Raw genomic sequence first — 115,343 nt, forward strand, 5'->3', positions numbered from 1 at the left:
TCGAGGTCGATGTAGAGCAGGGCGAACAGGGTGCCGCCGCGCTCCGCCCGGTCGATGGCCTGTTGCAGCCGGTCGTGGAACATGGTGCGGTTCGGCAGTTCGGTCAGCGCGTCGTGGTGGGCCATGTGGGCCATGCGCGCCTCGCTCGCCCGCAGGGCGGCCTCCTGCTCCCGCAGCTTGCCCAGCAGATAGTTGAAGCCCTGCGCCAGTTCCCCGACCTCGTCCATGCGGTGGACCGGCAGGGGCGACAGCTCGACATGCCCGTCGGCCATCTGGTGCATCCGCCGCGCAGCCTCGGTCAGCGGGCGGAAGAAGCGGCGCATGCCGAAGAACAGCACGGTCACGGCGAAGGCGGCGATCATCAGGCTGTTGGTGGCGATGAAGGTCTGCAGGTCGCGCACCCCTTCGAACGCCTCCGCCGTGGGCAGGCGGGCGACCAGGAACCAACCCGCCGTCGGCACCGCCGCGATGGCCGACAGCTCTTCCACCCCCGTCGCGTTGACGGTGATGCCGGTGCCGCGGTAACCGGCCATGGCCCGGTCGTGCAGCGGATTCACCCCCTCCGGCGGGGTCGCGGTCAGGATCATCCCGTGGTCGCTGGCCGACACGAACAGCCTGTCGCGGGGGGAAACCAGCAGGAAGCCGCCGCTGCGCCCGATGCGGTTTCCCTGGACCAGATTGAGAAAGCCGGGCGACGACAGGGCGGTGGCGCCGGCCAGGACCGCGACCGGTGTTCCGGCGGCGTCGGTGACCGCCATCGCCATGACCACCATCGGCTCTCCGTCGATGGCGGAGCGGGCGGGCCGCCCTATCACCGGTTCGCGTGACGCCAGCGCCGCCTGGAACCAGTCGCGATCCGAAACGTCGAAATTGGGCGGGCGGTGCCGTTCCGGATAATCGGCGAAGACTCCATGGCCGTCCGGCTGGACGATCATCAGACCGCGCGAGAACAGTGGCGCGATCTCGTGATGCGTCTTCAGCCAGTCGCGCAGGGCCGTGGGATCGTCGAGGGCCGTCAACGGCAGGCTTCCGGCGGCGCGGCGCAGGAGGTCGAGCCGGGCCTTGATCTTCTCGTCGATGTCGTGGGCAACGTAGGAGGCGGTCGATTGCTGTTGGGACGAGGTCAGGTTGTTGATCTTGTCCTCCAAGAAGGAGGACAGGACCCAGATGCGCGCGCAGGCGCCGACAAAGACCAGAACTAGTCCAAACAGCATAAGACGTACGATGACGCTGCGGCTCTGCCGGCGCAGTTCATCAACCACCGCGACGAGCATTCGCAAGCTTTGCTCCTCCAAGAAACCGTCCGCTCATTTCCCAGATGGATAGGCTTCCTGCCCACCGCTGCCCGAAGATAAACGATGCCGGTCCCATCCGGAAGACGCAAAGGGAGCTAAATCCCCGACAAAAGCACCGGAACTGATTGAAAAAACGAAATATTTCCACCGGTGGGCGAACAGTGGCGCCGCCGGTTCGCGCGCTTTATCGTTCTCGGCTCCCGCCCGTGATTCAGCGGCTCCGCTCTCCACCGGCTTGCCATACATACGGGCAGGCCACCGATACCTCCGTATAGTTTCCAGGCCGGACCACCTTCGGCACTGTTGTGACGCCGACGAGGTTCCGCGCTGCCCATGGAAAGGCCGGTGTCCGCCTTCCCCTCGCGCCGCGGATCTTTCGCGCGCCCGAAAAATGGAGGGGGTTTTGAGCACGATCTCGACCAAGGACGGCACCCGCATCTTCTACAAGGACTGGGGCAGCGGGCAGCCGGTGGTCTTCTCGCACGGATGGCCGCTCAGCGCCGACGCCTGGGACGGGCAGATGCTGTTCTTCGGCCAGCAGGGCTACCGGGTCATCGCCCACGACCGGCGCAGCCACGGCCGGTCCGACCAGACCTGGACCGGCAACCACATGGACCAGTACGCCGACGATCTGGCCGAACTGCTCGACGCGCTGGACGTGCGCGACGCGGTGATGATCGGCCATTCGACCGGCGGCGGCGAGGTCGCCCGTTACATCGGACGCCACGGCACCGGACGGGTCGCCAAGGCCGTGCTGGTCGGGGCGGTGCCGCCGATCATGCTGAAAACCGCCGCCAACCCCGGCGGCCTGCCGATGAAGGTCTTCGACGGCATCCGCAAGGGCACCTACGACGACCGGTCGCAGTTCTTCCTCGATCTGACCATGCCCTTCTACGGCTTCAACCGCGACGGGGCGAAGGTGTCGGAGGGGCTGCGGCAATCCTTCTGGCTGCAGGGCATGATGGCCGGGATCAAGGGCGCTTACGACTGCATCCAGCAATTCTCGGAAACCGACTTCACCGAGGATCTGAGGAAGATGGCGGTGCCGACGCTGTTGATCCATGGCGACGACGACCAGATCGTGCCCATCGACGCGGCGGCCCGCCGCGCCGTGGAGATCGCGCCGCAGGCGACGCTGACGGTCTACGAAGGGGCGCCGCACGGCTTGACGGCCACCCATCAGGACCGCTTCAACGCCGACGTGCTGGCTTTCATCAAAGGATCGTAAGCAGGAACCGGTCAGGACTCGCCGTTGGGGGTCACCTTGTCGGCGATGCGCACCAGATCGGGCAAGGACCGCGCCTGCATCTTGCGCATCACGCTGGCGCGGTGGACCTTCACGGTGATCTCGCTGAGCTGCAGCTCGGCGGCGATTTGCTTGTTGAGCTGCCCGGCGGCGACGAGCTGCATCACCTCCCGCTCGCGCGGGGTCAGGCTGCGGAATCGTTCCTGAAGATCGGACAGGGCGTCGACGGCGCGTCGACGGTCGCGGTCGCGCTCGATGCCGGTGTGGACGGCGTCGATCAGATCCTGGTCGCGGAAGGGCTTGGCCAGGAACTCGACGGCGCCGGCCTTCATCGCCGTCACCGACATGGGAATGTCGCCATGGCCGGTGATGAAGACGACCGGCAGATGGATGCCCGCCCCGGTCAGCTCGCGCTGGAACTCCAGCCCGCTCTGGCCGGGCAGCCGCACGTCCAGCACCAGGCAGCCCGGTGCGTCGGGCCAGCGGTACTGCAGGAAGTCCTGCGCCGAGGCGAAGGGCAGGGCGGTCAGCCCGACCGAGCGCAGCAGGCTGACCAGCGAGTCCCGGATTGACGGATCGTCGTCGATGATGGCGACGAAGGGCGTTTCCATGGTTGCGGGGGACCGGTCGGAAACAGTGCGGTCGGTCATCGCGTCCGCTCCAGGGCGGCGCCCGCCGCTGGCCGCTCCGGCTCGTCGTCGGCGGGCAGGGTGAAGCGGAAGACGGCGCCGTGGGGCTGGTTGGCGGCCACCCACAGCCGGCCGCCATGGGCCTCCACGATCGACTGGCAGATGGTCAGCCCCATGCCGATTCCATGCTCCTTGGTGGTGAAGAAGGGTTCGAACAGCCGCTCCTCCTGGGTCGCCTGCAACCCGGTGCCGGTGTCCTCCACCGACACCAGCACGTCCGCGAGGCCGCGGCGGCGCGAGCGGATGCTCAGCACGCGCGGGCGGTCGGCGACGGCGCCCATCGCGTCGTCGGCGTTGGCGATCAGGTTCAGCAGCACCTGCTCAAGCTGCACCGGGCTGCCGTTGACCGGCGGAAGGCTCTGCTGAAGGTCGGTGCGCACGGCGATCCGGTTCAGGCGGCGCTCGCCCTCCGTGCGGTCCAGCGCGCTCCGGATCACGCCGTTGATGTCCAGCCGGCTGCGCTGGGGCGGCGCCTTGCGGAAGGAATCGCGGATGCAGGCGATCACCCGCGCGGCGCGGTGGCCGTCGTCGGAGATCCGCCTCAGCGCCGCCCGCACCTCCACCAGATTGGGCGACGGGCGGTCCAGCCAGCGCAGTCCGGCGCCCGCGTTGGTGACCATGCTCGCCAGCGGCTGGTTGACCTCGTGCGCGATGGAGGCGGAGAGCGCCTCCAGGCTGGCCAGACGCGCGTCGCGCACCCGCCGTTCCGCCGCCACCGAGCGGACCAGCCGCCCGTAGAGCGTCGTCATTTCCGCCAGCAGGATCAGCAGGACGACGCTTGAGGCGGCCAGCCCGAACAGCCGCCCCGACCACCAGCCGGCGCTGAAGCGCCCGCCGCTGATGAAGCTCAGCAGGCAGGTCTCGATGGCCCAGGCGGCCAGGACGACCATCAGCCAGAGGTCGAGGACGGAGCGCCGCTGCCGCCACAGGACGGCCAGTGCGGCGGCGCAGAGCGCCAGCGCCGTCACCGGCACGACCCGCCACAGCGGCGTTTCCCGCATGGTGTCGACCATCAGACGGGGAAGGACGGCGTCGTTGCCCAACGCGAAGGCAGTCAGGCCCCCGGCCAGCGCCGCCGCCAGCGCCACGCCGCCCGCGATGGCGGACAGGGCCGGGCGGTGCGCCTCGCGCGGGCCGGCCTCCACGGACTTCAGCAGCGCGTAGGCCAGGATGAACAGCGGCAGGCCGACGCGGCGCCCGGCGGCCACGATGGCCGTGCTCTGCAGACCGGCGCCGAGCAGCCCGGTCGGCGCGAAGACTCCGGGGAAGGTCAGCGCCCAGGGAACGATCAGCAAGGCCGTGACCAGATAGCCGGCGGCCAGCGCCAGCAGGGCCGGCGTTCGCTGCGTGGCGTAGAGCGCGAACAGCAGGACGGCGGTCATCAGCTCGGTCAGCAGGACGGCCGTGGCGTAGGCGGGCAGCAGGACCGCCGTTCCGTCCAGCGTCAGGCGGGCGAAAGGCGCCGCGATCGCCAGCGCGGCCAGAAGCCCCGCCACCGTGACGATGGCCAGCCGGGTCTGCCCCGCCCCCGGGGGCAGGGTCGCCAGAAGAAACCGCTGGTCTCCGGGGACATCCCTCGTGCGCATCACCGTCGTTCGCTTGGCCGTCGGGTCACGTCTTCCCTCAACCCTGTCCCTTTGTCCTGTCCCTTTACCCTGACCGGCACCGGCGGCGAGCGGCGCCTTGGCCTGATATACCAAGGTATAGGACCCGCAAACGCAAGTTCAATGTCGCCGTCCTCCGTCCCTGACCGATGCTTCGACACACCGCCGGGCCACAGACATCGTCAGAGGCAACGCCATTGGCACCGGCGCCAAAAACAACGGGGATAGAGACATGACCATCACCGCCACCGCGACTCCCGGCAAACTGCTCGTATCGCCGAAGGACCACGCGCTGATCATGATCGATCATCAGTCGCAGATGGCCTTCGCGACCCATTCGATCGACGCCACGACGCTGCGCACCAACACCGCACTGGTCGCCCACGCCGCCGCCGGCTTCGGCGTCTCGACCATCCTGACCACGGTCGCGGAAAAGAGCTTCTCCGGCCCGATCTTCTCCGAGATCACCGAGGCCTTCCCGGGGGCGGAGGTCACCGACCGCACCTCCATGAACACCTGGGAGGACGCGAACGTCATCAAGCGGGTCAACGGCCTGGGCAAGACCCGGCTGGTCTTCTGCGGCCTGTGGACCTCGGTCTGCATCGTCGGCCCGACCCTGTCGGCGCTGGACCAGGGCTTCGAGGTTTACGTCATCGCCGACGCCTGCGGCGACGTCTCGGTCGAGGCGCACCAGCGCGCCATGGACCGCATGGTCCAGGCCGGCGTCCGCCCGATGACCTCGCTCCAGTACATGCTGGAACTGCAGCGCGACTGGGCGCGCACCGAGACCTACGAGATGACCACCGGCATCGCCAAGAAGTACGGCGGCGCCTATGGCCTGGGCATCATCTACGCCAAGACGATGTTCGGCGCGTCGGAAGGCGGCCACAGCGCCGCCGCCTGATCGCGGCGCCGAGCCCCGGCACTTGCTTTGCGGCGCCCGATGCCCCGCGCCGCGGCGGACCGGTCCCGACCCTCCCCGGGGCCGGTCCGCCTCTTTCCGCCCATCCGGACGAAGAACAGGCACGCCATGATGCCCTATCTGCTTTCCCTCGGCGCCGGCATCCTGGTCGGCGTCCTCTACGCGCTGCTTGGCGTCCGCTCCCCGGCGCCGCCCACCATTGCCCTGATCGGCCTGCTCGGCATGCTGGTCGGCGAACAGGCGGTGCCGGTGGTCAAGCGGCTGATCGCCGGGCAGCCGGTTCTCGCCTTCATCCAGAACGACTGCGCCCGCCACATCCTGGGGCCGCAGGCCGGCAGCGCCGCCGCTCCCGATGCCGCAACCCCGCCGGCACCGGCCGCGGACGCACCCCCGCGGGGCCGGGCATGACCGGCCACACCGGAAACGGTCGCCCCGGTATTGGCCGCCGCGGCGCCATCGCCGGAAGCGCCGCCGCCGCCCTGCTCGCCTCGCCCCTGTTCACCCGCCTTGGGAATGCCGCCATGCCGTCTTCCGACCTTCTGATCGTCAACGCCAAGATCACGACGCTCGACCGCGCCAACCCGCAAGCCGACGCCGTGGCGATCCGCGACGGGCGCTTCCTCGCCGTGGGGCGGGAGGCCGAGGTGCGCGCCGCAGCATCTCCCGACGCCGCGGTGATCGACGCCAAGGGACGCCGCCTGATCCCCGGCCTGATCGACAGCCACATCCACGTCATCCGCGGCGGCCTGAACTACAACATGGAGCTGCGCTGGGACGGCGTGCCGACCCTGGCCGACGCCATGGCGATGCTGCGCGCCCAGGTGGCCCGCACGCCGGCCCCGCAGTGGGTGCGCGTCGTCGGCGGCTTCACCGAGCACCAGTTCGCCGAGAAGCGCCTGCCGACGCTGGAGGAGCTGAACGCTGCCGCCCCCGACACGCCGGTCTTCATCCTGCACCTCTACGACCGCGCGCTGCTGAACGGCGCTGCGCTGCGGGCGGTGGGCTACGGCAAGGACACGCCCAACCCGCCGGGCGGCGAGATCCAGCGCGACGCCGCGGGCAACCCGACCGGCCTGCTGCTCGCCCTGCCCAACGCGATGATCCTCTACTCCACCCTCGCCAAGGGGCCGAAGCTGCCGGAGGAGTATCAGGTCAACTCCACCCGCCACTTCATGCGTGAGCTGAACGGGCTGGGCGTCACCAGCGTGATCGACGCCGGCGGCGGCTTCCAGAACTACCCCGACGACTACGCGATCATCGAGAAGCTGCACGCCGACGGCGAGATGACCCTGCGCATCGCCTACAACCTGTTCACCCAGAAGCCGAAGGAGGAATTGCAGGATTTCGCCACCTGGTCCGACACGGTCAAGCCGGGCGACGGCGACGACCGCTACCGCCTGAACGGGGCGGGGGAGATGCTGGTCTATTCCGCCGCCGATTTCGAGGACTTCCGCGTCGCCCGGCCCGAGATGCCGCCCAACATGGAGACGGATCTGGAGCCGGTGGTGCGCCTGCTCGCCGAGCGGCGCTGGCCGTGGCGGCTGCACGCCACCTACGACGAGACCATCGGGCGGGCGCTTGACGTCTTCGAGAAGGTCAACCGGGACATCCCGCTGCAGGGGCTGAACTGGTTCTTCGACCACGCCGAGACGATCAGCGAGCGCAACATCGACCGCATCGCGGCGCTTGGCGGCGGCATCGCCGTGCAGCACCGCATGGCCTATCAGGGCGAGTATTTCGTGGAGCGCTACGGCGCCAAGGCCGCCGAGGCCACGCCGCCCATCGCGAAGATGATGGCCGCCGGGGTGCCGGTGGGCGCCGGGACGGACGCCACCCGCGTGGCGAGCTACAACCCCTGGGTCTCGCTGTCCTGGCTGGTCACCGGCAAGACGGTGGGCGGGCTGTCGCTCTACCCGATGGCGAACCGGCTGGACCGCGAGACGGCGCTGCGCCTGTGGACGGAGGCCAACACCTGGTTCTCCAACGAACAGGGCAAGAAGGGCAGGATCGAAGCCGGGCAGCTCGCCGACGCGGCGCTGCTCAGCGACGACTACATGGCGGTGCCGGAGGACCGCATCCCCCACATCCGCTCCGTCCTGACCCTGCTGGGCGGCGCCGTGGTGCATGGCGAGGGCGATTTCGGCAAGCTCGCCCCGCCGCTGCCCAAGCCGATGCCCGACTGGTCGCCGGTCGCCACCGTCGGCGGCTATCACCGCGATCCCAAGACGGTGCAGCGGCAGGCGGCGGAGTGCGGTTGCCATTCCGGCTGCGCCGTGCACGGCCACGACCACGCGGCGGCGCTGGGCGCCGACGTGCCCTCGTCCGACGCGCGCAGCTTCTGGGGCGTGTTCGGCTGCGGCTGCTGGGCGGTGTGAGGGGGAGCGGAACGATGGCCGACAGCCTTTACACGCGCAAGGACGCCGCCGCCGCGCCGGTCGCCGCCCTGCTCGACTGGCCGGGGACCGCCTGGCTCGCCCGCCTCGCGCTGGCGGCGCCCTTCGTCGTCAGCGGGCTGGTCAAGCTGACGGACTTCAACGGTGCGGTGGCCGAGGCGGCGGGGCTGGGGCTCGGCCTGCCGGTCCTCGTCGCGGTGGCGGTGATCGTCACCCAGCTCGGCGGGTCGGCACTGTTTCTGACACGGCGCTGGTGCTGGCTCGGCGCCGGGATTCTCGCCGGCTTCACGGTGGTCGCCACGCTGCTCGCCCACGCCTTCTGGACCTATGAGGGGCCGGACCGCGCCCGCCAGACCGCCACCTTCCTGGAGCATCTCGCCATCGTCGGCGGCTTCGCCGCGGCGGCGGCGCTCACCCACCGCGACTCCCACCGCCGGGGAGGGTCCGCATGACCGCCGAGACCGTGCCCTCCCCCGGAACCAAGCCGGCCGGGGCCTTCGCGCCGCTGCGCAACCGTCTGTTCGCCGTGCTGTGGGTGGCGGCGGTGCTGGGCAACGTCGGCACCTTCATGCGCGACGTGGCGAGCGCGTGGCTGGTCCTCGACCTGTCGGGATCGCCGTCCACCGTCGCGCTGATCCAGGCGGCGGGCTCGCTGCCCATCTTCCTGCTGGCGATCCCGGCGGGCGTGCTGTCGGACATCATGGACCGGCGGCGGATGCTGATCGTCATCCAGTGCCTGCTCGCCTGCGTCAGCGCCGCGCTGATGATCCAGGCGGCGCTGGGCGTCGCCAGCGTCGCGTCCATCGCCGGGCTGACCTTCCTGGGCGGGGTCGGGGCGGCGCTGATGGCGCCGGTCTGGCAATCCATCGTGCCGGAGCTGGTGCCGCGCGGCGAGCTGAAGGGCGCCGTCGCGCTGAACAGCCTTGGCATCAACATCGCCCGCGCCATCGGCCCGGCGGCGGGCGGCGCGATCCTGGCCGCCGCCGGGGCCGCCGCCACCTACGCGGTGGACGTCTCCTCCTACATCATCGTCATCGCCGCCCTGCTGTGGTGGCGGCGCGCCCCCGACGCCCGCGACGATCTGTCGGAGCAGTTCGGCGGCGCGCTCCGCGCCGGGCTGCGCTACGCCCGCGCCAGCAAGGAGTTGCACCGCGTCTTCCTGCGCGCCGGCCTGTTCTTCGCCTGCGCCAGCGCCCTGTGGGCCCTGCTGCCCATCGTCGCCGGGCCGATGCTGGGCGGCGGGCCGGGCTTCTACGGCCTGCTGCTCGGCGCCGTGGGGGCGGGAGCCATCGGCGGGGCGACCGTCCTGCCGCGCGTCCGCGAGCGGCTGGGCGCGGATGGCCTGATGCTGGCGGCGGCGCTGGTCACCGCGGTGGTGATGGGCATCCTGGCCCTGGCCCCGCCGCGCTGGCTGGCGCTGCCGGTGCTGCTGGGAGCCGGGGCGGCCTGGATCGCCGTGCTGACGACGCTGAGCGCCACCACCCAGGCCATCCTGCCCAACTGGGTGCGCGGGCGTGGGCTGGCGCTGTATTTGACCGTGTTCAATGGCGCCCTGACGGCGGGCAGCCTCGGCTGGGGCGCGCTGGCCGATGCCATCGGCGTGCCCGCCACCTTGTGGGTCAGCGCCGCTGGCCTGCTCGCCGTCGCGGTGCTGTCCCGCGCGGTGCCACTGCCGGAGGGCGAGGCCGACCTCACCCCGTCCAACCATTGGCCGGAGCCGCTGACCGCCGAGCCGGTGCGCAACGACCGCGGTCCGGTGCTGATCACCATCGAGTACCGGGTGGCCGCCGCCGACCAGCACGCCTTCCACGCGGCGCTGCGCCGCCTGTCGGAGGCGAGGCGGCGGGACGGCGCCTACGCCTGGGGCGTCAGCCAGGATTCCGGCGATCCGGAGCGGGTGCTGGAGTGGTTCTTCGTCGAATCCTGGGCCGAGCACCAGCGCCAGCACCGCCGGGTGTCGCACGCCGACGCTGACGTGCAGAAGGAGGCGCTGGCCTTCCACCGCGGCGACGGTCCGCCGCGGGTGTCGCATTTCCTGGCGCTGGAGCACGGCGCGGGGCCGGCGTCGTGAGGCGGTGGCGCGGGGCGCTGGTCGCGGCTCTGCTGCTCCAGTCCGCCCCGGCCCCCGCCGAGACCCTTGCGGAGACGCCCCCGCCGCTGACCAACAGCCGCTATGACGAGGATTACCGCTACCTCCTCGACCCGGCGGCGGGCAGCGGCGCCTTCTGGGAGCGGTTCAAGGCGATCCCGCTCACCCCCGGCGGCACGGTCTCCCTGTCCACCGGGCTGGAGGCGCGGCTGCGCGGCGAGGCGGTGCGCAACAGCGGCTGGGGGCAGGATGAGCCGAGGAACGACGCCTACGGCCTGTGGCGGCTGCTGCCCTACGCCGACCTGCGCGTCGGCCCGGCCCTGCGTGTCTTCGGGCAGCTGATCATGGCCGGCACGGCGGGCAAGCTCGGGCCGGAGGGGGCGCCAGACGTCGACCGCGCCGACCTGCTGCAGGGTTTCGCCGACCTGTCCGTCCCGCTGGGGAGTGCGCAGGGCACGCTGCGGGCGGGGCGGCAGATGCTCGCCTACGGGTCGGAGCGGCTGATCAGCCTGCGCTACGGCGCCAACGTACCCCGCGCCTTCGACGCGGTGACGGGGATCGTGAACGCCGGCCCCTGGCGGGTGGACGGCTTTCTCAGCCGCCCGGTCCGCGCGGCGCCGGACCTGTTCGACGACCGGCGCGACGGCGGGCGCTCCGCCTGGGGGCTGTACGCCACGCGCGGCGCGGGCGAGGGCTGGGGTACCGGACTGGACGCCTACTACATCGGCTACGGCAACCGGGCGGCGTCCTTCGAGGGCGGGCAGGGGCGGGAGGAGCGGCATACCTTCGGCACCCGTCTGTTCGGCAAGGCCGACGGCTGGGACTGGAACTGGGAGGCGATGCTCCAGACCGGCCGCATTGACGGCGACACCATCGCCGCATGGTCGGTCGCCAGCGACACCGGCCACCGCTGGGACGGCGTCCCGCTGCGCCCGCGGCTCGGGCTGAAGGCCAACATCGCCAGCGGCGACCGCGATCCCGGCGACGGGCGCTTGGGCACCTTCAACCCCCTGTTCCCCCGCGCCAAGTATTTCGGGGAGCTGACTCCGGTCGGGCCGCTGAACCTGATGAACCTGCATCCGTCCGTGGATCTGGTACTGTCGGACGAATTCAGCCTCTCCGCCTCGGCCATCGCCTATTGGCGGATGAGCTTGGAGGACGGCGTCTACGATCTGTCCGGCAACCTGCTCCGCTCCGGCGCCGAATCACGCTCGCGCTACATCGGCACACAGGGGGAGCTTGTGCTGTCCTACGCCGCCGGGCGCACGGTCGAGGGGCTGCTGTCCTACTCCCTGTTCCGGCCCGGTCCCTTCCTTCAGGACACCGGCCCCGCGAAGACGATCCACTTCGTCGGGATGGAGGCGGTGTTCAAATTCTGACCCCTCCGGGTGACGGTTTCCACCCATCGGACGGGTCGAAGGGCGAACTTACGGTAAGTTGCACCGGCCACCAGGGTCGGCCAGGGTCGGGATGCGGAACATCCGTGCGACGGTGCCGTTCCTGCGCCCGAACCGGACCCAAGCGAACCGGACATACGCCCGGGAGCCGGTCCCAGAAGAGGTGGAGGCGATCCCATGAAGCAGCAAACCCGTGCCGTCCTGGCGGTGTTCCTGACCGGCGCGGTCCTGGCGGGATGCGCGCCGGCGTCCGAAACCGCGCCGCCGTCCGCCGCCATGGCCCCGGCGAGCGTCGAGCCGACGCCGCGGCTGTCCATGGTCGAGAATGTCCGCTCCACCGCCAAGGTCCGCGGCGTCGACAAGGCGGCGCGGACGGTGATCCTGCAATTCCAGGACGGGCGGGAAGAGGCGGTGACCGCCGGAAGCGGGGTGCGGAACTTCGATCGCATCAAGGTGGGCGACACCGTGCAGATCGAGTACTCCCGCCTGACCAACATCGTCACCCAACCGCCGGGCGGCGGGCCGGGCGCCATTCAGCGGAGCAGCACGGACCGCGCCGCGGTCGGCGAGATGCCGCGCGCGTCGGCGATCACCACCACCCAGGTGACGGAGGTCGTCGAGGCCATCGACCTCAACCGTCGCATGGTCACGCTGCGCGGGCCGCAGGGGCGCACGCGCACGGTTCCGGTCCCGCCGGATGTGCAGGGGCTGGAAACGGTGAAGCCCGGCGACGAGGTGGTGATCAGCCGGACAGAGGCCGCCACGGTCACTGTGATGCGATGAGGGGAGAGGAGAAAGCCACCGATGAGGGAAGGTGGCGCGAGTGACGGGACTTGAACCCGCGGCCTCCGGCGTGACAGGCCGGCGCTCTAACCAACTGAGCTACACCCGCAATATGGCTCCGGATGCTGGACTCGAACCAGCGACACGCGGATTAACAGTCCGCTGCTCTACCGACTGAGCTAATCCGGAACGGAGGCCGGCTTATAAGCCCCTTTCCGGGGGCTGGCAAGGGGAAAACGACCTTTCGGTGGGATTTTCCGCGCCATCCCCACGGTGGCGATGCAGGGCCGTGACAATGGGGCGGAAATGTGGCGAAGGCCTCGCGCGCCGGTTGACAGCGGGCGTGGCTTTCGCTTCCTTCCGGCCCCGGTTCCCGTCACCTGCCGCTGGTCCCCGTTCCCCATGTCCAAGGTCGTTCCCTTCGCCCAGGCGCGCGAAGCTCTCCTCGCCCGCCTCACCGAACAGCTTCCCCCCTCGACCGAGTGGGCCGGACGCCTGATGCTGATGCCGGACGGCAACCGGGTGGAACCGATGCCCGCGGCGGATGCGGTGGAGGTGCTGCGCGCCTTCCGCGCCGGGCTGGGCGAGGCCATCGGCGCCGCCCCCTGCTCGGTCGGCGGCATGTGGGTGTCGCGGGAGGACTGTCTGGACTGGGACGGGCTGCTGGCCCCGCTGGCGGTGGCCGCCGGCTATGTGGTGGCCGGGGCGACCGGCGGCGCCGGCCTCTCGGTGGAGCTGTTCCGCTGCAAGAGCGCGCTGGCCGGTTGGGGCGTGCGCGGCCTGCGCGGGGAGGCGGCGGTGGCCCGCTCCGCCGGCTATGCCGTGGTGATGGTCAGCCGCCGTCCGGACGACCAGGAAATCGTGCTGGACCGCGTGATGGACACCTTCGGCTTCGTCATGCGCAGCCAGGGCGAGCCGGTGGTGGACACCGGCGACCTGAACGCCCGGCTGGCCCGCCGGGCCTGCCCGCTGCGGCGATAAACGGGCGGTTAGCGGTTCGGCGCGTCGGCCTGGACGATGCGGGCGACGGTCTGAAGACGCTGCACGTCGCGCACCTCCAGAACGATGCCCAGGTTCAGCGCGGCGAGCGTGTCGGCCAGGGACCGCATGCTGTCCCGCACCCGCTCCAGCGCGTCGGGGCCGTGGTCCGATTCGCTGCCGAGGGAACTGACGAAGGCACTGATTTCCAACTGCATTTACGCCCGGCTCCGCCTGTATGGTGGGTGCTGTCCCTCAAGGCGTTACCCCGATCCGCGCGGTCCCGTCCATGACGCTTGCGCCATAGGCCGCTGGGCGAATCCTCCCCTTCGCCATTAGGCCGAAGGGCGGCGGAAGCGCAGGGGTTCGCCGAAGCCGGGGATGGCGAACCGACCGGGATCGACGGCCTGCTCGGCCAGGGCGTGGTGCAGCGCCCGGATGGGGGCGTCGATGCCCTCGGCGGTCAGCTGGAAGGTGCCGAAATGCATGGCGACGCTGTGCCGCGCCCCCAGGTCGCGGTGCGCCCGCACGGCGTCGGCCGGGTTCATGTGCTGGGCGGCCATGAACCAGCGCGGCTCGTAGGCCCCGATGGGCAGCAGGGCGACGTCGATGGCGCCGAACCGCCGCCCGATCTCCCGGAAATGCGGGCAATAGCCGCTGTCGCCCGCGAAATAGACCGCGGCCTCCGGTGTCTCGACCAGGAAGCCGCCCCACAGAGTCCGGCGCCGGTCGAAGGGGCTGCGGGCGGACCAGTGCTGCGCCGGGACGAAGGTGATCCGGGTGCCGTGCGGGCCGGGCAGGCTGTCCCACCAGTCCAGCTCGTGCACCGCGTCGAAGCCGGCGCGGCGCATCATCGGGCCGTTGCCCAGCCCCGTCATCACCTGCGGCACGCCGCGCCGCCGCGCCAGATGGCGGAGCGTCGGGGCGTCGAGGTGGTCGTAGTGGTTGTGGCTGAGCAGCACCGCGTCGATGGCCGGCAAATCCTCCATGCGCACCGCAGGTGGGCGCACCCGCTTCGGCCCCAACCGCCCGAAGGGGCCGGCATGGTCGGAATAGACGGGGTCGGTCAGGAAGGCCGCCCCGCCGATCTGGATCAGGAAGGTCGCCTGCCCGATGAAGGTCACCGCCACTTCGCCCCGCGCCGGGGTGACGGCGCGGAAAGGGCGGGGAGGTTCCGGGTCCAGCGGCGTCCAGCGCGGACCGCGCGCCTTGTAGAGCCGCCACAGCTCGCGCGGCCCCTTGTCCGTGTCGGCGTGCGGGTTGAAGAAGCGGCGCCCGTCCCAGTGGTCGGACGGGACGGCGGGAAAGCGGGGCTGGCTGTCGTCGCGCGGCATGACACGAGAAGTGGGGTTGTGGGGCGGCTTTGGCTAGACCACCGCTTCCCGCGATGCGGCAAGAATTCGACGTCCGCTGTGCGAACAGTTCAATAGACTGAATGCGTGATGGTTAAAGCATTGAAAGCGTTGCGTTTTTTGGGGTCTGCCCTGCAATAAGCGCGCGTGTGGTATTGGGTATACCAGAGCATATTGGTCTCAACGAACAACGCCCCCGATAACGCCTCCCAACGATTGGAGACCATCATGAACAGCTCGACCTACAGCCACATCGGCAGCGACCGCGCCCCGTCCTCCGCCCTCCAGGCCGTCCGCGAGTTCCTCGCCGCCTGGCTGCGCGCGACCCCGGCCTACCTTGTGTATCGCGCCATCAACGAGCGTTGATTTGCGAGTCTCAAGTCACGGGTGCTGATTGTTGAACGGGGGCGGCCCAGCGGCCGCCCCCGTGCTGTATGAACTCGGTGCTTCCCGCTTCAGGACGCCGGCGTGAAGTTCCGGCTCCAGACCGGTTCCAGGGTCGGCAGGGCCTGCACCCGCCCCGCCACGCCCGACAGCTTCGGGCAATGTTCCGCGAACCAAGCGCGGCGGGGCCGCCAGTGCACCATCGCCCCGACGTAGAGATCGAGCGCGCTGAAGCGCTCCCTTAGCACCCACGGGCCGTCGCCCAGCTGCGATTCCAGCCAGAGCCACAGCGTCTTGCGCTGCTCCACCATCGCCGCGCCGAGCGTCTCCGGAGCCTCCGTCACCCAGCGCTCCGGGTAATCGCCGTAGGTGAAGGTCGGGTAGACGTTCGCCACCAGCCAGACCAGCAGCCGCAGGAAGGCCGGGCGCTCCGGTGCGTCCGGCGGTGGGGCCAGTCCGGCGTCCGGGTGCCGTTCGGCCAGCAGCAGCGCGATGGCCGCGCTTTCCGTCATCACCATTCCGTCCGGCAGGACCAGGGTGGGGATCTGCCCCAGCGGGTTCAGCGCCAGCAGCCGCTGCCGCGCCTCGCCCGGCGCGTCGAAGCCCGCGACGTCCTCGAAGACGAAGGGGGCGCCGCACTGGACCAGCATCGCTTCGGCCAGGACGGACCCCCAGCCGGGCACTCCGTAGAGCCTGTAACCCGCTCCGCTCATTCCCGCTCCCTCCCGTCTTGGGGTGCCTGTTCCACCGCTAAAGCCCAGAAGGATTCCGCCGCCGGGCTCTGGCGCGCGCGGGGGCGGTAGAGGCGCACCTCCACCGGGATTTCCCAACTCGCCCCGCCGGCCCGCACCAGCCGTCCCTGCGCCAGATCCTCGCCAATCAGGCTGTCCGGCAGCCATGCCACGCCGCGCCCGTCGCGGGCCAGCGTGCGCAGCACCGCGGCGAGGTGCGAGGTGAAGACGGTATCGAGCGCCAGCGGAGCCGGAAAGCCGCCGCGCGCCGCCGTGACGATGCGCCCCATGCCCGATTCCGGGCTGTAGGCGAGGTGGGGGAGGGCGGCCCCGCCGCCGGACGCCCCTCCACCAGACAAGCGGTGCCGTGGCGAACCGGACTCGTCCGGGGCGCAGACCGGCACCAGACGGTCGCTTCCCACCGCGGCGGAGCGGAAGGCTCCGGCCTCCAGCCGGGAGGGGGCCGCCGCATGGGCGTGGCATAGCAGGAACTGCGCCTGCCCCTGCGTCATCACCTGCTCGCAGGTCTGCATGCTGTCGGACAGCAGATGGATGGCGCCCAGCCGTGCCTGTCCCTCCAACCGGCTCAGCCAGGTCGGGAAGAAGGTCAGCGACAGCGCGTGGGTCGCCGCGAAGCGCAGCGCCGTGGCCGCCGCGCCGCCGGCCAGCCGGGCCTCCTCCCGCCCTTGCAGGAGGCGGCGCACCGTCTCGTCGGCAAAGGGGCGGAAGCGGCGCCCGGCCTCGGTCAGCCCGACCGGCTGGGTGCTGCGGTCGAACAGGGACGTGCCGGTCCAGTCCTCCAGCGCGCGGATGCGGCGGCTGAAGGCCGGCTGGGTCAGGTTGCGCCGCTGCGCTGCGCGGGAGAAGTTGCCGCACTCCGCCAGGGCGAGGAAATCCTCAAGCCAGTTCAGTTCCATCGCTGTTCCGTTAGCCCATGCCGGACGCGCATCATGCGATTTGAAACTGGCATTGGCCCGATGGTCCCGTCCATCCCTATCCTGCGGCCCAGGGCATCCGAAAAGCCAAAGGGAAGCAGCGCCATGCGCATCGTGGAGATCCGGGAAAAGACCGTCGGCATCAAGTCCGACATCGCCAACGCCTACATCGACTTCAGCCAGATGACCTGCTCCACCGTGGCGGTCATCACCGACGTGGTGCGCGACGGCAAGCCGGTGATCGGCTACGGCTTCAATTCCAACGGACGCTACGGCGCCGGCGGCCTGATGCGGGAACGCTTCATCCCCCGCCTGACCTCGGCCGCCCCGGACAGCCTGATCGACGAAGCGAACGGCAACCTGGACCCGTTCAGGATCTGGGCGCGGCTGATGACCAACGAGAAGCCGGGCGGCCACGGCGAACGCTCGGTCGCGGTGGGCACCATCGACATGGCGGTGTGGGACGCCGTGGCGAAGATCGCCGGCAAGCCGCTCTACCGCCTGCTCGCCGACCGCTACCGCGGCGGCGTGGCCGACGAGTCGGTGTGGGTCTACGCCGCGGGCGGCTACTACTACCCCGGCAAGGGGGTGGAGGCGCTCCAGGACGAGATGCGCAGCTACCGCGACCGCGGCTACAAGGTCGTGAAGATGAAGATCGGCGCCACCTCGCTGGAGGACGACCTGCGCCGCATCGAGGCGGTGCTGGAGGTGGTCGGCGACGGCCGGAACCTCTGCGTCGACGCCAACGGCCGCTTCGACCTGAAAACCGCCATCGCCTACGCCGAGGCGCTCAAGCCCTACAATCTCTTCTGGTACGAGGAGGCCGGCGACCCACTCGACTACGCGCTCCAGGCCGAGCTGGCGAACCACTATGACCGCCCCATGGCGACCGGCGAGAACCTGTTCAGCCACCAGGACGCCCGCAACCTGATCCGCCATGGCGGCATGCGCCCGGATCGCGACTGGCTGCAATTCGACTGCGCGCTCAGCTACGGCCTCGTCGAGTACATGCGCACGCTGGACATGCTGGCGGAGAACGGCTGGTCGAGCCGCCGCGTGGTGCCGCACGGCGGCCACCAGATGTCGCTGAACATCGCCGCCGGCCTGCATCTGGGCGGCAACGAGTCCTACCCGGACGTGTTCAAGCCCTTCTGCGGCTTCGCCGACAGCATCGCGGTCGAGGACGGGCGGGTCCGCCTGCCGGATCTGCCGGGCATCGGCTTCGAGGACAAGGCGGAGCTGTTCCGCACCATGCGGGAGGCGCTGGACACCGCGTCCTGATCCCCGCCGCCCGATGCGGCCGCACCCTGTACGGGCGGTATAGGGCGTTGACTCGCGCCGGATCGTCCTCACATGCTGTTGCGGTGTTCAACAGTTTTGAAAGGAGGTGATCCAATGTCTCATGGAGCCAAGCCGGTAGCCGTTCTGTTCGGTCTCGCCGCCCTCCTGACGGCGGGGGTCGCCAGCGCGGATTGCTCCTCCAGCCACAGCGCCAGCGCCGGCACGCAGAAGCCGGCCAGCGACACGGTCGCCACCGGTGACCGGGCTTTGGGCAGCACCCGCGGCTGATACCAGCAACGCAACACCGGCAGCACCATGCCGAACGGGCCGCTTCCCACCTGGGAAGCGGCCCGTTTCTTTTTGGCGTCCGGTGGACGGGCCGAAGGTTCTCGTTCCAGTTTGTCCAGATAGTCCTGTCATCATGCTGTGCCCTTCTGTCTCGTGAAAGATTCGTTCACGAATAATGCTGTCTCGGAAGCGGCGAGGTACTGCGGTCTCCATGGGCGTTCGGCCTCACAAAACCTCAACGACGTGGAGACCTCATGCAGTACCGTCAAAGCACCGGAATTGACTTCGTCTCGACCTGTTGCGGCGGCCTTCGGCACGACTCCCGCCGGACCTTCCTGAAGATCGCCGCGCTGGGCGCCGGGGCTGCGCTGATGGCCCCCCTGACCCTTGGCGCCGCCGGCGCCGCCCAGCCCGACGGCGAGGTGGACGCGCTTCTGCTCTCCTGCATGGATTACCGGCTGATCGACGACATCGGCCGCTACATGGACGGGCGCGGGCTGACCAACCGCTATGACCATGTGATCCTGGCCGGCGCCTCGCTGGGCGCCCTGACCGACCAGAAGAAGGCGTGGGGCGAGGCCTTCTGGGACCATGTGGCGGTCGCCAGGCAACTGCACCGGATCAAGCGCGTGATGGTCATGGACCACCGTGACTGCGGCGCCTACCGGGTCTTCCTGAAAACGGACGTCGCGGCGGACCCGGACAAGGAAACCGCCGCCCACGCCGAGCAACTCCGCGCGCTGGGCGCCGCGATCAAGGCGCGGCATCCCGGTCTGGAGGTGGAACTGCTGTTGATGTCGCTCGACGGCAGCGTCGAGTCCATCGCCGAATCCACCTGAGGACGGGCGGAAAAATTCTGCGGCGCCGGGGCATCGGGCACCCGTTCCTCCGGCGCCTTTATAATTCGTATGCGAAATAGTCGGTTGAGCGCAGCCCCTCCTTTTGGTAAACGCAAGGTAAGGATGTGGCCGGCGGGGTAGCGGGACACCGCTGCCGCGGATACGACGGCGTGCGTCGGACCCGGGGTGCCGTCCGTCCCTTGGGAAGTGCAGGATTGTGCCGTTCCCTTCCGCCGTGCTGTTCCCGGGCTGCCGATGAGCATTCTCACACGCCTCGTCCTGCTTGTTCTCCTCGCCAGCATGCCGGCCATCGGCATCCTGGCCCACAACAGCCTGACCGCCATCGAGGCGGGGGAGCGGCAGGCCGAGGCCGAGGCCCGCCGCCTTCTGACCCTGATCCAGGACGAGCAGCAGCGGGTCGTGGAGGGCATGCGCGGCGTGCTGGTGACGGTGGCCGAAATGGCGCCGCGGCTGGCCGCCGACCCGCAGCAATGCTCGACGACATTGAACCGCCTGCGCGGCCGGCTGCCGCGTGTGAAGGGCATTGCCCTGACCGATCTCGACGGCTCGGTCCGCTGCGCCAGCGACGCCAAGCTGAACGGCCTGATGGTGGCGGCGCTGCCGCACATCCGCATGGCGCTGTACGGGCAGGGCTTTGTCGTCGGCGACTATGCGGTGCGGCGGCTGGACGGACGCCCCGTGCTGCCCTTCGCCGCCCCCTACGCCGACGGGACGGGCCGCATGGCGGGGGTGGTGTCCATCGCGCTCGACGCCGGATGGCTGCGCGAGTATCTGGCGGAAAAACCGTTGCCGCCAAACGCCATGCTGGTGCTCGCCGACCGCAACGGCACCGTGCTGGGCCGCTTTCCCGGCAGCGACGACCAGCGGGTGGGCAAGCCGCTGCCCGGACCGCTGATGGCCCTGCTGAGCGCACCGTCCGAAGGTGTCGCCGAAATGCCCGGCCTGGATGGCGAGCCGCGGATCCTGGCCTATGCCCCGGTGGACCAGAAGGTCCGCGAGTTGTTCCTGGCGGTCGGGCTGGACCGGACGGAGGCGCTGCGCCCCGTCACCGCCGCGGCCGAGCGGAGCGCCTTCCTGCTGGCGCTGGCGGCGGCGCTCTCCCTGGCCGCGGCCTGGATGGGCGCGCGCCTGTTCGTGCTGCGCCCGGTGGCCCGGTTGAAGCGGGTGGTGGAACGCTGGAGCGCCGGGGACCGGGGCGCGCGGATCGGCCGGCCGGGCGACCGTTCGGAGATCGGTGCGCTGGGCCTCGCCTTCGACTCGATGGCGCAGGAGCTTCAGGCGCGGGAGCAGGCCCGCGACGCCGCCCACGCCGCCGAACACCGCATGGCCGCGATCCTCGCCGCCTCCACCGACGCGGTGGTGGAGCTGGACCATGAGGGCCGCGTGACCTTCGCCAACGAGAAGGCGGCGCGCCTGTTCGGCGATGGCGGGGACCTTGTGGGCCATGTCTTCGTGGCTCTGCTGCCGCCCGGCGTGGCCGAGCCCTTTACCGCGCGCTTCCGCGACGCTCTGGACCGGGGAGAGCCGGAGGAATTCGAAATCCGGCTGGTCGGTGACGAGAAACGGGCCGGTGGCGACTGGTACGCCCTGCGCCTGTTCGCCACCGGCGACCGGCTGGCCGTCTACGCCCAGGACGTGACCCGCCGCAAGGAGGACGAACGGGCGATCCGGCGGGCCGTGGAGCGCCACCGCTCCCTGCTGGAAACCGCCGCCGACGCGATCCTTCTGGTGGACGCCAAGGGCACGGTGCACACCTACAACCGCGGCGCGGAGCGCATTTTCGGCCATCGCCCGGCCGATGCGGTCGGGACGGACGTGGGCCGGCTGATTCCGGGCGGCCTTGTTCCGGAGCCTCTCAGCCCGGACCGTCCGGCCGACGGCGTCGCGCGCGAGGTCGAAGGGCGGCGGCGCGACGGGCTGGCGGTGCCGCTGGAGCTGTCGCTGTCGGCCTGGAGCGACGGCGGCGACCGCTTCTTCACGGCCATCCTGCGCGACATCACCGAGCGCAAGCGCACCGAATCGGCGCTGCGCCGCGCCAAGGACCAGGCGGAGCGGGCCAACCGCGCGAAGTCGCGCTTCCTCGCCGCCGCCAGCCACGACCTGCGCCAGCCGGTGCAGTCGCTGTTCTTCCTCACCTCCGCTCTGGGCGAGCAGACACGGGGCGGGGCGGGCCACGACACGCTGAAGACCATGCAGCAGGCGCTGGAGGCGCTGAAGCGCCTGCTCGACGGGTTGCTGGACATCTCCAAGCTCGACGCCGGGGTGGTCGAGCCGGTGACCACCACCGTGGCGATCCAGCCCCTCTTCGAGCGCCTCGCCGCCGAATACGCGCCGGAGGCGGCGCGGCGCGGCCTGACCCTGCGCGTCGTTCCGACCACGCTCCATGCGCGCAGCGACCCCATGCTGCTGGAGAGGGTCATCCGCAACCTGCTGGACAACGCGCTGCGCTACACCGGACGCGGCGGGGTTCTGCTGGGCGTGCGGCGGTCGCGCCGCCGCTTCCACATCGCCGTGTGCGACAGCGGCGCCGGCATCCCGCCGGACCGCCAGGAGGATATCTTTGAAGAGTTCACCCAGCTCGGCAACCCGGAGCGCGACCGCGAGAAGGGGCTGGGCCTCGGCCTCGCCATCGTGCGGCGGCTGTGCGCTCTGCTCGGCCATTCCGTGGCCCTGCGGTCGCGGCCGGGCAGCGGATCGACCTTCCTGGTCACCGTGCCCGCAGCCGAGCCGCCGCGGCCCGCCGTGACGACGGTTCCCGCGGTCGGCCGGACGAAGGGCGGGGGGTGCCGGCTCGTCCTGATCATCGACGACGAGGTGATCATCCTGATGGGGCTGCGCGCCATGCTGGAGGGCTGGGGCTATGAGGTCATCGCCGCCACCGCCGGGGACGAGGCGATCCGCCTGCTCGACGAGGCCGGGCGGCGGCCGGACGTCATTCTGGCCGACTACCGGCTGCGCAACGGCAAGACCGGGCCGGAGGCGTTGCGCGCCATCCACGCCCATTGCCGGGCGTCGATTCCCAGCATCATCCTGACCGGCGACACCGCCCCCGAACGCATCGTCGAGGCCCAGCGCAGCGGCTTCGCCATCCTGCACAAGCCGGTGTCGTCCCATCACCTGAAGCAGGTGGTGGCCGAAGCCGGGGGCCGCTGAGGGCGCCCGGCTCCGGCTCTGCTCACCGAACCCGGACCAGCGCGTGGCGCTTGCGGCCGGCGGACAGGCGGATCAGCCCGTCCCCGTCCTGGTCTGCGCCGTCGAGGTCCGCCAGGGTCAGCAGCGCCGCCTCGTCGGTGATGGGGGTGCCGTTCACCCGCGCCCCGCCGTCGCGGATCAGCCGCCGCGCCGCGCCCTTGGACTCGGCCAGCCCGGCGGCGGCCAGCAGGTCGGCCAGACGGACGCCGGCGGCGAGGTCGGCGCGGGCGGCCTCCACCGTCGGCAGGCCGCCGTCGGCCCCGGCCTCCTCGAAGACCCGGCGGGCGGTCTCCCCGGCCTCGGCCGCCGCCGCCGCGCCGTGGCAGAGGGATGTCGCCTCATGGGCGAGGATCTTCTTGGCCTCGTTGATCTCCGATCCCCGGAGCGCCTCCAGCCGGGCGATCTCGTCCAGCGGCAGCTCGGTGAACAGGCGCAGGAAGCGGCCGACGTCCGCGTCTTCCGTGTTGCGCCAGAACTGCCAGAAGTCGTGCGGGCTGCGCCGGTCGGCGTTCAGCCACACCGCCCCTGCCGCCGTCTTGCCCATCTTGGCGCCCGACGCGGTGGTCAGCAGCGGCGTGGTCAGGCCGAACAGCTCCGTCCCGTCGACGCGGCGGGCCAGCTCGATCCCGTTGACGATGTTGCCCCACTGGTCCGACCCGCCCATCTGCAGCCGGCAGCCGTGGCGGCGCGACAGCTCCAAGAAGTCGAAAGCCTGGAGGATCATGTAGTTGAACTCCAGGAAGGTCAGCGGCTGCTCGCGGTCGAGCCGCAGCTTGACGGAATCGAAGCTCAGCATCCGGTTGACGGTGAAATGGCGCCCGATGTCGCGCAGCATCGGGATGTAGCGCAGCTCGTCCAGCCAATCGGCGTTGTTGACCATCGCCGCGCCGTTCGACTCTTCGTCGCCGAAGGACAGGTATTGGGCGAAGGCCCGGCCGATGCCGGCCATGTTGGCGGCGATCTGCGCGTCGTCCAGCATGGGGCGGCTGGTGTCGCGGAAGCTGGGGTCGCCGATGCGCGTGGTCCCGCCGCCGATCAGCACGACGGGCCGGTTGCCGGTCATCTGGAACCAGCGCAGCACCATGATCGACACCAGATGCCCGACATGCAGGCTGTCCGCCGTGGCGTCGAAGCCGATGTAGGCGCCCACCGGCCCCTGGCGCAGCAGGGCGTCGAGGCCCGACAGGTCGCTGCCCTGGTGCAGGAAGCCGCGCTCGTCGAGCACGCGCAGGAAGTCGGACTGGAAGGGGCTGGAAGCGGCGGGGGTCGCCATGGTGCTGATCTCCGGAAGGGAAGGACCGCGTCCCGGGGATCATCTGTCGAAGCACATGCCGCCGGTCAGCGGCGGCATGGTTCATATGGTCAAGACTGAACGCGCCGCCCTATGGGAGCAGCGTATAATAGCGGCTGAAGTGGTGCGTGCGCGTCGTCATGACCGGGAAGCTAGGCGTGCGGGGGCAGGCCGTCAAGGGGGATCGGTTCCCACCCGCGTCCAAAGGAAGGATGATTGTTCACTTTACGTTCTATTTCCACGCCGCTATTCTCCTCTCATGGACGAGATTCCGCGGCAGGCTCTGAAAGGACGGGGGGCGATCAGCAACGTGACCTCCCGTTACGAGCGGGAGACCCGGGTGCTGGCCGACGACGGCTGGGGCGAGAACGAAGCGCTGACGGAGACCGTCCCGACTCAGGTCTTCGACGACACGGCCCGTTCGGTCCTGTCGAAAAACACGTCGCCCGACGTGATCTTCGAACGGTCGGTGAATCCCTATCGGGGGTGCGAACACGCCTGCATCTATTGCTTCGCCCGCCCCACCCACGCCTATCTCGGCCTGTCGCCGGGGCTGGATTTCGAGACGAAGATCTTCCGCAAGGCGCGGGCGGCGGAGTTGCTGGCGGCGGAACTGCGAGCCAAATCCTACCGTTGCCAGCCGCTGGCGCTCGGTGCCAACACCGATCCCTACCAGCCCATCGAGCGGGAGCAGCGCATCACCCGCGCCGTGCTGGAGGTCTGCCGCGACTTCAACCAGCCGGTGATGATCATCACAAAGTCGGCGCTGGTCCTGCGCGACCTCGACATCCTGGCGCCGATGGCGGCCAAGGGGCTGGTCAACGTCGCGCTGTCGGTCACCACGCTCGACCGCGACCTCGCCCGCCGCATGGAACCACGGGCCAGCACGCCGCAACGGCGCCTCGCCGCCATGCGCGACCTGACGGCGGCCGGCGTGCCAGTGGCGGTGCTGGCCAGCCCGATGATCCCGGGGCTCACCGACCATGAGCTGGAAGCCATCCTGACGGCGGCGGCGGCGGCCGGGGCGACGCAGGCCAATTACATCCTCCTGCGGCTGCCGTTGGAAATCGCCGATCTGTTCGAGGAATGGCTGCGCGAGCACGCGCCCAACCGCGCCGAACGGGTGCTCAGCCTGATCCGCCAGTGCCGCGAGGGGGAATTGTACCAGTCCCAGTTCGGCAGCCGCATGAAGGGCTCCGGCCCGGTGGCGGAACTGCTGTCGAAGCGCTTCAAGCTGGCTTGCCGGCGCCTCGGCCTCAACGCCCGCGACGCCGCCCTCAACTGTGCCGACTTCAAGCCCCCTCCAGCACTTGGCGATCAACTGACCATGTTTTGACCGTTCCGTTTTGCACAGGGGCGATCCGGCCCGCTCCGAGTTGATCGGGCGGCCGTCGCTGGGCTACCTTCGGCCGCCCGGACACGCGTCTGAAATCCGGGTCGCGCTTCGAAGGTCGAGGGAGACGGGGTGATGGCCACGATCGGTGAAGTCCTGGCCATCGCCTTCGACGAGCATCGCGCCGGCCGCGTTTCCGAGGCGGCCGTTCTCTATCGCCGGGTCCTGAAAGCCGACCCGGCGAATCCCAACGCCTTGTATCTGCTCGGGATGGCCGTTTGGCAGAGCGGCCAGCCGGCGCCATGCCTGATTCTGATCGGGCGCGCGCTTCGGCTCAGTCCCGGCTGGATCGAGGCGCGCATCAACCGGGCCATCATCCTGGACAAGGCCGGCCGCTCCGCGGAGGCCACCGCCGACTGGCGGCGGCTGACCCTTTTCGATCCGGGCCATCCGCAGGCATGGCGCAACCTCGGCGACGCCTTCCAGGCCCACGGCGATGCCGGGACGCCGCAAGCCGTTCAAGCGCTGCGCCGTGCCACCCGCCTCGACCCCGGTCTGGCCGAGATTCATCACGATCTGGGGGTGGTTCTCCGTCGCACCGGCCAAATCGACGAGGCGGTGGACAGCCTAGTCCGCGCCATCGCGGTCAAGGCCGATCTGGCGCCCGCCCACATGAACCTGGGCAACACCCTGCTCGAACGCGGCGATGATGCCGCGGCCCAGGCCGGCCTGCAGCGCGCGCTGGCTCTCAGCCCGGCCGGTCCGGAATGCTGGTACAATTTCGGCAACGCCCTGTGCGCCCATGGCGATCCCCTGCGGGCTCTGCGCGCCTACCGGCGGTCGGCGCGGCTGGGGCTTGCCCTCGCCCATCTGCGGGTGGCGACGGTGCTGAGCGATCTGGGCCGCTTGGCCGAGGCCGAAGGCGAACTGATCGAAAGCCTGCCCATCCCCGGCGTCGATGTCTCCCTCAGCATCGAGTTGCTGACCAACCTCTTCCTGCGAGGCGACCGGCGGACCGAAGGGCGGGCGTTCTTCATCCGGCTGGCCTCGACGCCGCTCTGCGGAGTGGTCTATCGGGGGGAATGCCTGACCGCGCTCGCCGCGCTCGATCTGCGGGACGGCGCCCCACGGACCGCCCGCGACCGGCTGGCGGCGGTCCGTGGGGACAACGGCTGGTTCTTCACCGTGAAGTCGCTCGCCGCCTTGCGCGCGACCCTGGCCGATCAGGGGCTTCAGCTGGTCCGACCCGCCGCCGTGGGGTCGGACGGCGGGCACCGGCCGCCGCGCGTGACCTCCTCGTCCCTGGCCACCCGCGGCCGCTTCGCCCACACCGTCCTGGAATACATCCTGGTCCGGCTCTACGCCGAGAAGCACGGCTTCGTGCTGGAGACTCCCGACTGGGTGGGCGGCGCCTTCTTCGAGTTGAACGATCCGCCGCAGAGCGGTCCGCTGCCGCCGCTGCTGTTCGCCCGCCGCACCCTCAACGAACTGGTGGCCGGCACCGCGGAGCGTGCGCCGATCGCCGACCGCGACATCCTTTCGCCCCTGTTCCTGTTCGAGCACAAGCGGGAATACCGGCAGCGGGTCCAGTCCTGGCTGAGGCCGCGCCGGGTCTGGGAGCCGCACCTCGCCCCGGCGGTCGAGCGGTTGCGGGCGGCGGGAAACACGGTGGTCGCGCTCCACATCCGGCGCGGCGACTTCGTGACGGCCAACTACCCGATCACTGAGACTGCTTGGTACGTCGACTGGCTACGCGACTGGTGGCCGCGTCTCGACCGGCCGGTGCTCTATGTGGCCAGCGACGACGTCGCGGCGATCCGGCACGCCTTCGCGGAGTTCCATCCCCTGGCCCGGGCCGACGTCGTGGAGGAGTGGGCGGGGTTGGACTTCCTTCAGGACTTCCACGTGCTGATGAACGCCGACGTGGTCGGCACCAGCGCCGCCAGCGGCTTCAGCGCGCTGGCGGCCCGCCTCAACACCCGCGCCCGCCTGTTCGTCGAGCCGGACGTCGCCGCCCGCCGCATCCGGCCTTTCGAACCCTGGACGCCCTGAGATTGACGCCCTGACGCCCTGCGCTATGGGTTACGGGCGGGACCGCGCGAGGGCCTGGAGAGCGGCGCGGACACGGCCGACGACGGGCGCCCACTCGCCGCGCCGGTCCTGGCGGAACAGGCGCATGGTCGGGTACCAGGGCGTGCACATCCCCTGGTCCAGCCAGCGCCAGTCGGGGGCAAAGGGCAGCACCGTCCAGACCGGACGGCCGAGCGCCCCGGCCAGATGGGCCGGCGCCGTGCAGGAACTGATGACGAGGTCGAGATTCTCCATGATCGCCGCGGTGTCGGCGAAGTCGGCGATCTCGGCACCGAGGTCGGTGAAGGACGATGGCAGAGGCCCGCAGGTCTCCAGGTCCTCCCGTCCCGCTCCCTTCTGCAGGCCGAAAACCGTCACGCCCGGAACGTCCAGCAGCGGAAGAAACGCCCTCAGGCGCGGCGAACGGATGCGGTCGGCCTTGAATCCCGGGTTTCCCGCCCAGACCAGACCCACCCGCAGCCCCGTCCGCTGACCGGGCGGTGGCCCCAGGCGCGTCGCCCAGCGTGTCACCAGCTCCGGCTCGGCGCGCAGATAAGGGGTGTCGGCGGGGATCGTGTAGAGCATGGTACCGAGCCGGTGCGGCAGGCTGGCCAGGGCGGCGTGCGCTGCGTGCGGCGGCGGCGGATCGAACCGGCTGACCACACCCTCGACGCCCGGCATGGCGGAGAGCAGGCGAACGAGCTGGCTGTTGCACTCCATGACGACGCGCACACCCCGCCCCTGAAGCTGCTGGGCGAAACGGGCGAACATGATGGTGTCGCCCACCCCCTGCTCGTCATGGACCAGAAGGGTCCGTCCGGTGAGGTCGGAGCCGTCCCAGGGGGGTGAGGCGAAGCTGCGTCGGGGGGACGGGAAGTCCGACATGCGCGTCCGCCATTCATACTCGGCGAAACCCTCCTCCAGCTCGCCCTTGATCAGCAGCCCGAAACTCAGCGCGGTGTGCGCCTCCGCCAGGGAGGGGTCGAGCCGGACCGCGGCACGCGTCAGGGCGATCATCTCGTCGATCCGCATCAGGTCGCGGGCCGCCAGCCCGAGGTTGAGGTGGGTGTGCGCGGCGTCCGGCTGCATCGCGATGGATTGCCGGAAGCAGGCCACCGCCTCGTCGAGCCGCCCGAGATCCTGAAGCGTGACGCCCAGGTTGTTGAGCACGCCGGGATCGCCCGGCGCGAAGCCCAGCGCGCAGCGGTAGTAGCGGACCGCCTCTTCGGCCCGGCCGAGACGGCGGTAGGCCATGCCCAGGTTGGCGTAGGCGGCGACCGACGACGGCGCCATGCCGAGGAGGACCATCAACTCCTCGATCGCCGCCTCGGCGTGGCCGTCCAGGATGAGCGCCTGTGCGAGCAGCAGCCGCTGGTCGGTCAGCCGCGGCTTGAGGTGCAGCAGCCGGCGCAGCGCGGTCGCGGCGTCGCCGTGCCGGCCCTGGTCCGACAGCACGTTCGCGACGTTGTTGAGGGCGTCGGCGGAACCGGCGTCCAGCGCCAGGGCGCGCCGGCAGCAGGCCACGGCCTCGTCGCGCCGGCCGAGCCGCCGCAGCGCGCTGGCAAGGTTGGAGAAGCAGGCTGCGTTGTCGGGGGCGGAGCGGATGGCCTGCCTCATCCACTCCACGGCCTCCGCCGGCTTGCCGCACTGCAGCGCCAGTGCGCCCAGAAGGTGCAGGGCGTCGGGGTGACGGGAATGATCGGCGAGAACCCGCCGGTACGCGCTCTCCGCTTCGGCCAGCCGGCCGGCCCCGTGATGGGCAAGACCCGCCGCGACGAGCGCCGCGGGGGTCGGGTCGATCCAGGGTGGCTTTGCTGGGGAAGGCCATGCGTGTGTGCTTTCGAAACGTCGATCAGATCAGGACCGGGGATGCCCAGGGATCGTAGGAAACCAGGGCCCGGCGCGCGTCGGGTCCGGCCGATGGAACCCGCCGGCGTAGCGGTTCAGCATGGTGGCGACGAAGGAGAAGGAGCTGTTGGAAATGGCGACCCGGTCGGCGTGGCAGAGGACGTGGAAGTCGGTGAAGAACTCCGCGCCCGCGATCGGCTCGGCGAGATCGCGGGCCGTGACGGGGCGGTAGGCGGCGAATTCCCGCAGCAGAGCGGGATCGTCGGTCGCGATGAACAGAACCGGCCGGTCGAGCGTCGGCCAGACGGTCTCCAGCCAATCCAGGTACCAGGATACCGGGGCGATCCAGAACCGCCCCCAGCCGAAATCCCCACGCCGAAGGTGCAGCGCGACGATGGTCCGCCCGGCGTCGCGCAGGCGGCCGAGCAGCGCATCCGCGTGGGGCTGGAGGTGGCGACCCGGCGTGAACAGAGCGCGGAACTCCTCCCTGAACGGCGCCAGGGGCGTGATGTCGCCGCAGAAATAGCCGGACACGTCGCGGTCCGCCAACTCCGGTTCCGCCAGCACGGCCGCCCGCCCACCGAGAAAGGAGGCCGTCACGGCGACCTCCCCCTCCGCCTCTGCCACGCGCGGCAGCGCCGGACCGGGCAGGGGGTCGTCGTGGTCGTACAGGTGGCGGCCGAGCCAGGGGGGAACCTCCAGGGTGAGGCCGTGCCGGGCGGCGTAGAGGCGCAGGATGCCGTACTGGAGGAGCTGGTTGCCGAAGCGTCCGTTGCGCCCGAGGGCGGTCGAGGCGAGGCGGCGCCCCGGCCCGCCCGCCGCCGCCGGTGACGGCGGCGGTCCCCAGCGACGAGCCAAGAGGGACAACGCGCGGCGGGTGAAGGCCCCGCCGAACCCGGGGTTGCAGCGGATCGCCCGCTCCCAGGCCGCCATCGCCGCGTCCGGGCGGCCGAGCGCTTCCAGGGCTCCGGCCAGCGCCGCGTGGCCGCCATACAGCTCCGGGCTGAGCCGCAGCGCCCGCCGGGCATGCTCCGCTGCGCCCGGCGCGTCGCCAAGGGCCAGGGCGGTCTCCGAATAGTCCGCGTTGAGATCGGGCCGCGTCGGGTCCAGCCGGAGCGCGCGCTCCAGCTCCCGCGCCCCCTGCCTGTCCTGCCCGAGCCGCCGGTTCGCGCGGCCCAGCAGGTGCTGGGCGTTGGTGAGGCCCGGCTGGAGCGCCAGGGCGCGGCGCAGCCGGGGGACGGCCTGGGCATGGGCGTCGGCGTCGACCAGCATGGAGCCGAGATTGCACCACGCGGCGGCCGCGCCGGGGTGAAGGCACGCCACCGCCCGGAAGGCCGTCAGCGCAAGCCGGTCGAGCCGAAGCCGGTGCGCGAGCAACCCCAACTCGAACCAGGCTTCGGTGCGGCCGGGGTCCTCGGCGGCGACGCGGGTCAGCGCGGCGACAGCGCGGTCGAGCTGCCCGGCCTGGATGGCCTCCTTAGCCACCGCGAGGAGGTCGATGGCGCGCGGGGCGTCCCGGCTTTCCGAAAGGTCTGCCGCCGGGGTCGGAGACGGCCCCCCGGTTTCCCCCTTGGCCGTGAGGAACGGCGGTCCGGTCCAGCCGCCGTCGCGCAGAAGCGCGGCTTTCCTGACGTTGAGCGCGTGGATGCGGCGCTGGGTGAGTATCTCGATCGCGACGTAGCGGGGGTCGGACGTGACCTGCTCCGTCGGCTTGGCGCCGCTGGTCATCGTCTGGCGCTGCCGCGCCAGGGCGTTGTCCGCCCGCATCGTGTAATGGACCGTCTTCTCCGCGATGCGGACTCCGCCGAACAGGCTGTGGAGCGCCCGGCCATAGGCCACGTCGTCGCCAACGGCCGGGTGGAACGGCGCCTCCTCCGGAAAGCCGCCGATCAGGTCGTGGCAGACGCGCCGGACGCAGAGGTTGCAGGGATAGCTCAGCTCCGATGCCTCGCGCCACGCGGGGGTGATCTCGTGATCGATGCTGTCGAACTGCATCCCGGTGCGCACGAACCCGGCGTCGGGGGTGCGGTCCAGCACCGTCGCCGTCAACACGACATGCCGCTCGAAGAAGTAATCGTCGGCGTCGAGGAACCAGATGTACCGGCCAAGCCCCGCGGCGGCGCCGATGTTGCGCGACCGCCCCGCCCCCTGGTTGCGGTTGTTCGCGATCAGCGCGACGCTCTGCTCCGGATGAGCCCGCGCCCAGCGGAGGACCCGCGACGCCGTCCCATCGGGGGAGGCGTCATCGACGACGCAGACATGGATCTGCGCCCGTGGGTCCCGTACCATCTCGCGGTAAACGCGGGCCGCCGCCGCGACGCTGTCGAGCGCCCGCTCGATGGTGTCCTCCATCCGGTGCGCGGGGATCACCACGGTGCCGACAAAGTCGGTGTCGGACGTGTGGCGCGCGATCCCCCGCAGGGCGACACCCAGCCCGCAATCCCCGGAGCCCGCGGCCGCGTGCAGCCGCTCGGCCTCCGCGTCGCGCCCCTGGACCAGCCGCAAGATGCCCAGCGCGCGGGCAAGGCTGCCCTGTGGCGGGACGAGGCGAGCGAAGGGCTCCAGCAGCGTTGCCGCTTCGTCGGCCGCCCCGTCCTGCACGCGCGCCAGGGCTTGGCCGGCGGCAATGCTCAGGGGCTCCCCGATCTGTCGGGCGAGCGCCTCGAGGTCACCGTGCAGGCGGGCGGCCCGGACGTACAGCGCGATCGCCCGCAGGCCGTCGCCCGCCGCGCGGGCGGCATGCGCCGCGTGCTGCCACGCCACCGCATCGGCCGGATCGTTCGCCAGCGCCCACCGATGGACCGGGGCGCCTTCGGGGGCCTTGGCATCCCGTGCCATCCCTAGGCCACCGCCGCCACGAAGGTTTCGGCGAAGGCGCGCCACGTCCGCTCGCCGCGCAGGAAGGCCCGCGCCGTGTCGGCGCGGGCGCGGGCGGCGGCGCGGTCGGTGTAGAGGGTTTCAAGATGGGCGACAGCCTCCTCGACGGACGACTCCCCCCAACCGCGGCGCCGGCCACCTTGACCTGATTCGGGGTCGGGCACCGGGTCCTGCCGCGACAGCGGCAGGCAGTTGCCATCGCGGATCAGGTCGAGATGGCCGGTGTTGGCCGACAGGATGACCGGCACGCCGCAGGCCATCGCCTCCATGGCGACGAGGTTGGTCGCCCCTTCGCAGCGGTTGGGAAAGAGGGCGGCGTGGCAGTCCGCCAGGATCGCGGCGATCTGGCCGCGCCCGAGGAAGCCCATGTCGACGAAGCCCTCCGGCGGCACGCCGCAGTCCATCGCCCATTCCACGATGCGCAGCTTGCCGTTGTCGCCAACGGCGGGGGCGGAGGGTACCAGGGGGGACTCCGCGATGTCGGCGGAGGTGTGCGGCCAGGGGTTGTGCCACGCGGTGACCAGCAGCGCGTCGGGATGGCGCTCATGGAACCGCCGGAAGGCGGCGAGCACGATGTCCTGCCCCTTGCGGAACTCCACCTTCCCGCCCGAGAAGACGACGAAGCGGTCGCCGAAGCGCCGGGCCGGCGGGACCGGCGGAAGCTCGTCCGGGTCCACGCCCTGGAAGGCATAGCCGACGTCGGTGATGCCCTGTTCGGCGAGCAGCGCCCGGTTGTACGTGGAATGGACCACGATCCGGTCGTAGCTCCGCGCGCGGCGCAGCGTGTCTTCGTCGAACAGGGTGTCCTCGAAGGCGATGACCCCGACGTTGCGGCTGCCGCGGAACCGGGCGGAAAGCGGCCCCGCGACGAAGCCGTTGCCGAGCGCGTGCAGGACGGTGCAGTCGTTGAGGCCGAGCATCCGGTTGCCCGACCGCTCGGCGATGGCGGTGATCTGCTGGTGGGCGTCCAGCAGGGCTTCCAGCTTTTCCCGGTTCTCCGGCCGCAGGGTGGACAGAAGCGGCTTTTCCAGCAGGAGCGGCGGCCGCCCCCGGTCGATCAGGTGCAGCGCCGTGTGGACACCGACCAGACCCCAGCCGTGGATCTCCGAAAGCTGCCACGTCAGTGCCAGATTCTGTTCCGCGCACGGCTTCCCGACGCCCTCCGCCGCCAACTCCGTCACGCGCCGCACATCCTTTTTGCCCATGGCCTTGGATGGTAGGATAGCAGAACGCGGGCGCCGATCCACAGCGTGAGCCGCTGTTCAGCGCCAGCCAGCCAGCCCGAGCCAGCATGACCGTCAAGATCGCCTTTCTCGACCCGGCGGGTGGGGACTACACGCCGGACACGCCACGCCTGCACCCGCTCGGCGGTTCGCAATCGGCCCTGTGCTACCTCGCGGAGGCGCTGGCCGCCGCCGGGCTTGAGGTCACGCTGGTCAACGGCACCCGGACGCCCGGCTTGGTGCGCGGGGTGCGCTGCCTTCCCGCCGGAGCGGTGTCCTGGGAGGGTATGCGCGCCTTCGACGTCGTGGTGCTGCTCAACGGCTGCCCGACGGACGCGCTGACCCGTCTGCGCGCGGCGCTGGACGGCGGGCAGAAGCTGATCCTGTGGATGCAGCACGCCATCGACCAAGCCGCCGCGCAATGCGTCGCGGAGCCGGAGGCGCGCGCCTGCTGGGACGGCTACGCCTTCGTCAGCCGCTGGCAGATGGACGGCTATCTCACGGCCTTCGGCCTCGACCGTCGGCTCTGCCGGATCCTGCGCAACGGCATCGCGCCGGCCTTTTCCGGCCTGTTCCCGCCGGGGGCCGACATCAGGGCGGCGAAGCCCTGGCCGCCGGTCCTCGCCTACACCAGCACCCCCTTCCGCGGCCTCGACGTGCTGCTCGACAGCGTTCCCCGTCTGCGGGCGGCGATTCCCGGAACCACCGTCCGGGTGTTCTCCAGCCTGGAAGGCTATCAGGTCCCCGCCGACCGCGACCCCTACGGCGCCCTCTACCGGCGCTGCCGCAACACCGAGGGGGTGGACTATGTGGGGGCCGTTTCCCAGGACGCCCTGGCCGCGGCGTTGCGCGGCGCGACCGGCCTCGCCTACCCGAACCGCTTCGCCGAGACCTCCTGCATCGCCGTCATGGAGGCGCTGGCCGCCGGCTGCCTCGTCGTGTCCAGCGCGCTGGGGGCGTTGCCCGAAACCACCGCCGGCTTCGCCCGGCTGATGCCGGTCCCCGAGGACCCGGCGGAGCACGCCGTTCGCTTCGCCGAGGCCGCCCGGACGGCCCTGCTGCAGTGGCGCGACGATGGCGCGACCACCGGCCGCCGGCTTCGCGAACAGGTCGATCACGTCACCACCGAAATGAGCTGGGCCGGACGGGCCGGGGACTGGCTGGCGTGGTTCGACGAGCTGAGAGGCGACCGGAAGGCCGCCGCGGACATGGCAACGTCGGCCGTCACCACCACTCTGGCCGACGCGCAGCAGCGCCTGCTGGACGCGCTGGGCGCCCACCTGAACGCCCGCCCCCCGGCCAAAGACGAGCAGGCTTGGCGGGCGGAGGCACGGGCGCTGATCGCGCTGATCGAGCGTTCGCTGCGGCTCGACCACAACACGGAGGAGAACCGGTCGGCCGTCTGGACGACGCTGCGCGGGTTCGACGCCTGGTTCGCCTACGTCACGACGCTGACGGACACGCCGTCGCCCGCGGCCCCGCCACCCGGCGGGCGCCGGATCTACGATTGCTTCCAGTTCCACAACGAGCTGGACCTCCTGGAGGTGCGGCTGGCCGAGCTGGACGCGGTGGTCGACCGCTTCGTCCTGGTCGAGGCGACCTTCACCCACGCCGGCGATCCCAAGCCCCTCCATTACGCGGAGAACCGCGCGCGCTTCGCGGCCTACGCCGACAAGATCATCCACGTCGTCGTCGACGACGATCCCGGCGGCTTCGCGTGGCAGCGCGAGGCCCACCAGCGCGACGCGATCACCCGCGGCCTCGACGGCTGCGACCCGACGGACATGATCGTCGTCTCGGACGCCGACGAAATCCTCCGCCCCTGGGTGATGGAGCGGCTGCGCCGGGAACCGGACGACGGCCGTTCGCTGTTCGCGCCGCACCTCGACATCTTCCTCTATTTCCTCGACCTCAAATCGCCCGACCCTTGGGTTTCGGTGGCCGCTGCCCCGTGGGAGCTGATCCGCCGGATCGGCGCCAACCGCGCCCGCTACCTGACCAAGCTGGGGCATGGGCGGGTCGTCCCGGACGCCGGCTGGCACTTCACCTGGATGGGCGGGACCGAGCGCTTCCGCGCCAAGCTGCAGGCCTTCGCCCACCGCGAGATGATCGCGGCCTTCGATCAGGACCCGGCGGCGAACCGGGAGCGGCTGGACCGCTTCTACGCCACCGGGCGCTTCGACGGCGGCGCCGTTCCCGGCATGTGGACGTCCCTGGCGCCCGTCCCCATCGACGCCGGCTTCCCCCGGCTGATCCGCGAGCGGATCGAGCATTTCCGCGCGCTCGGCTGGATCTCGCCGCACGCCGGCCCGCCAGTCCCGAAGGAGCCGATTGCGGACTCCGGGTCGGAGCATCGTCGTGCCCTGGTCCTCGACCCTGCCCGTATCGACGCCTTCCATGCCCTGGCGATGGAGCGGCTTGGCCGCAACGCGCCGGAGGAGGCGGACGGACCGCTGCGCCGCTGCGTCGTCCTCGATCCCTTCGGCACCTTCCACCGCTTCCATCTTGCCCACACGCTCCTGATGCGCCAACGCTACGGCGAGGCGGAGGGCGTGCTGCGGGAACTGGTGCGCCTCGCCCCCGACGACCATCGCGCCCGCGCCAACCTGGGCATCGCGCTGAAGAGTCTGGGCCGCCACGACGAGGCGGTCGGGGCCGGACGGCGGGCGCTGGCGCTGGCCCCCGCCGAACCCGGCGTGCTCAGCAACCTGGGGCTTGCCCTTTCCCTGCGGCCCGGTGGGGACGAGGAGGCGGCCCGCGTGCTGCATTGGGCGGTGACGATCGACCCGGACTTCATCTCGGCCCGGCTGAATCTCGGGCTGGTGTTCAGCAAGCTGCGGCGCATTGCGGACGCGGAGGCCCAATGCTGCCGCATCCTTGACCGCGATCCCAACCACGCCGAGGCGCACACCCTGCTGGGCACCTGTCTGCTGCTCCGCGGCGAGCTGGAGGCGGGGTTCCGGGAATACGAATGGCGCACCCGTCTGGCCGACCGTCAGGTCACGCCGCGCGGCCTGCCAACCCCGGTGTGGGAGGGTGGAAATCCGGACGGCCTGACGATCCTGCTGCACGACGAGCAGGGGCTCGGCGACGGCATCCAGTTCGTCCGCTACGCGCCCCTGCTGCGCCGCCGGGGCGCCCGCGTGGTCGTCGAATGCAACGACCTTCTCGTCCGCTTGTTCGCCACGCTCCCCGGCGTGGACGGGGTGGTCGGCCGGTCCGCAGCAACACCGCCGCACGACGCCCACGCCGCGCTGCTGAGCCTGCCGCACCGGTTCGGCACCACGCTGGCGACCGTTCCGGCCGAGGTCCCCTACCTGCACGCCGAACCGGCGCTGGCGGCGGCCTGGGCGATGCGCCTGGGTCCGCCGCCCGCTAGTCCGCGGACGGGGCTGCGGGTCGGGCTGGTCTGGGCCGGCAACCCCGAGTTCAAGGACGACCGCCGACGCTCGCCGGGGCTGGCCGCCCTGCGGCCACTGCTCGACATTCCGGGCGTCGCAGTCTTCGGCTTGCAAATGGGGGTCGGGCGGCAGGATCTGGAGCGCTGCGGGCCGCTTCCGCCGTCCTTCACCGACCTCGGCGCGGAGATCACCGACTTCGCCGACACCGCGGCGATCATAGAAAACCTCGACCTTGTCATCAGCTCCTGCACGGCGCCGGCCCATCTCGCCGGGGCGCTCGGCCGGCCGGTCTGGACGCTGCTGCCGGAATTCGCCGACTGGCGCTGGCTGGAGCGCGGCGACACCTCCCCCTGGTACCCGACCATGCGCCTGTTCCGGCAGGCGGCGCCGGGCGACTGGGCGTCCGTCGTCGCCGACGTGCGGGCGTCTCTGGAACGGCTGGTGGCTACAGGGGAGGCACCGTGAAGGACGCGGGCGGCAGGCCAGCGGTGTGGCGGTCCCACATCGTCCCGTAGGCGCGCTCCAGGTGACGGGTGAAGCGGGGGCTGTCGAACAGCGGGGCCATCGTCCGCGCGGCGGCGAGGCGGCGGCGATAGCCGGCAAGCGTCGCCGGATCGCCGGCCAGCTGCACCGCCAGCGCCTCGTAGCCGTCGAAGCTGGTGGTGACCGTCTCGGGCAGGCCGGCGGCGTTCAGCAGGCCGGCGGCGACGCGCGACGCGAAGGTGTCGCCGATCCGCGTCACCGCCGGCAGGCCCATCCACAAGGCGTCCGAAACGGTGGTGTGGCCGGTGTAGGGAAAGCTGTCGAGAAACAGGTCGGCCAAACGGTAGCGGGCGAGGTGCGCGGCTTGCGGCCAGTGGGGGGCGAAGACCAGACGGTCGGGATCGACCCCGCGCCGCGCTGCCTCGCGCCGCAGGTTGTCCGCACCGTCCCGGCCGGGGTGCTGTAGCCACAGCACGCTCCCCGGCACCCGCGCCAGCACGCGCATCCACAGCCCGAACAGCGACGGGGTGATCTTGAACGGCGCATTGAACGCGCAGAAGACGAAACCGTCCGGCGGCAGGCCGCAGGCGGCGCGGTCTGGCACGGGCGCGTCCAATGGCCGGCGCCGGTCGTTGACCTGATAGGAGTCCGGCATGATGACCAGCCGCTCCCGGTAATGGGGCTGATGGTCCGGCGGCGTGACGAAGCGGTCGCCGATGACATAGTCGAAGGCATCGCTGCCCATCGTCCCGGGATAGCCGAGATAGGCGACCTGGACCGGCGCCAGCCGGCGCGCCAGGAGGTCGAAGCGGACGTGCCGCGTGTAGCCCTTGAGGTCCACCAGGATGTGGACACCCTCGGCCGCGAGCAGGGCCTGCACCTGCTCCGCATCGCAGCCGCGGATGTCGTGGAAGGCGTCGAAGGCGACCTCCAGGCGGCGGCGCGTCGGGCTGCCATCGTCGGGACCGTAGGAACAGGCGACGACGCGGAAGCGGTCGCGGTCGTGCAGCTCGAACAGCTCGGCCGCCAGATAGGCGGTGGCGTGCTCGTGGAAGTCGGCGGAGAGGTAGGCGACGGTGAGCCGGCCATCGGAGCCGAGGGGGGGCGCCACAGGGACCGCCGCGGCGGCTTGCGGGACAGCCGCCGGCTGCCCCACCGCGCGGTGGAAATGGCGGGCGGCGCGGTCCTGCTGCGCTGGGCTGGTCTCGATCAGCAGGGTGAGCAGCGGGAGGGCGATGCCCCGGCCGCTGTCGATGACCGCCAGGACCTCCCGGCACAGAGCGTCGTACCCGCTCCAGTCGCAGTGCGAGAGGGCGGCATGGAGCCGGTCGCCGAGGGATTCGGTGCGGCCGGGGTCGAGCCGGTACGCCCGCCCGTAGGCAACGGCCGCCGCGCCCGGTTCGCCCGCATCGCGCAGCGCGTGGCCGGACTCGCGCCACGCCTCGGCGTCGTCCGGGGCCTGCGCGACCGCCCGACGAAGAACGGCGCGGGCCGACGCGACCCGGCCCAGCTCGCGGAGCATTCCGCCCAGAATGGTGACCTGCCCGGTATCGTCCTGTCCGGCATCGTCCTGTCCGGGGGCTAGCCGGATCGCCCGTGCCTGAAGCGCCGCCGCCTCGGCAAGACGGCCCCGGCGGCGCAGCAGAAGCGCCAAGTTGAAGCAGGCGTCGGCCAGATCCGGCTTCAGCGCGATGGTGACGGCGAGGTGGCGCTGCGACTCCTCGACCCGACCGAGCGTGAAGGCGGCGACGCCCAGAAGGAAGGACGCGCCATGATGGTCCGGCTTCACCGCCAGGATCGCGCGGCACACCGCGCCGCACTCGGCGTGCCGGCCGTTCTGGTGCAGCGTCAAGGCGTAGCCCAGCGCTTCGGCGGGGGACGCGAAATGCCGGGCCGTGCTCATGCTTCCCCTCGGTGCCGCCGCCCCTCCCGGACCATCATGGAGGCGTGCGGAGCGTGAAATCATCGGAAAAAGGGTTACCATCGGGCGCGGCAATTCCAAACCCATTTGCCGGGTCGACCGATTGGATGGAGAGGGTGGGTGATCGAGGCGACGTTCGACGGGGCGGGCGAAGCGTTCGACCGGTGCTTCGGCTCCGGACTGCGTCATGTCGAGGCCGAATCGCTGGCGGCAGCGGCGTGCTCCTTCCGAATGGCGGCGGCGATCCGGCCGGAGCATCCGGTGGCCTGGTTCGTCCTGGGGCTGGTGCTGCGCGGCCTGGGGCGTGGGGACGGTGCGGCGGTGGCGCTGCGGGCCGCCCACCGCCTGCGCCCGGACGACGCCGACACGCTGTTCCAGTGGGCGTCGCTGCTCATCGAGCGCCGTCTGCCCGGGGAGGCGGTGGCGCCGCTTCTCCGTCTGGTGGTGCTGCGGCCCGGTTACCCGGACGCGGCGTTCAGCCTCGGCAACGCGCTGATGGCCGTGGACGAGCCCGAACGGGCCGAAGCCGCCTACCGGCTGGCCCTGCTGCTGGACCCGGCTTCAGCGGCGGCCAACAACAACCGGGGCGCGGCCTTCCTGTCGCAAGGACGGCCGGAGGACGCCGCCGTGAGCTACCGGCAGGCCGTCCGGCTTGAGCCGGGCTCCGCTGAGCATCACAAGAATCTCGGCGTCAGCCTGCTCACCGCCGGAAACTTCGCGGAGGGCACGGCCGAGTACGAATGGCGCACCCGCCAAGCCGTCTGGCAATGGAGCCGCGACCGTCCCGGCACACCGCTGTGGGACGGCGGCCCGCTCACCGGCAAGACCATCCTGGTCCATTTCGAGCAGGGGCTCGGCGATACCGTGCAGTTCATCCGCTACATGGCCGTGCTCAAGGCCATGGGCGCCCGCACGGTCTTCGAGTGCCAGCCGCCGCTCAAGCGCCTCCTCGCCGGCGTTCCGGGCATCGACGCGCTGGTGGCGCGCGGCGAGCCGGTCCCCGAGGCCGACTGCCTCCTGCCCCTGATGAGCCTGCCCAATCGCTGCCGGACGACGGCGGAGACGATCCCCGGCGGCGTTCCATACCTGCGGGCCGATCCGGACCGGGCGGCATTCTGGCGCCGGCGGATCGCCGAGGCGGGGCGGCCGGGCGACTTCCGGGTGGGCATCCAGTGGCGCGCCGCGGGGGCCGACCGCTCGATTCCGCTGGAACGCTTCGCGCGCTTGTCGCACCTTTCCGGGGTGCGGCTGTACAGCCTGCAAAAGGCGGACGAACCCGGCCAATGGGAGCGGCCCGACGACCGGCTGGGAATCGTCTCGCTGCCGGACCGGGATGGAAAAGGTGAGGATGAGGGGTTTGTCGACACCGCCGCGATCATCGAGGGCATGGACCTGATCGTCGCCTGCGATTCCGTGGTCGGCCACATCGCCGGTGCCATGGGGCGTCCGGTGTTCCTCGCCTTGCCGTGGCTGGGGGACTGGCGCTGGATGCGCCTTCCCGACCGCACGCCCTGGTATCCGGCGACCCGGCTGTTCCGCATGACGCGCCGCAACGATTGGGACGGGGTGATGGCCCGGATCGCCGCCGAGATTGCCGCCGCGGTCGCCCGCCGCCCTGCGGGGGTATCATGACGGACAGGATCGAAGCGGCGTCCCGGCTTTACGGCGCCGGGCGGCTGACGGAGGCCATCGACGTCTGCCGGGCCGTGCTTGCGGTGGAACCGGGGCGTTTCGATGCGCTCAACCTGCTCGGCGCCGCGCTGTTCTCGACCGGCCAGGACGGCGCCGCCAGGGAGGCGCTGTGCGACGCGGTTCGTATCGTTCCGGGTCACGCCGCCGCGCTGACCAACCTCTGCATCGTCCTGCAACACCGCCGGGAGTGGCCTGCCGCCGCGCGCGCCTTGCGCACGCTGGCGGCGGTGCAGCCGGAGTCCGCGGCCGTCTGCAGCCGGTTGGGCACGGTGTCGCAGGAAACAGGGGACCTGGACGCTTCCGCCCGGTTCCTGCTGCGCGCTGCGCGCCTCGATCCCGGCCCGAGCGTGCAATGGCACAATCTCGGCTTGATCCGGATGCTCGCCGGTGACATGGCGGCGGCGTTCCGGGATTTGCGCCGGGCGGTCGCCATCGCGCCCGAGGGCGCCGTCGCCCAGGTCCAGCTTGGCGAAACGCTGCTGCGGCTCGGTCGGGTGGACGAGGCCGCCGGGGTTTTCGGCCGCGCGCTCCGGCTCGACCCGGCCGCCTCAGACGCGGCCAATGGTCTGACGCGCTGCGCGCGCTACCGCGCCATCGGATCGGCGGCGCCCGTGTCCGGATCGGGGCTGGCGGTCCGGGGGGCCTTCACAAGCGCCACGGGCTACGGCCGTTTCTGCCAGCGCTTTATCCGGACGCTGCGCCGGCGGACCGTGCCACTGCAGGCGATCGGGATCTTCGGTCCGGAGTCCTGGGAGGAGGATCTCGGCCCGCCGGCTCCCGCCAAGGCCATGGTGAACTTCCTCATCCCGCTGGCGGTCGAGCGGGTGCCCGGCCTGGCGACGGTGACCTTCACGATGTTCGAGGGAACCCGGATACCGCCGGCATGGCGGCGCCAGAGCGAACTCAGCGACCTCATCGTCGTGCCCAGTGAATCGTCCCGTGCGGCCTGGGCGGCGCAGGGCTTTCCGGAGGAACGCCTGCGGGTCTGCCCCTTGGGGGTCGACCCGGAGGACAGCGCCGCCGACGGTCCCGTGCCGACACTGATCGATACGCGCGGGCGTCGGGTTTCCAGCTACCGGCACCGTTTCCTCAACGTTTCGGATTTCATTCCCCGCAAGAACATCGACGGGCTGCTGCGGGTCTGGCTGCGCGGCACGGCGCCCGCCGACGACGCGGTGCTCATCCTGAAGCTGGGCAACGGAAGAAACCCGGCGTTCGGCGCGGAACTCGGCGATCTGGTCCGGCGGACGGAGGCCGCCGTCGGAAAGCGGATGGCCGACGCGGCGCCGGTGGTGCTGATCAACCAGCTCCTGTCGGACGCCGACATGACGGGGCTGATGCGGGCGGCCAACCATTACTGGAGCATGTCGCACGGCGAGGGCTGGGACCTTCCCCTCTCCAAGGCGGGTGCCATGGGCTTGAGCCTGATCGCGCCGCGCCATTCGGCCTATGTGGATTATCTCGACGACCGGGTGGCCCGCCTGATCCCGGCGGCTGTACGCCCCGCGCGCCTGCCCTACAGCGAGCAGGCCTACCCGCCGTTCCACGGGCTCGACTGGTGGGACCCGGACGAGGACGCGGCGGCGGACATCCTGACCGCCATCATCCGCGGCGACGGCACCGGCCACCCGTCGGCCCGCGACCATCTGGTGCAGGGCTTCCCCTGGAGCCGCGCGGCGGACCGGCTGCTCGCCATCCTCGACGACGCGGGCCTGCGCTGATGGCGGACCCGGCCGGAATGGCGCTCCAACGCTTCGCCGCCGCCCTGGAGCATCATCGGGCGGGCCGGCACGCCGCCGCCGAGGCCGCTTACCGGGAGATCCTGCGCGACGATCCCGGACACGCCCACGCCAACAACAATCTGGCCATCCTGCTGCGCACCGTGGGCCGGTGGGAGGAGGCCGTCGCCTGCTACCGCCGGGCTGTCGCGGCGCTGCCGGACGATGCGCCGATCCGCAGCAATCTCTCCTGCGCGCTGGCCGACCTCGACCGGCCGGCGGAGGCGCTGGCGGCGGTGCGGGTGGCGCTGTCCCTGTGCCCGGACTACGCCGACGCCTGGTTCAACGCCGGCAACCTCCTGAAGACGGAGCGGCAGCCCGAGCGGGCGATCGCCGCCTACCGCCGGGCGGTGCGGCTGAAGCCCGGCATGGGCGGGGCCCACAGCAACATGGGCGACGTCCACCGCGACCTCGGGGAATCGAGCCGCGCCGTGGACTGCTACCGGATGGCGATGCAGGCGCAGCCCGACCTGCCGCAACCCGTCGTCAACCTCGGCGAGGCGCTGAAGGAGCAAGGACGGATCACCGAGGCCATCGCGGTCTTCCAAAGCGGGGTTGAACGCCACCCCGATCTGGCCCTGCTCCATTCCAACCTGCTGTTTGCCCTGCATTACACGCCCTGGGTGCCGCCCGAGGTCATCACCCGCGCCCACACGCACTGGAACGAGCGGCACGCCCGGCCGCTGATGCCGCGGGACCGGCAATTCTCAAATGACCGGATCCCCGGCCGGCGGCTGCGGGTGGGCTATGTCTCGCCTGACTTCCGCGCCCACGCCTGCGCCCATTTCATCGAGCCCCTGCTGCGCGAGCACGACCGCGGTGCGGTCGAGGTGTTCTGCTACGCCACCTCGAACCATCACGACGCGATCACCGAACGCATGAGGAGCCTGGCCGACGGCTGGCGGTCGTTGACCGCCCTGGACGACGCGGCCGCGGCCGCGCTGGTCGAGCGCGACCGCATCGACATCCTGGTCGATCTGGCCGGCCACACGGCGCACAGCCGGCCATTGCTGTTCGCCCGCAAGCCGGCCCCGATCCAGGTCGCCTGGCTGGGCTATCCCGACACCACCGGCATGCCGGCGATCGACCACCGCCTGACCGACGCGGTCGCCGACCCCGCCGGGCCTCACCGACGCCTGGCACGCCGAGCGGCTGGTCCGCCTGCCCAAGGGGTTTCTCGCCTTCCAGCCGTTGCGCTTCGTCACCGCGCGCGACGAACCGCCGGCGCTGGCCAACGGGTTCGTGACCTTCGGGTCCTTCAACAACGCCGCCAAGGTGACGCCGGAGGTGGTGCGGGTCTGGTCGGCCATCCTGGTCCATGTGCCATCCGCCCGCCTGATCCTCAAGAGCCGCGCCTTCGGCGACGCGCCGACGCGGGAACGTTATCTCCGGCAATTCGCCGGCAACGGCGTTGACCCCGGCCGTGTCGATCTGCTTCCCCCGATGGATGTGATCGATCATCACCTGCAGGCCTACGACCGGATCGACATCGGCCTCGATCCCTTCCCTTACAACGGCACCACCACCACCTGCGAGGCGCTGTGGATGGGGGTGCCAGTGGTTACGCTCGCCGGCCGTCATCACGTCGCGCGGGTGGGCGCCAGCCTGCTGACCCAGTGTGGGCTGGCCGAGTTCATCGCCGCGGACGAGGCCGGCTATATCGAGGCTGCCGTCGCATTGGCCGGCGACACCGGGCGCCTGACCACGCTGCGCCGCGGCATGAGGGAACGGATGGAACGCTCGGCGCTCAGCGACCATCGCGGCTTCGCGGCAGCGGTCGAGGCGGCCTACCGCGACATGTGGAGGCTCTGGCTCGGGGGTGATCGGAGCGCGGCGGCGGAATGCTGAGCGCCCGACGCCGGCCGTATCACCGGCCGGTGCGGCGGCGGACCTCCTCGCGCAGGGCATCCACCGCCTGGGCGAACACCGGCTCCCAATCCTGGTCGGGGCCTTGGCGGAACAGCCGCATCGTCGGGTACCACGGCGTGCGATCACCGGAAAAGCCGTAGATCCAATAGGGGACGTGCTGCACGAGGTTCCAGACCGGCTTGCCGAGGGACCCGGCGAGATGCGCCACGGAACTGTCGGTCATGATGACGAGGTCGAGCTGTTCCAGCATCGCCGCCGTGTCGGCGAAATCGTCCAGGTCGGGGCCGAGCGGCGTCACCAAGTGGCCGGCGACGCCGCTGTCCGCGAGTTCGGCCTCGGGCGGCCCTTTCTGAAGGCTGTACAGCCGCACGCCCGGCACCTCGGCGAAGCGCAGGAACCGGGCGAGGCTGGTGGCGCGCCGGCCGTTGTCGCCGAAGGTCACCCGCCCCGACCACACGATCCCGACGCGCAGCGTGCCCGGTTCCCGTGCGCCGAGCCGATGGGCGGCCTTCACGCGGGACGAGTCCGGAACGGTCAGGGTCACCGGCGGCGGGACCGAGGCCAGCGTGGTGCCGAACAGGCCCGGCAGGCTCATCTGCGACGCCTCGACGTCGAAGGCCGGCGGCGGATCTCCCGGTTGCAGGACGGCGTCGACACCCAGCCCCGACAGCACCCGGCGCAACTCCGGATGGCAGTCGTACAGGATCCGGCCGCCCCGCTCCCTGACCAGCGGCACGTAGCGCGCCGCCAGGATGGCATCGCCGAATCCCTGCTCGGTGAACAGGTAGAGGGTGCGCCCGTCCAACGATCCACCGTTCCAGGCCCGTTCCGAAGGTGGCCGGCCATAGTAAGCGGCGAGCCCGCGCCGCGCCTCGTAATCCGTAAAGCCGTGGACGTAGTCGCCGATCTGGAGCCGGGCGAGCGCCCGTTCCCACCGCAACTCGGGCGTGGCGGTCCCACCCGCCGCCGCCCGCCCGATCATCGCGAGCGTGTCCTTGAAGCGCCCCGCCTTGCGCAGGGCCACGGCGCTGTTGAAGAGGAAAGCCGGGGCATGCGGTTCAAGCCGCAGCGCCTCGCCATGCGCGGCCAAAGCCTCGTCGAACCGGCCAGCCTCCACCAGGGCATTGCCCAGATTGCTCCAGATGCTGGCGTTCTCCGACGCGACCTCCAAGCCCCTCCGGTGGCAGGCGATGGCGCCGTCCAGTTTTCCCGTACGGCGCAGAAGATGGCCGAGCATGCTCCAGGCGGCGCCGTCACGGGGATTGGCCGCGAGGAGGGCCTCCAGACTGGTCGTGGCCTGCGCATGATCCATCCCCGTCCCCCCGGCTGGCCGTGGCCGGACCGACAGACCACGCTGGGTCCATAGGCTCGTTTGATCGCGTGACTGTCAACCTCCCGCTCCGGTGGACGATGCCGTGACCGGGCAATCGCACGCATGACCGCAATCTTTGGATTCATACTGATGCATTTTGTAATCAATAGCCGTTTTTACGAATACACCGTTACAAAATGAATTGCCTATCTCCAGAAAAAATCAACTAGAGAGCGACAAACGAGGAGCGGCATGGGCAAATGATCGTGATTCATAACCATCCGGTCCCGTCAAGCTGAAGTGCGGCGTCGCCAACGCGCCAAGCTGGATTTGGCCGGCAGGATCAATGCCACCACAGGAATTCGGGTTTTGGGCAGGCTGACGCTTATAAAGCATTAACATTATTTACCCGCTTTTAAGAGGTAGCGGCCAGTCTGTGGAGACTGCCACGCTCTTGCTGCCACGGCTGCGGAGCCAAAAACGCCGATGCAAGAGGGATGAGATGGCTGCTGGTGGAACACTGACGCTCGCGGGCGGCTCGGACTATGTGTTCTCCTCGACGGAGGCTTGGTCGGGGATCGTCGGCAACGGCAGCACCCAAGGCGTGAGGCTCAACACCCAGGGTCAGACCCTGACCGTGTCCAACCTCGATCGCCTCATCGGCGGCACATCGGGCCAGAGGACGGATGTCGTGACGCTGGCCGGCACGGGCGGCAACACGATCACGGTCCAGGCTCTCGAGACGCTGATCGGCGGTTCCGGCAACGACCGGGTTCTGTTGACGAGCACCGGCACCACCATGGTGGTGGAATCGCTCGAGACGATCATCGGCGCGACCACCGGCACCGCGCTTATCACTCTCGCGGGCACCACCGGCAACACCATGTCGGTGGGGTATCTGAAATCGCTGGTCGGCAGCGCCGGCAAAGACGTCATCAGGCTCGACGGGGCAGGCTCCACCGGCGCCACCATGGCAGTGTCCATGATGGAGACGGTGATCGGGACCGACGGCCTGGACATGATCGCCACCATCGGTGGCGGCACCAACACGATGCTCGTGCAGGGCATCGAGATCCTCCTTGGCAACGCGGTTGGGGCCGCCGGCAACGACACGATCTTCCTGGCCAACGGCGGCAACACGATCGGCGTCGCCTTCCTGGAAACGCTCATCGGCGGCACCGGCAACGACATCGCGACGTTGGCCTTCAGGACCGGTACGGCCGATTTGCGGACCGGCGGCGGCACCGTCGCCATATCGTCGATCGAAACGATCGTCGGCGGCGCCGCCGTCAACGGAAACGGCGGTAGAAGCGCCGCCATCCTCCTCGACGTCGGCAACACCATCACGGTGGCAAGTCTCAGCACCCTGATCGGCGGTGGCGGCAACGACGTCGTCAACATCACGCTCCGGGATGGGAGCCCGATCGTCGGCGACCAGACCATCCCCTGGAGCACCACCGGCAGCACGATGCTGGTGTCGCTGGTCGAGACGTTGATCGGCAGTTCCGGTGACGATCTGGTCGTCGCGCTCGACAACAACGGCATGACCATCGCGGTTTCGGCGATCGAATCCGTCGTCGGCAAGGCGGGCAACGACGTCATCGTCCTCGGCACCGGCGGAAACACCATCCAGGTGGAGGCGCTGGAAACCCTGATCGGCGGCACCGGCAACGACGTGGTGACGGTGCGCACCACCCGGGGCGCCACCATGACGGTGTCGGCCGTCGAATCCATCGTCGGCAATGGGGGCACCGACGTTGTCTATCTCGGCCCCGGCGGCAACACGGTCCAGGTCGAGGGGCTGGAAACCGTGATCGGCGGCACCGGCAACGATGTGGTGACCATCACCGACACCGCCGGCACCGTCTTCGTGTCCGGTGTCGAGACCATCTACACGCCCTATCAGACATTGACGCTGAGCGGTACGGACACCTACGTCTCCCTGCCGCCGGTCGCCACCGACACGACACCGCCGTCGATCACAGCGGTGTCGATCCCCGACGCCGTGATGAAGATCGGTGACACGGTGACGGTGACGATCACCGTGGCGTCGGACAGCGACACCTACACGCTGGGCACCGGCAGCACCGTCGGCGGCTTCGCGCTCGGCAACCTGACCAAGGTCGACGCGACCACCTACACCGCGACCTTCACGGTGACCAGCGGCGGCACCGATGTCGCGGCGGGTTCGGACGTGCCGGTCAACATCGTGCTGACCGATACCGCCAGCAACTCCAACACCCCCTACACCACGGCGATCAGCCAGGGCGCCGACCGCATCGACGCGAACCGGCCGACCATCGCTTCGGCGGCGGTGAACGGCACGACGCTGACGGTGACCTTCGCCGAAGCCATGTCGGCGAGCAGCGCCGCCGGCCTGACCGTCACGGTCGCCGGCCAGAGCCGTGCGGCGACCTACGCCAGCGGGTCCGGCACCACCACGCTGACCTTCACGCTGGCCTCGGCGGTGACCCAGGGCCAGACGGTGACGCTCGACTACGATCCGGGCACCGGCACCCTGACCGACACCGCGAGCAATGCTCCATCCACCGTCACCAACCAGTCTGTGACGAACAGCACCCCCGACACGACACCACCGTCGATCACCAACGTCACCATCCCCAACCAGCCGGCCAAGGTTGGCGACACGGTGACGGTGACCATCACCGTGGCGTCGGACAGCGACACCTACACGCTGGGCACCGGCAGCACGGTCGGCGGCTTCGCGCTCGGCAACCTGACCCGGCTCAACGCGACCACCTACACCGCCACCTTCACCGTCACCGCTGACGGCCAGCGCACCGGCAACCTCGCCGCCAACCAGGACATCCCGGTCAACATCGTCCTGGTCGACAGCGCCAGCAACGCCAACACCCCCTACACCACCCCGATCAGCCAGAACAACGACCGCATCGACACCAACGCTCCGCCGGTCCTGGCCGTCCCCACCATCCCGCCGACCCTCGTCGACACCGCCGCCAACGACACCTTCCCGCTGATCGACGGACAGCTCTCCGCGACCGATTTGGAAGGTGACACGCTGACTTACTCCATCGCCGGATCGCAGGCCTCCCCGCTCCAGTACGGCAGCGTCACGCTGAGCAACGGTATCACCTACGACACCTGGTCCACCGGGCCGGGCGGCACCTCCTACGTCAACAGCCAGACCGGCCACTACGCCTACGTGTTCGACGCCGCCTTCCTCAACGGCGTACCCGCCGGGCCGATGCAGGGCACCAGCACCTTCACCGTCTCCGACGGCAACCGGACCGTCGAGAAGCAGCTCACCCTCAACTTCAGCGGCGCCAACGACAGCCCGGTCCTGTCCAACGACGTCCGCAGCCTGACCGCCATCGACCAGGGCATCGCCGACGCCGCCAACACCGGGACGACGGTCACCGCCCTGCTGGCCTCCGCCGGCACCGCCACCGACGCGGAGTACAACAGCCCGTTCCCGCTGGTCACCGTCGTTCCACTGGGCATCGCCGTCACCGGGGTGACCAACACAAACGGCACCTGGCAGTACAAGGTCGGCACCGGCGCCTGGACGGACATTCCCACGGGCTCGTCCAACGGCGCGGCGCTGCTGCTCGCCGGGTCGGACCGCGTGCGCTTCGTGCCGAGCGGGTCGGGCTTCCCCAACACCGACACCGGCGGCCTGACCTTCAAAGCGTGGGACTTGACCAGCGGCACCGCGGGCGGCACCGCCGACACCAGCACGGACGCCTACAGCACGGGCAGCGCCACCGTGACGATCACCGTCGACGCCGTGCCGACCCTGACCGCGACCGGCGGCAGCAAGACCTTCGGCGTCGGGGTGGACGCGTCGACCAGCTTGTTCAGCGGCGTGGCGGCCTCCACGGTGGAGGCGGGGCAGAGCTTCCGCGGCGCGGTGTTCACCGTCAGCGGCGTGGTCGACGCCACCGAGGTTCTGACCATCGGCGGCACGGATGTCGCCCTGACCAACGGCGCCACCGCCACCCTGACCGGCCTGGGCGTTGCGGGCGGCAACGCCAGCGTCACCGTGTCGGTGGTCGGCGGCGTCGCCACGGTGACGGTCAGCGGGCTGGAGCGCAGCGACGCGCAGATGAACGCGTTGCTTGGCGGCGTCACCTACAAGAACACCAGCGCGACGGCGACGCTGGGCAACCGCACGGTGGCCATCGCCGGCCTGACCGACAGCGGCGGCGCCACCGGCAGCGCGACCATCTCCGGCGTCAGCGCGGTGGTCAACGTGGCCGACGTGACGGCTCCCGCGGTTCCGGTGGTCACCAGCGCGGCGCTGAGCAACAGCGCCACCCCGACCCTGGCCGGCACGGCGGAGGCCGGCAGCACGGTGACCGTCACGGTGGGTGGGGCCACCTACAGCACCACGGCGACGGGCGGGACCTGGAGCATCAACCTCGCCACGGCCACGCCGACCGCCGGGGCGCTGAGCCTGAACGCCAACGGAACCAATCCGGTTTCGGTCACCGCCACGGACGCGTCCAACAACACGTCCACTCCCGGCATGCAGACGCTGACGGTCGATACCACCGCTCCGACCGCTCCGTCGGTGACCTCAGCGGCGCTGACCAACAGCGCCACCCCGACCCTCACCGGCACGGCGGAGGCCGGCAGCACGGTGACGGTCACGGTCGGTGGGGCGACCTACAGCACCACGGCGACGGGTGGGAACTGGTCGATCAATCTCGCCACCGACACGCCGACCGCCGGGTCGCTGAGCCTCAACGCCAACGGTGCCAACCCCGTCTCGGCGACGGCCACCGACGCGGCGGGGAACGTCTCGGCGCCGGGCACCCAATCGTTGGTTATCGACACCACCCCGCCCAACGCTCCGACCGCCACGACGGCGCTGAGCAACAGCACCACCCCGACCCTCACCGGCACGGCCGAAGCCGGCAGTACCGTCACCGTCACGGTCGGTGGGGCGACCTACAGCACCACCGCGACGGGTGGGAACTGGTCGATCAATCTCGCTACCGACACGCCGACCGCCGGGTCGCTGAGCCTCAACGCCAACGGTGCCAACCCCGTCTCGGCGACGGCCACCGACGCGGCGGGCAACGTCTCGGCGCCGGGCACCCAATCGTTGGTTATCGACACCACGCTGCCCAACGCCCCGGTGGTGACCAGCGCCGCGCTGAGCAACAGCACCACCCCGACCCTCACCGGCACGGCCGAAGCCGGCAGCACCGTCACCGTCACCATCGGCGGCGCCACCTACACCACCATCGCCACTGACGGGGCCTGGAGCATCGACCTCGCCACGGCGACGCCGACCGCCGGTTCGCTGAGCCTCAACGCCAACGGCGCCAACCCGATCTCTGCGACGGCGACCGATGCCTCGGGCAACGTCTCGGCGCCGGCCATCCAATCGCTGGTCATCGACACCACGTTGCCGAACGCCCCGACCGTCACCACGGCGCTGAGCAACAGCACCACCCCGACCCTCACCGGTTCGGCCGAGGCCGGCAGCACCGTCACCGTCACCGTCGGCGGCGCCACCTACACCACCACCGCCACGAACGGCGGCGCCTGGAGCCTCGACCTCGCCACGGCCACACCGGTCACCGGCACGCTGAGCCTCAACCCGAACGGCGCCAACCCCGTCTCGGCCACCGCCACCGACGCGGCGGGCAACGTCTCAGCCCCCGGCACGCAGTCGCTGACCGTCGACACCACCGCCCCGACCGCGACCGTGCTGTTCGAGGACGACAGCATCGACGCCATCGAGCAGTCCAGCGCCGCCTTCACCATCAGCGGCGGCGAGGCCGGGACCAGCTTCACCTGGACGATCACCTCGGCCGGCGGCGGCCAAGTCACCGGCAGCGGCGTGATGAGCGGCCCGACCATGCGGGTGACCGGGCTGGACCTCGCCGGCCTGGGCGACGGCACGCTCACCCTGACCCTCGGCCTGACCGATCCGGCGGGCAACGCCTCGCCGCCCTTCACCGCGGCGACGCAGAAGCTCACCGCCACCGCGGAGAAGCCCGCCCCGGTCGCCCCGCCGCCGGTCGCCACCGTGGACGGCGCCACCGTCAACGGCGCGGTCACCACCGGCGGCGATGGGAAGCGCGTCACCACCGTGACCATCGCGGCCAGCAATGAAGGCCGGGTCGAGGACAGCAGCACCGCCAACGCCGATCTCGCCGACGTGCCAGTGGTGCGCGAGCAGGTGGTCGACCGGCAGACCGGTGCGGTGTCCACCGTCACCACCCTGACGGTCAGCGTCTCCAACGGGGTGGCCGTCACCACCAGCGGCAGCGCCGAGCGGCAGACCGCCGCGGAGGCGCAGACCGGGCTGACCGGCCTGATCGCCGCCATCGAGGCGCGCACCGACGCCGGCACCGCCTCGCGCGGCAACCTGACCGGCGGCGGCGACGGCTTCCTCTCGGTGCTCTCCGCCCAGGCCCAGCTCCTGGTGCGCGCCATCGACTTCAGCACGCCGGGGGTGGCCGCCGGCCAGGCGGTGCAGACCAAGGTGACCGGCAACACGCTGGGCGGCACCGGCACCGCCAGCACGGCGCCGACCGCGGTGGTGCTCAACACCTCGGCGGCGGCGGGTCCGGTGACCATCCAGCTCGACAACGTCGAATTCGCGGCGGTGGTCGGCAACGCCACGCTGGTCGGCGGCGACGGCGAGCAGATCGTCTACGGCGACGACCACCAGCAGTACATGTATCTGGGGGCCGGCGACGACATCCTGCACGGCGGCGGCGGCAACGACACGATCGCCAGCGCCGGCGGCAACGACACGCTGTACGGCGACGACGGCGACGACGTGGTGATGGGCGGCGAGGGCGACGACTGGCTGTTCGGCGGCGAGGGCAACGACCTGGTCGGTGGCGGCGTCGGCAACGACGCGCTGTTCGGCGGGACCGGCCACGACATCCTGTTCGGCGAGGAGGGCGCCGACACGCTGAGCGGCGAGGAGGGCGCCGACACGCTGTCCGGCGGGGCGGGCAACGACCTGCTGTTCGGCGGGGCTGGCAACGACTTCCTGATCGGCGACGCGGGCGACGACACGATCAGCGGCGGGTTGGGCAACGACGTGGCGCTGGGCGGGGCGGGGCGCGACCTGATCGGTCTCGGCGCGGGCGACGACCTGGCCAGCGGCGACGGCGGCGATGACACGCTGTTCGGCGAGGACGGCAACGACACGCTGTTCGGCGGGGCGGGCAACGACCTGCTGAACGGCGGGGCTGGCAACGACGTGCTGTTCGCCGACGGCGGTGCGGACACGCTGTGGGGCGGCGCCGGGGCGGACGTCTTCGCCTTCGGTCGGGCATCGGGCGGATCGGTGGTGATGGACTTCCAGGCGGGTGTGGACCGTTTGGCGCTCTACGACGCCGGCATGGACCTCGGCGCGGTGATCCGCTCGGCGCGGGTGGAGGGCGGCAACACCACCCTCGACGTTGGCGGAGGCAACCGCATCACCATCCTCGGCCAGACCGGCAACGTCGCCGGCTGGTTCGGCTGAGGCGGCGGGGCCGGAGCGCATTCCAAAAAAGAAGGCGGGTGACGAGGCCTTCCGGGCTCCGGCACCCGCCTTTTTTCTTTCGGGCGGCGGACCAGCTCAAACCCGGAGGCGGCTTTCAGGCCACCTCCGGCACCGATGGGGAATTAGGCCCCGGGAACACCTGTCCGGTCAGTAGGACTTCGGCAGGTCCAGAACATGCTCAGCGACATAGGCCAGGATCAGGTTGGTGGAGACGGGCGCCACCTGATACAGCCGGGTCTCGCGGAACTTGCGCTCCACGTCGTATTCGCTGGCGAAGCCGAAGCCGCCATGGAACTGCAGGCAGGCGTTCGCCGCCTCCCACGAGGCCTTGGCGGCCAGATACTTCGCCATGTTGGCCTGCGCGCCGCAGGGCTCCCCGGCGTCGTAGAGGCGGCAGGCCTCGAAGCGCATCAGGTTGGCGGCCTCCACCTCGATGAAGCTCTCGGCGATGGGGAACTGCACGCCCTGGTTCTGGGCGATCGGGCGGCCGAAGACCTGACGGTCGCGGGTGTAATCGCAGACCTTGTCGATGAACCAATAGCCGTCGCCGATGCATTCCGCCGCGATCAACACCCGCTCGGCGTTGAGGCCGGTCAGGATGTACTTGAAGCCCTGGCCCTCCTCGCCGATCAGGTTCTCCGCGGGGATTTCCAGATTGTCGAAGAACAGCTCGTTGGTCTCATGGTTGACCATGTTGCGGATGGGCTGGACGGTCATGCCCTTGGTCATCGCCTCCTTGATGTCGACGATGAAGATCGACATGCCTTCCGACTTCTTGCGCACCTGATCGAGCGGGGTGGTGCGGGCGAGCAGGATCATCAGGTCGGAATGCTGGACGCGGGAGATCCACACCTTCTGCCCGTTGATGACGTAGCGGTCGCCCTTCTTCTCCGCCCGGGTCTTGATGCGGGTGGTGTCGGTGCCGGTGGTCGGCTCGGTGACGCCCATCGACTGGAGGCGCAACTCGCCCGCCGCGATCTTCGGCAGATAGCGGCGCCGCTGCTCCTCCGAGCCGTGCCGGACCAGCGTGTTCATGTTGTACATCTGGCCGTGGCAGGCACCGGAATTGCCGCCCGACCGGTTGATCTCCTCCATGATCACGGAGGCTTCGGTCAGGCCGAGGCCCGAGCCGCCATATTCCTCCGGGATCAGGGCGGCCATCCAGCCGGCCTTGGTCAGCGCGTCCACGAATTCCTCGGGATAGCCGCGCTCCTCGTCGATGCGGCGGTGATACTCGCTGGGGAATTCGGCGCACAGAGCGCGCACGGCGTCGCGGATCTCGTCGAAGCCCTGACCGATGCTGGTTTTCATGTCTCGTCACCCTGCGTTTTTGATTGTAGCGGCGCTGTGGGCCAGAATGGCCTTCGCCCGCTCGGTGACGGGGCGGTCGACCATGCGCCCGTCTACCGACACGGCGCCGCGTCCCACCGCCTGTGCCTCGTCCCACGCCGCGACCACCCGCCCGGCCCAGGCCACGTCGGCGGCGGAGGGGGAGAAGACGTCGCGGACCACGGGCAACTGGGCCGGGTGGATGCACAGCGCGCCGGTCATGCCGACGGCCCGCGCCTGCGCCACCATGGCGCGGTAGGCGTCGAGGTCTCGGAACTCGGCCAGCGAGCCGGGCAGGCCGATCGCCGCGAGGCCGCGGGCGGCGGCGGCCAGCGCGATCTGGCGGCACGGCAGGGCGAGCAGCGCCTCGGTCGGTTCCACCCCCAGCGTCAGCGCGAAATCCTCGCTGCCCAGTGCCAGGGCCGCCACGCGCGGGACGGCGGCGATCTCGGCCAGCCGCTCCAGCCCCAGCGGACTCTCGATGAGGGCGACGAGGCCGATGGCGCCCGGCGTCAGGCCGCGCTCCGCCTCCCACTCCGCGATCATAGCGGAGAGGACGCGCAGCGCCCCGGCGTCCTCGGCCTTGGGCACCACCAGGGCGACCACGCCGGGACGCACCGCGGCCTCCAGGTCGGCGACGGCGTCGCGCCAGCCGCTGTTGATCCGCACGAGCACCGGCACGCCCAGCCCGTGCAGCCGGTCGATCGGCGCAGGCAGCCCGCGGCGGGCGTCCGGCTTGCCGACGGGCAGGACCGCGTCCTCGAGGTCGAGGATGAGGGCGTCCGCCCCGCGCTGGTGGGCCTTCTCCAGCAGCTTCGCGTTGTCGGCCGGGACGAAGAGGTAGGATTGATACGGCAGGGACATCAGACGCCTCCTCCAACCGTGCCGCGATGCGTCGCCGTCATGACCGTTCGGCCTCCAACTCGGCGGACATGGCGACGAAGCCCTCGTGGTCGGTCACCCACAGCGTGGCGCCGGTTTCGGTCGGGGCGCCGCACAGGGTCAACGGATGGATGTCAAACAGCGGCCGCTTCGCCCGGAAGCGGAAGCCGGTCACCCGTGCCCCTGGATTCTCGCGCAGGAACAGGTCCATCAGCATGGTGGCGCTGAGCGGGCCGTGGAACACCAGCCCCGGATAGCCCTCGACGTCGCGGCAATAGTCGCGGTCGTAATGGATGCGGTGGCCGTTGAAGGTCAGGGCCGAATAGCGGAACAGCAGCACCGGATCGGGCTGGATGCGCCGCTGCCACACCGCCTCGCCCGCTGGACGCTCGCCGGGGACGGGGGCGTCGCCGGGCTTGGCGGCCTCGCGGTAGACGATGTCGTGGAACTCGGTGATGGCGAGGCCGCCGGCGGTGCTGATCTCGTGCCGGACCTTCACGAAGACCATCCGGCCCGACCGCCCCTCCTTGGGAGTGACCTCCTCGATGGTCGAGCGGCGGGTGATCGCCTCGCCGCTGCGGATGGGGCGGTGGAAGGTCAGGGTGTCGCCGGCCCACATGCGGCGGGGCAACTCCACCGGCGGCAGGAAGCCCCCCTTGTGCGGGTGGCCGTCCTCGGCGATGTCGCGCTGAAGCGCCTTCGGCAGGAAATACAGCCAATGCCCGAGCGGCGGCACCTCGCCCGCCGGCCAGGGCGGGGTGTCGTGGTCGAGCGTCGCCGCCAGACCGGTCAGCGCCACCGGCGACGCGACGTCCTCGGCGCCTTCCGACCGGCCGATCCAATCGCGCAAATGGTCCATAGTCATGCTCCCCCCTTATCGTTCGACGGTTTGACGCCGGACGGCGTCGGTTCGAAGATCTCACGCCGGACGGCGTCGGTGTGTTGGCCCAGCGCCGGAACGGCGCCGGAGGCGTAGGGTCGGCCGCGCACCTGCACCGGCGGTGCCACCACGTCGACCGGTCCGCCCGGCGTCTCGGCGGTCACGCGGCGCAGCTGCGCGTGGGCGGACAGGTCCGCCACCTCGTTCAACGAGCCGAAGGCGGTGCGCGCGCGGTTCAGGCGGTGCACCGCCTCGGCGTGGTCCATGGTTTGGAAGATGGCGGCGACGAGCGCGTCCAGCTCCGGGCGGTTGGCGACGCGGCGGTTGTTGGTCGAGAAGCGCTCGTCGGTCGCCAGCTCCGGCCGAAGCAGCACGTCGGCGCAGAAGGCCACCCATTCGCGCTCGTTCTGGATCGACAGCACCACCTGCCGGCCATCGGCCAGGGCGAAGGCGGAATAGGGGGCGATGCTCGGGTGCATCAGCCCGACCCGTCCCGGCGCCTTGCCGCCATGGTCGTGGTGCATCAGCGGCACCATCATCCACTCCGCCAGCGAATCGAAGAGGGACACGGCCACCGCCGACCCCTCGCCGCTGCGGTCGCGCTCCAGCAGGGCCTGGAGCACGCCGGTGTAGGCGTTCATGCCGCAGGCGATGTCGGCCACCGACACGCCGACGCGCCCCGGCTGGTCCGGCGATCCGGTGATGGAGGCCAGCCCGGTCTCGCTCTGCACCAGCAGGTCGTAGGCCTTCATGTCGCGGTAGGGGCCGTCGTCGCCATAACCGGAGATGTCGCAGGTGATCAGCCGGGGATGGCGCCGCCGCAGGGCGTCCGACCCGAAACCGGCCCGCTCCGCCGCGCCCGGCGCCAGATTCTGCACGAAGACGTCGGCGCGGGCGATCAGCCGCTCCAGCAGCTCGGCGTCCTCGGGCGTCTTTATGTCGAGGACGACCGATTCCTTGCCGCGGTTGAGCCAGACGAAATAGGAACTCTGCCCGTGGACGACGGCGTCGTAGCCGCGGGCGAAGTCGCCCTCCGGCCGTTCGATCTTGATGACTCGCGCCCCGGCGTCGGCGAGGCGCGACGTGCAGAGCGGCGCCGCCACCGCCTGCTCCAGCGAGACGACGAGCCGTCCTGACAGGGGTAAAGTCATCGTGCAAAGTCTCCGCTGTAAGCCAGGGCCAATCGTCCGTGGCCGCGATGGTAAACAGCCGGACCGGCCCCGATCCAATACAGATGGGGCATGCATCGCATAACGAAGCGCTATGAGGCCAATCGTCGTCAGCCCCATCGCCTGCGCGCCGTCAAGCGTTGCAGCGATCCGGCCTTTGCCGCCAAGGTCGAGGACATCCCCGCAAAAATCGACCGGCTCCCCGAACCTTTTGAATGGGGCCGTGCACCAGTCGTTTGGTTGGGGCGGTCATACTCGCAATTCCCATCCACCTATGCGGGCAGCCTCCTTGTCGTCGTCGATGCGACGGTTCAGCTTCGACGACGTGTCTCGTTCGGCGTCCGCAGCCTTCCGATGGGCCGACCCCTCGGCTGGAAAGGAGACGTGATGGGAATTCTCCTGGCCTTCGCGCCCTTCATTGCCTTCGCCGTCCTCGACCGACTGGTCGGGCCCGTGGAGGGACTCATCGCCGGTGCTCTCGTTTCAGCCACCATGCTGCTGCGCGACTGGATGAGCCCCGGCAGGACACCGAAAATCCTTGAAGTCGGCACGGTGCTGCTGTTCGGTGGGTTGGCGTTCTACGCCGTGGCAGGCGGACCGACTTGGTCCGTCATGGGGGTCCGGCTGCTCGTCGATGCCGGGCTCTTGCTGATCGTGCTGATCTCCATCGCGCTGCGGCGCCCCTTCACGCTGCAGTATGCGCGGGAGCAGGTTGCCCATGAATTCTGGGACAGCCCGCGCTTCATCCACACCAATTACGTGATCACGGGCGTGTGGGCTCTGGCGTTCCTCGTGCTGGTGATCGCGGACATCGTCCTGCTCTACCGGCCCGATCTTCCGCCTCGCTTCGGCATCGTCGCGACCGTGCTGGCGCTCGTCGGCGCGATCAAGTTCACATCCTGGTACCCGGAACATCAGCGGTCCGCCGCCGGCACGGTGTGAATCCCATGTCTTCGTCCGTGTGCTAGGACGCCGCCGCTTCCTCGTCCAGCAGGAGGGTGCCGGGCCAGTCGCCGCCGCCGACCAGATCGCGCACCACCCGCAGGAAGGTCTCGCGCACCGCCGCCGCGGCTTCGGTCACCGGGGCGCCGCGGGGCCGGCAGAGATGGACCGAGCGGCGCAGGGATGGCGAAACGATCAGCCGGGCGGAGACCTGGCCCGCCCGCCATTCCTCCATCACCGCCGAGATCGGCAGGACCGAATAGCCCACCCCCTTGGCGACCAGCGCCTTGATCTGGGGGAGCCCGTTGATCTCCACCGCCACGGTGACGATGGTGCAGGTCTCGCGCGCCACCCGTTCGATGCGGTCGCGCAGGTTGTGCGGGCGGCTCGGCAGGATCAGGTCCTTGCCGGCCAGCTCGTCGAAGGCGATCTCGCCATCGTCACCGCCCGGCGGCCCGATCAGGTAGAGGTCCTCGCCCACCAGCGATTCGGCCAGCAGGGTGCGGGACCGCGTCACGTCGTAGATGCAGCCGAAATCCAGCCGGTCGTCGTTCAGCCATTCCAGGATCGTTCCGCTGAAGGATTCGACCACCCGCAGCGACACCTGCGGCAGCTCGGCGCGGACCGCCTGGACCAGGGGAACCGCCGCCACCAGCGCCACCGACGAGGTGAAGCCGACGGTTACCAGCCCGCTCGGCGTGCCCGAGCAGTTGCGCACCTGTTCGGTCGCCTGGGCGACGTGGCGCAGGATGATCTCCGCATGCTCGTACAGCCGGGTGCCGGCGGCGGTCGGCTTGACCCCGTGGACGCCGCGGGTCAGCAGCTTGACTCCGAGGCCCGCCTCCAGATTGCGGATGTTGTGGCTGAGAGCCGGTTGGGCGACGTTCAGCTTCTGAGCCGCGGCCGTGAAGGAGCCTTCATCGACGATGCCGATGAAATACCGCAACTGACGCAGATCCAACGCTCACCTTCCTTTGCCCAGCCCTTTGCCTGCGGGATCGACAATCCCCCGCCTCGGCCAATCATGTCGGTGCGCTGCAAGCGGATCAAGGCAAGTGGATGAGGAAAGCGCCGGGCAAACCCGGTTCAACCATCTGCAGGGCCGCTGCGTTCCATTGATCCGTTTCATAAGACTTATCAGAGACCGGCGGGTAATCCACGGACCGGCACGGCCTAGCTTTTCCCCATCCGCACAAGCGGATGAGCCGTCCGCACGCCTGCGCCCCGCCCCGCGGGGCCGGGATTACAGCCAGGAAGGGAAGAGGATTTCACCGATGCACCATTCCGGCGACCTCGACATGACGCGGCGCGGCCTCCTGCTTGGGACCGCCGCCACCGCCGCGCTGACGGCGACGCCGTTCCGGGCGCCGGCGCGGGCGGCCACCGTTGGAGAGACCGCCATGCCACCCCCCGCGACCGGAGCCGACGCGCCGTCCCTGTCGCCCGTTCTGTCCAAGGTCACCTTCACCGTGAACGGGCAGCGCCGCGACCTCGAACTCGACACGCGGACGACGCTGCTCGACGCGCTGCGCGAGCATCTTCACCTCACCGGCACCAAGAAGGGCTGCGACCACGGCCAGTGCGGGGCCTGCACGGTCATCGTGGACGGGCAGCGCATTAACTCCTGCCTGACGCTCGCCGTGATGCACGAGGGCGGCAGCGTCACCACCATCGAAGGGCTGGGCCTGCCCGGCAAGCTGCACCCCATGCAGGCCGCCTTCGTAGAGCATGACGGCTACCAGTGCGGCTACTGCACGCCGGGCCAGATCTGTTCGGCGGTGGCGATGCTGGACGAGATCAAGGCCGGCGTGCCCAGCCACGTCACCGCCGACCTGACCGCGGCGCCGCAGGCCACCGTGGACGAGTACCGGGAGCGGATGAGTGGCAACATCTGTCGCTGCGGCGCCTATTCCAACATCGTCGATGCGATCTCGGACGTCGCACGGAGGGAGGCATGAGACCCTTCACCTACGAGCGGGCGGACTCCCCCGCCGCCGCCGCCGCCGCGGTCGAGCGCCGGCCGGGCGCCAAGTTCATCGCGGGCGGCACCAACCTGCTCGACCTGATGAAGCTTGAGATCGAGACGCCGGCCCATCTGATCGACGTCAACGGGCTGAAGCTCGACACGCTGGAAGCGACGCCGGACGGCGGGCTGCGCATCGGCGCGCTGGTGCGCAACACGGCGCTGGCCGCCGACCAACGGGTGCGGCGCGATTACGGCGTGCTGTCGCGCGCCCTGCTCGCCGGGGCGTCGGGCCAGCTGCGCAACAAGGCGACGACGGCGGGCAACCTGCTCCAGCGCACGCGCTGCCCCTACTTCTACGACACCAACCAGCCCTGCAACAAACGCCAGCCCGGCAGCGGCTGCGCCGCCATCGGCGGCTACAGCCGGCAACTCGCCGTGGTCGGGTCGAGCGACGCCTGCATCGCCACCCACCCCAGCGACATGGCCGTCGCCATGCGCGCGCTGGACGCCACGGTGGAGACGGTGCGGGCCGACGGGACAACGCGGACGATTCCCATCGCGGAGTTCCACCGGCTGCCCGGCGACACGCCGCACATCGAGACGGCGCTGGTGCCCGGCGAACTCATCACCGCGGTGACGTTGCCCAAGCCGGTCGGCGGCACCCACGTCTACCGCAAGGTGCGTGACCGCGCGTCCTACGCCTTCGCGCTGGTCTCCGTCGCGGTGGTGGTGCAGCGCGACGGCGGCGGCCGGGTGGCGCTGGGCGGCGTGGCGCACAAGCCCTGGCGCGTCGAGGCCGCCGAGGCCGAGATGCCGCGCGGCGCCAAGGCGGTCACCGCCGGGCTGCTGGCCGATGCGAAGCCGACGCACGACAACGCATTCAAGCTGACCCTGGTCGAGCGGACGCTCGCCTCGGTGCTGGCCGAAGCGAAAGGGTGAGACATGAAGTTCGACACTCCCGCGACCACCAACCCGATCGACCAGCTGAAGGTGGTGGGCAAGCCGACCGACCGCATCGACGGCCCGCTGAAGACGACGGGAAAGGCCACCTACGCCTATGAATGGCACGACGTGGCGCCGAACGTCGCCTATGGCTGGGTCATCGGATCGGGCATAGCCAAGGGGCGCATCGCGTCCATGGACCTGGAGGCGGCGCGGAAGGCCCCCGGCGTCGTCGCCATCGTCACGGCGGAGAACGCCGGCTCCCTCGACAAGGGCAAGCGCAACGCCGCGACCCTGCTCGGCGGGCCGGAGATCGAGCATTACCAGCAGGCCGTCGCCCTGGTGGTGGCGGAGACCTTCGAGCAGGCGCGCACCGCGGCGGGGCTGGTGCGCATCGACTACACCGCCGCGGACGGCGCCTATGATCTGGCCGCGGCCAAGGACAAGGCGGAGAAGACCAAGGACGGCGATTCCGTCGTGGGTGATTTCGCGGGCGCCTTCGCGGCGGCTCCTGTGAAACTCGACGAGACCTACACCACGCCGGACGAGAGCCACGCGATGATGGAGCCGCACGCGACCATCGCCGCCTGGGAGGGCGACCGGCTGACCGTGTGGACCTCCAACCAGATGATCGACTGGATGGTCACCGACCTGTCGGCGACGCTGAAGATGCCGAAGGACAAGGTGCGCGTCATCTCTCCCTTCATCGGTGGGGGTTTCGGCGGGAAGCTGTTCCTGCGCGCCGACGCGCTGCTGGCGGCGCTTGGCGCGCGGGAGGCCGGGCGGCCGGTCAAGGTCGGGCTGTCGCGGCCCCTGATGATGAACAACACCACGCACCGCCCCGCCACTATCCAGCGCGTCCGCATCGGCGCCACGCCGGACGGCACGATCACCGCCATCGCCCATGAGAGCTGGTCGGGCAACCTGCCCGGCGGCTCGGAGGAGACGGCGACCGACCAGACGCGGCTGCTCTACGCCGGGGCGAACCGCCTGATCGGCAACCGCATCGCCACGCTCGACCTGCCCGAGGGCAACGCCATGCGAGCGCCGGGCGAGGCGTCGGGGATGATGGCGCTGGAGGTCGCCATGGACGAGATGGCGGAGAAGCTGGGCATGGACCCGGTGGAGTTCCGCATCCGCAACGACACCCAGAGACCGACCCCGCCGACCCCCACCGGCCCTTCTCGCAGCGCCAGCTCGCGCAGTGCCTGCGCCTCGGCGCCGAGCGGTTCGGCTGGGCGAAGCGCAACCCGCAGCCGGGGCAGGTGCGCGACGGGCGCTGGCTGGTCGGGCTGGGCGTGGCGTCGGCTTTCCGCAACAACCTGCTGACCAAGTCGGCGGCGCGGGTGCGGCTGGACCAGCGCGGGATCGTCACGGTCGAGACCGACATGACCGACATCGGCACCGGCAGCTACACCATCATCGCCCAGACCGCGGCGGAGATGATGGGGGTGGGCTTGGACAAGGTGGCGGTGCGGCTCGGCGATTCGAGTTTCCCGGTGTCCGCGGGCTCGGGCGGGCAATGGGGCGCCAACAACGCCACCGCCGGGGTCTATGCCGCCTGCGTGAAGCTGCGCGAGGCGGTGGCGCAGAAGCTCGGCGTCAACTCCGCCGACGCGCAGTTCGCGGACGGTCAGGTCGTCGCCGGCAACCGCAGGGTCCCGTTGGCCGAAGCGGCGGGCGCCGACGGCCTGTCCGCCGAGGATGGCATCGAATACGGCGACCTCGACAAGAAATATCAGCAGTCGACCTTCGGTGCCCATTACGTGGAGGCGGCGGTCGACGCCGCGACCGGCGAGATCCGCGTGCGGCGGATGCTGGCGGTCTGTGCGGCGGGCCGCATCCTGAACCCGAAGTCGGCGCGCAGTCAGGTGATCGGCGCCATGACCATGGGCGTCGGCGCCGCGCTGATGGAGGAACTGGCGCTCGACAAGCGGACAGGCTTCTTCGTCAACCACGACCTCGCCGGCTACGAGGTGCCGGTCCACGCCGACATCCCGCACCAGGAGGTGATCTTCCTGGACGAGGCCGACCCGATCTCCTCGCCGATGAAGGCGAAGGGAGTGGGCGAGCTGGGCCTGTGCGGCGTGGGTGCGGCGGTCGCCAACGCGGTCCACAACGCGACGGGCCTGAGAGTGCGCGACTACCCGATCACGCTCGACAAGTTCCTGGACCGGCTGCCGGCGGTGGGGTGAGGTTGCTCTTGCCCCACCCCCTTCGCGCACCCCCAAAATTGTCACGCGCTTCCCGGTTGTCGGATGGATGAAGACTCCAGCCCCGGATGTTCATTCGGGTGAGACGTACCCTGGAGCCATCATGACGCACATCCGCTTCACCCCCAAATCCCTCGCCATCGCGCTGCTGGCCGGTGTGGCGGCCCTGGGCGCGGGGGTGTCCCCGGCCCTCGCCGACCCGCCGGACTGGGCTCCGGCCCATGGCTGGCGCGCCAAGCAGGAGCGCCATCATGAGCGTGCACGCCATGACCGTGGCCGCTATTACGAGCATGGCTACATCGACGGCGGCTATGGCGACGGGCGCGTGGTGATCGTCCGCCGCCCTCCGCCGGTTGTGGTCTATGAGGAACCGCCGGTCGTGCATTACGCCCCGGCCCCCGTCTACATCGAGGAGCCGCCGCCGGTGATCGTCCAGCAGCGCCCGCGCGTGGTCCGCGCGGCGCCGCAGGTCGTGGAATGCGGGCCGCTCGACGGCGACCTGATCGGCGTGCTGGGCGGGGCCGCGGTCGGCGGGCTGGTCGGCTCGCAGTTCGGGCGTGGCGACGGCAAGCTGGCGGCGACGGCCGCCGGCACGCTGGGCGGCGCCATGCTGGGCGGCGCGATGACCCGCGGCGGTGGTTGCTAAAGCGGTTTTCGATCCGGTGGCATAGCCGGTGTTTCTGAAGAGGTTTCGGCACGCGTCTGGGCGATAGAGTTCGGTGGTACGCGCGACGGCATTCCAGAAGCCGTCGCGCGTCCGCTCGGCGGCCTTGCCCAGCAGAGCCTTGAGCTTGGCGAAAGCCTGCTCGATGGGATCGTAGTAGGGGCTGTAGGTCGGCAGGTCGAGAATCTGGGCGCCACGCGCCTCGACCCCCTCGCGCCCCCCGGTCACCTTGTGGCTGGGCGGGTTGTCGAGGATGAGGAGGTCAGACTGTTCCTGGGAAAATCGGAGATTGTAAGCCGGCCAGATTCATGGATCAGTCGAGGGCTATCCAGAGGGAGATGATGATGCCGATAGAAGCTTGGCTTGCCTTTACCGCAGCATCCGCGGTGTTGTTGATCATCCCGGGCCCCACGATCCTGCTTGTGGTATCCTATGCGCTTGGTCAGGGCCGGCGTTCGGGGCTCGCCACCGTCGTCGGCGTTGCGCTCGGTGACTTCACCGCCATGACCGCATCCATGCTGGGTTTGGGTGTGGTGCTAGCCGCCTCGTCCCTGCTCTTCACCGCATTGAAATGGATTGGGGCGGCCTATCTCGTGTATCTCGGCCTCAAGTTGTGGCGCGCCCCGGTTGTCGAGGCCGCTTCAACAGAGCCGGCTCCTGCCGTGTCGCCCTTCCGTATGGCCCTTCATACCTATGCCGTGACGGCGCTGAACCCCAAAAGCATCGTCTTCTTCGTTGCCTTTCTGCCGCAGTTTGTCGATTCCACTCAGCCGCTTTTGCCACAAATACTGATCATGGAAGCCACCTTCCTGGTTTTGGCGACCCTGAACGCCACGTTGTACGCACTTCTGGCCTCGGCGGCGGGACGAGCGGTGCAGCGCCCCTCAATCCGACGGATTTTCAATCGGACAGGGGGAGCCATGCTTATCGGGGCGGGGGTAATGACCGCAACGTGGCGGCGAACGGCGTCTTAATACGACGGCCCGCATGAGGGTCAGCCGACGCCCCAGCCGCCGGTGTCCGGGAAGGGGACCGGCGGCGCCGGGGCGGTGGTGACCGCCGATGGCGCCACCAGCCCCTTGGGCAGTGGCGGCGCGTCCGCCGGGGTCGGCAGGAGCCGCGCGGACTTCGCCCACCAGCGCGGCTGCGCCGCCTGGATCGACCGGGCGGCCTCGGCCGCCGCCTCCGCATCGGCATAAAGGCCGAAGCAGGTCGCCCCGCTGCCCGACAGGCGGGCCAGCAGGCAGCCGTCCGTGCCCTCCAGCGCCGCCAGCGCGTCGGCGATCACCGGGGCAACGGTCAGCGCCGGTTCGGTCAGGTCGTTGCGCCGCTCCTTCAGCAGCGCGGCCAGCGCCGCGGCGTCGGCCGGCGCCTCGGTAAAGCGGGCCGGTGCCGAGAAGGTGCGTTTGACGATGCCCTTGCGGGCCTTGAACACGGCGGGGGTCGGCACCGGCACGCCGGGGTTGACCAGAACCGCAAAGGTTTCCGGCAGGGCCGGCGCCTCCTCCAGCACCTCTCCCACGCCGCCGAAATAGCAGCTCCGCCCGGCGACGCAGACCGGCACGTCGGCGCCCAGCGATGCCGCGATCTCATAGAGGCGCGGGTCGGTCACCGGCACGCCCCACAGCCGGGCCAGGGCGCGCAGCGTCGCCGCCGCGTCCGCCGAGCCGCCGCCGATCCCGGAGGCGATGGGCAGAACCTTCTCCAGCACGATCATCGCGTCGGCCTCGCGGCCCAGCCGGGCGGCCAGCGCGTGGGCGGCCCGGATGACGAGGTTGTTCGCCGGATTCTCCCCCATCAAGGCCGGGCCGAAGGGGCCGGAGATGGCCAGCCGCGGCCCGACCGGCGGCAGGTCCACCCCGCGCAGCGCGATCCGCGCCACGCCCGGCTGCACCGTCACCCGGTCCGCCACGTCGGCGAAGGCGACGAGGCTGTCCAACTCGTGATAGCCGTCGTCCCGGCGGCCCACCACATGCAGATAGAGGTTCAGCTTGGCCGGCGCGGCCTCGGCGATGGCGCTCATGGTCGGGTCCCCCGAAACGAAAAGCCCTTCTTCCCGGCAGGGGGAAGAAGGGCTTTATGCGGCATGGGTGTCGCTAGCGCCAGAGCCTATGCAGGCGCCGCTTACTGAACCTTCGCCGGAGCGGCCTCGGCGGCCTTGGGGTCCACCAAGCCCTTGTCCAGCTTGGCCCGGATGTCCTCCTTCTGCGGCTCCTCCTCCGCGGTGCGGAGCGCGCGGGTCCACTGGAAGCGGGCCTCGTTGCGGCGCCCGACGCGCCAGTAGGCGTCGCCCAGATGATCGTTGATGGTGGCGTCGGTCGGCTTCAGCTCCACCGCACGCTCCAGCTTCTCCACCGCTCCTTCGAAATCGCCGGTGCGGTAGAGCGCCCAGCCCAGGCTGTCGACGATGTAGCCGTCCTTGGGGCGCAGGGCGACGGCCTTCTCGATCATTTTCTTGGCCTCCTCCAGGTTCAGCCCACGGTCGACGTAGCTGTAGCCCAGATAGTTCAGCAGGAAGGCCTCGTCCGGCTTCAGCGCCAGCGCCGCCCGCAGGTCGCGTTCGGCGTCCGGCCAGCGATCCACCTTGTCGTAGGACATGGCGCGGGCGTAGAGCACCGCCCAATGCCGCTCTTCCGGCGTGCCGATGCGTTCCAGCGCCTTGCTGTAGCTGTCGGCGGCCTCGCCGTAGCGCTTGGCGACGCGGTACAGGTCGCCCAGCCGGATCAGCGCGTCGGTCCGCTCGGGACGTTCGGCGGACAGGGCGGAGAAGGCGGCGATGGCGTCATCGGTGCGTTCCAGCCGGGCGAGGCTCTCGGCGGCGCGCAGCCGGGCGGTCCAGCCCAGCACCGGGTCCTTCTCCAGCGCCTGGAACTCGACCAGCGCGTCGGCGTGGTGGTCGCGGTTCTCCATGATGTCGCCGATCATCAGCCGCGCCAGCGACAGGTCGGGGCGCAGATGAAGGGCGATCCGCCCGAACAGCAGAGCGGTTTCCTCCGCCCCCTCGTGATGGATGGCGCTGCCCAGGTCGAACAGGGCCTCCGCCAGCCCCTGCTTGGCGTCGGACACCACCGGGGCGGCGGCCTTGCCCTCGTCCAGCGCCTTCAGCGCCGGCTCGACCATCAGGCTGTCGGGATTGCCGGCGCGGAAGGACTCGTACAGCTTGCGGGCTTCGTCCTTGCGGCCGGTGCGCTCGTAGAAGCTGCCGACGATCTGGATGACGCGCAGCGGCGCCTCCTTGTCCAGCACGCGGGCGAAGCGCTCCCCGGCGGCGTCCTTGCGCCCGCCCAGCTCCAGCAGCAGACCGGCGTGCAGGTCGTGCAGGGCGGCGAAGCCGCTGGCCGTGGAGAGCGGCTCCAGCGCCTTCAGCGCCGCGTCGGTCTTACCCTCCGCGGCGGCCAGCCAGGCGTCGATCAGCGGGCCGATGTACTTCGCCATGCCCTCCTTGGGCATGCGCGCGGCCATGGCCTTGGCTTCCTTCAGCTTGCCGCGGGCCAGATTGTCGGAGGCCAGCAGGGCGATGGCCATCTGCGGGTCGTTGTCCTGTTCCAGCAGCCGCTTGGCGAGGTCGATGGCGGCGTCGAACTGCCCTTCGCCCAGCTTCAGCAGGTAGGTGCGGCGCAGAAGCGTCAAGTCGCCGGGGTCGGCGGACAGGGCGTGCGCCATGAACAGGGCGGCGGCTGCCCAATCGTCCTGACGCTGGGCGAAGCGCCCGGCCAGATAGCTGCCCGTCGCCGAGGTCAGCGACGGACGCTCCGTCGCCGCCGGGGCCGCGGCGACGGCGTTGCCGGCCGGCAGGAGGCCCGCCGTCGAAAGGAGCAAGGCGCCAAACGCCGTCCGACCAAATCGGGCCCGGCCAAATCGGAATGTCATCATGCCGCGTCCACCTGCACGCCTACGGAGTCCGGATCAGGAAAGCCTGAAACTCGATTCCTCAGTCTAACACCAACCGCCGGCAAGGGTTAACCACGCTGCGGCCCGAACCATCGCATGTCTCGGCCGCTCAATGCTCCCCGTCCTGGCGCCATTCGGCGGCGACACGCCGGATGACGTCCGGGCGGAGGACGTCAACCGCGTGGGCGTCCATGTGGGCCGCCAGCGAGTCCGGCATGTCCGGCGACAGGGCCGCCCCCTCCACCCGCCAGCGGGCCATCCAGGACAAAGTGCGCAGCCAAGTCAGCCGGCGCAAGGGCCGGCGCCACGGTCGCACCGCTTCGGCCAGCGCGGGCGGCACCGCGGCCTCCCAGGCCGCGTGGAACGTCGCAACCTCGTCCGGCGCCAGCACCGCCGCGACCTCCCGCTCCCACATGGTGGAGGTGTAGAGGCTGGCGTGGGCGAGGTCGATGGCCGGGTGGCCGTACTGGGCCTTCTCCAGATCGGTGAACCACGCTTTGCCGGCGTCGTCGATCAGGAAGTTGCCGGGGTGGACGTCGCTGCCGACCAGCGTGATGGGAATCGGCGCCGCGCAGCGGAAAACGCGGGCGGCCTCCAGTTCCTTTTCAAGCAACGCCAAGGCGTCCGGCGCCAGCCCGGCGCGCTCGAACCACACCGCCTGCCGCTCCACCTGGGCCAGGGTCGCCGCCACCGGGTCGGCGGGAGCGGGCAGGGGGGCACGCTCGCCGTCCGGGGGCAGGGGCAGCGCGTGCAGGGCGGCGAGCGCCCGCGCGATGGCCGGCATGTCGCCCGGCAGGCGCGGCGGGCGCCCGACGATTTCCGTCACCACCAGCGCCCCCATGGGCAGCTCCGGCCCCGGCGGCAGGACGGCGGCCAGTTCCGGTGTGTGGCCGCCGGGGGCGGCGCGGCGGAAGGCGGTGGCCTGCTGCTCCAGATTGGCGAAGGGGTCGAGCCCGAGCTGGCTCCAGCGCGGGACGCGGGCGACCAAGCCTTTTCCCGACAGCCTCACATGGTCGTGCGCCACGCCCCGGCGCGGCATCGGTTCCAGCGCGCCTTGCGGCAAACCGGCGAAGGCCGGCAGCCGCGTCAGGGCGCCGTGAAGACCGGCGGTGCCGGTCACCCCTGATGCTCGCGCAGGCGCGGCATCAGTTCGACGAGGTTGCAGGGACGGTGCCGGTTGTCAAGCTGGAAGACCAGGATGTCGTCCCAGGCGTCGCGGCAGGCGCTGGGCGAACCCGGCAGGGCGAAAATGTAGGTGCCGTTGGCGACCCCGCCGGTCGCCCGGCTCTGGATCGTCGAGGTGCCGACCTTGGCGTAGCTGAGTTGGCGGAACAGCTCCCCGAAGCCGGGGATCGCCTTGTCGAACAGCGCCTCCACCGCCTCCGGCGTCACGTCGCGGCCGGTCACGCCGGTGCCGCCGGTGGTCAGCACGACGTCGACCTCCGGATCGGCGATCCAGGCCTGGACCTGGGCGCGGATGGCGGCGACGTCGTCCTTCACGATGGCGCGGGCGCCCAGCCGGTGGCCGGCGCCGGTCAGCCGCTCCGCCAGCGCGTCGCCCGAGCGGTCGTCGGCGAGCGTGCGCGTGTCGGATACGGTCATGACGGCGATGTTGACGGGCAGGAACGGGCGGGTTTCGTCAATTTTCGGCATCGGCGGATTCGGCGTGTTGCGCGACCTGGGTGGACCGGGCCGCCGGGAAGACATCCACCGGCATATAGACCGGCCAGCCGCCCGCCGCAACGGCGTCCAGCGATTCGATTTCCTGCCCCAGGCGGAGCCGGTAGATCCAAAAGTTGGCGACGACCTTCTCGACGTAGTTCCGCGTCTCGGCGTAGGGCAGGCTCTCGATGAAGAGCAGCGGGTCGTTGCCGATGTCCGACAGCTCCCGGCGCCAGCGCGCCAGCGTGCCGGGGCCGGCGTTGTAGGCGGCGGCCAGCAGGAACAGGTTGTTGCCGATGTCCTGGCTGTTCAGAAGCTCCGCCATGTAGCGCTGCCCGAGCTCCATGTTGGTGGAGGGGTCGAACAGGCCTGCGCGGGCGGCGTCGGCCTCGCCGATGTCGGCGTTGCGCTCCTGCACATGCTGGGCGGTGGCGGGCATGATCTGCATCAGACCGGTGGCCCCGGCGGAGCTGACCAGCCGCGGGTCGAAGCGCGATTCCTGCCGCATCACCGCGAAGACCAGCGCGCGGTCCACGGCGAACCCGTCGCGCGGCTTCCAGTGCGGCACCGGGTAGAGGGCCGCCGTGTAGGGCGCGCCGTCCGGACCGGCCACCGCGTTGCCGACCTGGAGCGCCAACCCCGGCAACCCGGCGCGGTCGGCCAGCGCCACCAGCGCCTGCTCGGCCAGCGCGTCGCCGCGCGGGTGGATGCGGCGCAGTTCCAACTCCGCCGTTTCGCGCTGTCCAGCCTGGATCAGGGCGATGGCGCGGGTGCCGCCGGGCAGGGCGGACAACGCCTTCAGATGGTCCCCGGTCAGCTCCGGCGTGCGCCAGTTGAGGTCGCCCGAGCCGCCCAGCTTGCGGTGGGCGAGAAGTCCATAGAAGGTGTGCGGGTAGCGCGCCGCTGCGGCCAGATGGGCGCGGGCCTGCTCCTCGCGGCCCCGGCGGGCGTGGGCGCGGGCGGCCCAGAAATCGGCAGCGGAGGCCAGCCAGGGCGATCGCGGTCCAGCCTCGGCCAGATTGGTGAAGTGGCGGGCGGCGCGGTCGTACTGCTTCAGCCGCCAAGCGGCGAGGCCGGCGATCCAATGCGCCTCCGTCAGCGCCGGGCCGGAACGGGCGGCGCTGGCCGAGGCCAGCGACAGCGCCTGAGTCACGTCGCCGGAATAGTAGAGCGAGGCGGCAATGCGCGCCCGCGCCTGGTCGTACTGCACCGAATCGAGGCTGCGCCCGAAATCGTCCTGGTTGAGCAGGGCGAGCGCCGCCCCCGGCTTGCCGGCGCGCAGCAGCTCCGTCACGCGGGACGGGGTGGTGTGGTTGGCGCGGCTGGCGGTGCGGCTGCGCGGGGCGACGGTGATTCTGGCCTTGTCCTCGGCCGCCTCGGCGCTCTTGTCCGGGTCGGACTGGTCCTCGTCGGAGACGGCCTCCGGCAGCGGTTCGGGGCGCAGGCCGCCCAACCGCTCCAGCGATCCGGTCAGCCGCTCCCCGTCGCTGCCGCGCGGCGGCTTCAGGGCGCGCTGCTGGCCGGCGGGGGCGCGGCGCTGGGCCAGGGCGTGAATGCGCTCGGCGCCCGGCAGGTCGCCGTAGCGCTGGAGCCAGCCGGCCAACTCGTCGTAGCTGGCTTTGCGGTCGGGGTGCAGATAGCGCTGGCGCAGCACATGGCCCATCAGGCGGCGGTCGCGCAGCAGGCGGATTTCCCAGTCGGCGCCTTCCCACTCGCCTCGTTCCTGCAGGGCGAAGATGCGCCGGTAATGGCGGGCGTCCTCTTCCGTCAGCTGGACGGCGCGCGCGTCGGCGTCCGTCGCCAGAAGCAGATTTTGCTCGGCACGATCGAATCCCGGCGGGACGACGGGGCGTCCATCCGGCGCGTGGATCACAAGGCCGGCCTGGGCTGGGCGATAGCTGCCCGTCGGGTCGGGTGCCGCGCACAGCGCCAGCGCCACCCCCGTCACTCCCAAGACCTTCCGCCGCAGCGAGACGGTGTTTGCTGCGCTGCACAATATCCGGAACATGATATTCGAATAACCGCACTGGACGGGAATCGCAAGAAGATGATTCCCCAACAGCGGTCAATGCCGCCTGTTCACAAGGATTTTCAGCAACTTAGTGGGAGCGGAAAAATGGCCCTAGCCCAGTGGAAAGACCCTTTTGGCGCAAGGTCATGGGTCTTTCTGTGCCGTTTGGCGCAACGGCATAGCGGCGACTTGGTAAACCACTCCGATCTTTCGAAGTACTTGAGTAATGTTTGGAATGTCTATGGATGTCGAATGTTCGAATGACCGCGCAAGAAAAGACGCAATAAGAGAGGCATTTTATGAAATGGGCGTCATTAACCACTGCGGTGGCGGGTTTGCCCCCTCCCCTGTGTCAGCGGGAGAGGGTTGGGGAGGGGGCAAAACGACGATTGCGGTTGGTCAACCCGGAAAGCGCTGGCGAAGGGTCAGCAGGTCGCGCCACGCCTCGCGCTTGGCGATGGGGTTGCGCAGCAGATAGGCCGGGTGCAGCATCGGGAGGACCGGCACCGGGCCGGACAGGCCGGGGGAGGCGTAGTCGAACCAGCGGCCGCGCAGGCGGGTGATGCCCTCCGCCCGGTTGAGCAAAGTCTTGGCGGAGGTGCCACCCAGCGGCACCAGCACCTTCGGTCCGATCAGCTCGACGTGCCGTTCCAGGAAGGGCAGGCAGGCGGCGATCTCCGCCTGGGTCGGTGACCGATTGCCGGGCGGGCGCCAGGGCAGGATGTTGCTGATGTAGACCGTGCTGCGATCGAGTCCCACCTGGGCCAGCATGCGGTCAAGCAGCTTGCCGCTGACCCCGACGAAGGGCTTGCCCTGCCGGTCCTCGTCCTCGCCCGGCGCCTCGCCGATCAGCATGATGTCCGCAGCGGGATTGCCGTCCGCGAAGACCGTGTTCATCGCCGTCGCCTTCAGCGGGCAACCGTCGAAGGCGCGCAGCGCCGACTCCAGCTCCTCCAGGCTGCGCGCCTCGGCAGCGCGGGCGCGGGCGCTCGCCCCGGCCTCGCTGGCGCCCAGCGGCAGGTCCGCCGTGACGGGCGCACCGAACATCGACGCGCCGGAGGGACCACCGAACGCCGACCGCGGCGTCGTCGCCGGCGCGGGGCGCGCCGCGGCGGGCGGCAGCGCCGAGGCGCCGGCCGGCGCACGCGCCACCGTCGGCCGGGCGGCCAGCGTCGCCCAGTCCAAGGGCTCGTCCCCGATGGCTTCGTCGCACCCGATGTCGACGTGCCAGCGCAGGGCCGCGAGGATGTCGCATTGGTCAATCATCGTTTGACCTTACCACGGCTCCTGTGGTCTTACATGGGCTTAGATATCCTTTTTGGCGGGTGCGAAAGGCATACGCCGTTCCGAAAGCCGCCGGACCCTGCGGAAATGGCCCCGGCGCTTCAATCAAGCGGGAGGCATGGGGACCATGGATCGCGATCCGCGCGAGGTGATGGAGTACGACGTCCTTGTCGTCGGAGCCGGCCCGTCGGGCCTGAGCGCGGCCATCCGCCTGAAACAGCTTGCCAATGAGGCGGGGCAGGAGCTGTCGGTCTGCGTCGTCGAGAAGGGTTCGGAGGTCGGCGCCCATCTGCTCTCCGGCGCGGTGTTCGAACCGCACGCGCTGGACGAGCTGATCCCCGACTGGAAGGAGAAGGGCGCGCCCCTGACCACCCCGGCCCGCGAGGACCATTTCCTCTTCCTCACCGAGACCAAGGCCTACAAGTCGCCCTTCGCTCCGCCGCAGATGCACAATCACGGCAACTGGATCATCAGCCTGGGCAACCTCGCCCGCTGGATGGCCGGGCAGGCCGAGGAGCTGGGCGTCGAGATCTACCCCGGCTTCGCCGCGGCGGAAGTGCTCTACGACGACAGCGGTGCGGTCAAGGGTGTCGCCACCGGCGACATGGGCATCGGCAAGGACGGCGAGAAGACCGGCAACTACACGCCGGGCATGGAGTTGCACGCCCGGCAGACCATCTTCGCCGAGGGCTGCCGCGGCTCGCTGACCAAGACCCTGTTCGAGCGCTTCGACCTGCGCCGTGACGCCGATCCCCAGACCTACGGCATCGGCATCAAGGAGCTGTGGGAGGTCGATCCCGCCAAATCCCAGCCTGGCCTGATCGTCCACACCATCGGCTGGCCGATGGACCCCAAGACCTACGGCGGCTCCTGGCTCTACCACATGGAGGGCAACCTGGTGTCGGTCGGCTTCGTGGTCGGGCTCGACTACGAGAACCCGCACCTGTCGCCCTTCGAGGAGTTCCAGCGCTACAAGACCCACCCGGCGATCCGTCCGACCTTCGAAGGCGGGCGGCGCATCGCCTATGGTGCCCGCGCCCTGTCGGAAGGCGGCTTCCAGTCGATCCCCAAGCTGACCTTCCCCGGCGGTCTGATCGTCGGCGACGCGGCGGGCTTCCTCAACGTGCCCAAGATCAAGGGCAACCACACCGCGATGAAGTCGGGCATGCTGGCGGCCGAGGCGGTGTTCGAACTGCTGTCCGCCCAGACCAATGGCGAGACCCCGGCGCGCGAGGCGGTGGCCTACCCGGAGAAGCTGAAGGCGTCCTGGGTGTGGTCGGAGTTGCACGCGGTGCGCAACATCCGCCCCGGCTTCCAGAAAGGGCTGTGGGCGGGTCTGGCCAACGCGGCCTACGAGACGGCGACCAAGGGCAAGTCGCCGTGGACGCTGCACCACCGGCACGGCGACCACGAGACGCTGAAGCGGGCGTCGGAGATGCCGAGGATCGCCTATCCCAAGCCGGACGGCGTGGTGTCGTTCGACCGGCTGTCGTCGGTGTACCTGTCGAACACCAACCACGAGGAGGACCAGCCGGCGCACCTGACGCTGAAGGACGCGTCGGTGCCGATCGCGGTCAATCTGGCGCTCTACGACGCGCCGGAGACGCGCTACTGCCCGGCCGGGGTGTACGAGATCGTGCGGGCGGAGGACGGCAGCGACCCGCGGCTGCAGATCAACGCGCAGAACTGCGTGCACTGCAAGACCTGCGACATCAAGGACCCCACCCAGAACATCAATTGGGTCGTCCCGGAAGGCGGCGGCGGCCCGAACTATCCGGGCGGGATGTAAGGCCCCGCTTTACCGCCGCTTTACCGTCTCGGCCCGAAGCGCTTGCGCGGGGCGCCGCGGAAACCGGCCTTGGGCGGCGGCTCGCGCCGTTGACCGGCGGACCGCGCCCCGCGCGTGGCGAGCAGGTCGGCCAGACGCCGGCTGATCTCGCCGCGGCGGCTGCGCACCGCCTCCCGCTCCGGGAACAGGGTCGGGAACTTGCGCGCCGCCCAGTAATAAAGGTCGCAGGCCCGCGACAACCCCTCCAGCGCCGCGCCGTCCAGCCCGTCGAGCCGCGCCGGGACGAAGTGCCCGAGCGGTGACGGCTCTCCGGCCTCGACCGCGCCGAGGATGGCGGCGAGGATGCGCGCCTCCGCCTCGTCCTCCAGGTCGGCGGGAATCAGCAGAAGGTCCAGCCTGGCGGGCAGGGTCAGCCGCCGCTCGTCCAGCATCACCGCCAGCCGCCGCATCCCGGACAGGTCGCCCACCCGGTAGGGCGACCCCGCCGTGCGCGCGTCGGCGAAGCAGTCGAGCAGCAGGACCGTCTCCTCCGTCCCGATGTGCCCGGCCAGACGGGCCAGCATGGCGCGGGTCGGCCGCACGGTCAGCGGCGCATCGGCGCGCAGGCGCCCGTCCGCCTTCTCCAGCAGAGTGCGCAGGGCCTGCGGCGTGCCGCGGCCGACCACGCCGAACTCCCCCGACTCGAATTTGCCGAACCGCCCGGCGCGGCCGGCGATCTGCTTGACCTCCGTCGCGCTCAACGGTCGGACGCTGGTCCCGTCGAACTTCTCCAGCGCGGTGAACAGCACGCGGCGGCAGGGCAGGTTCAGCCCCATGCCGATGGCGTCGGTCGCCACCACCACGTCGGCCTCACCGGACAGGAAGCGCGCCGCCTCCCGCCGCCGCACCTCGGGGGCCAGCGCGCCGTAGACCGCGGCGACCGACAGGCCCTTGGCGCGCAGCGTGTCGCGCACGGAATGGATCTCCCGCCGGGAGAAGGCGATCAGCGCGTCGCCCGGCTCCACCTCCTCCCAGTTCAGGCGGCGGTCGATCAGGGTCAGCGGCACCTTGCGCTCCAGCTCGATCACCTCCAGCCGTTCCCCGAGATGGTCCGCCACCCGCTCGACCAGCGGGCGGGCCTCCGGAGCGCCCAGGATGTAGACGGTCTCCGCCGGGGCGCCCATCAGCGCCGCCGTCCAGGCCCAGCCGCGGTCGGGGTCGGCGAGCATCTGGATCTCGTCGATCACCGCCACCTCCACCGGGCGGTCGGGGTCCATCACCTCGATGGTCGAGGCGGTGTGCCGGGCGCCGGGCGTCGTGATCACCTCCTCGCCGGTCAGCAGGGAGGCGGGCGTGCCCTCGGCGTTCAGCCGCTCCATCACCTCCAGCGCCAGCAGGCGCAGCGGCGCCAGATAGAGGCCGTCCCAGGCGCCCTTCAGCGCCTCGATGGCGTGATGGGTCTTGCCGGAATTGGTCGGGCCGATCACCAGGACCAGCCGCCGCCCCAGCCCGCGGGCCACCGGGAACAGCTTCTCGAAGCGGGCGAGGTCGAAGTGCCGGTCCACATAGGCGCGGCCGCGCGCCTCCGCCCGTTCGCGCCGCCACACGGCGAACTCGCGGTCCCAGCGCTCCAGCAACTCGTCCACGCCATGCCGGTTGCGGGCGGCGCGGGACAGCCGGTCGGCCAGCGACGCGAAGGTCCAGGCATCTTCCGCACCGTCCGCTTCCCCGGCGTAACGGTGCAGCCGGGCGGCGGTGCGCGACAGAGCGTCCTCCAGCGCGGTGGCCAGCGCCGGGTCGCCCTCCAGCCGCAGGGCCAGATCGTCGTCCGTCAGGTCGGCCAGTTCCATGGCGTCGAGCACGCGCGACACCTGGAGCCGGACCGGCGCGGGCAGGCCGGGCCAGGGCAGGTCCTCGCTGCGCACCGCCCGGACCCGCGTGCGGTCGTCCGCCGGGTGCAGGCTGGTCGACCAGCCCTCCAGCGCGCGGCGCCCCTGGGCGAGCAGGGCGTTGCGCCGCCGCGCGCGGTCGAGCGTGCCCTGGATTTCCAGAATCACCGCCTCGCGGCGCTCCGCCGGGACCAGCAGGTCGCGCTTGCCCTTGGGCAGCGGCAGGCCGAGCGGCACCAGACCCAGCCCCTCGCCATGGGCGACCCGCGCCACGCCCGCGGCGGCGGCGGTCACCACGTCGGGGTGGGCGCTGGCCAGCTCGTGCACCAGATGCGGGTCGGCGGACTCGTCGGCGCCGGAAGTGTCGGGGGAGGTCATGTCCATAGGGCGCGGTCTCTGGAGAACTTTTCACAAATTCGCACTGGCGATCCGAGCCCATCCATGTCATGAGCCACGTCCCGCAGGGGCAGTCCCGGCCCCGAGGCAGGCATCAAGCCATGACCAGACCGCTCCGCGCAAAGATTCTCCGACCCGACCTCGATCCGGCCGCCCGCAAGGGCGCCAGCGGGGAGAACCGCTGCCGCTGCTGCGGGCGGCCCGGCGGCGCCGTCGTGCGCTGCCTGCCGGACGGGCGTTGGTACGACGCCGCCGACCAGACCTGGCGCGACGGGCGCGGGCGGCGGGCGGTCTGGCCCGACGTGGTGGAGTATGCCGAGACCCGCGACGTGCAGGTCGTCGTCCGCCCGGTCCGCCCCTCCGGCAACCCGGAGGCCCGCCCGAAGAACCTCTGCCGCCGCTGCCACATGCAGGAGGAGGCGTTGCGCAACGCCATCCGTTCCCGCATCCGGGCGCGGATGCGCCACGCGCTGGGCGACCTGTTCCTCGGCGATTATTCGTCGCCCGGAATCCTGGAGCGCGCCATGGCACTCTACCGCCGCAAGTCCTGACCTCAAGGATTCGCTACACGGGCTCCTGCGGCTCGCCGGGCATGGGCGGAGCCTCCACCGGCTCGTCCGGCGGGGCGTCGGGTGGCAGCGGCATGGGGATCGGCACGTCGGGTTCCTGCCGGGGTGGCGGGTAGGGGCTCATGTCCGGTCTCCGGTGATGGGGATGGGGCCGTCTTGTGGAAACACCGCCCCGCCGCAATCGCTCCATCGGTTGCGCCACTGGTGCGGCGCATGACCAAAATCAAAGCGGCGGCCCGGATCATCGCGGACAATGCCCGCGAAAGGATCGCCCGCCCATGCCCAGAAGCTTCATTCTCGCTCCGCTTGCCAAGACCCAGGCCGATCAGGCGCTGCCCGTCGTCCAGACCCTGCACCGTGACATGACGCTGGACGAGTGGCGGCAGGTGGCCGCCCTGTTCCTGCAGGACGGCGGCGACGGCGGGGTGATGGCCTGCGAGATGAGCGACGGGCACATCCGCGGCCTGTTCTGCTACCGCGTCAGCGCCGAAGGAATGATCCGCGTGCTGACCGTGCCGATCTTCATCGCGGTGGGGCTGTTCGACGCGGCGGTGACCTCGGCGGCGCAGGCCGACGGCATCGACCTTCTGGCGCGCAAGCTGGGCTGCTCGTCGGTGGTGGTGGACGAGCGCGGCTGCGTCGTGGCGGCGACGGCGCCGAAGCTCGACGCCGCCGGCCTGTTCGGCCGGCTGGGCTATCGCCGGGTCGGGCAGGCCTTCGTGAAGGACGTGGCGGCGGGGTTCGGCGGCGACGGCTACCCGGTGGCGGGCAGGGCCTGAAGGAATGGAGCGGAGGATCAGGCGGCGGCTTCGAGCACCGCCGGGTTCTCGATGCGGATGCGGTCGTTGGTCAGGCGGGTGATCGCCCCGGCGACTTCCAGCTTGCGCAGCACGCGCGACAGCGTTTCGGGGCGCAGGCCGAGATAGGCGCCGATGTCCACCTTCGGCATGGGAAGGAAGACGCTGGGCGTGCCGTCGGCCAGGGGGCGTGACCGCCGCGACAAGGCGAGGAGGAAACTGGACACCCGCTCCACCGCCGTCTTGCAGCCGAGCAGCAGGATCTGGTCCTGCGCCGCCGACAACTCGACCGAGGTCATGGCGAGCAGCCGGCCCTGAACCGCCGGGTGCCGCTCCATCAGGCGGCGCAGCGCCGTCCGCGACATGCGGCAGACGGTGGAGGCGGTGACGGTCTCGGCGGTGTAGGCGTAGCCGGTGCCCACGGCCAGCCCGATCACGTCGCCCGCGGTGGCGAACCCGGTGATCTGCTGCCGCCCGTCCGGCAGGGTCTTGTAGAGCTTCAGCATGCCCGACATGACGGTGAAGACGGCCTCGGCCTCCTCCCCCTCCATCACCACGGGGGTCGCCGACAGCAGATCCAGCGGGCGGGACGTCGTCGACAGGTCCGGCAGGTCCCCGGCGGTCAGGGCGCCGCAAAGCCCCTTGCTCCGCGCCGAGCAGCCGGCGCAGCGGCCGGTCACCGTCTCCGCCGCCCGCGTCGGAGGAGCGGAAATCGGCGGCGGGACAATGGCTGCGGTGGTGGCGGCGGCGACGGAGAAGGTCATGGCTGTACCCCTGGGCTGTCTCGCTTCGGCGCCACGGAACGGCGCGCTCGCTTAGGACGTCCGGCCCAGACCGAAGCATCAGACTAAGGTCTTGGAACCGAGCCAAAGGTATGAGCTATGACCAGGGCCCGCCCTGATCTGGATCAACCGGACCCGGCATCGGTCCGGCGATGGGGCGACCGGACAGAGCAACGGCCCGGAGGGTGGTCCGGGCCGTGAGGCCTGTTCCCGCTGAGGTTCAGAGGGTCCGGCCGGGCCGTCCGCGCGGCGGGAAGCGGCTGGAGGTGGCGCGCATGGTGCCGTCCGCCATCGGCATGGCGCCGGATTCCGCGTCCTCATCATCGTCGCGGGGGCGACGGGACTCGCGGTCCGTCACCCGGGCCGCCTCGGCGCGGGAGATCGAGGATTCCAGTTCGCGGATGCGCGCCTGCAGGCTGCCGACGACCGCAGCGCCCGCCTGACGGGACTTGAACTGTTCGAGATCCTGCTTCAGGCGGAGCAGTTGATTCTTCTGTTCCGGGAGGCTCGGCCCGTCGCGGCGCTTCGTCACGCGATAGACTTTTTCGTCGAATCGGTTCACTGCGTTTCTCCTGTCTGCTCTTAAGCAGATTGGGTCGACGCGCCGCTGCACCATCGTTCGAATGGGATAGGCCCTGCATTTCCACCTTTGGTGGCAGCGACGGCGTCGTCCTTCCGGCGCTCAGGGCATCCGCTCGTTGACGCTCCGCTCGGCGGCTACCGCGGCGGCCAGGGCGTCGCGGTAGCGGCGCAGCCGCGCGTAGGTCGGCCAGGCCATGCCGACCAGCGGGTCGCACCAGTGCACCAGCACCATCAGCCCCATCCCGGCGAAGCCGCCGATCAGCGTGCCCGAGAGCAGGCCGGGCAGGGCGCCCAGGATCCACGGATCGGACAGCCGTCCGGCGTCGTAGGCCTGCAGACCCGCCATCCCCAGCGTGGCCGCCAGGGCGAGCAGGACCCCGACACGGCCCGGCGCGTACCAGATCCGCAAGTCGTCCCGGGTCAGGCCGTAATCTTCAGGGACCGGTCGCGCCGCAGCCTCCGCGGCGCCGTCCGGGCGCGCGTCGCCATTCCGGGACGTTCCGGTCACCTCCACCGGCGTTCCGCCCCCTTCGATCACCCGCCAGCGCCGCCGTGGGCAGTTGCCATCGTCTTCCAACCGTTCCATTGCGCGATATTGCGCGGGTGGAGGGGATTCGGCAACGGCGCTGTTTCGCGGTGCTCTCGCCCGGAGTTCAGCCGGGGCGGCCTTCCGCCGACCCGGTGCCGGCAGCCGGCCGGAATCCACCATCGGACAGCATGGCCTCGCAGTCCGCCTCCCGGGCGTACTTCACGATGCTGCCGTCGGCCAGCCGCAGATCATAGGATGGATGCCCACCCAGGGTCCGCGCGATCACCATGGCGTCCTGCCCATGATGCCGGACCTTCGTGCCCAGTCGCAGCATGGTTACAACCCCCGCATCCCGTGTTTCGTTAACGAAACCTTACCTCGGGTTGCCGTCAACGGACGAGCAACAAAAAGAGGCATTGGAATGGGGCGGCGAACCGCGATGTTGGGACGGTGTGTTGTGTGGGGAGAGAGATAAGGTGGTTTGGTTGGGGGACTAGGATTCGAACCTAGGTAGCCAGAGTCAGAGTCTGGAGTCCTACCGCTAGACGATCCCCCAATGGTGGTCCCGACTGGGATTGAACCAGTGACCCCTACGATGTCAACGTAGTGCTCTCCCGCTGAGCTACAGGACCAAACCGCGAGATACTTAACCTAACCACAAGAAACGTGGCGCGAGTGACGGGACTTGAACCCGCGGCCTCCGGCGTGACAGGCCGGCGCTCTAACCAACTGAGCTACACCCGCGTCGTAGGCGACCTTCTAAAGAACAAAGACCGCCGAAGCAAGCACTAAATTCAACCTTACCCAACTTACTCAAGTCAACCAACCAACCGCCGAAGAAGTTGGTGGAGCCGAGGGGGATCGAACCCCTGACCTCCTCATTGCGAACGAGGCGCTCTCCCATCTGAGCTACGGCCCCATGGTGCTGCCAGAGAGGATTGAACTCTCGACCTCTCCCTTACCAAGGGAGTGCTCTACCACTGAGCTACGGCAGCGTCCGGCGGGAGCGGGTGAATAGCAATCCAGGCCGCCCCCTGTCAAAGGGAAAAATATCGAAGGGGGCATTTCTTTCTTTTCACCCCCGCGACGGCCGCAGGCGGTGCTTGCATCCCGCCGCTTTCGCGGGGCATCTCATGCCCCATTCCGACCATGCCCGACCGACAGGTTTTCCCGTGGATGAGGTTCTGACCGAGGCGCGCCGCCTGATCGCGGCGCGGCATTACCGGCAGGCGGTGCGCCTGCTGCGGGATACCGCGCCGCGATCAGGCGGCTCTGCCGAACGCGACCGGGCCGAACGCGACCGGCTGACCGGCATGGCCGCTCTCGGCCGGCGCGACGCCGCGGCCGCCACCGCCGCGCTGCGCCGTGCCCTGGCGTGCGAGCCGGGACACTCGGAAACCCTCTATCATATGGCCCAGGCCGTGCTGGCCGCCGGGGACCGCTTGCGGGCGGTGCGCTGGCTGGAACGGGTGGCTGTGGCCGACCCCGCCTACCCCGGCCTCCCTGAGGCGCTGGCCGGCGTCTACCGCCGTGACGCCCTCTATGAGGAGGCGTTGCGGGTGACGGGAGAGGCGCTGGCAGCCGGGAACCGGTCGGCGGACATCCTCTATGAGCGGGCGGTCAGCCTCGCCCATCTCGGCGACGCCGCGGGCGCGCTGGCCGTCTTCGACGAGCGGCTGGCCGACGATCCGGAACACGCCGCCGCGTGGTTCGGCAGCCACGCCGTGGCACTGGGCCTGAACGGGGTGGAGGACGCGCTGCGCCGCCTGCGCCGGGCTGCGGACTGTCCGGGGGCGGCGGGCAAATACTGGGGCTTCCTGTGCGCCTATCTTCTGCTGCTGGGCCGCGACGCGGAGGCTGGGGCGCTGTATGGCGAGAAGCTGGCCGGGCAGCCGAAGCGTCTGCCGCTGGTCGAGGCGGTGACGGCGATCCGCCCGTATCTCGCCCCGGACATGCGGCTGTTCGGCGTGGGGGCGGAACTGCTGCGTTTCGCGCTGGAGCGGTCTGGAGTGCCCGGTCTGGTGCTGGAGTTCGGCGTGCGCCGCGGCACCTCGCTGAACCAGATCGCCGCGGTGGCCGGGCAGACCGTGCACGGCTTCGATTCATTCGAAGGGCTGCCGGAGGGCTGGGTGAACGCGCCGCGCGGCGTGCTCAGCACGGGCAAGAGCCTGCCGCCGGTGCGCGACAACGCGGTGCTGCACGCGGGCTGGTTCGAGGACACGCTGCCGCCCTTCCTGGCGGCCCATGACGGCGCGGTGCGCTTCGTCAATGTGGACAGCGACATCTACTCGTCGGCGCGGACGGTGCTGACCGCCCTGGCGCCCCGCTTCCGGGCGGGGACGGTGCTGGTCTTCGACGAGTTCATCGGGAACCGGACATGGCGCGAGGACGAGTACCGCGCCTTCATGGAGTATGCGGCCGAGTCCGGTGCTGCCTGGGAGATCATCGCCGTCAGCCCGCACACCAAGCAGGTGGCGATCCGGTTGACCGCGCTTCTGGTGCCATGACTCCGGCGTCATGACGGGGGCTCCCGCCCCGGCCGCCAGTTCCGCAGAGTGCGGAGGGACGGCCGGGGCAGGGGGCGTGCCGGGTGTTAGGACACGATGCGCCAGCTGCCGTCCGGCTGCTGGCAGGCGGTGCCGTTGGCCCGCTCGGCCTTGCCGCCGACATAGACGGTCTGCTGGTACTCGCGGCAGTAGTTGCCGGAGTTGTCGCGGCCGTCGCGGATCGGGGTGATGGTGCCGCGGTTGCCCGATTCCGGGTTGTTCCACTGGATGGTCGAGCCCATCGGCGCCGCATAGGCCTGGGTGGCGGCGCGCTGGGCGTAGCCCTCGTCCGCGCGGTCGAGCGACTGGCCAAGCTCGCTGCCGAGATAGGCGCCGAGCAGCGTGCCCACACCGGTGGTGATGAGCTTGCCGGTGCCGCCGCCGAACTGCGAACCGATCACGCCGCCGGCCGCCGCGCCGCCGAGCGCGCCGACCGTCTGCTTGGTCCCCAGGCCGCTGCCGCCGCTCTGGCAGGCGGCGAGCGACAGGGCGACGAAGGCGGTAACAGCGATCTTCTTCATAGGGTCTCTGCCTCTTGGTTCCGTATAAGCCATCAACACGTAAGGCTTCGCTTTAATCCGGGGGAGCCTGCGCTTTGGTGCGTATCACTCCCGTTCAACCGCCTCTCCCGTCATAGGCGGTGGCGGATAGAAGCACGGACCCGGTGGCCCTCGCCTGTTATCAAAATGGCGCACAAATGTCCGGCCGGCCCCGCCATGCTCGCCGCCGTTGAGCATAAGAGCGAGGGAACCATCCAATGGCATCGACCACCACGGGCAAGACCGACGCCAAGATTGTCGTGAGTGCCTATGGGCAGTCCGCCGGAGGCATCTGGCCGCATTTCCGCCTGTTGATCGACGGCGTCGAGGTGGGCCAGGCAACCGTCAACGCCACCAGCCCGACCGCCTACAGCTTCACGGTGCCGGTCACCGCGGCGCAGGCGCACAAGGTGCAGATCCAATACGACAACGACGCCATGGTGAACGGCCAGGACCGTTCGCTGATCGTCAGCGGGGTCTCCATCAACGGCAAGACCCACAAGCCGACCGACGCCAACGTCACCTACGACAAGGGCGCGCTCGACGGGAAGGACGTGGTCAAGGGCCAATCCGGGATGTGGTGGAACGGCACGCTGGTGGTGGACACCCCGGCCTCCGACTTCCCCGCCGCCCCGGCGGCGCCAGTCGCCGGAACCTCGACCTTCGTGGTGAACGCGCAGGGCATCGCGGCGGGCGGCACCAACGCGCATTTCAACCTGATGGTCGACGGCAAGAAGGTGGGGGAGGGCACGGTCGGCACCGCGGCCAAGGACTACAGCTTCACCGCCAACGTCGCACCGGACCAGGCGCACAAGGTGCAGATCCAGTATGACAACGACGCCGTGGTGAACGGGCAGGACCGCTCGCTGATCGTCAACAAGGTCACAATCAACGGCAAGTCCGTCTCCGCCACCGACAGCATCGTCGCCTACGACAAGGGCGCGCTCGACGGGAAGGACGTGGTCAAGGGCCAGTCGGGCCTGTGGTGGAACGGCACGCTGGTGGTGGACGCCGACAAGAGCTTCTTCGCCACCGGCACGGCCACGCCGACCCCGACTCCCGCTCCGAATCCCACGCCGTCGCCCGCGCCGACCGGGCCGGCGATTTTCGTGGCGACCAACGGCAAGGACAGCTGGTCGGGCAAGCTGGCCGCCCCCAACGCGAACGGCACCGATGGGCCGAAGGCGACGCTGACCGCCGCGCGTGACGCCATGCGCGCCGACCCGAACATCGACGTGACCTACGTCCGCGGCGGCGACTACTACATGAAGGACATGCTCTGGCTGGACGGCCAGGACAGCGGGGTCCGCTTCGCCGCCTACGGCAGCGAGAAGCCGGTCTTCCACGGTGGCTCCCTGGTCGAGAACTGGGTGTCGCGTGGCAACGGCCTCTACAGCGCGCAGCTCCCCGGCGGGTCCAAGGCGGTGCTCGACCTGTCGATGGACGGCGATCGGCAGACGGTGGCCCGCACGCCCAACGCCGACCCCAGCCACCCCATTGATGGCGGCTGGTTGATCGCCACCAAGGCCGGGGCCAACGCCTCCACCCAGTTCGGCTTCAAGGCGGGGGCGATTCCGACCTATTCGAGCACGGACGGGCTGATGGTCAGCGTCTTCAGCCAGCACGGCTACGACAACATGACCGTGCCGGTGAAGAGCATCGACTACGGCAGCAACACCATCACGCTGGCCCAGGGCACCTACGACGCGCTCGGCGCCGGCAGCCGCTTCTACCTGTTCAACGGCAAGGACCAGCTCGACACCGCGCGGGAGTGGTTCTTCGACAAGGCGTCCAGCCAAGTGCTGTTCAAGCCGGAGGGCGGGGCGGTCGCCGGGCACAAGGTGGTGGCGGCCCAGCTTCCCGTGCTGATCGGGCTGGGCGGTGCGAAGAACGTGACGATCGAGGGGCTGACCCTGACCGACGGCGCGCCGGACGGCCATGCGGTCTACGCCAACAACGCCGCCGGGCTGACCTTCAAGAACAACACCGTCACCAACACCGGCTACGGCATCACGGTGGAGGGCAGCGCCAACAGCACCGTCACCGGCAACCATTTCGCCGAGACCGGACGCGAGGCGGTCTACGTCAAGGCGGGGTCCAACTTCACCAAGGTGTCGGACAACCTGATCCAGCACGCCAGCGCCGTCGACCACGGCGGCGACGCGCTGTGGGTGAACGGCAGCAACGACGTCTCCATCACCCACAACCAGATCGAGGACACGCCGGGCAAGGCCATCGCGGTCGGCTCCGTCCAGGCCTCGGGCGACGCCACCTACCGGGCGACCATCACCCACAACAAGATCGTCGGCGCCAACCAGGAGACCAGCGACGGCGGCGGCATCTACCTGATCAACCGCCAGCAGGATCTGGCCGGCCACACGGTGGCCTACAACGAGGTGTCGGGCACCACCGCCTTCGGCAACGTGACCTGGGACGGCAAGGTCTCCCCCACCTTCCTCGACCCGACCAAGCTGGTGAGCTGGGGCATCTATCTGGACGACTGGACCAGCGGCACCACGGTGAAGGGCAACGTCGTCCACGACAACGTCGGCGGCATCTTCCTGCACGGCGGATGGAACAACACGGTCACCGACAACATCCTGGCCGACAATCTGGGCACCCAGATCGGCCTGCAGCAGAGCGTCGGCTGGGGCGGCTGGAAGGGCACGCCGATGGCGAACAACACCATCACCCAGAACATCGTGGACGCCGGCGACGGCCGGGCGGTGGCCCTCGACGGGCCGAGGACGGCGGGGACCTTCACCGGCAACTTCTACGCCGACCTCGACCCCAACGAGGCGCTGTTCCAGGCTTGGCCGCAGGTGATGGCGAACGGCGCCACGGGCACGCTGGCGCAGTGGCAGGCCGCCGGCTACGACAAGGGGGCCTTCACCTTCGACCCGCAATTCACCGATGCCGCGCATGACAACTTCGCGCCGGTGGCGGGCTCCGCGGTGTACCAGCACGGATTCGATCCTCTGCCCTTCGACCAGATCGGCCTGCTGGGCTGAGCATCACCGAAGGGTGGATGGAACCGGGGGCGGGGCGGGAGCGTTATCGCGGCATGGACATCATACGCATCATCCTGGCGCTTCTGCTGCCGCCCGTCGGCGTCTTCCTCCAGGTGGGGTTTGGCGCCCAGTTCTGGATCAACGTGCTGCTGACCCTGCTCGGCTACATTCCGGGCATGATCCACGCGCTGTACGTCATCGTGAAGTACAAGGACCGCTCCCCGGCGTAAGGCCGGGGGCGTGTGGGGCGGTCCGGTATAGCCCTCTCCCCTCTGGGGAGAGGGTGGCCCGAAGGGCCGGTGAGGGGGTTGCGCTTTTGCCGGACGGCGCCACGCGCAACCCCCTCACCCTAACCCTCTCCCCAGGGGGAGAGGGAATAAAGCGCCTCGTTACGCCGCGCGGACCTTCGCGAGGAAGCCGCTGACCTCCGTCCGCAGACGCGCGGCGGAGCGGCTCAGTTCCTGCGCGCTGCCCAGAACGCGGCCCGCGGCGGTTCCGCCCTGCGAGGCGGCGCCGCTGACTTGCACGATGGCGCCCGACACCTCCGCGGTGCCCGCCGAGGCCTGCTGGACGTTGCGGGCGATCTCCTGAGTGGCGATGCCCTGCTGCTCCACCGCCTGGGCGATGTCGTCGGCGATCTGGCTGCTCTCCCCAATGACCTGGGCGATTTCCCGGATCGACTGGACGGTGCGGAGGGTCACGTCCTGAACCCCGGCGATCTGGGCGGTGATGTCCTCGGTCGCCTTGGCCGTCTGGTTGGCGAGATTCTTCACCTCGCTCGCCACCACGGCGAAGCCCTTGCCGGCCTCGCCGGCGCGCGCCGCCTCGATGGTCGCGTTGAGCGCCAGCAGGTTGGTCTGCTGGGCGATCGAGTTGATGAGCTGCACGACCTCCCCGATCTTCTGCGACGTGCTGACCAGACCTTCCGCGGTCGCCTGGGTGTCCTCGGCGTTGCGGACGGCTCGGTTGGCGATGTCGGCGGACTGGCGGACCTGCTGGCCGATGCTGCTGACCGACCCGGCGAGTTCCCCGCAGGCGGTGGCCACCGATTCCACGTTGGCGGTCGCTTGGGTCGCCGCGGCGGCGACGGTGCCGGCCTGATCGTTGGCGCGCTCCATGGTCGCGTTCAGCGTCTGGGCGGCGCCCTCCAGCTCGGCGGCGGCGTGGGACACCAGCTCGACGATGGAGCCGACGCTGCGCTCGAACTGGTCGGCCAGCCCGTTCATCGCCTCGCGCTTCTCGGCCTCGGCGCGGCGTTCCGTCTCCTCCTTCTCCGACTCCATGCTGCGGGCGCGGACCATGTTGTCCTTGAAGACCTGGACGGCGCGGATGATCTCGCCGACCTCGTCGCGGCTGGTCGCCTGCGGCACCGCGATGGACAGGTCGCCCTCGGCCAGCTTCAGCGTCGTGTCGGTCAGCCGGCGCAGCGGCCGTACCGTCAGGATCGACCACCAGGCGAGTCCGGCGCCGAGCAGGACGGTCACCGCGCACAGCGAGATCATCAGCACCTGAAAGCTCTCGGACACCGTCCGGGCGTGCTTCGCCACCGCTTGGCTCTCGGCCTCCTGAAGGTCGATGAAGGCGTTGATGCGGGCCAGCCACTCGGTGAAGCCGGGGCGGGCCTGCTCGACCAGTATCTTGACGGCGCGGGTGGCGTCGCCGGCCTGGCGCGCCTCGATGACGCCGCGGGCCAGCGGCAGGGTCTTGGCCTCCGTCTCCTTGATGGAGGCGAGGATTTCCCGCTCCTTGGCGGTGATGTGGGTGCCGGCGGCGAACATGCGGTCCAGCTGCTCGGCCGAGCGCGCGTAGTCGGCGGCCAACCGGTCGATGGTGGCAAGCTCGGCCTTCAGCGCGGCGGCGTCGGACAGGAGCGTGACGTCGCGCAGGCTGATCGCCCGGTCATGCACGCTGCCGCGGAAGTTGATGGCGTAGCGCTGCTTGACGTTGTTGACGTCGTTGATCGTGGAAAGGCTGTCGTTGATGCTGTTGACCTTGTAGATGGCGATGGCCGCCAGGGCGACCATCAGCACCAGGATGCTGGAGAAGCTCAGCATCAGCCGAAGGCCGACCTTGGCGTTTCGGAACCAATTCATTGTTCACACTCCCGCCGGTCCGTGTCGTCGAAGACTCGTTGGATGCCGCCGGTTGCCGAAAGCCTGCCCTGCGGCGGAACCGACGATAGCACCAAAGAGTTGATACGGATTTTCCGAGAGATTGGATCAAAAGGAAAATTTTTCAGGACACGGGAACGGATGGCTGGGTTGTAGGATTTGTCACAGAAATTCGCCCGCCGTCCGGCTACAGTCGCGCGCGTTTGAAGCCCCCATACGAGACCCCGATGGCCGGACCCATGCTCAAGCTGTTGCTCGCCTTGTTGCCGCTCGGCGCGTCGCTGCTGATGCTGGCGACGGTTCAATGAGGAAACGGGTCACGAGTTGATGACCCGCCGCACCATCTCGTAAATCCCTATCCGCCGCAGCCCGCCTTGAAGGGCGGCGCGCAACGGTGCCGGAATGGACAACAGGCGCCGCGGTTCGATCCCCGCCCGGCGCGTCTTGTCGAAGGCCGCCCGGTCGTCGTAGGCGACCCGCCGCACGCTCACCGTCCGTTGGTCGGTGTCGAACAGCATCCAGGTCGCCCGCCGCTCCTCCGTCCGCGGTTCCCCCACTGTGCCGGGGTTGAGCAGGTAACAGGAGCCGCCGCGCAGGGCGACCTCGCTGTCGGAATCGTGCTCCCACAGCTCCCCATTGCGGTATTCGTGGATGCCGAGCCGGTGCGTGTGCCCATAGGCGCAGACGCGGGCGCCGGAGGGGTGGGCGAGCAGGGCCTGCGCCGTGCGCCGCATCCGGTCGTCGCTGTTCAGCCGGACCAACTCGCAGCCCCGGTCCACATGCAAGGCCCCGTGAACGGCGACGAGATGCTCGCCGACATTGATCTTCAGCGGCAGGGCGGACAGCCACGCGACGTCCTCCGGCGGCAGGCGCTTGCGCGTCCAGGCGATGGCCCGGATGGCGCGGACGCTGAAGCCGTCGGTGGGAATCTGGCGGGTCACCGCGCGGTCGTGGTTGCCGGCGACGCAGACCGCGCCGGCCTCGCGCAGAAGGGTGATGCAGGGCGACGGGTCGGTGTTGTAGCCCACCACGTCGCCCAGGCAGACGACGCGCTCCACCCCGGCGCCGCTCATGTCGGCCAGCGTGGCCTCCAGCGCCTCAAGATTGGCGTGGATGTCCGACAGGATACCGATCCTCATCGCCGCGGCACCCTCACTGGGCTTTCATGGCGCCGTCGGGCGTGTCGTGCGGCGCGCGCGACGGCAGGAAACGGGCCAACTGGTTGTGCAGGAAGGGCATGGGGTCGTCGAGCGCGATGGCCTTGGCCTCGCAGCCCAGAACCCAGGGCAGCCACGCGGCCATCGACAGGCCGCTGTCCTTGGCGGCCAGACGGTCCTTGGTGATGTGGCACCAGCGCGCTCCGGCCCGCGCCTTGCCCACCGCCGGGCGCGGCAAGCCCAGAAGGTCGGCGTGGACCAGCGCCGGCAGGTTCACTCCGGCCACCGCCCCCAGATGGTGCCACAGGTTGAAGCGCGGGTTGACTTCCAGCAGATGCAGCGAGCCGTCCGGGGCGCGCTTGAAGTCGAATTTGGCGACGCCGCGCAGCCCCAGCCGTTCGGTCAGCGAGCGGCCGAGCGCCGCCACATCCGGCGCGTCGGTGATGGTCAGGGCGGTGCTGTGCCCGTAGGCGAGCGGGTAGGTGCGGATCTTGGCCCCCGTGAACTCCCCGGCCACGCCGCCGCGCTCGTCGACATAGACGTGGTAGCTCTCGATCCGGGTCTCCGGGCCGGGGATCATCTCCTGCACCAGCAGGTCCAGCCCGACCGTCGCCAGCCGAGGCCACAGGGCGCGCAGCTCGTCCGCGGAATCGACCTGGATGGCCTTGGCGAAGCCGTCCGCCTCGTCCCACACCCGGCGGCGGGTCAGCGGCTTGACGATCAGGGGAAAGCGCAGGTCCACCACGTCGGGTGCGGCCTCGCGGGTCGGAGAGAGGCGGCGGGTCGCCGGGACGGGCAGGTCCAGCCGCTCGGCCAGCGCCTGGAAGCGGCCCTTGTCCACCAGATCCTCCACCAGCTCGGCGTCGGCGATGGCGAAGCGGAAGCCCTCGGCCAGCCGGATACGGTTGCGCGAGACGAGCAGGAGCTGAGTGTCGTCCTGATAGTAGAGGACCGGCTTTTCCGGCTGGTCCTTGGCAAAGGCCATCATCACCTCAACCAACCCGTCCGGGTTGCACGCCGGGTCGTCCCACAGGATGGCGTCCCTGGTGAAGCGGGAATGCAGGGCGGCGGCACCGGGATGGGTGACCACGGCGCAGCGCAGACCGGCCAGCCCCAGCGGGCGCACCATGTCCATATCGCCCATCACGCAGGCCAAGGCGGAGTTGGCGGCGGAAGTCTCAGCGGCGGCGGCAGTGTTCTTCATTCTCGGCATCCTCCAACCGCCCGGTCGGCGGCCCTGCGGTTGCGGCTTCGGTTCCGGCGGCGTCAGCGGTTCATCAGGGGCAGCGGGCTGCGGATCAGCCGCCTCATCCGGTCGGCCAGCCCAGCCTTGACGCGGCGCAGGCGGGTGTCGATCTGGCGGCTCAGCCGGTCGGGGCCGAGCGCGATCCAGTTCATCGGCTGCTCGGTGTTGGACAGCAGCGGCTTGTGCCCCGCCGGGGTGGACATGAAGTCGTAGCAGTCCTCGCCGCGGGCCAGCGTGTCCTCGATGGCCAGGACGTGGGCGACCAGACCGGGCTTCAGCCGGTTGTCGGCCTCGTAGGCGAAACCGCCCTGGTAGTTCATCACCCGCCCGCGATGGACGAAGTTGTAGAGATAGCCGATGACCGTGTCCCCGGCGCTGACCCGGCACAGCCGCACCGTCCCCGCCGGCACGCCGCCGGCGATCAGCCGCTCGTGGAAGGGGCGGAAGGCCGGGTTCGAGAAGGCGCCGGACTGACCGCGGGCGTTCCAGCTCGCCTGATGCAGGATCTCCATGGCGTGGAAGTCCTCCAGAGCCTCGTCCGCCGTCGCGGCGACGCGGTAGGTCAGCGGGCCGCGCTCCGCGTAGAGCCGCATGGCCCGGCGCACCGCGGCGCGGGTGTTCTTACCGAGGCTGGCGAGATAACCGGCACCCTGGCGGCGCACGCCCTCCAGATCGACCCACTGGCAGCTGTCGGCCACCCGGACCTGCAGCGCGTGGCCCTGCCGCGCCGCGGCGAGCCGCACCGCCGCTTCCGCTTCGGGCTCCAGCCCGCCCAGCACCAGTTCGTCCCAATTGGTCAGGCGCTGCCCCAGCCAGTCGAAGCAGGCGGCCAGCACCGCGTCCGCGCAGTTCCGGTCCGCGAGGATGCCGTTGTACTCCACGAACAGCCGGTCGAAGGTCCGCTCCCCCGTCTCGTGCAGCAGCCAGCAGCGCGTGCGCAGCAGACCGAAGCGCCACTGTGTGCGCGGGCAGAGGAGCGCCAGCCCCACGACCTGCTCGCCGCGCCGCGCGACCAGCGCGTGGGGCCGCGTGCCGCGGGGCAGGGAGGCCAGCCAGTTGCCGATCCACTGCCAGCCCAGGAAGAAGGACCCGTCGGCGCGCTGCTCCAGATCGGTCCAAAGCTCTTCAAGTTTGCCGGGATTTTCTAAAGGCTGCAACGTGATGTCGATGGTGTCGCCGTCGTCCTCAACAAGAGTCCTCATGTCCATGGGCTCGGTCTTCCCTGGGGGATGTTGATGAAGGGGCGGCTTCAAATGTCTACGTAAAAAAAATGGGATTGGATCGACGTCTCGAAAACTTTGATCTCATCCGATCTATCCTGTGCTTCTGCGTCTGCATCATGTACGGACGACTGTGACAAAAAACGCGGTGGCGGAAGGTGGATTGCGGAGTCCCGGTGGGGGAACCCGTCCGGGTCATCCGGGGTATCGGGCGGTGATGCGGCGGCGCAATGGATGTGTCCGTCTGCCCCCGGATGACTTTCCGCCCGATGCCATGGGCTGGGGTGTCGGCCATTGGTCCAGGTCCAAAGGCAGGTCTTACGGCCGCTCTTACGGAAGACCGTTGTCCTTGCGGACTTTCCTCTCCATCTCTTGGAGTCCATGGGTTAGGCATCGGAAAGGACCGGCCCCGTGACCACGCCCGAAGAAGCCCTGCCGTCGCGTCTGGAACGCGCCTGCGCCGAGCGGGGGTTGAAGATGACCGGCCAGCGCCGGATCATCGCCCGCGTCCTGTCGGAAGCCGCCGATCATCCCGATGTGGAGGAGGTCTACCGCCGCGCGGCGGCGATCGACGCCGGCATCAGCCTGGCGACCGTCTACCGATCAATGCGGCTGTTCGAGGAGATCGGGATCATCCAGCGCCACGATTTCGGTGACGGGCGGGCCCGCTACGAGGAGGCGCGCGGCGACCACCAACCACCACCTGATCGACATCGAGACCGGCGAGGTGGTGGAGTTCCAGGACCCGGAGCTGGAGGCCGCCGTCACCCGCATCGCCCGCCATCTCGGCTTCGACATGATCGGGCAGCGGCTGGAGATCTTCGGGCGCCGCATCCAGCGCAAAGGTCCGGAGACAGCCTGATGGCGGCGGAGCGGAGAAGCGGGCCGGAGCACGATCCGGCGGAGCGTTTCGCCGCCTGCGAGGCGGCGGTCTGCGGCTGCCGCCCGGTGGTGGAGCGCGCCTACCGCGAGCTGGTCGATTGCGGGCGCCCCGACCGCCACGCGCTGGAGGCGGCAACGGTGGTTCTGCGCTGGCATCATCCGGAACTGGACGTGCCGCAGGCGCTTCAGATCGTCGAGCGCTGGGTGGTCGCCCAAGGCCGGCTGCATTGATGCAGCATTGATCTTGCCTTGGCGAGCGGAGCGGTTCTAAAGGTCTTTCCCTTCCGCGACCCGCAGGGCCATTCATGGACGCCGAAAACCGCCTGACCGAGCTGGAATCCCGCCTCGCCCATCACGAGCGCATGGCCGAGGAGATGTCCGCCGTCCTGTTCGAGCAGGGGCGGACCATCGATCTCATGACGGCGCAGATGCGCCGCCTGCGCGACCGGATCGCGGAGCTGGAGTCCGGCGTGCCCCGCGCGCCGCAGGACGAGCCGCCCCCGCCCCACTACTGATCATCCCTTGCGGACGCTCACCTCATCTTCCAACCACCGCGGGGACCGCACCAGCTGAGCTGCGGGCCGGCGGGCGGCTGGCGCGAGCAGTCGGCCTGGGCACAGTTGCAAGCGGGAAACAGGCAGCGGTCGCCGTTCACGTCGGTGGCCTGCACGGCCAGTTCGTAGCGCGTGCCCCGCATCAGCTGCGCGCCGGCAGCGCTGTTGCGCTCGTAATGCTCGACGACGGCGAGCAGACGCAGCATGCGGGCCCGCTGTCCCTTGGTGTCGAGGCTCATCTTCCAATCTCCCGCCATGGCCGTCCGAGTCGTGCTCCGATGGACATGAAACGGCAGAAAAGGGCCAAGGCTCCAGCGTGCAACGGCCTTACCCACCGCTGGCCGGACGCCCGCCGGACGCGGTTCCCCGCTTGGCGGAGGCTTGGCCGCGGGGCCTAGGACGCCGGGTTCTTCGCCGCCTCGCCGGCTATGCCCTGGCTTTCGGCGGGGGCGGGCGGCAGGTCGGCCGTCCAGCGGACGCCGCGGTTGCGGCCCGCGCGCTTGGCCAGATAGAGCGCCTGATCGGCGCGGCGCAGGGCTTCCGTCACGTCGGGCGAATCCTCGGGCCACAGCGCGATGCCGAGGGAGCAGCCGACCCGCACCGCCTCGCCCTGGATGCTGACGGGCTCGTTCACCGCATCGATGATGCGGCGGGCCAGCCCGTCCAGGTCCGGCGGCTCGGCGCCGGCGCGCTGCGGCAGCACAGCGGCGAACTCGTCGCCGCCCAGCCGGGCCACCACGTCGTCGCCGCGGAAGCAAGCGGCCAGTCGCTCCCCCACCTGACGCAGCACGAGGTCGCCCGCGTCGTGGCCCAGCCGGTCGTTCACCGGCTTGAAGCCGTCCAGATCGATGTAGAGGAAGGCGGCAGAGCCGTTGCCGGCGGTCGTGGCTTCCACATACTGTTCGAAATAGCGGCGGTTCGGCAGGCCGGTCAGCCGGTCCTGATAGGCGATGTCCTCCAGCCGAACCAGGGCGGCGTCGCGGTGGGTCAGCCCGTCCACCAGATCGCGCAGCGTCGCCGACAGCGAGGTGATCTCGGCGCTGCCGGCCAGCACGGGCATTTCCGCTCCCCGCTCGCCGCTGCGGATGCGCTCCGCCGCCTGGGCGATGCGGCGCAGCGGCCGGGTGACCCGCCCGGCGGCCATCCAGCCGAGCGCGCTGAACAGCAGAACCATGGCGCCGCCGGCCAGCACCGTCTCGACCATCTGGGCGGTGGCCGGGGCGTAGGCGACGGCCAGCGGCTGGCGGGCCACCACGCTCCAGCCCAGCCCCGGATAATTCATGTATCCGTTGCCGTAGGCGTAGCCGGTCAGATAGCGCTCGCCGTCCGGCCAACGCTCGACGACCCAGCCGCTCTCGTTCTTCTGCGCGCTGCGCACCGCCTCGATGTCCAGGGTGGTGCCGAGCAGCTCGCGGGGGCCGAGCAGCACCGTGCGGTCCGCCGCGACGACGATCAGCTCCAGCTCCGCGCGGCCCCGCATGGTGTCGAGCAGGGAGCGGCGGATCTCGCGCGTCCATTCCCAGCTCAGATGCGTGGCCAGCACACCGACGACCTCGCCCCGCTCGTTGTGCACGGGGGTGGAGATGTCCACGAACTTCATGGCCTCGCCGGTCGGGTTCGGCAGCAGGAAGGCCAGCATCACCGCGTCGTGCACGTCACCGACGAACAGCGTTTTCTGCCCGTTTTGGAAGACCGGGCGCTTGGAAATGTCCACGCCATCCAGCAATCCCCCGGTGGCGGCGAGCACCTTGCCCTTGGTGTCGGTCACACCCATCCAGGACATGGTCGGAAAGAACTCCTGGAATTGCTCCAGCAGCCAGCGCAGCCGGACCGGGTCGTCCATGGCCGGTGTGATGCCGAGCTTGGCCAGCATGCCGATCTCGCTGGCGCGCGACCACATGGAGCGGTCCAGCCGGTCGGCCATGTTGTGGGCGGCCTCCGCCAGGGAGTGACCGATCTCGCTCTCGATCCGCTCGCGGGAGCGCAGGCCGGTCAGTCCCGCCAGCACGACGGAGACGCCAAGGACCAGAACGGCGCCGGTCAGAGCCACCGTCGTCCGCAGACCGCGTTCCCTCGCCATGACGTCCGGCCGCTCCCCTCGACACCCCGCCGCCGTTCCGTCAGGAAGACCGCATACGAAGGTTCTATCAAGTTTGGCTAGGTTTCAAAAGCGACATCAGGGGACGCCGCGCATACCGGCGCATGGAATTGTTGGAAAGGCCGGTCAGCGGGCCGGCCGGTTCCCCACGGCGGTGCGGCGGCAGTCGGACAGGATGTTGCCGACGGTGACGCGCTCCCGCTCGTCCATGGTCAGCTCCCAGCGCGCCTTCACGGCGATCCAGCCCGCCACATAGGCGCAGATGTACTCCTCGCGCGGCGGCAGCCAGTCCTCCGGCCCCTTCGAGCCCTTGGCGCGGTTTGCCGCGGCCGAGACGGTGACGAGGGTCAGCGGGTCGCTCAGGTCGTTGGCGTAGGCCGCGCGCTTCTCCCGCGGCCAGTCGTAGCCGCCGCTGGCGTAGGTCTCCTCCAGCGGCACGCGGTGGTCGATGTCCACCTGCTTTGGTTCGGTGAAGGTTTCGCCGGTGTAGGGATCGTTCCACACGCCGGACAGCACCGAACAGCCGTTGGCCGAAAGCTTCGCCGGCTTTACGGAATCGCGGATCAACACCTGCTCGCGCGTGTTCAGGCATTTGGAGTCGATGGTCAGCCAGTGCGGCCACTCGTCCCGCACATAGCCGCGGCGGCGCTCCTCCTCCACCCGGATGCGGTCGAGCTGGGCGGCGACCGCCGCGTAGTCGATGCTGGTGTCGGGGACGGGACGGGGGATGGGCCGTTGGCGCTGGGTCTTCTCCTCCCCGAAGATGGAATCCAGCGTGCCGGGCGGGACGAGGTGGAAGCGCTCCGCCGCATAGACCGCGGCCAGCACCAGCAGAACGGCGACCAGCCCGCCCAGCGTCAGCGGACGGCCCCTCCGGCCGCCCCGCGGTGCTCCGCTTCTCCGTCGCGCCATGCCCCTGGTCCCTCAACCCTGTTCTTCGCCATACCTGGATATGGTTCCTGGGCTGTTCTATGGCGCTTTGGGGACGTGGCGCAACGGTGCGAGAGGAGTGGTCGTGCCGGGCAGCCCCGTCACGCCCACACCGGCTCCGGAAGGCTCTCCATCAGCAGACCGGTGACCATCTCCACCCCGGCACCCCGCGCCGTGCTTCCGGTCAGCAGCGCCAGTTCCGTCTCCGGCAGCGCGGGCAAGCCGTCCGCCACGCCCAGGAAGCGCGCTCCGGCAGGCAGGGCGCTGTGGGGAAGCACGCTGACGCCCAGCCCGCCGGACACCGCGGCGCGCACCCCGGCGTGGTTGGGGCTGGAATAGGCGACCCGCCAGCGCCGTCCGGCGCGCTCCAGCTCATGCACCGCGCGGTTGCGGTAGACGCAACCCTGCGGGAACAGCACCAGCGGCAGCGGGTCCTCGCGGTGCAGGTCCTCTGCCGCCGGGCCGACCCAGCAGAGCGGCTCCCGCCACGCGCGCAGCGCGCCGGGGCGGCCGGGTTCCTGCTTGACCAGAGCGATGTCGAGGTCGCCGCACTCCACGTCCGCGCGCAGCCGCACCGACAGGTCGCAGCGCACGTCCAGACGCAGCCGCCGGTTCGCCCGCGCGAAGTCGGCGAGCAGGCGGGGCAGCCGCTCCACCGCGTAATCCTCCGGCACACCCAGCCGCACCACCTCCGCCGCCGGTCGTCCGGACAGGACGGCGTTGGCCTCGTCGTTCAGCGCCAGCAGACGGCGGGCGTAGCCGAGCAGCCGCTCGCCGTCGTCGGTCAGCGCGACGGCGCGGTTGTTGCGGTCGAGGAGCGGCAGGCCGACCTGCTCCTCCAGCCGGCGGATCTGCTGGCTGACCGTCGATTGCGTCTTGTGCACCCGCTCCCCGGCCCGCGTGAAGCCGCCGGCGTCCACCACCGAGGCGAAGGTGCGCAACAGGCCCAGATCCATCTCGCGCATCGGACCGACCATTCAGGTTTCGAATGCAATGGATGATATCATCCAATTTCCAAATGGAAAGGCTCCGCGCCATCCTCTCCCTAACGCGCACCATTCCGCATGGGAGAGGACCGGCCATGACACACGCCGCCACGCACCCCTTACCCCTGACCGACCCGCGGGCGGCGCCGCTCGCCCTGGTCGTGCCCTTCTGCCTCGCCTGGAGTTCGGCCTTCGCCGCGGGGAAGATCGGCTTGGCCGACTGCCCGCCGCTGCTGCTGCTGGCCTTTCGCTTCCTGATCGCCGGGGCGCTGCTGGCCGCCGTCGCGGCGTGGCGGGGCGAGTATCGGGGGATGGCCGGGCGGACCCTCGGCCTGCTGGCGCTGCTCGGTCTGCTCAACCATGCGCTCTATCTGGGCCTGAGCTACAGCGGTATGACCTACGTTTCCTCCGGCCTGACGGCGCTGATCGTCAGCGCCAACCCGGTGCTGACCGCGGCGCTGGCCGCCCTGCTGCTGGGCGAGGCGATGAACCGGCGCAAGGCGCTGGGGCTGGCGCTGGGAGTGGCCGGGGTGGCGCTGGTGGTTCGCGGGCGGCTGGGCAGCGGGACGGACGCGCCGCTGGGCATCGTGCTGGCGGTCGGCGCGCTGGTGGCGCTGTCGGCGGGAACGCTGCTGTTCAAGCGGCTGGCGCCGCGGACGGGCCTGCTCGCCGGAACCGGCGTGCAGGTGCTGACGGCGGGGCTGGCGCTGCTGCCCATCGGGCTGCTGCTGGAGGACGCCGGGTCGATCCGGCTGACCGCCGGCTTCGCCGGGTCGCTGGTTTACCAGGCGCTGGTGGTGTCGATCGGCGGCTACCTGCTGTGGTTCCGCCTGCTGCAGCGGACGAGCGCCACGGAGGCCAGCGCTTATCACTTCCTGATGCCGCCCTTGGGCATGCTGTTCGGCTGGCTGCTGCTGGGTGAAACGGTGCAGCCTTGGGACCTGTTGGGCATTCTGCCGGTGGCGCTGGGCATCGGGTTGGTGACGCGGGGGTAAGGATCGCATCCCGGCAAAAGGGATACGTCTTTCGCGGGGGATCAGGTTGCGCCCTGCGATTGTTACGTTTTCATGACGTCCCACTCTCCATCGTCCTGTTGTTGAGGCCCACACGCCGGGAGGCCCGCCATCACGACCGCCGCCGTCTCACCCACCCTGGTCCTGATCGACATCCTCGGCGCCGTGGCGCTGCTGCTGTGGGCGCTGCGGCTGGTGCGGACGGGCGTCTTCCGGTGGGGTGGGGCGGCGGTCCGCCGCTGGGTCGGCTACGGCACGCGCAATCGGCTGGCCGCCTTCCTGGCCGGCGTCGCCGCCACCATCGCGGTGCAGAGCAGCACGGCGACCGCGCTGATGACCGCCTCGATGGCCGGGCAGGGCTTCATGACCACCTCCATGGCGCTGGCGGTGATGCTGGGCGCCGATGTCGGGACGAGCCTCGTCGCCCGGCTGCTCGCCATCGACCTGCACTGGCTGTCGCCCTGCCTGCTTCTGTTCGGCGGGGCGCTGCACGCGCTGGGCGGCGAGCATCGCGGGCGGCGGGCGCTGGCCCGCATTCTGGTCGGCATCGGGCTGATGCTGCTCGCCCTGAAGCTGCTCGGTGCGGCCACCCTGCCGGTCCGGGAATCGGCGCTGGTCCAGGCGATGCTGGAGGCGCTGGGCGGCGAGCCGCTGTTCGCCCTGATCGTCGCGGCGGCGCTGACCGCGGCGGTGCATTCCAGCCTCGCCACGGTGATGTTGGCGGGATCCCTGGCCAGCGCGGGGGTGATCGGGACCGAGACGGCGGTCGCGCTGGTCCTGGGCGCCAATCTCGGCGGCGCCATCCCGGCGGTGCTGGCGACGTCGGCGGACGGAGCGATGGCGCGGCGGGTGCCGCTGGGCAATCTGCTGGTCCGGGTGAGCGGGGCGCTCCTCGCCCTGCCGCTGGTGCCGCTAGCGGCGTCCTTCCTGGCCGGCATGGCCCCGCTGACGGCGGTGGTCAGCGCGCATGTCGCGTTCAACGCGGCGCTGGCCCTGCTCTTCCTCCCGCTGGTGACGCCGCTCGCCCGGCTGACCGAAGGGCTGCTGCCCCAACCGGAGGACGCGGGGGAGGATGCGGCGACGCCCCGGCATCTCGACGAGTCGGCGCTGGAGACCCCTTCCGTCGCCATCGCGGGCGCCGTGCGCGAAACTCTGCGGTTGGGCGATCTGGTGGAGGACATGCTGCGCCGCAGCCTGACCGCCCTGCGCCAGAACGACGAACGCCCGATCGCCGAGGTCAGCCGCGCCGACGACCGGGTGGACCGGCTGCACACCGCGCTCAAGCTCTACCTCGCCAAGCTGGGGCGCCGCCATCTCGACGCCGAGGAGACCCGGCGGGTCGACGACCTGATGGCCTTCGCCATCAACCTGGAGCACATCGGCGACATCATCGACAAGAGCCTGATGGAACTCGCCGCCAAGCGCATCCGCCACCACCTGCATTTCGCGCCGGAGGATTTCCGGGAGGTGGAGGAGTTGCACCGCCGCACGGTGGAGAACCTGCGCACGGCGCTCGGCATTCTGATCGGCGAGGACCGGCGGCTGGCCCGGCAGCTCATCGCGGGGAAGGACGCGGTGCGGGCGCTGGAGCGCACCGCCACCGCCCGCCACCTCGACCGCGTGCGCCGCGGTGACGCCGCCAGCATCGAGACCAGCGCCCTGGTGCTCGACATCCTGCGCGACCTGAAGCGTATCAACGCCCACGTCGCCGCGGTCGCCCTGCCGATCCTCGATCAAGTGGGTGAACTCAGCGAAAGCCGCCTGAAAGTGGTCGGGCTGCCCCGGTTGGAAAGCCGCGACGTCTAAGGCGAGGGCCGCGGGTTTACCGCGGCATCTCCCCGGTCAGGGTCGCGCTCAGCCCCTGCAGCAGGCCAAACCGGCAGCCTTCGCCGAAGGTGGCGCGCAGCCGGGCCGGGTCGCCGATCGATACGCGGATGTCGCCCGCCCGCGCCGGCTGGTGCAGGCGGCGCACCCGGCTGGCGCACAGCTCCTGCAAGACCTCCAGCAGCATCAGGAGCGAGGTCGGGCGGCCGGTGCACAGGTTGAAGACCTCCGCCCCCTGGGATTGGCGCTCCATCGCCTTGACGAGGAAGCGCACGACGTCGCCGACGAACACGAAGTCGCGCACCTGCTCGCCATCACCGAAGATCGTCACGTCCTCGCCCTGCGCCACCCGGCGGGCGAAGATCGAGATCACCCCGGAATAGGGGGAGGACGGGTCCTGCCGCGGTCCGTAGACGTTGAAGAAGCGGAAGCCCGTCGTCGGCACCCCGTGGATGGTCCAAGCGACGTTGGCGTGCAGCTCGCAGCCCAGCTTGTCCACGCCGTAGGCGGACAGCGGGCGCGTTGTGGCGTCCTCGCGCAGCGGGGTGGCCGTGTTGTCGCCATAGACCGCGGCGGAGGAGGCGTAGACCACCGGCACCGGGTTGCCGTTGCGGGCGCTGCGCGCCGCCTCGAAGACGGTGACGGTGCCCGACAGGTTGGTGCGGTGGGTTTCCGCCCACAGTTCGCGCGAGCGCTGGACGGAGGCGACCGCGGCCAGATGGAACACGCCGTCCACCCCCTGGATCGCCTGTTGGACCACATCCGGATCGGCGACGTCGCCGACCACCAGCTTGGCCAGCAGCGGCTTGTTCTCCAGCCGGCCGGTGCTCATGTCGTCCAGGATGGTGACCCGGTGCCCGTCGCCGATCAGCCGGTCGGCCAGATGCGATCCGATGAATCCGCAGCCGCCGGTCACGAGATAATGGGCCATGCGCCGTCCTTTCCACCATCGCCATGCATGGTGTCATAGTGGTGAGGCGACGCGGAACGGGCCAGACCATCTTAGGGGTAGCGGAGGGCGCAAGGGATGCGCCGGTCCTGGCCGTTCGGGGTGGCGTCCCCCGAATCGGTGCCGTTTCAGGGGCTTTTTCCAGGACCCCCGCGGCGGGCAGGCGGAACCGAAGGTTCAACAGCCTTATCCACCATCTTATGCACTTTTTTGTGGATAACTTCGGTCAAGAGAACCAATGGCCGCCGCGATGCATCCCGGACACAATGTGTATCGGAGGACACATCGGGACGGCGCCGTCTTCGGTCAGCCGGCGGCGGACTCCCCCGCCGCGGACAGCAGGCGGGCGACGGCCTTGCGCAGCTCCTCGTTCAGGAAGGGTTTGTAGAGCACGGCGTCCGCCGCGAACATCTCCGCCATCTTCAGGGCATAGCCGGCGGGCAGGTTCGGCGCCCCGCCCGACATGGCGAGCACCTGAGCGCCGGGGTTGCGGGTGCGGGCGGCCTTGATGACCTCCACCCCGTCGGCTTCGGGCATCAGCACGTCGGTGACGATCAGGTCGAAGACGGCGCCGCCGTCCAGCAGGGTGATGGCGACGCGGCCGTTTTCCGCCTCCACGACCTCATGGCCCGCCTGTTCGATCACCTCGGTGACCGCCAGCCGCACGGCGGCCGAATCCTCAACGACCAGCACCTTCGCCATGAACCAGCATCCCATGTGTCGTTTGGCCCGGACCGCCGGTCAGGGCGGTGGGCAGGTCGATGATGAAGGACGTTCCTCGTCCGGGGGCGCTCTCGACCAGAATGTCGCCACCCCCGTTCCGTACGATACCATACACCACCGAAAGCCCAAGCCCCGTCCCCTTGCCCACCGGCTTGGTGGTGAAGAAGGGATCGAACACGCGTTGGCGGGTCGCCTCGTCCATTCCGGTGCCGGTGTCGGTCACGGTCAGCCGCACATAGTCGCCCTCGCCGAGCTGGCGGCGGGACGCGTCCCGCTCCTTCAGGCTCAGGGAACGGGCGCCGATGGTCAGGGTGCCGCCCTGCGGCATGGCATCGCGGGCGTTCTGGATCAGGTTGAGGAGGACTTGGGTCAGTTCGGTCGCGGTGATCGTCACCGCCTTCAGGTCGGATTCCAGCGGCGTCCGTGTCCCGATGGACGGCGGCATCGAGGGGGCGGCGAGTTCCAGGGCCGAATGAACGGCCTCCTCAAGGTTGCCCGGCGGCGACTCGGCCACCTCGACGCGGGCGAACTGGAGGACGTCGCGCATGATCGTGCGGGCCTTCACCCCGCTGTCGTGGATGGCGTTCAGGTAGGTCTGGAGCTTGCGATCCTCCCCGGCGCGGCCTCGGGCCAGATCGGACAGGCTGATGACCGGTTGCAGCAGGTTGTTGATCTCATGGGCGAGGCCGCCGACGAGGCTGCCGAGCGCCGCCATGGTCTGCTTCTGCCGCGCCGCTTCCGCCGACTGGCGCCGCGCGCTGATGTCGCTGGTGGTGCCGCGGTAGCCGAGGAAGGTGCCGTTGCCGTCATAGCGCGGCGTGCCGCTGACCATCACCCAGCGCGCGGCCCCTCCCGGCGAGGCCAGCGGGAAGGAGAGGCGGCGGAAGGGCTCCCGCCGGTGCAGGGCCTCCGTCAGGGCGGGGAAATCCTCCTCGGGACGGTTGCGGTCCAGAAGGTCGGCGTGGGTGAAGCCCAGAAGCTCCGCCCCGCCGCGCCCGGTGGATTCCTGGGCGCGCGGCGACAGGGCGGTGAAGCGCCCGCGCTCGTCGGTCTCCCAGAACCAGTCGTTGGAGCATTCCAGAAGCGCCCGCCAGCGCGCCTCGCTCTCGCGCAGCTCGGCGGTGCGGGTGGCGATCAGCGATTCGAGCCCGCTCAGATGATCGCGCAGGGCCTCCTCGCTGCGGCGCATCCGGTAGAAGGCGAGATCGTAGGGATTCTGCAGGGCGGTGACGATGATCGCCCGGTACAGCAGGTAGAAGGACAGGATCTTGATGAAATGCCCCAGCGCGTTCATCGCCCCGTGGGGATCGGTGTAGAGCGTGAAGATCAGCTCCTGCGGGGCCAGCAGGGCGATGCCGGCGAAGGTCAGGCCGAACACCCTGGGTTCGAACTGCCGGCGCTTGCGGCACAGCAGCAGGCAGGCGACGACCGCCGCGGTGCTGAACGCGTATTCGGCGCCCACCTTGAAGGGGGTCAGCCCGACGTCCGGAACGAAGCTGTCCGGCATGATGCCGAAGGTGAAGATCGACAGCAGGGTGCAGGCCACGACCGCGGCCTGGATCAACAGCACGTCGCCCGTGCGCAACCGCTTCTCCGTCAGCAGCGGCGCGGCCAGGAAGACCGCGGCCTGAAGGCCGCGGGCGGCGATCCAGAGTTGGGTGGATTGGTTGGCGCTGGCCTCGCCGATGACGTTCATGCCGGGAAATGCGATGGCGTGCAGCAGGTCCAGCAGCGCGATGCCCGGCATGGACAGGCCGACGAAGGCGAGGAAGGGTGATTGGTTCGTATCCCGCGTGTTCCAGGCGATCGTGAAGATCGTCATGGCGACGGCGACAGCGAACAACTCTGCGCAGAGATGGAACAGCAGGTAGTTGTGGCGCATCACCGTGCCCAGAACCGCCATCAGGATCAGCAGGGCGGTCAGGCCGGACAGGAAGGAACGGTCCCGGAGCCAGCGAGTGAACGTCGGTCTGATGGCGGAAGGCTGGGTCCCGCTCATGAACGGTCGGCTCCGCGGTGGACGGGAGGGGCGGCCCACGGATGGCCCGGTCAGCCGACCATGGCTATGCCGCTGGACCGATCAACACACCAAATCCCGTCGCGGCGCAAGCCGGACGTTGCGTCGTTCAATCGGACGCGGCGATTCCTCACAGGCGCGTTGTTGAAACCGTCCCGTTGTCGGCACACGCGCGGTTCAGCGGGATGCCGCCAGGGAATCAGCCTTCCTTGGCCGGCTGGGCCGGAGGCAGGTCGAAGGGGGTGCTGACGAAGGGATCGCCGCGGCCATGGCCGGCGCGGTCGTGACCTTTCTCGGTCGCCGCCTTGCGGTAGTAGCCGACGATGAACACACGGACCGCGTTGGCCAGCGAAACGGCGACCCCGCGCGACCGTTGGGACTGCGAATCAAGGCGGTCCTTGAGATCGCTGCACAACTCATCCACGGTCAGGTCTTCCCGGTGGCAGATGTCGTCCAACGCTTCCCAGTAGGAGGGCTCCAGGCGAAGCTGTGTCGGACGTCCGAACAGCTTGACGGTGCGCGCCACCAGCGGGATGGCGCTCAGCGGCGATGGTGCGTTGGACGCCCGTGAATCCTGACCCGACATAGCCCTGTATTCCTTGAATGTCAGCCGTGTTTTAAGTCACGCAGCCAATATAGCGCGATTGAAAAAATTTGCGACGATAAAACTCCCCAGACGTGCAGGGTGGCCTTACGGCACGTCACCCGACTCTCCCGCCATATCCTTCAGCATGTACAGATTGGTGACGACAATAAAACCTTTGTTATAGGTAATAGCGCCTGAGTTGCGCAGTGCACGCAGGCTTTTGTTCACCATCTCGCGGGTAACACCCAACATTGCCGCCAGGGCTTCCTGTGACACGGGCTGGTTGATCCGCAAGCCCGCGGGGGTCTTCTGCCCATAGGTGTCGCCGAGCAACAGGATACGCCGGGCCAGCCGGCGCGGCACGTCGTGGAACACCGCATCCTCGATGTTCTCCGACACCCAGCGCAGCCGTTCGCACAGCACGCCCATCATCCGGATGCACAGGGAGGGATGCCGTTCCAGGAAGGAGATGAATTCCGGACGGTCGATGCGGAACAGTTCCGCCGGGCGGAGCGCGGTGGCCCCGGCGGTGCGGTCCTTGCCGTCGATCAAGGCGATTTCCCCCAGCACGTCACCGGGGTTCAGGATGTTGAGCAGCATCGTCTTGCCGTCCTCGGACGAGGTCGAGACGGCGATCTGTCCCTTCATGATGGCGTACAGGCAATCGCCGGGATCGCCCTTGCTGAACACGGTCTGGTTTTCGCTGAACCGCGACACCCGGCCCAGCGCGACCAGTTCCTGCATCCGGGCGTCGTCGAGAACGCCCAACATTCGGTTGCGCCGCAGGATGCCGGCGACGTCCTTCAGCAAGGCCATGGCGTTCGCGGTCCCGGTTGAGTGCCGTCGAACCGTTGATGGCACCCGGCGGACGATCAGTCCAGCGGATTCCCCGTCTGGCAACGCCCGCCGTCCCGCAGGGCGCGGTCCCACAGGACGGTGTGCTCGAAATGGAAACGCGCCTCCGGCGCACGCGCGCCGCCCGCGGCCCAGCGGCGCATGGTCTGGAGCAGGTCCAGCGCATCCTCCCGCTTCTGGTCGCACCGTCCGGTGGGCAGCCAGTTGCGGAGATCGGCAAGTTCCTCCTCGGGCAGCCCCTCGGCGGCGGCGAGGCGGAACACCCCGCCAAAGCCGCGCTCGCGATAGGGCAGGGCCTTGGCGATCGCCTCCAGCCGCCGCGCCGTGGCCGCGGGGACGACGCCCTCCTGCGCGGCGTCGGCCAAGGTGCGGCGGATATTCACCATGGCCTCGGACAGGCTGGGATAGCCGAGTTCCGCCGGGCCGTGGATCACCGCCACCTCGTCGTCGTCCTCCAGCCGCCCGTCGCGGAAGGCTTCGAAGACGGCGCCGACACCAATCATGCCGAAGGGATGCAGTTCCGCGGCGCGCAGGGCCCCCATGCTGGATGCCCCGAACACCGCGACCCCCTGGTGGATGGCGTGCAGGATCTCCTTGTGCCAGACGGAGGGGATGTTTCCGAAATAGCCGTCCACGATGCCGATCGCCCGCGGCTTGCGCTCGCACAGCCGGATGACGTCGCCCTGGGCGACCGGCGGCAGATAGGTGGCGTCCAGGTACCGCGCCGCGTCGGCGCGGGGCAGGGTGGGGCCGAGGAAGACGTAAAGGCCGTCCGGCGTCTGCATGGGAGTCTCCGCCTTCGCTCTCTTAATCTTAAGGCCGGTATCAGAGGCCGGCGACGGCACGCGCCCGCGCGCCCATCGCATAGTCCGGGGAGGAATCCAGCCCCTCCAGGCCGGGAATGACCAGACGGACCACGGCGATGCCGAACTCCGGCTTGGTCAGGTCCACCGCCACGGCCTCCTCGATGCCGGCGTCGCGCAGCCGGTCGAGCTGGCTTGCCAAGTCCTCCTCGATGGTGCGCCCGGCGAGGCTGGGGATGGCGGCAAAGTCGCGGCGCCCGGCCCCCTCGGTGATCAGCGCCGTCCAGCGCGCGTGCTGCGTCGGGTCGAGGTGGCGTTCGTACTCGGAGCGGGGCATGTCGTCGCGCGCCCCGGCGATGAAGGTCAGCCGGCTCTGCGCCGCCTCGGTCAGCGCGCGGGACAGCGCAACCTCCGGCGCGGCGTGACAGCCCATGCCCATGGCCGGGCGGATGCTGTGCTGCGGTGCGTCCTCCCGCATCGCGATGCGGCAGAGGAAGGCTGGCAGGCCGATGTCGCTGGTGATGTCCCACAGGCCGACCGCGACCCCCGCGTCGTCGAAGCGGTCGAGCAGCGAGCGGCAGACCGGGTCGGCGACGCTGGCCGGATCGATGCGGGTGGCGGCCTGGGCCTCCGGAGAGGCCAGGCGCCACAGTGTGGCGGCGTCGCGCTCGACCAGCTCGGTCATGGCGTGCGCGGTCGCCTCGGCGAGGCTGTTGCCCGAGGCCAGCCCATTCGATCCGGCCAGGAAGCAGCCCGAGCCCGGCGGCATCGGCAGCGTGAAGTTCAGATGCACCGTCTCGAACGGCACCCACGTCCGCCCACCGCCCAGCAGGTCGTCGCCCTCGATCCACAGCATCGGGGTGTGTGGAGCGAAGGCGCTGGTCGACAGCCGCGGCAGGCGGGTCACGTCCACCACCCGGTGGGTCCAGCGCAGCTCGTCGTAGCTGGCGTATTTCAGCGGCAGGGTGATGCGTTCGGCGTGGTAGCTCTCGATCGACTCCATGACGCCCGACGCCTTGGCGGCGTCCAGCGTCACGCCCTTGCCCTGGGCGACGGAGATCGAGCGCGCGTTCGGCCGGGTCACCATCACCACCGGGATGCCGACATGGTCCAGCCCCGTGACGTTCGCCACCCGCGTGATGCCCATGACGGGCAGGAAGGGGGCGACGCGGGCCAGCGTCTGGTCCGGCGTGGCGATCCGGTGGGTTCCGGTGGTGTGGACCTTCAGCGGCTGGTCGGACATGGCCGGATCCCGCGCGATGCCGCGACGAAATCAAGGGGCATGGGAGAGGGTCTCCGCCGTGGAATGCCCGTGGCGAGCCGGATGGGAACCGGCGAAGGACGAGGGAGCGGGCGGGGACCGTGGCAGGCCGGCCAGGGAAACACCGGTCGCCACGGCCCGGAGAGCAGGCCCGGACGGCGGGCCTTGGCAGGGTCGCCCCGCCGATCAGAGGCCTGGGGTGATCGCGTGGCGGGCGGCCTCGTGGTCGTCGCTGTTGAAGGCGCGGCGGTCGCCGATGCGGGCGGCGGCGGTCAGGGCGGCGGACTGCTCGGCAACCTCGGTCACGCCCTGGGCGGTCACGGCGAAGAGACGGCCGTCGGCACCACGGATGAGGGCAGTCCTGATCGATGATGGCGGTCATGGGAACAGCTCCTGGGCGTGGGTTTCGAGGAACCGCGAATACTGCGGTATGTCGAAACCTTGGCCGCTGTGACCCGTCCGGACTGTGAAGAACTTCACATGCCGGACACCCCGGCGCCGGGTAAAAATCGCCTACACGCGCACACACGCATGTTTAGTCCCGGAAAAATTCCGGTGACCTGGGAAAAATTCGCCAAGCCGAGAACCGGCCAGCCGAGACAGGAGCGTACCGATGAAGTTGGACCGCCGCATTCCCCGCAGCCTCGACGAGATGGCCGACCTCAGCTCGCTCGCGGCTCCGCCCGCCGTGGTGACTCGCTCGCTGACGATCGGAGGGCGCCGCGCCAGCCTGCGGCTGGAGGCGACGATCTGGGACGGGCTGAAGGACATTGCCAAATCCCAGGGCAAGTCGCTTGAGGCGCTGTGCGCCGACATCCACGACAGCCGGACGGAGGGCATCCCTTTCGCCACCAGCGTCCGGGTCTATGTGCTGAACCATTTCCGCCGCACCGCTGAGGGCAGCACCACGCTGGTGGCCTGACACTCCTGCACCCGTTCAGGGCACCGGGCCGGACGCGGCGAGGCAGCGGCGGAAGGTCCGGCAGCGATCGGACAGCGGCATCATGGACAACTGGCGGCTCATCGTCTCGGCAGCCGCCAGATGCTCCATGGCCTCGCGATGCTGGCCGGTGGCGGTGAAGGCCTGGGCCAGGGCGAAGTGCGACCAGCCCCGCTCGGACAGTTGCCCGGCGTCCCTCGCGATGCCCAGCGCCTTGGCGGCGCAACCGATCGCGGTGTCGTGCTGCGCCGTCTCCAGGGCCAGATCGGACATCCAGTTCAGAATCCGCGGCCTGGGCAGCGAGTGATTCAAGATGTGCGCCTGTTCCAGGCTGGCGTTCAGCAGGCGCGCCCCCTCCGCAGCGCCACCGGTGCGGGCGATGGCATAGCCCAGCGCACCCAGCGTGATCGGTTGGAAGATATGCAGGCGCGTCGCCTCGGTGATCGTCACGGCGTCCTTCAGCAGCGGCAGCGCCTCGGCGAAGCGCTCGCCGATGATGTGGACCAGCGCCAGATGGACCTTCACCGACGACACGGAGAAGGCGTGACCGACCTCCTCCGCGATGTCGAGCGCGTGGAGCATCACCCGGACGGCCTCGTCGTCGCGCCCCAACTCAGCGAGGCAGCGGCCCTGGTAGGCGGCGGTGATGGCGACCGCCACCGCGGTCAGGCCGAACCGCGCGCGGGGGGCATTGGCCAGCGCCAGGCTGCGCGCCTGCTCCAGCTTCTCCTGCGCTTCCGGAAAATGCCCCTTGTCCACCAGCATGCCGCCCAGCCGCATCAGCCCCTGGATGCGCAGTTCCATCGTCCCCTGGTTGCCCAGATGGTCGAGGGCGCTGCGGCTGAGCGCGATGGCCCCGTCCAGCACGCCGTAGACCCACTGGAAGGATGCCTTGAGCGAGGTCGCGCGGGCGTAGCGGATGCGGTCGCCGATGCCCAGCGCCATGTCCCGCGCCTCCTCCAACGGGTCGCCGGCCAACTGGCGCCCCTGGGGCAGCAGGACGAGGGGAATGCCGACCCACAGGTCGATCCGCCGCTGGGTGTTGCGGCGGGTGTCCGGCAGATGGTCCAGGGCCTTCAGAGCCTGTTCGTAGAAGCGCCCGGCGTCGAAATGCTTGCAGCGCATCTCCGCCCGGCGCCCGGCCCGGCGGCCGTAGGCGCAGGCGAGCGGCCAGTCCTCAGCGTAGAAGGCGTGATGGGCGACCAGTTCCGCCCGGTTCGGCAGGTTGCGGTCGGACCGCCGCCGCAGGGCGTGCAGAACGCGCCCGTGCAGCGGTTGGCGCTCCCGCTTGGTCAGGGTGGCGTAAGCGACCTCCTGGACCAGCGCGTGGCGGAAGGTCAGTTCCAGATTGGGCAGCAGGCGGGAGCGCGCGAAGAAGCCGCTCTGCTCCAACCGGGCCAGAGCCGACGGCAATTCGGTGGCGGGGATCGGAGACACCGCGCGCAGCAGGCCCAGATCGACCGACGTGCCGATCACCGCCGCATGCATCAGCACCCGCCGCGGGCCGGGCTCCAGCGCGTCGATCCGCGAGGCGAGCAGGCCGTGCACCGTGGCCGGCAGGGACATCCGGGCGTCGGCCTTGCCCAGGCTGTAGCGCCCCGGACTGCCGACGATGGCCCCGGTCGTCTCCAGCGTGCGCAGCGACTCCTCCAGATAGAGCGGCACGCCCTGGCTCTGCGCCGCGACGCGCGCCTTCATGTCGGCCAGCGAGGGGTTGTGGCCCAACCAGTGGTCGAGGAACTCGTCGGCCTGCAAGGGTTCCAGCGGTTCGAGCGTGAGGGCATGGACGGAGTCCGGCGCGGTCCAGCCGCCCGGAGAATCCGGACGCGAGGTGGCCAGGACGAAGACGCGGGCGTCCTCCACCCCTTCGGCAAGGGCGTCTAGCAGGCGGTTGGTCAGCCCGCGCGTCCAGTGCGCGTCCTCGACGAGGATCAGCAGCGGGCGCTCCACCGACAGCTCGCGGATCGCCGCGACCAGCCCCTCGATGCTGAAATCGGCCTTCTGGGCCGGGTCGAGCCCCTGCCATAGCGGATGGACGGAGGGCTGGCCGAGCAGTTCCCGCATCGCTTCGCCGGCCAGTTCGCCGCCGTTGCGCGCCGCGGCGACGCTCAGCCGGGCCACCGCCGGACCATTCAGTGTCGGGTCGTCCCGTGTGTGGCCATCCAGTGTGGAGCCGTCCATCGCCGGACCGTCTGCCGCTCCGCAGACCGCCAGGGCGAGGCAGCGGGCCGCCGCCTCCAGGTCGTCGGGGTCGCCCAGGCGGCGGATCGGGAATTGCGGCCAGATGGCGATGGTGAAGGCCGCGGCCTCCGGGCTGCGCATCAGCTCGCCGGTCAGCCGGGATTTGCCGATGCCGGCCTCTCCGATCAGGATGGCGCAGGCGCCGCGGCCCCGCTCGGCTCGCCGCAGCGCGCCGGTCAGCATGGCCAGTTCCGGTTGGCGCCCCACGAACAGGGTGCCTTCGGCGGACAGCAGATCCATCGCCGTGCGCCGCATCGCCCGCGCCGCTTCCAGGGCGAAGGCGGTCACCGGCTCCGCCGTGGCGGACAGGCGCAGCGTCCCCGCCGGACGGACGCTCAGGCCCTTGGGCACGAGATCCAGCGTCTCGCGGCTCAGCAGCACGCTGTTGGGGTGCGCCCGCTGCTGAAGCTTGGCAGCGACATGCACCGTCTCGCCCACGGTGCGGTAATCGGTCCATACCCCGGTCTCGATGATCTGGGCCACCACCTCGCCGGAGCTGATGCCGACCCGCATCTTGAACTCGTCCGAATCGATGGCCGAGCGGGCGATGTCCTGCGCGGCAAGGCAGGCGCGCAGCGCGTGGTCCTCCTGCGCGGAGGGCGCGCCGAACACCGCCATGATGCCGTCGCCCAGCACCTGGGCCACCGTGCCGCCGTAGCGCTCCACCGAGTCGGTGAGGACTTGCAGAATGGTGAGAAGGGTCTGGTCGGCCTCCTCCGGGTCGCGGCCCGACACCATGCTGGAGGATTCGACGATGTCGGCGAACAGGACGGTGACGACCTTGCGTTCCGCGCTGTTGCGCCGGGCCGCTCCGCCATCCGCCGAATCCGGAGGGCGCGTGGCGTCGGGTGCGGGCATGGGCCGGCACGACGCCTTCCGAGGCGCCACCGTGGGCATCGGTTGCGATTCGCCCAGGTCCATATCCGTTCCAGCCATCGAAGCCCCCCTGCGGAGCGTCATCGGCATGTTAGAGGAAACAATTTCGAATGCGCAGACATTCAAAACAACGGTTGGGTAATTCCGTTCTGAACGAGGCAGCGTAACATATGTTGGTATGTTTTTTCGCGCAATCCGCAAGCGGCGGCCCCACCCGCCTGCATTCCTGCCGTGCCGAGGCTCCTTCGACGCACGGATTGGTGTCGCGTGAAAAAATAGGCTTGCCTTGGCCGCCGCCGGGGCGTATACGGGCGCTCCTCCGCTGGAGCGGCGCGGGCGTAGCTCAGGGGTAGAGCACAACCTTGCCAAGGTTGGGGTCGAGGGTTCGAATCCCTTCGCCCGCTCCATATTCAGCACGGATGGTACGAAAAAGGGCGGCCTCGGGCCGCCCTTTTCGCATTTTGCGCTGTGTCGCCGGGGCCGAAGCCGGTGGCGGGCCTTTCGGCCCGCCCGCCCCGCTGGATCTGTCACCACAGCGCCAGCGACAGCTCGTAGAAGAGCGCGCCGACGACGGCCGTCGCCGGCAGGGTGATGACCCAGGCCATGACGATGCCCTGTGCCAGACCCCAGCGCACCGCGCTGGTGCGGCGGGCGGCGCCGACGCCGATGATCGCCCCGGTGATGGTGTGGGTCGTGCTGACCGGCACGCCGAGCCACGTCGCGACGAACAGCGTGATGGCCCCGCCCGTCTCTGCGCAGGAGCCCTGGACCGGCTTCAGGTCGGTCAGCTTGGACCCCATGGTCTTGACGATCCGCCAGCCGCCGAACAGCGTGCCCAGCCCCATCGCGGCCTGACAGGTGATGACCACCCAGAAGGGCACGTGGAAGGTCGGCCCCAGCAGCCCCTGGGAAAAGAGCAGGACGGCGATGATGCCCATGGTCTTCTGCGCGTCGTTGCCACCGTGCCCCAGGCTGTAGAGCGCGGCGGAGCCGATCTGCAGGTGGCGGAACAGCCGGTCGACCGCGAAGGGCGTGGTGCGCCGGAACAGCCAGGACACCGCCACGATCATCACGCTGGCCAGCAGGAAGCCGACCACCGGCGAGACGACGATGGCCGCGGCGGTCTTCGCCAGACCCGACACCACCACGGCGTCCAGCCCGGCCTTCGCCACGCCGGCCCCGACGAGGCCGCCGATCAGCGCGTGGGAGGAACTGGACGGGATGCCCAGCCACCAGGTGAAGACGTTCCAGACGATGGCGCCCATCAGCGCGCCGAAGATGACGTGCGGGTCCACCACCCCCGCTCCGACGATGCCGGTGCCGATGGTGGTCGCCACATGCAGCCCGAAGAACAGGAAGGCGATGAAGTTGAAGAAGGCGGCCATGGCGACGGCGGTCCGCGGCGACAGCACGCGGGTGGAGACGACCGTTGCGATGGAGTTGGCCGCGTCGTGCAGCCCGTTGAGGAAATCGAAGAGGAGGGCGACGCCGATCAGCCCGATGAGGATGGGCAGGGCGAGGGTAGCGGCTTCCATGGGATCAGACCTGTTCGACGATGATGCCGTCGATGGTGTCGGCCACGTCCTCGCACGCATCGAGCACGCGTTCCAGCAGCTCGATGATCTCGCGTTGAAGGGCGTGGCGATGGGTGATGGGGGCGTCGAGCCCGCCGCTCTCGTCGCGCAGCCGGTGCTTGGCTTCGCGCAGGAGCCGGTCGCCTTCGCTCTCGATCCGCGAGACCTCGGCGGTCATCGCGTGGAGTTGCTCGACGTGTTTGGGGATGTCGCGGAGCAGGGGGATGCCCGCGCTCAGCCGATTGGTGCAGCGCACGATGGCGTCGGCCTGGGCGTGCATTTCCGGCGTGTAATCGGTGAAGCCCGCCTCCACGAGGTGACGCGCGGTCTCCTCGATGAGGTTGAGAACGTCGTCCATCCGCTTGCCGAGTTCCTGGATGTCCGAACGGTCGAAGGGCACGATGAAGGTGCGGTGGACGGCGAGCTGGATCTCCTTCTCGATGGCGTCGGCCTCGCTCTCGACCCGGCGGATGGTCTGGAACCGCTCCTCCAGGTCCTGGCCGCTGGCCATCATCGCCCGCAGCGCTTCGGCGCCTGTGGCGACGGTCCGGGCATGCTCGGCGAACAGGTCGAAAAACCGTTCTTCGCGCGGCATCAGGGCCCGGAACAAATTCAGCATGCGTGGTTCTCCAACTTACGCCGGCCTGCAGTGCTGGGGACCCGCACGGACGCGCGCGAGCCTCAGCGTCGCGGCTGGTGTAACATCCCCGGCGCCCGTGGGGAGTCACAAAAGTGTCATGCCGGGCCGGCTTGCGGCGAGATTTCACGGGGGTGGCCGGCGGAAAGACCGGTGATTTGCCGCGGCGAGCCGCTTATCCTGCCGCCGACGGATCGGCAACGGGGTGGCGCGTGGCAGGAGAATCACGGAACGGCTCGGAAACTCAGATCGGCCTGACGGCGGCCATCGTTTCGGTGGGCGTGTCTCCGGCGAATGGCGCCGAGCCGCGCGTGGTGACCGTGCGCAGCGGCTTCGAGATCCCCGAATCGCACCGCCGCGGTGACGAGCCGCCGCCCCACCGCGACGCGCTGCCGGGCGCCCCCTTCGATCCCGAGCGCTCCCGCACTCTTCAGGACGGCCTGCGCGCGGTGGCCGAGGACGCGGCCGGGCTGACCCTGCGCTATGTCGAGCAGCTCTACAGCTTCGGCGACCGCTACCGCGACCCGCACGAGCTGTTCGGCGGCCCGCGCTCGCTGGTGGTCGGCTATCTGGCGCTGCTGCGCGATGCGCCGCTGCGCATCGACGGGGCGGAGTGGCGCGGCCTCTACGAGTTCTTCCCTTGGGAAGACTGGCGCGATTCGCCGCCGGCGCTGCTCGATTCGGTGATCCGCCCGGCGTTGGCCCGCTGGGTCGCTGGAGCACCTGACGATCCCGCCCGCGCCCGCCGCGGCGAGCGTGCCCGCATGGCCTTCGCCCTCGATGGCGGGGATTGGGATTCCGAACGGGTGCTGGAGCGCTACGAGCTTCTCTACGAGGCCGGGCTGGTGGTGGAGGCGTTCCGCGACCACGACCTCGCCCGCCGGGCGGGGGTGGAGGAGCGGACGGTGCGGCTGGAGATGCCGCGCGCGCTGGGCCGCCCGATGGCCCGCGACGGCCGCCGCGTCCTGGCGACGGCGCTGGAGCGGCTGCGCGGCAAGCTGAAATACCGCCCCATCGTGTTCGAGCTGCTGCCCCCGACCTTCACCCTGCACCAGCTTCAGCAGGTGGTGGAGGCGCTGTCCGGCGAGCGGCTGCACAAGCAGAATTTCCGGCGCCTGATGATCTCCGGCGGGCTGGTGGAGCCGACCGGCCAGTATGAGAGCCAGACCGGCGGGCGCCCCGCCGAACTCTACCGCTTCCGCCGCAGCGCCATTCTGGAGCGCACCAGCACGGGAGCCATCGCCTCCCCGGAGGATTGACCATCGCCGTTCTGGGGGTATCCTGCCGCCAATACCGAAACAAGGGGAGCGAACACGCATGACCGATTTCGACAGCACCTGCGACCTCTACGACCGGTTCGAGAGGACCGCCCGCGTCGCCGACCCCGTCTTCCGTGATTTCGGCCGGCGTTGCAAATTCAGCGGCGTGGCGGTGACCGTGAAGTGCTTCGAGGACAATTCCCGCGTCAAGGAGACGCTGGGCACGCCGGGTCGGGGCAAGGTGCTGGTGGTGGACGGCGGCGGCGGCCTGCGCGCCGCCCTGATGGGCGACCTGATCGCCAAGGACGCGGTGAAGAACGGCTGGGAGGGCGTGGTC

General features: G+C 70.1%; 89 protein-coding genes, 8 tRNA genes and 4 pseudogenes (2 of these 101 only partly in view). 43 read left to right on the plus strand and 58 right to left on the minus strand.

Annotation, left to right across the window (positions count from 1 at the left end; translation table 11 throughout):
* Positions 1–1,274, minus strand: partial view of a GGDEF domain-containing protein gene (locus H1Q64_RS21780; protein ID WP_237906496.1) — the 5' portion only. 364 nt of this gene lie to the left of the window's left edge; only the first 1,274 of its 1,638 coding nucleotides appear in the window; the start codon lies at positions 1,272–1,274; the stop codon falls past the left edge of the window.
* A 424-nt stretch (positions 1,275–1,698) separates the two neighbouring features.
* Here H1Q64_RS21780 and H1Q64_RS21785 point away from each other — a divergent pair, with 424 nt between their 5' ends.
* Positions 1,699–2,523, plus strand: coding sequence for an alpha/beta fold hydrolase (locus H1Q64_RS21785; RefSeq protein ID WP_237905569.1), 825 nt, complete (start codon positions 1,699–1,701; stop codon positions 2,521–2,523).
* A gap of 11 nt (positions 2,524–2,534) precedes the next feature.
* Here H1Q64_RS21785 and H1Q64_RS21790 read toward each other — a convergent pair whose 3' ends face one another.
* Positions 2,535–3,191: a response regulator transcription factor gene (locus H1Q64_RS21790; RefSeq protein WP_237905570.1), complete on the minus strand. Its 657-nt coding sequence runs from the start codon at positions 3,189–3,191 to the stop codon at positions 2,535–2,537.
* Positions 3,188–4,816 (minus strand): sensor histidine kinase, encoded by a 1,629-nt coding sequence (locus tag H1Q64_RS21795; RefSeq protein WP_237905571.1) that lies wholly within the window; start codon positions 4,814–4,816, stop codon positions 3,188–3,190. The genes H1Q64_RS21790 and H1Q64_RS21795 overlap by 4 nt, the downstream gene beginning before the upstream one ends.
* Positions 4,817–5,066: 250 nt before the next feature.
* Between H1Q64_RS21795 and H1Q64_RS21800 the strand changes: the two genes are divergently transcribed.
* From H1Q64_RS21800 to H1Q64_RS21830, 7 genes are all read left to right on the plus strand, one after another.
* On the plus strand, positions 5,067–5,738 hold the full coding sequence (locus H1Q64_RS21800; protein ID WP_014197758.1) for a hydrolase: 672 nt from the start codon (positions 5,067–5,069) through the stop codon (positions 5,736–5,738).
* A gap of 126 nt (positions 5,739–5,864) precedes the next feature.
* Positions 5,865–6,164, plus strand: coding sequence for a XapX domain-containing protein (locus tag H1Q64_RS21805; protein ID WP_059399099.1), 300 nt, complete (start codon positions 5,865–5,867; stop codon positions 6,162–6,164).
* Entirely contained in the window at positions 6,161–8,131 is a 1,971-nt protein-coding gene (locus tag H1Q64_RS21810; RefSeq protein WP_237905572.1) for an amidohydrolase, read from the plus strand. Before H1Q64_RS21805 ends, H1Q64_RS21810 begins: the two co-directional genes overlap by 4 nt.
* Positions 8,132–8,145: 14 nt before the next feature.
* The gene (locus tag H1Q64_RS21815; protein WP_237905573.1) at positions 8,146–8,601 is read left to right on the plus strand and encodes a DoxX family protein; all 456 of its coding nucleotides are present in this window, start codon (positions 8,146–8,148) and stop codon (positions 8,599–8,601) included.
* Positions 8,598–10,220, plus strand: a complete 1,623-nt coding sequence (locus H1Q64_RS21820; RefSeq protein ID WP_237905574.1) for an MFS transporter — start codon at positions 8,598–8,600, stop codon at positions 10,218–10,220. The genes H1Q64_RS21815 and H1Q64_RS21820 overlap by 4 nt, the downstream gene beginning before the upstream one ends.
* A complete protein-coding gene (locus H1Q64_RS21825) occupies positions 10,217–11,617 on the plus strand; it encodes an alginate export family protein (RefSeq protein ID WP_237905575.1) in 1,401 nt (466 codons plus the stop codon). Before H1Q64_RS21820 ends, H1Q64_RS21825 begins: the two co-directional genes overlap by 4 nt.
* Positions 11,618–11,812: 195 nt before the next feature.
* Entirely contained in the window at positions 11,813–12,418 is a 606-nt protein-coding gene (locus H1Q64_RS21830) for a hypothetical protein (protein WP_237905576.1), read from the plus strand.
* Between the two features lie 32 nt (positions 12,419–12,450).
* On the opposite strand, the gene H1Q64_RS21835 is transcribed toward H1Q64_RS21830, so the two are convergent.
* Positions 12,451–12,527 (minus strand) — tRNA-Asp (locus tag H1Q64_RS21835).
* A gap of 4 nt (positions 12,528–12,531) precedes the next feature.
* Positions 12,532–12,607, minus strand: a tRNA-Asn gene (locus H1Q64_RS21840).
* 213 nt (positions 12,608–12,820) lie between these two features.
* Here H1Q64_RS21840 and H1Q64_RS21845 point away from each other — a divergent pair.
* Entirely contained in the window at positions 12,821–13,399 is a 579-nt protein-coding gene (locus H1Q64_RS21845; RefSeq protein WP_237905577.1) for a hypothetical protein, read from the plus strand.
* A gap of 8 nt (positions 13,400–13,407) precedes the next feature.
* Here the strand turns inward: H1Q64_RS21845 and H1Q64_RS21850 are convergent, their stop codons facing one another.
* Both H1Q64_RS21850 and H1Q64_RS21855 read right to left on the minus strand, forming a co-directional pair.
* Positions 13,408–13,614, minus strand: a complete 207-nt coding sequence (locus tag H1Q64_RS21850) for a hypothetical protein (RefSeq protein ID WP_137105531.1) — start codon at positions 13,612–13,614, stop codon at positions 13,408–13,410.
* 117 nt (positions 13,615–13,731) lie between these two features.
* Positions 13,732–14,730, minus strand: coding sequence for an MBL fold metallo-hydrolase (locus H1Q64_RS21855; protein WP_237905578.1), 999 nt, complete (start codon positions 14,728–14,730; stop codon positions 13,732–13,734).
* A gap of 246 nt (positions 14,731–14,976) precedes the next feature.
* Here H1Q64_RS21855 and H1Q64_RS21860 point away from each other — a divergent pair, with 246 nt between their 5' ends.
* A complete protein-coding gene (locus H1Q64_RS21860) occupies positions 14,977–15,114 on the plus strand; it encodes a hypothetical protein (RefSeq protein ID WP_237905579.1) in 138 nt (45 codons plus the stop codon).
* An 89-nt stretch (positions 15,115–15,203) separates the two neighbouring features.
* Here the strand turns inward: H1Q64_RS21860 and H1Q64_RS21865 are convergent, their stop codons facing one another.
* Together H1Q64_RS21865 and H1Q64_RS21870 are read right to left on the minus strand one after the other, a co-directional pair.
* Positions 15,204–15,845, minus strand: coding sequence for a glutathione S-transferase family protein (locus H1Q64_RS21865; protein WP_237905580.1), 642 nt, complete (start codon positions 15,843–15,845; stop codon positions 15,204–15,206).
* Entirely contained in the window at positions 15,842–16,780 is a 939-nt protein-coding gene (locus tag H1Q64_RS21870) for a LysR family transcriptional regulator (RefSeq protein ID WP_237905581.1), read from the minus strand. The genes H1Q64_RS21865 and H1Q64_RS21870 overlap by 4 nt, the downstream gene beginning before the upstream one ends.
* Before the next feature lie 123 nt (positions 16,781–16,903).
* Here H1Q64_RS21870 and H1Q64_RS21875 point away from each other — a divergent pair, with 123 nt between their 5' ends.
* The 4 genes from H1Q64_RS21875 to H1Q64_RS21890 all read left to right on the plus strand — a co-directional run bounded on the left by H1Q64_RS21875 (position 16,904) and on the right by H1Q64_RS21890 (position 22,380).
* Positions 16,904–18,079, plus strand: a complete 1,176-nt coding sequence (locus tag H1Q64_RS21875) for a mandelate racemase/muconate lactonizing enzyme family protein (RefSeq protein ID WP_237905582.1) — start codon at positions 16,904–16,906, stop codon at positions 18,077–18,079.
* Positions 18,080–18,193: 114 nt separating this feature from the next.
* On the plus strand, positions 18,194–18,367 hold the full coding sequence (locus H1Q64_RS21880; RefSeq protein WP_237905583.1) for a hypothetical protein: 174 nt from the start codon (positions 18,194–18,196) through the stop codon (positions 18,365–18,367).
* A gap of 254 nt (positions 18,368–18,621) precedes the next feature.
* On the plus strand, positions 18,622–19,206 hold the full coding sequence (locus H1Q64_RS21885; RefSeq protein WP_237905584.1) for a carbonic anhydrase: 585 nt from the start codon (positions 18,622–18,624) through the stop codon (positions 19,204–19,206).
* A gap of 255 nt (positions 19,207–19,461) precedes the next feature.
* Positions 19,462–22,380: a PAS domain S-box protein gene (locus tag H1Q64_RS21890; protein WP_237905585.1), complete on the plus strand. Its 2,919-nt coding sequence runs from the start codon at positions 19,462–19,464 to the stop codon at positions 22,378–22,380.
* Between the two features lie 22 nt (positions 22,381–22,402).
* Here the strand turns inward: H1Q64_RS21890 and tyrS are convergent, their stop codons facing one another.
* Positions 22,403–23,692 (minus strand): tyrosine--tRNA ligase, encoded by a 1,290-nt coding sequence (gene tyrS / locus H1Q64_RS21895; protein ID WP_237905586.1) that lies wholly within the window; start codon positions 23,690–23,692, stop codon positions 22,403–22,405.
* Between the two features lie 277 nt (positions 23,693–23,969).
* Between tyrS and H1Q64_RS21900 the strand changes: the two genes are divergently transcribed.
* Both H1Q64_RS21900 and H1Q64_RS21905 read left to right on the plus strand, forming a co-directional pair.
* On the plus strand, positions 23,970–25,046 hold the full coding sequence (locus H1Q64_RS21900; protein ID WP_237905587.1) for a PA0069 family radical SAM protein: 1,077 nt from the start codon (positions 23,970–23,972) through the stop codon (positions 25,044–25,046).
* Between the two features lie 132 nt (positions 25,047–25,178).
* Positions 25,179–27,095: a tetratricopeptide repeat protein gene (locus H1Q64_RS21905; protein ID WP_237905588.1), complete on the plus strand. Its 1,917-nt coding sequence runs from the start codon at positions 25,179–25,181 to the stop codon at positions 27,093–27,095.
* Positions 27,096–27,125: 30 nt separating this feature from the next.
* Here the strand turns inward: H1Q64_RS21905 and H1Q64_RS21910 are convergent, their stop codons facing one another.
* The 3 genes from H1Q64_RS21910 to H1Q64_RS21920 are packed head-to-tail and all read right to left on the minus strand — an operon-like array spanning position 27,126 to position 33,019.
* Positions 27,126–28,913: a tetratricopeptide repeat-containing glycosyltransferase family protein gene (locus tag H1Q64_RS21910; protein WP_269145400.1), complete on the minus strand. Its 1,788-nt coding sequence runs from the start codon at positions 28,911–28,913 to the stop codon at positions 27,126–27,128.
* Between the two features lie 57 nt (positions 28,914–28,970).
* A complete protein-coding gene (locus H1Q64_RS21915; protein WP_237905590.1) occupies positions 28,971–31,799 on the minus strand; it encodes a glycosyltransferase in 2,829 nt (942 codons plus the stop codon).
* Positions 31,800–31,801: 2 nt separating this feature from the next.
* Positions 31,802–33,019, minus strand: a complete 1,218-nt coding sequence (locus H1Q64_RS21920) for a glycosyltransferase family 4 protein (protein ID WP_237905591.1) — start codon at positions 33,017–33,019, stop codon at positions 31,802–31,804.
* Positions 33,020–33,129: 110 nt separating this feature from the next.
* On the opposite strand from H1Q64_RS21920, the gene H1Q64_RS21925 reads away from it, so the two are divergent.
* Positions 33,130–36,927, plus strand: a complete 3,798-nt coding sequence (locus H1Q64_RS21925) for a tetratricopeptide repeat protein (RefSeq protein WP_237905592.1) — start codon at positions 33,130–33,132, stop codon at positions 36,925–36,927.
* Here the strand turns inward: H1Q64_RS21925 and H1Q64_RS21930 are convergent.
* Complete coding sequence (locus H1Q64_RS21930) at positions 36,908–38,848, minus strand: tetratricopeptide repeat protein (RefSeq protein WP_237905593.1); 1,941 nt, start codon at positions 38,846–38,848, stop codon at positions 36,908–36,910. The genes H1Q64_RS21925 and H1Q64_RS21930 overlap by 20 nt on opposite strands.
* Positions 38,849–38,986: 138 nt before the next feature.
* Here H1Q64_RS21930 and H1Q64_RS21935 point away from each other — a divergent pair, with 138 nt between their 5' ends.
* The 4 genes and pseudogenes from H1Q64_RS21935 to H1Q64_RS21950 all read left to right on the plus strand — a co-directional run bounded on the left by H1Q64_RS21935 (position 38,987) and on the right by H1Q64_RS21950 (position 44,184).
* A complete protein-coding gene (locus H1Q64_RS21935; protein WP_237905594.1) occupies positions 38,987–40,498 on the plus strand; it encodes a tetratricopeptide repeat protein in 1,512 nt (503 codons plus the stop codon).
* Positions 40,495–42,279, plus strand: a complete 1,785-nt coding sequence (locus tag H1Q64_RS21940; RefSeq protein WP_237905595.1) for a glycosyltransferase — start codon at positions 40,495–40,497, stop codon at positions 42,277–42,279. Before H1Q64_RS21935 ends, H1Q64_RS21940 begins: the two co-directional genes overlap by 4 nt.
* A gap of 17 nt (positions 42,280–42,296) precedes the next feature.
* Positions 42,297–43,397, plus strand: a pseudogene (locus H1Q64_RS21945) (tetratricopeptide repeat protein); the annotation flags it as partial.
* Positions 43,398–43,578: 181 nt separating this feature from the next.
* Positions 43,579–44,184: a hypothetical protein gene (locus H1Q64_RS21950; RefSeq protein ID WP_237905596.1), complete on the plus strand. Its 606-nt coding sequence runs from the start codon at positions 43,579–43,581 to the stop codon at positions 44,182–44,184.
* 19 nt (positions 44,185–44,203) lie between these two features.
* Here the strand turns inward: H1Q64_RS21950 and H1Q64_RS21955 are convergent, their stop codons facing one another.
* Positions 44,204–45,517 carry a tetratricopeptide repeat protein gene (locus tag H1Q64_RS21955; RefSeq protein WP_237905597.1) on the minus strand — a complete coding sequence of 438 codons (1,314 nt, stop codon included), beginning with the start codon at positions 45,515–45,517 and terminating at the stop codon, positions 44,204–44,206.
* Between the two features lie 502 nt (positions 45,518–46,019).
* Here H1Q64_RS21955 and H1Q64_RS21960 point away from each other — a divergent pair.
* Positions 46,020–53,000: an Ig-like domain-containing protein gene (locus H1Q64_RS21960; protein WP_237905598.1), complete on the plus strand. Its 6,981-nt coding sequence runs from the start codon at positions 46,020–46,022 to the stop codon at positions 52,998–53,000.
* Between the two features lie 168 nt (positions 53,001–53,168).
* Here the strand turns inward: H1Q64_RS21960 and H1Q64_RS21965 are convergent, their stop codons facing one another.
* From H1Q64_RS21965 to H1Q64_RS21980, 4 genes are read right to left on the minus strand one after another with little or no spacing between them, the layout of a single operon-like run.
* Positions 53,169–54,332: an acyl-CoA dehydrogenase family protein gene (locus H1Q64_RS21965; protein WP_237905599.1), complete on the minus strand. Its 1,164-nt coding sequence runs from the start codon at positions 54,330–54,332 to the stop codon at positions 53,169–53,171.
* Between the two features lie 6 nt (positions 54,333–54,338).
* A complete protein-coding gene (locus H1Q64_RS21970) occupies positions 54,339–55,214 on the minus strand; it encodes an HpcH/HpaI aldolase/citrate lyase family protein (RefSeq protein ID WP_237905600.1) in 876 nt (291 codons plus the stop codon).
* Positions 55,215–55,251: 37 nt separating this feature from the next.
* A complete protein-coding gene (locus H1Q64_RS21975) occupies positions 55,252–56,091 on the minus strand; it encodes an FAS1-like dehydratase domain-containing protein (protein ID WP_237906497.1) in 840 nt (279 codons plus the stop codon).
* Between the two features lie 2 nt (positions 56,092–56,093).
* Positions 56,094–57,263, minus strand: coding sequence for a CaiB/BaiF CoA transferase family protein (locus tag H1Q64_RS21980; protein WP_237905601.1), 1,170 nt, complete (start codon positions 57,261–57,263; stop codon positions 56,094–56,096).
* 90 nt (positions 57,264–57,353) lie between these two features.
* On the opposite strand from H1Q64_RS21980, the gene H1Q64_RS33995 reads away from it, so the two are divergent.
* The gene (locus tag H1Q64_RS33995) at positions 57,354–58,223 is read left to right on the plus strand and encodes a hypothetical protein (protein ID WP_330874577.1); all 870 of its coding nucleotides are present in this window, start codon (positions 57,354–57,356) and stop codon (positions 58,221–58,223) included.
* Between the two features lie 22 nt (positions 58,224–58,245).
* Here the strand turns inward: H1Q64_RS33995 and H1Q64_RS21990 are convergent, their stop codons facing one another.
* Complete coding sequence (locus H1Q64_RS21990; RefSeq protein WP_237905602.1) at positions 58,246–59,184, minus strand: LysR family transcriptional regulator; 939 nt, start codon at positions 59,182–59,184, stop codon at positions 58,246–58,248.
* A 313-nt stretch (positions 59,185–59,497) separates the two neighbouring features.
* Between H1Q64_RS21990 and paoA the strand changes: the two genes are divergently transcribed.
* The 4 genes and pseudogenes from paoA (at position 59,498) to H1Q64_RS22010 (ending at position 63,990) form a co-directional block, all read left to right on the plus strand.
* Positions 59,498–60,181 carry an aldehyde dehydrogenase iron-sulfur subunit PaoA gene (gene paoA / locus H1Q64_RS21995; protein WP_237905603.1) on the plus strand — a complete coding sequence of 228 codons (684 nt, stop codon included), beginning with the start codon at positions 59,498–59,500 and terminating at the stop codon, positions 60,179–60,181.
* Positions 60,178–61,128, plus strand: a complete 951-nt coding sequence (locus H1Q64_RS22000; protein ID WP_237905604.1) for an FAD binding domain-containing protein — start codon at positions 60,178–60,180, stop codon at positions 61,126–61,128. Before paoA ends, H1Q64_RS22000 begins: the two co-directional genes overlap by 4 nt.
* A gap of 3 nt (positions 61,129–61,131) precedes the next feature.
* A pseudogene (gene paoC / locus H1Q64_RS22005) lies at positions 61,132–63,326 on the plus strand (aldehyde oxidoreductase molybdenum-binding subunit PaoC).
* 121 nt (positions 63,327–63,447) lie between these two features.
* Entirely contained in the window at positions 63,448–63,990 is a 543-nt protein-coding gene (locus H1Q64_RS22010; protein ID WP_237905605.1) for a glycine zipper 2TM domain-containing protein, read from the plus strand.
* A 15-nt stretch (positions 63,991–64,005) separates the two neighbouring features.
* On the opposite strand, the pseudogene H1Q64_RS22015 reads toward H1Q64_RS22010, so the two are convergent.
* A pseudogene (locus H1Q64_RS22015) lies at positions 64,006–64,281 on the minus strand (transposase); the annotation flags it as partial.
* 71 nt (positions 64,282–64,352) lie between these two features.
* On the opposite strand from H1Q64_RS22015, the gene H1Q64_RS22020 reads away from it, so the two are divergent.
* Positions 64,353–64,982, plus strand: a complete 630-nt coding sequence (locus tag H1Q64_RS22020; RefSeq protein ID WP_237905606.1) for a LysE family translocator — start codon at positions 64,353–64,355, stop codon at positions 64,980–64,982.
* A gap of 20 nt (positions 64,983–65,002) precedes the next feature.
* Here H1Q64_RS22020 and H1Q64_RS22025 read toward each other — a convergent pair whose 3' ends face one another.
* From H1Q64_RS22025 to H1Q64_RS22050, 6 genes are all read right to left on the minus strand, one after another.
* Positions 65,003–66,031, minus strand: coding sequence for a 4-(cytidine 5'-diphospho)-2-C-methyl-D-erythritol kinase (locus H1Q64_RS22025; protein WP_237905607.1), 1,029 nt, complete (start codon positions 66,029–66,031; stop codon positions 65,003–65,005).
* A gap of 101 nt (positions 66,032–66,132) precedes the next feature.
* Positions 66,133–67,827, minus strand: coding sequence for a tetratricopeptide repeat protein (locus H1Q64_RS22030; RefSeq protein WP_237905608.1), 1,695 nt, complete (start codon positions 67,825–67,827; stop codon positions 66,133–66,135).
* Positions 67,828–68,008: 181 nt separating this feature from the next.
* The gene (locus H1Q64_RS22035; protein WP_237905609.1) at positions 68,009–69,019 is read right to left on the minus strand and encodes a phosphotransferase; all 1,011 of its coding nucleotides are present in this window, start codon (positions 69,017–69,019) and stop codon (positions 68,009–68,011) included.
* On the minus strand, positions 69,016–69,552 hold the full coding sequence (gene moaB / locus H1Q64_RS22040) for a molybdenum cofactor biosynthesis protein B (RefSeq protein ID WP_237905610.1): 537 nt from the start codon (positions 69,550–69,552) through the stop codon (positions 69,016–69,018). Before moaB ends, H1Q64_RS22035 begins: the two co-directional genes overlap by 4 nt.
* Positions 69,539–71,509 carry a lytic transglycosylase domain-containing protein gene (locus H1Q64_RS22045; protein ID WP_237905611.1) on the minus strand — a complete coding sequence of 657 codons (1,971 nt, stop codon included), beginning with the start codon at positions 71,507–71,509 and terminating at the stop codon, positions 69,539–69,541. Before H1Q64_RS22045 ends, moaB begins: the two co-directional genes overlap by 14 nt.
* Positions 71,510–71,971: 462 nt before the next feature.
* Positions 71,972–72,838, minus strand: a complete 867-nt coding sequence (locus H1Q64_RS22050; RefSeq protein ID WP_237905612.1) for a uracil-DNA glycosylase — start codon at positions 72,836–72,838, stop codon at positions 71,972–71,974.
* A 145-nt stretch (positions 72,839–72,983) separates the two neighbouring features.
* Here H1Q64_RS22050 and H1Q64_RS22055 point away from each other — a divergent pair, with 145 nt between their 5' ends.
* On the plus strand, positions 72,984–74,645 hold the full coding sequence (locus tag H1Q64_RS22055; RefSeq protein WP_237905613.1) for an electron transfer flavoprotein-ubiquinone oxidoreductase: 1,662 nt from the start codon (positions 72,984–72,986) through the stop codon (positions 74,643–74,645).
* Between the two features lie 20 nt (positions 74,646–74,665).
* Here H1Q64_RS22055 and H1Q64_RS22060 read toward each other — a convergent pair whose 3' ends face one another.
* Positions 74,666–76,897, minus strand: coding sequence for a helicase-related protein (locus H1Q64_RS22060; RefSeq protein ID WP_237905614.1), 2,232 nt, complete (start codon positions 76,895–76,897; stop codon positions 74,666–74,668).
* A 113-nt stretch (positions 76,898–77,010) separates the two neighbouring features.
* On the opposite strand from H1Q64_RS22060, the gene H1Q64_RS22065 reads away from it, so the two are divergent.
* The gene (locus H1Q64_RS22065) at positions 77,011–77,460 is read left to right on the plus strand and encodes a hypothetical protein (RefSeq protein WP_237905615.1); all 450 of its coding nucleotides are present in this window, start codon (positions 77,011–77,013) and stop codon (positions 77,458–77,460) included.
* Between the two features lie 13 nt (positions 77,461–77,473).
* Here the strand turns inward: H1Q64_RS22065 and H1Q64_RS33875 are convergent, their stop codons facing one another.
* Positions 77,474–77,602: a hypothetical protein gene (locus H1Q64_RS33875; RefSeq protein WP_014197696.1), complete on the minus strand. Its 129-nt coding sequence runs from the start codon at positions 77,600–77,602 to the stop codon at positions 77,474–77,476.
* 154 nt (positions 77,603–77,756) lie between these two features.
* Between H1Q64_RS33875 and H1Q64_RS22070 the strand changes: the two genes are divergently transcribed.
* A complete protein-coding gene (locus tag H1Q64_RS22070; RefSeq protein WP_237905616.1) occupies positions 77,757–78,257 on the plus strand; it encodes a hypothetical protein in 501 nt (166 codons plus the stop codon).
* 17 nt (positions 78,258–78,274) lie between these two features.
* On the opposite strand, the gene H1Q64_RS22075 is transcribed toward H1Q64_RS22070, so the two are convergent.
* From H1Q64_RS22075 to H1Q64_RS22115, 9 genes are all read right to left on the minus strand, one after another.
* Positions 78,275–79,039, minus strand: coding sequence for a Crp/Fnr family transcriptional regulator (locus H1Q64_RS22075; RefSeq protein WP_237905617.1), 765 nt, complete (start codon positions 79,037–79,039; stop codon positions 78,275–78,277).
* 238 nt (positions 79,040–79,277) lie between these two features.
* Entirely contained in the window at positions 79,278–79,619 is a 342-nt protein-coding gene (locus tag H1Q64_RS22080; protein ID WP_237905618.1) for a Gas vesicle protein V, read from the minus strand.
* Between the two features lie 120 nt (positions 79,620–79,739).
* Positions 79,740–80,225: a hypothetical protein gene (locus tag H1Q64_RS22085; RefSeq protein WP_237905619.1), complete on the minus strand. Its 486-nt coding sequence runs from the start codon at positions 80,223–80,225 to the stop codon at positions 79,740–79,742.
* Between the two features lie 67 nt (positions 80,226–80,292).
* The gene (locus H1Q64_RS22090) at positions 80,293–80,502 is read right to left on the minus strand and encodes a hypothetical protein (protein ID WP_237905620.1); all 210 of its coding nucleotides are present in this window, start codon (positions 80,500–80,502) and stop codon (positions 80,293–80,295) included.
* Between the two features lie 148 nt (positions 80,503–80,650).
* A tRNA-Gln gene (locus H1Q64_RS22095) sits at positions 80,651–80,724 on the minus strand.
* Between the two features lies 1 nt (position 80,725).
* Positions 80,726–80,800 (minus strand) — tRNA-Val (locus tag H1Q64_RS22100).
* A gap of 35 nt (positions 80,801–80,835) precedes the next feature.
* A tRNA-Asp gene (locus tag H1Q64_RS22105) sits at positions 80,836–80,912 on the minus strand.
* 99 nt (positions 80,913–81,011) lie between these two features.
* Positions 81,012–81,087 (minus strand) — tRNA-Ala (locus tag H1Q64_RS22110).
* Between the two features lies 1 nt (position 81,088).
* A tRNA-Thr gene (locus tag H1Q64_RS22115) sits at positions 81,089–81,163 on the minus strand.
* 177 nt (positions 81,164–81,340) lie between these two features.
* On the opposite strand from H1Q64_RS22115, the gene H1Q64_RS22120 reads away from it, so the two are divergent.
* Positions 81,341–82,675 carry a TylF/MycF/NovP-related O-methyltransferase gene (locus H1Q64_RS22120; RefSeq protein WP_237905621.1) on the plus strand — a complete coding sequence of 445 codons (1,335 nt, stop codon included), beginning with the start codon at positions 81,341–81,343 and terminating at the stop codon, positions 82,673–82,675.
* Positions 82,676–82,761: 86 nt separating this feature from the next.
* Here the strand turns inward: H1Q64_RS22120 and H1Q64_RS22125 are convergent, their stop codons facing one another.
* A complete protein-coding gene (locus tag H1Q64_RS22125; protein ID WP_149167578.1) occupies positions 82,762–83,235 on the minus strand; it encodes an RT0821/Lpp0805 family surface protein in 474 nt (157 codons plus the stop codon).
* Positions 83,236–83,471: 236 nt separating this feature from the next.
* On the opposite strand from H1Q64_RS22125, the gene H1Q64_RS22130 reads away from it, so the two are divergent.
* Together H1Q64_RS22130 and H1Q64_RS22135 are read left to right on the plus strand one after the other, a co-directional pair.
* Positions 83,472–86,264, plus strand: coding sequence for a carbohydrate-binding domain-containing protein (locus H1Q64_RS22130; protein WP_237905622.1), 2,793 nt, complete (start codon positions 83,472–83,474; stop codon positions 86,262–86,264).
* Between the two features lie 53 nt (positions 86,265–86,317).
* On the plus strand, positions 86,318–86,494 hold the full coding sequence (locus H1Q64_RS22135) for a YqaE/Pmp3 family membrane protein (protein ID WP_040134614.1): 177 nt from the start codon (positions 86,318–86,320) through the stop codon (positions 86,492–86,494).
* Between the two features lie 159 nt (positions 86,495–86,653).
* On the opposite strand, the gene H1Q64_RS22140 is transcribed toward H1Q64_RS22135, so the two are convergent.
* The 4 genes from H1Q64_RS22140 to H1Q64_RS22155 form a co-directional block, all read right to left on the minus strand.
* The gene (locus H1Q64_RS22140; protein ID WP_237905623.1) at positions 86,654–88,357 is read right to left on the minus strand and encodes a methyl-accepting chemotaxis protein; all 1,704 of its coding nucleotides are present in this window, start codon (positions 88,355–88,357) and stop codon (positions 86,654–86,656) included.
* A 335-nt stretch (positions 88,358–88,692) separates the two neighbouring features.
* Positions 88,693–89,514 carry a metallophosphoesterase family protein gene (locus H1Q64_RS22145; RefSeq protein WP_237905624.1) on the minus strand — a complete coding sequence of 274 codons (822 nt, stop codon included), beginning with the start codon at positions 89,512–89,514 and terminating at the stop codon, positions 88,693–88,695.
* A 13-nt stretch (positions 89,515–89,527) separates the two neighbouring features.
* The gene (locus tag H1Q64_RS22150) at positions 89,528–90,736 is read right to left on the minus strand and encodes an ATP-grasp domain-containing protein (RefSeq protein ID WP_237905625.1); all 1,209 of its coding nucleotides are present in this window, start codon (positions 90,734–90,736) and stop codon (positions 89,528–89,530) included.
* A 62-nt stretch (positions 90,737–90,798) separates the two neighbouring features.
* A complete protein-coding gene (locus H1Q64_RS22155) occupies positions 90,799–91,980 on the minus strand; it encodes a GNAT family N-acetyltransferase (protein ID WP_237905626.1) in 1,182 nt (393 codons plus the stop codon).
* Positions 91,981–92,430: 450 nt separating this feature from the next.
* Here H1Q64_RS22155 and H1Q64_RS22160 point away from each other — a divergent pair.
* The 3 genes and pseudogenes from H1Q64_RS22160 to H1Q64_RS22170 all read left to right on the plus strand — a co-directional run bounded on the left by H1Q64_RS22160 (position 92,431) and on the right by H1Q64_RS22170 (position 93,395).
* Positions 92,431–92,860 (plus strand): annotated as a pseudogene (locus H1Q64_RS22160) (Fur family transcriptional regulator).
* Positions 92,860–93,111, plus strand: coding sequence for a hypothetical protein (locus H1Q64_RS22165; RefSeq protein WP_237905627.1), 252 nt, complete (start codon positions 92,860–92,862; stop codon positions 93,109–93,111). Before H1Q64_RS22160 ends, H1Q64_RS22165 begins: the two are co-directional and overlap by 1 nt.
* A gap of 74 nt (positions 93,112–93,185) precedes the next feature.
* The gene (locus H1Q64_RS22170; protein WP_237905628.1) at positions 93,186–93,395 is read left to right on the plus strand and encodes a SlyX family protein; all 210 of its coding nucleotides are present in this window, start codon (positions 93,186–93,188) and stop codon (positions 93,393–93,395) included.
* A gap of 17 nt (positions 93,396–93,412) precedes the next feature.
* Here the strand turns inward: H1Q64_RS22170 and H1Q64_RS22175 are convergent, their stop codons facing one another.
* The 4 genes from H1Q64_RS22175 to H1Q64_RS22190 all read right to left on the minus strand — a co-directional run bounded on the left by H1Q64_RS22175 (position 93,413) and on the right by H1Q64_RS22190 (position 97,427).
* Positions 93,413–93,691 (minus strand): hypothetical protein, encoded by a 279-nt coding sequence (locus tag H1Q64_RS22175; RefSeq protein ID WP_041812334.1) that lies wholly within the window; start codon positions 93,689–93,691, stop codon positions 93,413–93,415.
* A gap of 137 nt (positions 93,692–93,828) precedes the next feature.
* Positions 93,829–95,514: a GGDEF domain-containing protein gene (locus H1Q64_RS22180; RefSeq protein WP_237905629.1), complete on the minus strand. Its 1,686-nt coding sequence runs from the start codon at positions 95,512–95,514 to the stop codon at positions 93,829–93,831.
* Positions 95,515–95,658: 144 nt separating this feature from the next.
* Positions 95,659–96,444, minus strand: a complete 786-nt coding sequence (locus H1Q64_RS22185) for an HNH endonuclease family protein (protein ID WP_237905630.1) — start codon at positions 96,442–96,444, stop codon at positions 95,659–95,661.
* A 119-nt stretch (positions 96,445–96,563) separates the two neighbouring features.
* The gene (locus H1Q64_RS22190) at positions 96,564–97,427 is read right to left on the minus strand and encodes a LysR substrate-binding domain-containing protein (RefSeq protein WP_237905631.1); all 864 of its coding nucleotides are present in this window, start codon (positions 97,425–97,427) and stop codon (positions 96,564–96,566) included.
* A 116-nt stretch (positions 97,428–97,543) separates the two neighbouring features.
* Here H1Q64_RS22190 and H1Q64_RS22195 point away from each other — a divergent pair, with 116 nt between their 5' ends.
* Together H1Q64_RS22195 and H1Q64_RS22200 are read left to right on the plus strand one after the other, a co-directional pair.
* Complete coding sequence (locus H1Q64_RS22195; protein ID WP_237905632.1) at positions 97,544–98,443, plus strand: DMT family transporter; 900 nt, start codon at positions 97,544–97,546, stop codon at positions 98,441–98,443.
* A gap of 165 nt (positions 98,444–98,608) precedes the next feature.
* The gene (locus H1Q64_RS22200) at positions 98,609–100,267 is read left to right on the plus strand and encodes a Na/Pi cotransporter family protein (protein ID WP_269145401.1); all 1,659 of its coding nucleotides are present in this window, start codon (positions 98,609–98,611) and stop codon (positions 100,265–100,267) included.
* 16 nt (positions 100,268–100,283) lie between these two features.
* On the opposite strand, the gene H1Q64_RS22205 is transcribed toward H1Q64_RS22200, so the two are convergent.
* The 8 genes from H1Q64_RS22205 to H1Q64_RS33880 all read right to left on the minus strand — a co-directional run bounded on the left by H1Q64_RS22205 (position 100,284) and on the right by H1Q64_RS33880 (position 107,800).
* Entirely contained in the window at positions 100,284–101,216 is a 933-nt protein-coding gene (locus H1Q64_RS22205; RefSeq protein ID WP_237905634.1) for an NAD-dependent epimerase/dehydratase family protein, read from the minus strand.
* A 324-nt stretch (positions 101,217–101,540) separates the two neighbouring features.
* Positions 101,541–101,936 (minus strand): response regulator, encoded by a 396-nt coding sequence (locus H1Q64_RS22210; RefSeq protein WP_237905635.1) that lies wholly within the window; start codon positions 101,934–101,936, stop codon positions 101,541–101,543.
* Positions 101,914–103,956: an MASE3 domain-containing protein gene (locus H1Q64_RS22215; protein WP_237905636.1), complete on the minus strand. Its 2,043-nt coding sequence runs from the start codon at positions 103,954–103,956 to the stop codon at positions 101,914–101,916. Before H1Q64_RS22215 ends, H1Q64_RS22210 begins: the two co-directional genes overlap by 23 nt.
* Positions 103,957–104,173: 217 nt before the next feature.
* A complete protein-coding gene (locus H1Q64_RS22220) occupies positions 104,174–104,560 on the minus strand; it encodes a ribbon-helix-helix domain-containing protein (RefSeq protein ID WP_237905637.1) in 387 nt (128 codons plus the stop codon).
* A 105-nt stretch (positions 104,561–104,665) separates the two neighbouring features.
* Positions 104,666–105,376, minus strand: coding sequence for a Crp/Fnr family transcriptional regulator (locus tag H1Q64_RS22225; RefSeq protein WP_014197664.1), 711 nt, complete (start codon positions 105,374–105,376; stop codon positions 104,666–104,668).
* 56 nt (positions 105,377–105,432) lie between these two features.
* On the minus strand, positions 105,433–106,200 hold the full coding sequence (locus H1Q64_RS22230) for a TfuA-like protein (RefSeq protein WP_237905638.1): 768 nt from the start codon (positions 106,198–106,200) through the stop codon (positions 105,433–105,435).
* A gap of 40 nt (positions 106,201–106,240) precedes the next feature.
* Complete coding sequence (locus H1Q64_RS22235) at positions 106,241–107,461, minus strand: YcaO-like family protein (RefSeq protein ID WP_237905639.1); 1,221 nt, start codon at positions 107,459–107,461, stop codon at positions 106,241–106,243.
* Positions 107,462–107,665: 204 nt separating this feature from the next.
* Positions 107,666–107,800 (minus strand): hypothetical protein, encoded by a 135-nt coding sequence (locus H1Q64_RS33880; RefSeq protein ID WP_269145386.1) that lies wholly within the window; start codon positions 107,798–107,800, stop codon positions 107,666–107,668.
* Between the two features lie 292 nt (positions 107,801–108,092).
* Between H1Q64_RS33880 and H1Q64_RS22240 the strand changes: the two genes are divergently transcribed.
* Positions 108,093–108,401: a ribbon-helix-helix domain-containing protein gene (locus H1Q64_RS22240; protein ID WP_237905640.1), complete on the plus strand. Its 309-nt coding sequence runs from the start codon at positions 108,093–108,095 to the stop codon at positions 108,399–108,401.
* A gap of 15 nt (positions 108,402–108,416) precedes the next feature.
* Here the strand turns inward: H1Q64_RS22240 and H1Q64_RS22245 are convergent, their stop codons facing one another.
* Positions 108,417–111,518, minus strand: coding sequence for an ATP-binding protein (locus tag H1Q64_RS22245; protein WP_237905641.1), 3,102 nt, complete (start codon positions 111,516–111,518; stop codon positions 108,417–108,419).
* 350 nt (positions 111,519–111,868) lie between these two features.
* Between H1Q64_RS22245 and H1Q64_RS22250 the strand changes: the two genes are divergently transcribed.
* Positions 111,869–111,943, plus strand: a tRNA-Gly gene (locus tag H1Q64_RS22250).
* A 120-nt stretch (positions 111,944–112,063) separates the two neighbouring features.
* Here H1Q64_RS22250 and H1Q64_RS22255 read toward each other — a convergent pair.
* Together H1Q64_RS22255 and H1Q64_RS22260 are read right to left on the minus strand one after the other, a co-directional pair.
* The gene (locus H1Q64_RS22255) at positions 112,064–113,071 is read right to left on the minus strand and encodes an inorganic phosphate transporter (RefSeq protein WP_237905642.1); all 1,008 of its coding nucleotides are present in this window, start codon (positions 113,069–113,071) and stop codon (positions 112,064–112,066) included.
* Positions 113,072–113,075: 4 nt separating this feature from the next.
* The gene (locus H1Q64_RS22260; protein ID WP_237905643.1) at positions 113,076–113,729 is read right to left on the minus strand and encodes a DUF47 domain-containing protein; all 654 of its coding nucleotides are present in this window, start codon (positions 113,727–113,729) and stop codon (positions 113,076–113,078) included.
* A gap of 230 nt (positions 113,730–113,959) precedes the next feature.
* On the opposite strand from H1Q64_RS22260, the gene H1Q64_RS22265 reads away from it, so the two are divergent.
* Both H1Q64_RS22265 and rraA read left to right on the plus strand, forming a co-directional pair.
* Positions 113,960–115,006 carry an NUDIX hydrolase gene (locus tag H1Q64_RS22265; RefSeq protein ID WP_237905644.1) on the plus strand — a complete coding sequence of 349 codons (1,047 nt, stop codon included), beginning with the start codon at positions 113,960–113,962 and terminating at the stop codon, positions 115,004–115,006.
* A 58-nt stretch (positions 115,007–115,064) separates the two neighbouring features.
* Positions 115,065–115,343, plus strand: the 5' portion of a protein-coding gene (gene rraA, locus H1Q64_RS22270; protein WP_237905645.1) for a ribonuclease E activity regulator RraA. Its footprint extends 219 nt past the window's final position; 279 of the gene's 498 nt are visible here — the first part of the coding sequence; its start codon is at positions 115,065–115,067; its stop codon lies off the right edge, out of view.

Origin of the sequence: Azospirillum brasilense, assembly GCF_022023855.1 — a bacterium.
In the GTDB taxonomy this organism is placed as follows: domain Bacteria; phylum Pseudomonadota; class Alphaproteobacteria; order Azospirillales; family Azospirillaceae; genus Azospirillum; species Azospirillum brasilense_F.

Bases quoted from the DNA above. Each gene is read 5' to 3' on its own strand.
- H1Q64_RS21790 (WP_237905570.1), bottom strand. From the start codon at position 3,191: ATGACCGACCGCACTGTTTCCGACCGGTCCCCCGCAACCATGGAAACG.
- H1Q64_RS21795 (WP_237905571.1), bottom strand. From the start codon at position 4,816: ATGCGCACGAGGGATGTCCCCGGAGACCAGCGGTTTCTTCTGGCGACC.
- H1Q64_RS21800 (WP_014197758.1), top strand. From the start codon at position 5,067: ATGACCATCACCGCCACCGCGACTCCCGGCAAACTGCTCGTATCGCCG.
- H1Q64_RS21805 (WP_059399099.1), top strand. From the start codon at position 5,865: ATGATGCCCTATCTGCTTTCCCTCGGCGCCGGCATCCTGGTCGGCGTC.
- H1Q64_RS21810 (WP_237905572.1), top strand. From the start codon at position 6,161: ATGACCGGCCACACCGGAAACGGTCGCCCCGGTATTGGCCGCCGCGGC.
- H1Q64_RS21815 (WP_237905573.1), top strand. From the start codon at position 8,146: ATGGCCGACAGCCTTTACACGCGCAAGGACGCCGCCGCCGCGCCGGTC.
- H1Q64_RS21820 (WP_237905574.1), top strand. From the start codon at position 8,598: ATGACCGCCGAGACCGTGCCCTCCCCCGGAACCAAGCCGGCCGGGGCC.
- H1Q64_RS21830 (WP_237905576.1), top strand. From the start codon at position 11,813: ATGAAGCAGCAAACCCGTGCCGTCCTGGCGGTGTTCCTGACCGGCGCG.
- H1Q64_RS21845 (WP_237905577.1), top strand. From the start codon at position 12,821: ATGTCCAAGGTCGTTCCCTTCGCCCAGGCGCGCGAAGCTCTCCTCGCC.
- H1Q64_RS21850 (WP_137105531.1), bottom strand. From the start codon at position 13,614: ATGCAGTTGGAAATCAGTGCCTTCGTCAGTTCCCTCGGCAGCGAATCG.
- H1Q64_RS21855 (WP_237905578.1), bottom strand. From the start codon at position 14,730: ATGCCGCGCGACGACAGCCAGCCCCGCTTTCCCGCCGTCCCGTCCGAC.
- H1Q64_RS21860 (WP_237905579.1), top strand. From the start codon at position 14,977: ATGAACAGCTCGACCTACAGCCACATCGGCAGCGACCGCGCCCCGTCC.
- H1Q64_RS21865 (WP_237905580.1), bottom strand. From the start codon at position 15,845: ATGAGCGGAGCGGGTTACAGGCTCTACGGAGTGCCCGGCTGGGGGTCC.
- H1Q64_RS21870 (WP_237905581.1), bottom strand. From the start codon at position 16,780: ATGGAACTGAACTGGCTTGAGGATTTCCTCGCCCTGGCGGAGTGCGGC.
- H1Q64_RS21875 (WP_237905582.1), top strand. From the start codon at position 16,904: ATGCGCATCGTGGAGATCCGGGAAAAGACCGTCGGCATCAAGTCCGAC.
- H1Q64_RS21880 (WP_237905583.1), top strand. From the start codon at position 18,194: ATGTCTCATGGAGCCAAGCCGGTAGCCGTTCTGTTCGGTCTCGCCGCC.
- H1Q64_RS21885 (WP_237905584.1), top strand. From the start codon at position 18,622: ATGCAGTACCGTCAAAGCACCGGAATTGACTTCGTCTCGACCTGTTGC.
- H1Q64_RS21890 (WP_237905585.1), top strand. From the start codon at position 19,462: ATGAGCATTCTCACACGCCTCGTCCTGCTTGTTCTCCTCGCCAGCATG.
- tyrS (WP_237905586.1), bottom strand. From the start codon at position 23,692: ATGGCGACCCCCGCCGCTTCCAGCCCCTTCCAGTCCGACTTCCTGCGC.
- H1Q64_RS21900 (WP_237905587.1), top strand. From the start codon at position 23,970: ATGGACGAGATTCCGCGGCAGGCTCTGAAAGGACGGGGGGCGATCAGC.
- H1Q64_RS21905 (WP_237905588.1), top strand. From the start codon at position 25,179: ATGGCCACGATCGGTGAAGTCCTGGCCATCGCCTTCGACGAGCATCGC.
- H1Q64_RS21915 (WP_237905590.1), bottom strand. From the start codon at position 31,799: ATGGCACGGGATGCCAAGGCCCCCGAAGGCGCCCCGGTCCATCGGTGG.
- H1Q64_RS21925 (WP_237905592.1), top strand. From the start codon at position 33,130: ATGACCGTCAAGATCGCCTTTCTCGACCCGGCGGGTGGGGACTACACG.
- H1Q64_RS21930 (WP_237905593.1), bottom strand. From the start codon at position 38,848: ATGAGCACGGCCCGGCATTTCGCGTCCCCCGCCGAAGCGCTGGGCTAC.
- H1Q64_RS21940 (WP_237905595.1), top strand. From the start codon at position 40,495: ATGACGGACAGGATCGAAGCGGCGTCCCGGCTTTACGGCGCCGGGCGG.
- H1Q64_RS21955 (WP_237905597.1), bottom strand. From the start codon at position 45,517: ATGGATCATGCGCAGGCCACGACCAGTCTGGAGGCCCTCCTCGCGGCC.
- H1Q64_RS21960 (WP_237905598.1), top strand. From the start codon at position 46,020: ATGGCTGCTGGTGGAACACTGACGCTCGCGGGCGGCTCGGACTATGTG.
- H1Q64_RS21965 (WP_237905599.1), bottom strand. From the start codon at position 54,332: ATGAAAACCAGCATCGGTCAGGGCTTCGACGAGATCCGCGACGCCGTG.
- H1Q64_RS21970 (WP_237905600.1), bottom strand. From the start codon at position 55,214: ATGTCCCTGCCGTATCAATCCTACCTCTTCGTCCCGGCCGACAACGCG.
- H1Q64_RS21975 (WP_237906497.1), bottom strand. From the start codon at position 56,091: ATGGACCATTTGCGCGATTGGATCGGCCGGTCGGAAGGCGCCGAGGAC.
- H1Q64_RS21980 (WP_237905601.1), bottom strand. From the start codon at position 57,263: ATGACTTTACCCCTGTCAGGACGGCTCGTCGTCTCGCTGGAGCAGGCG.
- H1Q64_RS33995 (WP_330874577.1), top strand. From the start codon at position 57,354: ATGCATCGCATAACGAAGCGCTATGAGGCCAATCGTCGTCAGCCCCAT.
- paoA (WP_237905603.1), top strand. From the start codon at position 59,498: ATGCACCATTCCGGCGACCTCGACATGACGCGGCGCGGCCTCCTGCTT.
- H1Q64_RS22000 (WP_237905604.1), top strand. From the start codon at position 60,178: ATGAGACCCTTCACCTACGAGCGGGCGGACTCCCCCGCCGCCGCCGCC.
- H1Q64_RS22010 (WP_237905605.1), top strand. From the start codon at position 63,448: ATGACGCACATCCGCTTCACCCCCAAATCCCTCGCCATCGCGCTGCTG.
- H1Q64_RS22020 (WP_237905606.1), top strand. From the start codon at position 64,353: ATGCCGATAGAAGCTTGGCTTGCCTTTACCGCAGCATCCGCGGTGTTG.
- H1Q64_RS22025 (WP_237905607.1), bottom strand. From the start codon at position 66,031: ATGAGCGCCATCGCCGAGGCCGCGCCGGCCAAGCTGAACCTCTATCTG.
- moaB (WP_237905610.1), bottom strand. From the start codon at position 69,552: ATGCCGAAAATTGACGAAACCCGCCCGTTCCTGCCCGTCAACATCGCC.
- H1Q64_RS22050 (WP_237905612.1), bottom strand. From the start codon at position 72,838: ATGATTGACCAATGCGACATCCTCGCGGCCCTGCGCTGGCACGTCGAC.
- H1Q64_RS22055 (WP_237905613.1), top strand. From the start codon at position 72,984: ATGGATCGCGATCCGCGCGAGGTGATGGAGTACGACGTCCTTGTCGTC.
- H1Q64_RS22060 (WP_237905614.1), bottom strand. From the start codon at position 76,897: ATGGACATGACCTCCCCCGACACTTCCGGCGCCGACGAGTCCGCCGAC.
- H1Q64_RS22065 (WP_237905615.1), top strand. From the start codon at position 77,011: ATGACCAGACCGCTCCGCGCAAAGATTCTCCGACCCGACCTCGATCCG.
- H1Q64_RS33875 (WP_014197696.1), bottom strand. From the start codon at position 77,602: ATGAGCCCCTACCCGCCACCCCGGCAGGAACCCGACGTGCCGATCCCC.
- H1Q64_RS22070 (WP_237905616.1), top strand. From the start codon at position 77,757: ATGCCCAGAAGCTTCATTCTCGCTCCGCTTGCCAAGACCCAGGCCGAT.
- H1Q64_RS22075 (WP_237905617.1), bottom strand. From the start codon at position 79,039: ATGACCTTCTCCGTCGCCGCCGCCACCACCGCAGCCATTGTCCCGCCG.
- H1Q64_RS22085 (WP_237905619.1), bottom strand. From the start codon at position 80,225: ATGGAACGGTTGGAAGACGATGGCAACTGCCCACGGCGGCGCTGGCGG.
- H1Q64_RS22090 (WP_237905620.1), bottom strand. From the start codon at position 80,502: ATGCTGCGACTGGGCACGAAGGTCCGGCATCATGGGCAGGACGCCATG.
- H1Q64_RS22125 (WP_149167578.1), bottom strand. From the start codon at position 83,235: ATGAAGAAGATCGCTGTTACCGCCTTCGTCGCCCTGTCGCTCGCCGCC.
- H1Q64_RS22130 (WP_237905622.1), top strand. From the start codon at position 83,472: ATGGCATCGACCACCACGGGCAAGACCGACGCCAAGATTGTCGTGAGT.
- H1Q64_RS22135 (WP_040134614.1), top strand. From the start codon at position 86,318: ATGGACATCATACGCATCATCCTGGCGCTTCTGCTGCCGCCCGTCGGC.
- H1Q64_RS22140 (WP_237905623.1), bottom strand. From the start codon at position 88,357: ATGAATTGGTTCCGAAACGCCAAGGTCGGCCTTCGGCTGATGCTGAGC.
- H1Q64_RS22145 (WP_237905624.1), bottom strand. From the start codon at position 89,514: ATGAGGATCGGTATCCTGTCGGACATCCACGCCAATCTTGAGGCGCTG.
- H1Q64_RS22150 (WP_237905625.1), bottom strand. From the start codon at position 90,736: ATGAAGAACACTGCCGCCGCCGCTGAGACTTCCGCCGCCAACTCCGCC.
- H1Q64_RS22155 (WP_237905626.1), bottom strand. From the start codon at position 91,980: ATGAGGACTCTTGTTGAGGACGACGGCGACACCATCGACATCACGTTG.
- H1Q64_RS22165 (WP_237905627.1), top strand. From the start codon at position 92,860: ATGGCGGCGGAGCGGAGAAGCGGGCCGGAGCACGATCCGGCGGAGCGT.
- H1Q64_RS22170 (WP_237905628.1), top strand. From the start codon at position 93,186: ATGGACGCCGAAAACCGCCTGACCGAGCTGGAATCCCGCCTCGCCCAT.
- H1Q64_RS22175 (WP_041812334.1), bottom strand. From the start codon at position 93,691: ATGGCGGGAGATTGGAAGATGAGCCTCGACACCAAGGGACAGCGGGCC.
- H1Q64_RS22180 (WP_237905629.1), bottom strand. From the start codon at position 95,514: ATGGCGAGGGAACGCGGTCTGCGGACGACGGTGGCTCTGACCGGCGCC.
- H1Q64_RS22185 (WP_237905630.1), bottom strand. From the start codon at position 96,444: ATGGCGCGACGGAGAAGCGGAGCACCGCGGGGCGGCCGGAGGGGCCGT.
- H1Q64_RS22190 (WP_237905631.1), bottom strand. From the start codon at position 97,427: ATGCGCGAGATGGATCTGGGCCTGTTGCGCACCTTCGCCTCGGTGGTG.
- H1Q64_RS22195 (WP_237905632.1), top strand. From the start codon at position 97,544: ATGACACACGCCGCCACGCACCCCTTACCCCTGACCGACCCGCGGGCG.
- H1Q64_RS22205 (WP_237905634.1), bottom strand. From the start codon at position 101,216: ATGGCCCATTATCTCGTGACCGGCGGCTGCGGATTCATCGGATCGCAT.
- H1Q64_RS22210 (WP_237905635.1), bottom strand. From the start codon at position 101,936: ATGGCGAAGGTGCTGGTCGTTGAGGATTCGGCCGCCGTGCGGCTGGCG.
- H1Q64_RS22215 (WP_237905636.1), bottom strand. From the start codon at position 103,956: ATGAGCGGGACCCAGCCTTCCGCCATCAGACCGACGTTCACTCGCTGG.
- H1Q64_RS22220 (WP_237905637.1), bottom strand. From the start codon at position 104,560: ATGTCGGGTCAGGATTCACGGGCGTCCAACGCACCATCGCCGCTGAGC.
- H1Q64_RS22225 (WP_014197664.1), bottom strand. From the start codon at position 105,376: ATGGCCTTGCTGAAGGACGTCGCCGGCATCCTGCGGCGCAACCGAATG.
- H1Q64_RS22230 (WP_237905638.1), bottom strand. From the start codon at position 106,200: ATGCAGACGCCGGACGGCCTTTACGTCTTCCTCGGCCCCACCCTGCCC.
- H1Q64_RS22235 (WP_237905639.1), bottom strand. From the start codon at position 107,461: ATGTCCGACCAGCCGCTGAAGGTCCACACCACCGGAACCCACCGGATC.
- H1Q64_RS22240 (WP_237905640.1), top strand. From the start codon at position 108,093: ATGAAGTTGGACCGCCGCATTCCCCGCAGCCTCGACGAGATGGCCGAC.
- H1Q64_RS22245 (WP_237905641.1), bottom strand. From the start codon at position 111,518: ATGCCCGCACCCGACGCCACGCGCCCTCCGGATTCGGCGGATGGCGGA.
- H1Q64_RS22255 (WP_237905642.1), bottom strand. From the start codon at position 113,071: ATGGAAGCCGCTACCCTCGCCCTGCCCATCCTCATCGGGCTGATCGGC.
- H1Q64_RS22260 (WP_237905643.1), bottom strand. From the start codon at position 113,729: ATGCTGAATTTGTTCCGGGCCCTGATGCCGCGCGAAGAACGGTTTTTC.